The sequence below is a fragment of the Rhizobium sp. WSM409 genome (assembly GCF_057653825.1).
Genome location: NZ_JBYGKP010000004.1, coordinates 281497 through 390750 on the forward strand (window position 1 = coordinate 281497; position 109254 = coordinate 390750).

The window sequence follows — 109254 nt, forward strand, 5'->3', positions numbered from 1 at the left end:
GATACTGGATCTTTCGCTCCGGCGACGGCATGGATCCCGAAACAGGTTCCCACAAGTGGTTCATACACGGGATATTCGGATGAGATACGCCGAGCTCCAGGTCACGACGCATTTCAGCTTCCTTCGTGGCGCGTCCTCCGCCGACGAGCTCTTTTCTACCGCCAGGGAACTGGCCATCGAGGCTCTCGGCGTTGTCGATCGCAACAGCCTGGCAGGGGTCGTCCGGGCGCTCGAGGCGTCGCGCGCGACAGGCGTCCGTCTCGTTGTTGGGTGTCGGCTGGATCTGCAGGAGGGCATGTCGATTCTCGTTTATCCCACGGACCGCGGCGCCTATTCGCGGCTCACCCGGCTCCTCACGCTTGGCAAGGGCAGGGGCGGCAAGGCGAACTGCATCTTGAACCTCGACGATGTCGCTCTCTACTCCGAGGGGCTGCTTGCAATCCTTGTGCCCGACCTAGCTGACGAGACCTGCGCCGTCCAACTTCGCAAGATGGCCGAGATATTCGAGGACCGAGCATATGTCTCGCTTTGCCTCCGGCGGCGTCCGAACGACCAGTTGAGGCTGCACGAATTGTCGAACATGGCGATGAGGCACCGCGTGCGAACAGTCGTCACCAACGACGTCCTCTTCCACGATCCTTCCAGGCGGCAGCTTCAGGACGTCGTCACCTGCATTCGAAACAATACCACCATCGACGACGTCGGCTTCAAGCGCGAGCGCCACGCGGACAGATATCTAAAGCCGCCGGAGGAGATGGAGCGCCTGTTCCCGCGCTACCCCGAGGCGCTGGCCCGGACGATGGAGATCGTCGACCGCTGCAGGTTCTCGCTGGAGGAACTGACCTACCAGTATCCCGAGGAGGCGATCCTCCCGGACAAGACCCCGCAGGAATCCCTCGAGCACTATGTCTGGGAGTGCGTGCCCAACCGCTATCCGGAAGGGCTGCCGCCGGAGGTTCTCAAGATCGTCCGTCACGAACTCGATCTCATCCGGACGATGAAATACGCCCCATACTTCCTGACCGTCTTCTCGATCGTCCGCTTCGCCCGGTCGCAAGGCATCCTTTGCCAGGGGCGGGGCTCGGCGGCGAACTCGGCCGTCTGTTACATCCTTGGTATCACCAGCATCGACCCCTCGACCAACGATCTCCTGTTCGAGCGCTTCGTCTCCCAGGAGCGCGACGAGCCGCCGGACATCGACGTCGACTTCGAACACGAAAGAAGGGAGGAGGTCATCCAATGGATCTACAAGACCTACGGGAAGGATAAGGCCGCTCTCTGTTCGACGGTGACCCGTTACAGGGCGAAGGGTGCCATCCGCGACGTCGGCAAGGCGCTCGGCTTGCCTGAGGACCTCATCAAGGCCCTGTCAACGGGCATGTGGGCGTGGTCGGAAGAGCTGGTCAGTGATCGCAGTCTTCGTGATCAGGGCTTGAACCCGCAAGACCGCCGCCTCGCCCTGACGCTTAGGCTTGCGCAGCAGCTCATGGGCGCTCCTCGGCATCTGGGACAGCATCCAGGCGGCTTCGTCCTGACCCACGACCGCCTCGACGATCTCGTTCCGATCGAACCCGCGGCAATGGTTGACCGGCAAGTGATCGAGTGGGACAAGGACGACGTCGAGGCACTCAAATTCATGAAGGTCGACATCCTGGCGCTCGGTATGCTGACCTGCATGGCGAAGGCCTTCGCGCTCATCGAAGAACACAAGGACGAGCACCTTGATCTCGCCACCATCCCTCAGGAGGACCAGGCGACATACGCGATGATCAGGAAAGCCGACACCCTCGGCACGTTCCAGATCGAGTCGAGGGCGCAAATGGCGATGTTGCCGCGCCTGAAGCCGCGGACCTTCTATGACCTCGTGATCCAGGTCGCGATCGTCCGGCCTGGTCCGATTCAGGGCGATATGGTGCACCCCTATCTCCGCCGCCGGGAGGGCAAGGAGCGGGTCGTCTACCCGACGCCGGAACTCGAAGCCGTTCTCGGCAAGACACTCGGCGTCCCGCTCTTCCAGGAGTCGGCCATGAAGGTGGCGATGGTTTGCGCCGGATTTACCGGCGGCGAGGCAGACCAGCTTCGCAAGTCGATGGCCACCTTCAAGTTCACCGGCGGCGTCTCGCGCTTCAAGGACAAGCTCGTCTCCGGCATGATCAGGAACGGCTACACGGCCGAGTTTGCCGAGAAGACCTTCAGCCAGCTCGAGGGATTTGGCAGCTATGGCTTCCCGGAATCCCATGCGGCGTCATTCGCCTTGATCGCCTATGCCTCCAACTATGTGAAATGCCACTGTCCGGACGTCTTTTGCGCGGCGCTGCTGAACTCGCAGCCGATGGGATTTTACGCGGCGGCCCAGATCGTCGGTTGCGCTCGGAACCATGGCGTCGAGATTCGACCGATCTGCATCAACAATTCCCGGTGGGACTGTACGCTTGAGCGTATCGGAGATACCGACCATCACGCGGTCCGCTTGGGAATGCGCATGGTGCGCGGCCTTGCCGCCGCCGATGCCGCGCGTGTCGCGGCTGCTCGCATGGACCAACCGTTCGAAAGCGTTGACGATATGTGGCGACGGTCTGGGGTCCCGGCGGCTTCTCTGGTCGAACTCGCCGAGGCCGACGCCTTCCTGCCATCTCTGGGACTTCAGCGGCGCGACGCATTGTGGGCGATTAAGGCTCTGCGTGACGAACCTCTTCCGCTCTTTGCAGCCGCCTCGGAACGCGAGGCGAGGGCGATCGCCGAGCAGCAGGAACCCGAAGTCGCTCTGCGCCAGATGACGGATGGACACAACGTTGTCCAGGATTACAGTCACATCGGGTTGACACTCCGCCAACATCCCGTCGCATTCCTTCGAAAAGCTTTGGCAGAGCGCCAGATCGTCACCTGCGCGCAAGCCATGAACGCGCGGGATGGTCGCTGGTTGATGACAGCTGGCCTGGTCCTCGTCCGGCAGAGACCCGGCAGCGCCAAGGGCGTCATCTTCATGACGATCGAGGACGAGACCGGTCCGGCCAACGTCGTCGTCTGGCCCAAGCTCTTCGAGCAGCGCCGCCGTATCATCCTCGGGGCATCGATGATCGCGATCAATGGGAGAATTCAGCGTGAAGGCGACGTCGTTCATCTCGTGGCCCAGCAAGCCTTCGATCTGTCGGGCGATCTCTCCGGGCTGGCTGAGCGCGACGCAGGGTTCCGGCTCCCGACGGGCAGGGGAGACGAGTTCGCCCATGGATCGCCCGGAAGTCCGGATTCGCGCGACAGGGTGGCGGGCGCGAGGCCGAGGGACATTTTCATTCCGTTATGCCGAACTCGGCATAAGGAAACTTATCCCGAGCCGGAGACTATGCCGAGCCCGTTTCCCAAAGCCCGAGATTTCCGGTGAAGCCGCGTGGCAAGCTCGGCATATTTTCAAAGCACTGGAAGGCGGGTTTTCGCCCTTACGGACATCTACCTTGAACGATTATTGCCCACGAGCTAGGGATCAGCGGAAGCCAATCAAGAAAAGATTCCAATGTTTACCTTCTCCGAAGCCGATCCCGTTCAGCATTCCAGTCCGATCCCTAATGCTTCCGAGGTGGTGATCATCGGAGGCGGAATTGTCGGAGTGTGCACCGCCATCTTCCTTGCTAATCGAGATGTGCAAGTGACATTGCTTGAGAAAGGACGCATTGCCGCCGAACAGTCCTCGCGCAACTGGGGCTGGATACGAAAGCAAGGGCGAGACGCTGACGAGCTGCCAATAGTGATCGAAGCCTGCCGCCTCCCGGACGGCCAAGGACATGGCTGCGTTCGAAGACTTCATGAAGATCGCCGCTGCCCACGATCTCGACACGCGCCTTGTAGACGGCAACGATGTGTCGTCCGTGGCCTCAGGTATGAGTCGGAGGTTCAGCGGGTCAATGACTACCCCGTCCGACATGCGAGACGAGCCATGGCTGGCTGTTCCGGCTTTTGCACGGCTCGCCGCTCGCAACGGATCATCGAAAATTGTGCTGTTCGGGCACTCGATATAGCTGGGGGCAGGGTCGCAGGGGTCTGCACCGAGCACGGTAAGATCGCGACCTCCATCGCGCTAGTGGCGGGCGGTGCATGGTCATCCCTGTTACTCAGAAAGCATGGTGTGTCGATCCCGCAGCTTAGCGTTAGGGCAACCGTCGCGGCGACAGAGCCTCTGCCGGAATTCCACGCCGGTGCGGCCATAGACGACGATATCGCCTTTAGCCGCAGGCATGACGGTGGTACACCTTGGCCCCCGGTGGTAGTCACCTTCTGTACGTCGGCCCAGACTCGGTCCGTCATGCGACGAAATATCTTCCGGCGCTACTCGCCCACCCTTTGGGCACCCGTTATCTTCCCGCAGCACCCTCGGGCTTTCCAGATAGCTGGTCGACCCCACCGACTGGAATGCGGAAACCCCCAGTCCCTTCGAACAAATGCGGGTGCTCAACCCCGCTCCGGGCAAGAGTGACTTGACCTCGATACGGCGCGGCTTCGACAGCCTGTATCCGCGATTTGGCCCAGTTCGTCTCAAAACGACTTGGGCGGGGATGATCGACGCCATGCCGGACGTGGTCCCTGTCGTGGATCAGGTGGCCGCGATCAACGGGCTCTTCGTCGCAACGGGAATGAGCGGCCATGGTTTTGGTATTGGCCCTGGAATTGGCAGGGTCGCATCCGACCTGATCCAAGGAAACGGGATCGGCCATAATCTTCACCGGTTCCGCCTGTCGCGCTTCACCGACGGAAGCGCAATTCTCTTGGGACCAGCGATCGGAAGAGTTCGACTATGTCCGCTACTGGCGGCGCAGAGATGCCAACATCAAGCATCCGGAGAATGGGTGTAATAACGCCGTTGTGCTCTCAGACGTCCCAGAGAGCGCCGTTCTCCGTGTCGCAATGTACTCGCGGCGGCACGACATTCGATGAAGCGATCAATATCATCGTAGGCAAGATGTGTCGGGTCGCCGTTCCGGCAGCCCATCTTCCATTCGAGGAACGCCGTTATCGTTCGGATCGTCGATTGGATGCTTTTGGCACTGTAACCTCCATCCGTCGTCGAGTTGACGACGGAGCGTACGCAGACCTGATGTGGCCAGTCGTCGACAGTTTGCGAAAGAACTGCGTTCTTTGCTGGTAGGGGTCATGCTCGTCTCCGCTAAATTGTAACAGCGGAGCCTGAATATTATGCCGAGCTTGCCACGCGGCTTTACCGGAAATCTCGGGCTTTAGGAAACGGGCTCGGCATAGTCTCCGCCTCGGGATAAATTCCGGATCTGCACATCGACACCCTGAAGGTGAGAGCGCGGAATTTCCAGGCGGCTGCTTGTCCTCCCGCGGAATCCGCAAGCTGTGTAAAATCCTCGCTGCAAGACACGCTTCTGGGAGAGCGAGGGCCATTTGAATACATGTGCAGGTTTCGGTCAGCGTGCGGGCCTGAAGTGGGTCACCCTCTGACGCTTGCCTCCCATCGCCATTCCGACCAGCGTCCTTGTCTCATTCGAGCAAGACGACCGCGGATGACACAGGTCAACTCGGTCGTCCCGCTGTGGGTCGCGTATCTGTCTTGGTGCGTGCAATCGATACTTACGCTTCAGATAATTGGGAACAGAAGAGTGATCTTGATGTTCGAGGGCCGCAACGTAAACCACGAAGGAAACGAAAAAGATGAATATCAAGCTCATCTGCGCCTCAATGCTCGCGGCCGGTATGGCCACGAGCGCTTTTGCTCAGTCCAGCACCGGAGCTGGAACCACGACGGAACCCAATGCCATTGGTACCGATGGTCGTGCCAATGTTCAGACAATGCAGCCGATGACATCCGATCCAACCTCCACGGGCAGCACGACGAATGGATCAATGGGCGCGACCATGCCAGGCGGTTGCAGCGGCGGCAGTGATCCTGCGAGCGCCACCGCTTCGGGCTCCGTCCAGACCCAAGGTGGTCTAAGCGACGCGACCCCGCAGGGTCAGGCTTGCGCTCAGTAAGCAGCCAAACTTTTCGAACAGGAGAAGAGGTGGCGCTATGGTGATGCCTGTGGGTATCACCCGCCACTTCAGGAGATTGCTTGATCGCCTCCTGGCGGATGACGTGGCCTAGCGAATATGCGGCAATACTTCCTGCGCCATGAACCGCATGAAGCCATGTTGATCCAAGGAAACATTGTGCAAATAGACTTCCTCGAATCCGCATGATGCCAATTCACTGATGATTTCAAGCAGCTCGGATCCTTCTGTAATTAGTGGGACGAACTCTTCTATGTCCTCGGGCCTGAGGGTGTTGGTCACCTCGTCGAAGTCCTTGGGGCGCTTCAGGTCAGCTAAGACAGTCGGTGGCACGGCCGCATTGCGCCACCGCTCCCAGGCCGCCAGACGCGCTTCCTCCCTCGACATTGCCCACGAAACCTGAAGCTGCAAGACGAGCGGCTTGCCGTGGCCGCCATTATTTTCGAAGCGGCCGACAAGCTCTTGCATGCTCTCTTTGGATTTCCGCACCGTTATCAAGCCGTCGACCCAGTCGCCCATCCACCCTGCCGTCTTGGCGCTCAAGGCGGCGCCAAATATCGCTGGCGACCGCTCAGGCAGGGACCAGAGCTTGGCTTCTTCCACCGCGAACCAGGGATGACGAACGGTGACCGTTTCTCCGCGAAGGAGATCCCGGACAATCCCGGCACCGGCACGAAGCCGCGCGTCGCGTTCTGCTTTTTCGGGCCAGCCGCTGCCCACGACGCTTTCGTTCAGGGCTTCACCGCTACCGACTGCAATCCATCGAAAACGGTTCGGGTACATCTCGGCGAGGGTGCCGGCCAAATGCGCAAGTAGGGCTGGGTGGTAGCGCCAGCCACCGGGGATCGCGAGACTACCGAACGGCAGCGATGTCGTTGCAAGTGCTGCGCCGAGCCAGGCCCAGTTGTTACCCGAATTTCCCTGCTCCTCGCTCCATGGCGCGATATGGTCGGACGTCATGACGGCACCGAAACCAGCGCGCTCTGCAGCCTGAACAAAGCATAAGAGTTCGCTGGGCGAGAACTGCTCATGCGACGCATGATAACCTATCAGCATTTGGGCTCCCCGTGATCAAGGCAATGCTTTGGCAATCCAGAAATACCTTGCAGCCTATGACATGCAGTCATGAACCGCCGAAAAAACCCTTTGTTCCGCTGCCGTTAGCGGGGTCGAGTTATGCAGCTGTCCCTGAATAGTTCGTGACCGCCTGTTGCGGCGTATCGTTCCACAAACCTACGACAAGAGATTGCGATCATGGGTTTGAAGCTAATCATTGGTGGAGGCCGCGCCGAGGCAGATGCGGCTCATCTCCGCCAGGTGGAAACAAACTCTGCTATTCTTCCAACGGGATTGCGCTGGCCGGGACCGCTCATTGGATGTTGGCCCCGTTGACCTGTCGAATGATCTCGAAATCCTCATGGCGCGGCACGCAAAATGAAGAAGCTTTTCGAGCGTTGACAGCGGCGAGCACACCCCGATCGTCAAGGTCAGGTAGCTGAAGATTCTCGATCAACGCGTCCGCCTTCGGGAGCACGTCCCTCACACGGTCACGCGTGAACTCTAGGATTCCATGGACGGGCTCAGCGGTATCGGAGAATTCCGGATCATAGAAATGGATCCGAGCGGCGCGACCTGGCAATGCGCTTTTCGTGCCGCTGCCCGTTAATGCGATGAACGCCGGTCCGCTTTCGCCTTGCAAAAAGAAGCCCGCCGAAGCGGGGGAGGTTGGGAACGAACGGATCGCACAGGAAGGAAGGGGTGGCGTACGGCCCCGCTAAAAGAGGGGGACCTGTGCGATCCTTGTGGCCCAACGACAGATAGTCAGAAAAGTTCCTGTGCGTTTCTGCACCAGTCGGTAGATGGACCGCCAGTGACACCAGTCGTTTCGCCGCTTCGGTCCAAGGCCGCGAAAAGCTCTCGCGCCTGAAGAATCGCCGTGTCGGCACCTTGTTTCATTCGAAAAAAGAGCACATCTCGATGGGGTAAGCGCCGTCAGGAAAGCAAATGGCCTACGAGCGGGATATGGCTATCGTCTTCGATAGCGTGACAAAGGCGGTGATCGTCAGTTTCCGCGGAGTCACGGTCTATCTGCCAGGTCCCTATGCCGACCGAAAGGAGGCCGTCCTGATCGCCGAAGCGCATTGCCGCCGACTTGGCTGGCGAGATTGATTGCGACTTCTTTTCAACGATCGACGAGGGGCAGATATTTATATTGTGAATCGCTCGTCCTTTCGCAATGAGCGCGCATGCCGAGGCAAAATGTGCTAAGCTCTCTTGGTCGGCACCAAACATCGTTGCCGGCCTATCGCCACTGCACATCAAGGATTTCAGTGGCTTATGTGCGGTTTTGTCATAAACGCACACTTCCTCGGGACCTCTGGTCAAACCGACGGCCGTCCCGTAGTTTTTCACCACACCCACAGGCGTTTGGCTTGACATCCAAGCTCCCCACGCGGAGCTGCTATGCATCACTTCGACCAATCGACCGTCGAGAACACTCTACTGAAAATGTTGAGCGTAGACGGTTTCGCACGCCTCTCGGGAGCGATGGAGCGCATCGACCTTCCATTGCGGCACGTTCTTGTTGCCAGCGACGTCCCAACCACGCATGTCTGCTTCTTGGAAAGAGGCTTGGGATCCATGGTTGTCAGCAGCATCGACGAAGAAGTGGTGGAAATTGGCCACATCGGGCCCGAAGGCGCATCCGGCATGCACGTCGTCCTGGCGGTAGAGACCACCCCCACGCGCACGTTCATGCAGGTCGCAGGGTCGGGAATTATGGTGCCGATGGAGACGTTTCAGCGCGCGCTCGCCGATGATCCCGAGATGAAGGATTTCTTCCTTCGCTATGTTCACACAACCGTGCTGCAGCTCGCCCATTCGGCGCTCGCCAACGCCCGCTACAATATGCATGAGCGGCTGGCTCGGTGGATCCTGATGTGTCACGACCGCCTCGAAGGCAACAACCTGGCCATTACCCATGAATTTCTGGCATTGATGCTCGGTGTCCGGCGTTCGGGCGTCACCAATGAACTACACGTCCTTGAGGGCGTCCACGCCATCCGATCGACCCGCGGAAACGTTAGAATTCTGGACAGGGAGAAATTGATCGAAATTGCCGGTGGCTGTTATGGAGTGCCGGAGCGCGAATATGAGAGGTTGCTGGGTCTTCCGCTCGGCGCCAGGTAGATCAGCCCATTGGCTTCACCGCTTCCGAAAAGGGCAACACGAGCAGGATATCGCCTGTTTCGTTTCTGATCTCGACGCTTCTTGACGCGATGTCATATCCAAGCAGCACGGCACTGCTCATCAATGCGCGAGCATCATGCACCGCTTCAATGCGAGCGGCATCCAAATCAGCAAGCTCGGTTCCTTCCCAGTCGTCGAGCGATCCTGCTTCAGACAGAATGTTGAAGTAGAAGCGTGGCATTCGAAATCCTTCAAAGCCCGGCATGATAAGTCGCCTATCTTGCCGTTCCGCGGCGTTCAGATCAACAGCATTGGGCATGCCTTCGTCATCGCCGATCTGAACGCGGCAGCCTTGCGGAAACGCACCGGTGGTTGGCGTTGAGAACTTGGTGGGTTACGTGTTCATTTTTGCGGGGCAGTGGAAGTCGATCCCGGCACGCCCAGGGGGATATGTTCTTCAACGGCCCAGGCTTTCTGCTGGTTCTAGAGCGGAGCTGCTGACAGACTTTCCGTGCAGCTCGATCTGCTTACGACGGAAGAGTTCCTCAGTTCGCTCTGCACGCGGCTGCGGACCGGAAGCCTGCTGCCGCGAATTGCGACGGGCACGGCGGTACACCGAGACGACGTGATTCCGACAGATTGCAACCACCACCATCGCATCGCGGCGACTTTTCCAAGTGGTGATCATCGTTGGGCAACGCCCCTCGACCATTTATCCCAGGCGGACAGGACGCTTTTCCTAATTTGGCATTTACCAGCTTTCAAACGGGGGGCTGACCCATCTTGGAAATGGCGGCTGTTTTTCGTACGATCGAACAACCAACAAGGATTGCGCTGGGTGCTGTTCATTGCGATTGGCTTTGTCGTTGCTCACATTGCCCTGGCCACGGCGATCTTCGCGCTTCGTGGCGGCGACCAACTATGGGTCCTGGGGTTGGTTTTCGGCTGGTATTGTTTCGCCATGTTCGGTCTCATCGTCTATTTATGGGTTCGCCATAGAAAATCGACCGGGCGAGGATAGTTCACTCGAGGCGATTGCTGTCACGCTCGGCGACGGAACATCTGGGCAGATTCGCTGATCTTCGGCGCTGTCGCGTCTGATCTACGACGACGTCGGGACCCTAGTCCTAGCTAGGCCTAGGCAGCCTGGAAATATACGGCAGTCGATCAAAGGAGCGAGACGTTCTCACATGGACGAACCCCGGCGTGATTCCATTTGCTCGCCCTATCGAAGCCATGCCGAAGTAGGAATATGACAAATCTCTTACCGGTGGATTGGATGGAACGAGGCTTGCCAGGCATTTGGTCCGCTGGAAGGCGCCTTCGGGGCCTCGACAGGTACAGGGTGCCAATTGGGATGCGCGCACACTCGCACTCCCCTTCTCAATCTCCGATCGACGCGACAATGGAGGCTGCGATGTAGCGCTCCTCCCCCTCACCGTCGTTGAAGTAGTAGACGGCCAGTATGGACGCTTGATCGCGCTTGACGACGCGAGGATAACCGAGATCGGCCGTGCCGCCATCGCTTCGGATGATCTTCTCGGCGCCCCATGTCTGGCCGTCGTCGCAGCTCACGCGCATCCTGATGCCAAATGGCGGATCACGGTAACCGTAGACGAGCAGAAGCATGCCGTCGATCCGCCCGAGCGCGGGCGGATTGCCGTTGCTGCCTGTATTGTCGACGACGCGGCCTTTCCGCGTCCAAGTCTTCCCTTGGTCATCGGAAGTGAAAGCTTCTATCCAACCCTTGTCGCCGCCTGTCCCCATGCAGCGCGTCAGCGTCAGAATGGCGCCACCGGAAAGTGGCGTCGATGCCGGCATGATCGAATAGCCCTCGGGTTCTGGCCCCACAAAGCCTTGAAGGACGAAGCTGCGCCCGCCGTCCGCCGTGCGGGCGCAGAACACTCTGCCTTCCGCGCCATCCTCTTTGGAGGTGCTTAGCATGAAGAGCGCATCGTTCCTCCCAATAGGAACGATATCGGTTCGCGCGGAAATCGGAATGTCCAGACCGGTGAAAGGATATGGACCCCGCCATGTCCGTGCCCGATCCCGGCTGACATAGAACCAACTCACAGCATCGCCCTGCACATCGGTTCTGGCGCACATGACGATCGTCTCTGGATCGAGAAAGTCTATGGGTTGTTCCAGGCAGCGGAGTTCATCATCAGCCGACAGACGGAAACCAACCTTGAGATCGGCGTTCAAGTGCTCATCGGCCGAAAGTGACATCCCACCTGGCACGCGACCGGAGAACCGCTCGCTCATCCAGGTCAGACCGCCGTCCAGGCTCCGTGCCTGCCAAGGCACGAATGGGTAATCACGGTCCAGTTCGTGAAGCTCCCCCTTCGCTCCGAGTTTGCCGCGCGCGAAAACGACGACCACCTCGTCACCCCACGACCAAAGACCATAATTCGCCGGCCAGCCTGCGAACTCGTCGCCTTTGCGGTGGACCTCGAGCTTGCGGAATTGCGTCTCCATCGGGGCACCAAGTTGTCAGAGCGCCTCGACAGGAATCGCCCGCACCAGCAATTCATCCTGTCTGAGCAGTTGTTCGAGGTTGCGACGATATCGACGCCACCAGGCCCTATCGAGAGTGTCCACCATGACTTCAACTACGATGACGTCTTCTTCTTCCGCCCCCTCGCCGTTGGACCAAAGCCCCTTTGCTGGCGAGTTGAGGTATGCCGTCGCTCCGCCATGGCGCTCCGTCATCTCGCGTTGAACTTTCGCGATGACGTCTTCTATCTTGATCGTCGATTGCGGCGCTGCCGGTATAAATAGCTGTATCAAGTGCATGTCTAGTTCTCCTTGTCGCCAGACATCGACATAAGACGGCGTTGGATTGGGGTCGGCTTGCGGAGCCGCTGGTGCTCTTTACGACCGCAAGCAGGTCGACGTGAGTGCCAGCGCTGAAAGGGCCCCTCCACCGCGGATCCATGACGACCGCGCGAGCAAGTTTCGTCACTTAAAGATGACGAGGGAGCCACGCCTATAATTGGCCCCGGTCGCTCCTGCTTGCGCCTCTTTACGTCCCCCCAATCACGGTCGAAATTTGCACAACTTCCCAGGCACTTTCCACTTCCCGGCGTCTGGCCCAGTAGAAAAGCTCTGGTTCAAGGCTGGATGACTCAAGCATCGCGAACTCCCAAATCGCCTAACGCGCATGCGACGATGAACCGCTCCTCGGAGCGGAGTCCAAATCAGACAGCCAATCCGACCATCGCACATCGCGGGAATCCCCCAAGCGATCGCGGAGCCGTCCATGTCGGTATATCGCCACGAAAAGCGTTCGCAGGAACGCCTTTTTGTCTTAGGACATGGTGAACTGGCGCCAACCTTGAAAGCATCGGTCGCTAGGATGAGTCACACCTAGCTGTCCACCGTCGATCGATTGCGTTTCACTAGGCTAAGCGCCTATCGACGCATGCATCTGACCGCAGACCGCAAGGCTCTCACGCATTGCCTTCACCCGCATTTCGGCATCTTCGAATGAATACGCCCAGATCTTGGCGGACCAAGTCGATGGCCCCATCTCATATTCCAGTGCGAAGAGATACATTGTCTGCCCGTGTTCGTCTTTTCGGACGAATTGAGCGTCAGGCCGTTCGCGGGTATCGCGCAGTTTATCGAAACTAATTACGCTCATATCCAACTCATCTAGCATTGCGGCGCTTGCCCGATCGCCGAGGCGGGGCACAAGAGCCAAACGATGAACGGCCGCCATGCGGCGGCCGTGAAGGCGCGTCGCCGTATTAGGCCGCGCGCTTTCCCTTTACGTTTGCCGAGGTCTCGGCGATTTGCGTAAGTTTCTTGTCGGTCGCTTCTTCTTCCGCAAGCGTTGCCTGCAGTAGCGGGACGGCCTCCTTGAAGCCAAGCTGCTTGGCCCATGCGATCAACGTGCCATAACGGGCTATCTCGTAGTGCTCCACGGCCTGCGCCGAAGAGATCAGTCCGGCATCCAGGGCGACCGTGCCCTTGAACTCGTCCATGATCTCATCAGCTTCGGCGATGATGCCCTGAATGGCTTCGCAAGTCTTGCCACGTGCCGGCTTGCCTATCATTTCAAAAACCTGTTCCAGACGTTCGACGTGTGCCTGGGTCTCGTCCCGATGCTGCAGGAAACCGGCCTTGCCTTCCTCCGACTGGGCGGCACGGGCCATTTTCGGCAGCGCCTTCAGGATCTGTTTTTCGGCGTAGTAAATATCCTTGAGCGTGTCGAGGAACAGATCGTTCAGCGTCTTCTCAGTTGCCATTTGCGTCCTCCTATGGCGTGTTGATGGGCTCTCGCTCGGTCGAACATTAGCGCGGAGATGACGCCCCCGTAATGGCGGCGCCATCTCTGTCCGGCCAAGGACGAGACCGACTCGGGTTGCGGTCGGCGATTGATCAAACCATTGCCGACGTTTGTTGTTCCTGCGGCGCCTATCTTTTCACGGAATTTGGCAGTTATGCACGGAGCTCGCCGGATACGTGAATGTTATCAAAGCTGTGCGGCATCGCGTGGGAACGATTTTCGCCGGATCGTCGTTTCAAGTCCGGATCGTGGCGCCTTCCAGCGATGCCTTTGGGTGATCCGCAACAGCATTCCGGCGTCTTCATGCGTTCAGTTGACTTGGAGGCGGTCCGCCGATGAGCGAAAACGAGATTTTCGTCCGATATCGTACAGCAACGATTCAGATGCTTGGAACTTTCCTTTCATCCCAGGAGAGAAAAATGACGGCTCTATCTTCACAACGTCCCGCGTCGCAAGAAACATCCTCGGTCGAGCTGGAGATTGTCGAACTGACACCGGCGTTGCACGCATTTGCCCGAAGATTCCTGCGTAGTGAGGACGACATCGATGATCTCGTGCAAGAAACGCTGCTGAAGGCGTTGAATTCGATCCAGCTGTACCATCCAGGCACTTCTCTCAAGTCCTGGCTCTTCACCATCCTTCGAAATACGTTCTGCAGTAATTATCGTCGGCGGAAGCGCGAGCCGGTCGGAATGGATGTGACCATGGAACAGGTCTCTGTCGCCCCGAGCCAGGAGTGGGCGCTTCGCGAGCGTGAGCTGCGACAAGCAATGACGCGCCTCTCCGACGACCGACGCCGCGCGTTGACGCTGGTGGCCGCCGGAACAAGCTATGAAGATGCCGCCAGGATCTGCGGCTGCCGCATCGGCACCTTGAAAAGCCGCGTCAGCCGGGCCCGCGAAACCTTGCATTCGCTACTTGGGAACCAGCTGATCGACTGAGCGCTCCTGCTTCCGATACTCGTCACGTCGGGATGGGAAGAATGGCGACGGCGGGTTCGCATAGCCGTCTCTCTATCGCGGTTGAACATGGCGCGCGCCATGTACAGGATCTGTTGCGGCCTCTGCGTCTCGCACCCTCGCCGGAACATATCTTCGCTTTTCAGGTTCGGTGGCTTCACCTTTTTCCGAAGTCTAGGAGAAGAAACATGGATAAGCATGAACTTGGCAAGGGTCTCGCGGTGGTCACCGGCGCCTCGACCGGCATTGGCTATGAGCTGGCCAAATGCGCGGCGCGGGAAGGCTATGATCTGATCGTCGCCGCCGACGAGGCACGCATTCAGCAGGCAGCGTCGAGCCTGAAGGAGTTTGGCACGTCGGTCCAGGCAATCGAAACCGACCTTTCAACCGAGGATGGCGTCGACCGGCTGATGGAAGCCATCGAAGCTTCCGGACGTTCGGTCGATCTGCTAATGGCCAATGCCGGGCGCGGCCTCGGCAAGGGTTTCCTCGATCAGGATTTCGCGGAGGCCCGGAAAGTCGTCGATACGAATATCGTCGGCACCATCTATCTCGTCCAGCAGGTGGGCAACCTGATGCGCAGCCGCGGCGAGGGTCGCATTCTCCTCACCGGCTCCATCGCCGGCTTCATGCCCGGTTCCTATCAGGCCGTCTACAATGGCACGAAGGCTTTCATCAACAGCTTCTCCTTCGCGTTGCGAGAGGAATTGAAGGAAACGGGTGTGACCGTCAGCTGCCTGATGCCCGGCGCGACCGACACGGAATTTTTCAGACGCGCCGACCTCATGGATACCTCGGTCGGACAGGCAAAGAAAGACGATCCGGCCGAAGTCGCCAAGATCGGCTTCGATGCCATGATGGACGGCGAAGGAGATGTCGTCAGCGGCTGGAAGAACAAGCTCCAGGCGGCCGTCGCCAACGTGACACCCGCGAGCATCCTTGCGCATCAGCACGCCAAGATGGCTGAGCCAGGTTCGGGCAAGGAATAACCACGTTGCGGGCATGCCTGACCGGACCTCTCAATCGATCGACAGGAACGGCGCCGCGAGCGCACGGTTGCCGTTCTCATCGTCGATCTCGTTATCTTGCCCTGAATGGGCTGTCCCCGCATCCAATTCTGCGACCATTTCCCAGGCGGCCATCAACGTTTCCTGCTCGGCAGCCTCAACGTTGCAATTCGATTCCTTCGAGATCCCGTTCCACTTGGTCGCCGTCCCGAATATGAAAATAGAACCCTGTCATCGTCGTTTCGCCAATCCAGTCGCTCACTTCTCACGCGGTTGCTTCAACCGTCTTCCCGCCGCGACCATCTTGCCATTGCGTCGTGAGGTAATTCCCTCCAACAGGGTTCTGGCGGCATTGCGCACCTCTTGCTGAAAAGCGGTGTCCTTTTCGAAGGCGTCGTGGCTGGTGGCGTAGGGCTCCCAATAACCGATGTAACGGTCGACCTCGGCCAAGGCTCCGGCCGGGACGAGGTCCATCGACGTCAGCCAATCCGAGACGCTGCGGCGGACATTTTCGACGCCTTCGGTATCGCCATGGACGACGACAGAAAATAAGCGGCCGGAAAGATGGCGGGGATAGTCCCATCCTTGCATCTCAAGCTCCTTGGCCTCCTTGGCGTGTTTGCCATGCGTGCTCGTCGGATCTGGATTGCCGCCGTCGGCGCAGACAAGCCGGTCGATCATCAGTTTCAGCGGCGAGGGTGTCTGGTACCAGTTCACCGGACTGACGATCATGATGCCGTGCGCCTCGACCCACATTGGATAGATTTCGTTCATCCAATCGTGGATCTGTCCGAGGGAGTAGTTCGGGTAGCAGGAGCACGGCCAGTGACAGAGCACGGCCGATGTCGAGAAGCACGCCTTGCACGGATGGATCTGTCGGCCATATTCGGAAGCGATGCGGCTGAGGTCGAGGACGTTCACGGTTAGGCCGGCTTCGGCAAACACTTCCTTGGCGATCTCGACCATTCGGAAGCTTTTCGAAATCTCGCCCGGACAGGTATGTTCGCTTCGCGACGAGCCGTTGACGAGGAGGACGCGCGATGGCGCGTTTTCGTCCTCGAAGCGCGCTTGCGCAGCGCGGATTTGATCTCTCGCCTCGAGCCAATCGACGCCAAGATCATAGTCGGGATCGGCAAATCCTGGTCCAGCCTTTCTGGTTATCGGGCTCTTTCGCGAATGGGCGTATGCGTTCCATGCGGCCGCGGCCACCTTGCCGAGTTCGTTATCCAGTGTGTCGTAAACCCGATCCTTGAACTGGCTTAGGAAACGCCTCTTGAATTCTCGCTCGTCGAGGCGAGGGCTCGGGCTGCCTTTTCGCGGTTCGAGGTCAGATGCGTTCGCGGCTGGTTCGTCGGGCATGGGGCCTCCACGCATTCATGCGCTCGAAACAACGCGGTGAGCCGGCTTCTGTTCCGCTGCCTCCCAGTTGCATCGTCTATCGAGGATCGGTGATCAGCCCGGAACAATCGGCCGTTGTCCCGGTTCGGAAATAAGGCCGATCGGCTACTCCATGCAGCAAGGGCTTCGGGATCATGAATTCTCGCAATCGAGCCATCTTTTCCAGGGAAAGACCCGCCGGCTTCGTCCGGATAAATCGTGCCAGCCGGATCGACACTTTGCGTGTGGTTGCGGCTGTCATGGTTCCGACGGCTGCCAAAGGTGTCATCATTCGCCGCCCGATCATGGAACGCCTGGCACAGCGGCAGGATCTGGACACGGGTGCTGTCAGTCAGATGCAGCGGCTGGTGAAGAAATATGGCAGGGAGCCTCTGCTTTTGCCTGTCCCGTTCCGGCCGCAGCTGCTGGTGTTCGACCCCTCCGACGTCTCCACGGTGCTCGAGTGTTCAGTCCAGCCATTTGCCACGGCAACCCGGGTCAAGCGCTCCGCTCTTGCGCATTTCGAACCGAAAAACGTGCTGATCTCAGATGCCGCGCGGCGGGCCGAGCTTCGGCCGATCCATGAACATGCTTTGGCAAGCGCGGGGCGGCTGCATCCATCTTCGGCCGGCTTCAAGACAATCGTCGATTCCGAACTCCTGGAGATTTTGGACGGTATCGGTTCCGACCGGCCGAACGAACTCGATTGGTCTGCGTTCTCGCGAGCCTGGTTCCGGATTGTTCGCCGCACCGTACTCGGCGATCGCGCGCGCAACGACGTCACTTTGACGAAGACCTTGAACGACCTTCGAAGTCGGGCGAATTGGGCTTTTGCAGCTTCCATCGATCGGCGCAAGCGTCGGCAGTTTCAGCAGCAGCTCGGCCAATATCTGCGCGAACCGGAGGAGGGCAGCCTGATTGCTCGGCTGCCGAAAGGCAGCGATTTTGATTTAGAAAGTCAGGTGGCCCAATGGCTGTTTGCCTTCGACGCTGCTGGAGTGGCCGTTTTCCGGACGCTTGCGCTGCTTGCCTGCCATCCGAGCTACTGGGCCAACGCCGTTGACGAAGTTAAAGATCCCGACCTTGATCGTCCCTTCACGCGCAATTGCCTGCTCGAGGCTCTGCGTCTCTGGCCGACGACACCCGTCATTCTCAGAGAGCTGACCGAGGATGTCAAATCCGGCGACAGGACCGTGGTGCGCGGCACGGGCGTCATCATTTTCGCGCCCTTCTTTCACCGTGATCCCGAACTGGCTTATGCAAACCGGATGGAACCAAGTATCTGGGGGCGCAACGACACCTTGCCGACAGTCGGATTCGTACCTTTCAGCGCTGGTGCTGCCATTTGTCCAGCCCACAATCTCGTACCAGCGATTGCAAGCTTCGCCATCGGCGCGCTGTTGTCGGAGGCGGATATCACGCTGCTTCAGCCGTCTCTGACAGTCGACGACCTGCCCGGCACCCTCAACCATTTCGATATTCGGCTGCGGTTGAGCAAGCGGCCGGTGAAAGCCCGTGCACCGCATGCTGCGGCAGGCTTTCCGCCTCATTGAAATCCGTGCTTGGCGCAGCTGTGGTCCGACGAAACGAGTCTTTCAAGGTGCGGCCACCGGAGGCGGCTCAACCGCATAATGGCGTTGGCCTCGTCGACACAGATAGACCTCGCGTTCCGGATGGTCGTTGATTCGAAAGCCGGCGCTGCGCAGCATCGCCTCGACCGCCGCCTGGTTGGGGATGAACCAGTTTGTCGGATCCGACGCGTAGCGTTCCTCGACAAAGAAGAGCTTCGGATATTCAGGCTGGTCGAAGATGCTCCATTCGGAAAAGTCGTAATCTTCCCTAAGGTCGGGAACGCGCTCGTCGCCCCGCTGGAGGCATTGGAACAGCATCATGTCGCCGACGGCGTGTTCATAGAGAAGATCCAGCGCCAGCAGGGGGTGGCGCAGGTGGTAGAGCACGCCCATGAAGATCACCAGGTCGAATGTTTCACCCAGTCGGGCGACGTCGTAGACGGACATCTGCCGGAACTCGATCTCCGCTCCCGCTTGTTCCGCCGCGAAGCGGGCCTGCGCGAGGTAGCGTGGGTCGGAATCGATGCCGACGACACGGGCGGCGTTGCGCCGTTTCATCTCGAGGGCATAGAAACCCGCGTTGCAGCCGACGTCGAGCACGCTGAGGCCACTAAGATCGGCCGGCAGGACATGCTGGAACCCTTTCCATTTGAAGGTGGGATAATCTCCGAGGAAATGATCGGCCGCTGTCATGTGGCCGCCGATGTTCAAATTCTGAAACCACGGCCCGAGTTGCTGGATCCGCTTTTGCAGGTTCGGATCTCTCGTCGGCTGTGCTGCATCCATCTCGGCTCTCCTTTGTCTGTTATCGCTCTCGAGTCAGATGCCAATCGCGGCGCGTCCAGCTTTTGCGCGCCGTCGCCAAGTCGAGCGCCGCGTGACTTGCGCGTCATCGAAGTCGCCGTCTGGACGGGCCGCGGCGATGAACCAATCGGCCGTCAGGCGTAGACCTTCGGCAAGCGGAATCGTCGGCTGCCAGCCGAGAAGGTCTTTTGCGCGTGAGATATCGGGCCGTCTGCGCTGTGGGTCGTCTTGCGGCAGCGGCTTGTGGACGACGACGGATGTCGACGGCACCATGGCCAGCACCATGTCCACCAGCTGGTTGATCGTGAACTCGCCGGGATTGCCGAGATTAACCGGGACGCCCGGATTTGGATCGACATCCATCAGCGCCATCAGGCCCGCAACGAGGTCGCTGACGAAGCAGAAGGAACGCGTCTGGTCGCCGCTTCCATAAATCGTCAGCGGCGCGCCTGATATGGCTTGCACCAGCAGATTGGAGATGATCCGCCCGTCACTCGGCTGCATGCGAGGCCCATAGGTGTTGAAGATGCGGGCAACACGTGCGTCCACCTTGCCGGCCCGCAGCATATCGAAGCAAAGCGCTTCCGCCGCCCGCTTGCCTTCGTCGTAGCAGGCGCGCGGGCCTGTGCAGCTGACATTGCCGCGGTAATCCTCTGTCTGCGGATGCTCGACGGGGTCCCCGTAGACCTCGCTCGTCGACGCCTGCAGGAGCGAGGCATGATGCTGTTCGGCCAGCGAAAGCAAATTGCCGGTGCCGGCAACGCAGGTCATCATCGTATGCACCGGGTCCGCCTGATATTGTGGGGGCGATGCCGCGCACGCGAGGTTGTAGATCTGGTCCAAATGCTCGTCGACACCATAGAGATGGCAGATGTCCTTTTCGATCAGATGGAACTTCGGATGGTTGATCAACGGCCGGACATTGTCCTCCGATCCGGTGATATAGCTGTCGACACAGATCACCCGGTCGCCGCGGGCCAGCAGCGCATCGCATAAATGAGAACCGACAAAACCGGCTCCTCCGGCGACAAGCACGGTCTTTACTCTTCCGTTTCGCGTCCTTTGCAGCATCATGCGTCTCCTAAGCTGAAATGGATTGAGGCTGGGGACGATTGTCGTTCTCCCCCTTCTTCTGGCAGTTCTCGCAAGGCGGCGGCGAGTTCACGAGCGCGCACCTCGCCGGTATGGCGTTCAAGCACCGTCGCCCTGGCGGCCGATGCGAGCGCACGGCGCCCCGCGGCGGCGATGGTTGTCAGGGCGTCGACGACATCCCCCGATCCTTTGGCGATGATGATCGCCTGACCGTCGGCGAAGAACTCGTTCAAGCCGCGCCACTCGTCACTGATGATCGGCGTGCCGCACGCAGCGGCCTCGAATAGCCGCACGCTCGGCGACCAGCCCGCTGCGATCATGTCGGTTCGCGTGACGTTGAGCGTGAAACGCTGCCGGCTGTAGAAGCTCGGATGATCGGCAGGCGGCAGGTGTTCGATCCGCTCCACATTCGCCGGCCAGTCAATATTTTCAGGATATTGAGGACCGGCGACCACGAAGCTCAGATGCGGCAGTTGCCTGGCAGGCTCAATCAGCAGCCGCTCCAGCGTTGGCTGTCGGTCGGGGCTATAGGTGCCGAGATAGCCGAAATCCCAGCGGAAGGCTTCGTCCGTTGGCCGATATCGGCTCGCATCGACGGAGCAGTAGAGAGGGATCGCCTTGCGCGCGCCGTATCCGCGCTCGAGACCCGCCAACACGTCACCGCCCGAAAACGAGAAGTAGGCGTCGAAGGTCGCAAGCTGTCGGCGCGCCAGATATTCCTCGTCGCCGCGGTCGAGCTTCGCCAGCGTCACCGGCGTGTCGATGTCATAAAAGCACAGCCGTCGGGGCTTCAGGGCGGCGATCCTGTCGATAACCGCCACGCCGGATGGAACGTAGGACCCGATGATGACCGCGTCCGCCGCCTTGATCCGATCGGCATGGTTTTCGATCATCTCTTCGATGTCGCTGTAATGGACGAGCTGGCAAAAGTCGGGATCGGGAAGATCTCGGTGCGCCGCATACCAGGGCACGTCGCGCTCCAGGAACAACACTCGATGCCCCCCGGCGTGCAAGCCGCCGATGAGGGCGCGATAGGTCGTCGCGTGACCGTTGCCCCACGACGACGACAAGGAGAGGCCGAGGATGAGGATATCGAGCGGATTGGTCATTCGGCCGCCTCCGCTCGCGCGGCATGAGCGCGGAAGATGGCATCGGCGGTCTCGGCGCGATTGCTATAGGTATGTTCGGCAAGCACACGTCTTAGCGCCCGCTGTCCGATCGCCCTGGCCTGCTGCCATGTCAGGCCGGTCAAAAGATCGGCGACATCCTGGCCGTCGCGCGCCACCAGGATTTCTTCGCCTTGCTTCAGAAACAGGTCAATGCCTTGCCAGTAGTCGGTGATCAGGCAGGCGCCGGCGCCCGCGGCTTCGAAAACGCGGGTTGCCGGCGAAAAACCGTTTTCGGCCATGCTGGTACGGGAAATATTGAGCACCGCCTTCGGCGTCGCGTTGAACGCGTTGTGGTCGCGGGTCGGGACATGCCCGATGTGAACGATGTTCGACGACAAGGCTTTGTCGCTCCAGCCGGACCCGCCGAGCAGAAAGCTTTGCCGCGGCAGGCGGGCCGCGGGTTCGAGAAAAAACTGCTCGACCCGCGCTTCACGGTCGGGCAGACGGTTGCCGAGAAAGGCAAGATCCGCGGTGAACCGCGCCTCCTCCTGCACCGGATGATGGGTTTGAGGATCGAGCGCGTTGTAGATCGGCACGCAGTCGGCTGCCCCGAGGCCGCGATAGGCGTCGATCACGGGGTCGCCGCCGCCATAGGTGAGGATGAGGTCGATCCGGCTCAGCGATTTGCGAAGCGGGTGCTCGGAGTTCTGCCGCAGCTCGGAAAGCGTTGCCGGCGCATCCACGTCCCAGAAGATCTTCAAAGCCCCTTGCCTGGCATGGCGAAGGACTTCCTGCAGCAGGAGATCGTCCTCGAAGCCGACGCCGCTGGCTTTGACGACGATATCGGCCTCGGCCGCGGCCGCCGTCACCTGCTTCAGCGCCTCGATGGTGCCTTGATAGATGACGACCTTGCACCATTCCGGCGGATCGATGTCGCGGTTTTTCTGCCGGTCGTAAACGTCGGGCTCGTAGAAGGTGATGTCGTAGCCCTTCCGCGCCAAAGCGCGCAGCAGGCCGCGATAGTAGGTGGCGGCGCCGTTCCAGTAGGCGGAAACCAGGCTCGATCCGTAAAAGGCGATCTTCATTCGGCGGCCTCCTTGGCTTGCAACCGCCCGACGACGCCCGCCGTGCCGCATTGCTCCAGAATGGCGAAAAGTTCATCGACGCGATGCCGGCAGGTGTGCCGCGCCCGGATCGTCTCCAGACCGGATGCGATCAGCGAGGCCGCGAGAGCATCATCCGCCGTCACCTCGCGCAGCAGGCGGGTCATCTCGGTCCCATTCATGGCGGCAAGGTAATCTCTACCCGGCCTGAAAAGCGCCTCGGCATCGTGCCAGGGTGCGCAGATCAGCGGGATGCCGCAGGCGAGCGCTTCGAAGACACGGATCGTCGGAATGCCGGGGAGGTTTTCGACATAGGGGCGTCGCGGTACATGCACGGTCACCTTGTGGTCGGCGAAAGCGAGTGGCGCCTCCGCATTGGCGATCCAGCCGCCATAGGCGATGCCTGCATCCTCGAGAGCGTCGAGCGCCTGCCTGGGGTAGCGCACACCGCGAACGGTCGCCCTCAGCCCTAGCGCATGCGCGGGACGGACGAGGAATTCCATCAGCTCGGCGGAGCGCTCGTCATCGCCCCAATTGCCGATCCAAATGAGATCGCCTGTCTTTTCGATCTCCGGTCTCGGATAAAACAGCGCGTCGTCGGCCGCCTCATGCCAGGTAAAGACCGATCTGCCCCAACCGGCCCGCAGATAGCGCTGCCGCAGCGTCTCGCCGAAGGCGAGCACGGCGTCATAATCCTCAAGCGTCAGTCCGGCGATGTCGCCTTTCGCCGACACGGCCCGGTGATGCGTGTCGTGGAACAACAAGGTGAAATCAGCGCCTTTGCGCCGGGCTCGCCCGATCCGCTCCACCAGTGCCGGCTCCGTCCACTCGTGGACCACGACGACGTCGGCCTCGGCGATCGCCGCCTCGTGATCGAAATGCGCTCCGTAGATTTGCGAACGCAGCTGCGGAAACGTGTCGTGAAACTTCTCGACCGCCGTCGGCCCTTGATCGCTAAGCAGGTTGCCGCGGCTCCAGGATTGCTCGGGTTCGAGCGCCAGCGCCTCGTGATGGCGGCGGGTCAGCTCCCGCATGATGCCGCGCAGGAAGTGGGCGTTGCCATGGTTCCAGTCGGAAACCAGCGAATGGGTGTAAAACAGAAATTTCATGATTGCTCCGCCGCTACCAGGTTAAATTTGTCGTTCATCAGTCGTGCATAGGCTTCGAGCACCGCTGCCGCATGCCGTTCCAAACTGAAGACTCGCGAGCGCTGCAGCGATCGCACGACGAGTTCGGCGCGCAATTGCTCATCTTCGCTGAGGCGCATGCACGCGGCTGCCAAGGCCTTCGGATCATGCGGATCGAAGAACAGCGCGCATCCATCCCATAGCTCGCGATAGGTCGGGATATCGGACAGCGCCAGGGCCGCGCCGCATCGCGCCGCCTCCAGGACGGTCAGGCCGAAAGGCTCGTAGATGGATGGCGATACGACGATTTGCGCGCGCCGCATCAAGGCGATGGTCTTCGAATAAGGCAGCGGCCCGCGATCGTCGGCGTCGTCGAGCTGCAGTCGCTGTCCGTTAGGACCCGAGCAGGAACCTACCATGACGACGGGAAGGGGCATCACCGCTGCCGACCTGTCGAGCACCGCGCCATTCTTGCCCTCGTCCCACCAGCGCCCGGCCGCGAAGACGAAAATCTTCTTTGGACGCGGGTCGGACCCGACGCGACTGGCGTTGTGGACCACCTTCAGCCGGGAGAGAGGACCATAGGCGGCCTGCAGAGCGTCCGCATGGCTCCTGCTTGGCGCAAGCACGGCATCGGCGCGGTCGAAACCTTCACGGTTCGCGTCGCGCTGCCAGGCCCAGTCGGGGGGCACCGGCGTGCCGCGCACCGCGGCAAACCACGTGACGACGCAGGAATGGGAAACCACGACAACGGGCAGCGGCGTATCGATCCCGGCGGCCTGAGACGGCAGGTTGAGATGCAGCAGATCGGCGCCATAGGCTCTGGCGATCCGAGAGATTTCGGCGGGCGCGGCAGATATTTCGGCCCTGCTCGCCGCCATCCAGTCGAGAGGGGCATCGAGCCACACCAGTTGCCCAAGCGCTGTCGCTTCGCTGGTCTGTGTTGCCGACGGTGCGGGTCCGAGGCCCGCGAAAACGATTTCCATCCCCTCGCGCCGAAGCCCGGCACCGAGATCCATCGCATAGCGCCAGACGCCGCCAATCGCGTCGAGGGTCATCAATATTCGGTTTCGTCGACGGATCATGCCGAGACCTTTCGATCGCGGCGCAGGATCGGTCGGCCGCCGAAACGGTGTTCGATGAGCCACTCCGCCAGGTGCCGCAGTCCGCTTTCCCACCCCACACGCGCGCTCCAGCCAAGCGTGTGCTGGAGCTTACGTGTGTCCGCGACGAAGAAATACTGATCGCCGGCTCGCCAGTCGTCGAAGGAGGTTTCGACCGGGCGCCCAATCAGCTTGCCGATCTCGCGCAGGACCGCGAGCACGCTGACGGCGTTCGTCGGACCGCCCCCCAGGTTGAAGACGCGGCCCTTGACCCCGTCAATGCCATCGAGGACGCCGCGGTAGGCGGCAACCGCATCCGCGACGTGAAGAATATCGCGGACCTGCTTGCCATCGCCGTAGATCGAGACGGGCTCGCCGGCGAGCGCCCGGATCAGGAAATGCGCCACCCAGCCCTGGTCCTCGGTGCCGAACTGGCGTGGGCCGTAGATGCAGCTCATGCGCAGCACGGCCGTCGGTATGGAAAAGGATTTCGCATAGTCCAGCACATACTGGTCCGCCACGCCTTTCGAGCAGCCATAGGGGGTGCAGAAATCGAGCGGTCTGTCTTCGCCGATGCCATATGACCGGACGGTCGCGTCGACCGGCAGGTAGCGATCCTCGGCCTCGCGCATGGCGAGGTCGTCGAGCCCGCCATAGACTTTGTTGGTGCTGGCAAAGATCACCGGCGCACGTCGGCCCGCCTTGCGAACCGATTCGAGCACGTTGATCGTGCCGCGCGCATTGGCCTCGAAGTCGTCAATCGGATGGATGAGACTGGTGGTGACCGCGGTCTGGGCGGCGAAGTGAAAGACCGCCTTGGCATCGGCGAAGGCTGCCTCGATGCTTCTGGCGTCGCGCACGTCGGCAAGCACCGGATGTACGTTTGAGCCATGCCTCTCGGTCAGCCAGCCGAGGTTCTGATCGACGCCTGGCCTCCCGAGATTGTCCAGCACGACGACGTCTTCACCGTCCTGGAGGTAGCTGTCGGCGAGGTTGGAGCCAATGAAGCCGCAGCCTCCGGTGATGACGATCGGGGCGGCTCCCTTGGCGACGTTGGGGGTGGCGAGCCGGGCGACCTGCTCGAGCCGTTCGACGCCGCCTTCCATCAGCAGGCGCGCGAGCAGCTTCGGCTGGTTCTCGTGGGTGACGGCACCGAGATGGTAATGCCGCGGGTCGAACCACAGGCCCTCCTGCACCGGCACGTCCGGCGGCACATCCCGCCAGGAATACCAATACATCCGGTCGGCCGGCACGCTCAGAGCCTTCACGAAACGCCGCGCCTGCTCCATCTCGTCGTTGCGCCAGGTCGAATAACCGGTTTCGGTGATCCAGATCTCGGCCTTGTCGTTGAAGCGTCCGATAATGTTTCGCATCTCGCCGAGATGCATGTCCCAGCCGCTCCAGGTGCCTTCCTCGCTGTCCCATGTGCCGGGAAAACCGTGAAAGCCGACGGCATCGACGACGCCAAGCACGCCGCGTTCGCCCATCAGGTTGAGCCAATAGGGATCGAAAGGGCACGGGCCCCCGAGCACCGGCTTCCAGCCGCGATGCTTGGCCCAATAGGCCGCGGCGCCGACCATCTCGCAAAACAGCAGGAAGTCCTTGTCCTCGCGCCAGTCCCAGTCGAGCAAGTTGTTTGGCTCGTTCCACAATTCGACATGGCTGAAATACCGACCATATCTGGTGAGCACGTGATCGACGAAGTCGGCATAGGATTTTAGATCGGCCGGTGCGCCGGAAGACCGTCCTGTCCGGGACAAGGACGGCGGCGTGTAGTGAATGCAGGGGAGGAGATCGATCTCGCGCCCAAGCTTCGGGATCAGCCAATCAAACCATGCCTCGCCTCCCGGAGCCAGATATTCAGCCCATGACAGATGCGTGCGCAAGTAGCTGGCGCCGCTTGTTCCGACGTCTGTGATCGTCTGCGACGTCCGCTCGTATTCGCCAGGGCGAAACCACTCGACGAAGCCATAGGGTCTCGAGCACGTGCCGGTGCCGGCGGAGAACGCGGATATAGTCATGATACCAGCCCTCTTTCCTCCAACTGTCGTTTCATCTCCGCGCCGCGATCGATCGCTCCGGCATTTCTCACCCAATCGGCGAAAGGTCCGAGCGTGTTTTCCAGCTTGAAGCGCGGCTCGAAGCCGAGCAGTTCGCGCGCCTTCGCGATGTCGGCAAAGCAGTTGCGGATATCGCCGGAGCGCGCCTTGTTCATGATCTCGGGCCGTATCTCCGGCACGCCCATCGCGTCGGCGAGAAGCGTCGCGACTTCGGTGATCGTATAGGCCTGGCCGCTGCCGATATTGATCACATGTCCCGGCGCGTCGGGTTTTTCGAGCGCCAGGCGGAAGGCGCGCGCCACGTCGCGCACATGCACGAAATCCCGTCGCTGCTCGCCGTCCTCGAAGATCATAGGCGGCTGGCCATTGGCGAGCCTCGAGGCGAAGTTCGCCAACACGCCGGTATAGGGATTGGACAGGGCCTGGCCGGCGCCGAATACGTTGAAGAGACGGAGCGCCACTGCCTCCACGCCATAGGCTTCGCCAAAGATCAGGACCTGTTTTTCCTGCGCGTATTTCGTCAGCGCGTAGATCGAGGCGAGATCGACGGGCTTTTCCTCATCCGTCGCGACCGGCCTCAGGTCATTGCCGTCAGCGCCACGCGGATCCCATTGGGCGGCCCTGATCTGGTCGCTGCGTCGCCTGACCAGATCGAGTTGCGCGCCTTCGGCGGTCTCATATCGGCCCTCGCCATAGACGCTCATGGACGAGGCGACGACAACGCGTCTGGGCCGGCGACCGATCATCGCCTCCAGAAGGACCGCCGTGCCAAGATCATTGCCGCCGACATATCGGGCGATCTCGTACATCGACTGTCCGACGCCGACCTCAGCGGCGAGATGGATGACGCCATCGGCACCCAGCAAAGCCCGTTCGACCGCGGTTTTGTCCCTAACGTCGCCGCGCATGATTTCGGCGGCCTCGGGCGGCGCCGTTTCGGCATCGCCGTGAACCTGATCGATCAACGCATCGAGGACCCGCACCTCATAGCCGTTGTCGAGAAGTTCCTCGACAACATGTCTTCCAATAAAGCCGCAGCCGCCGGTTACAAGGATCATCGCCATCTGATTTCCGTTCGCTCAAGTTGAGATGACCCGCCGAACCAAGCGCGGCGAAGATTGTTCCGGCTTCAATGTCATCTTCTTTGACATGTTCTTTGACATCATCCGGAACATCCGGCGGCGTCGCTGGTTCGGCGGCCAATCCGTGAGCGAAATATTTTCTCGAGGATTGAGAAGCGGCCACCGGCGTCTGTCAGCTAGCAGGCCGGCCCGTGCCAAACGAAGGAGCAATTCATGAACATGTTGGCAAGAGCGGCCGAGGGTGCGACCCGGGCGGCGATCATCACCGGTCCCGGAGACGTGTCCGTCGAAGAGAGACCTCTTCCTCAGCCGAGGCCGGGGCAGGTCAGGATCAGGCTCGAAGGGTCGGGCGTGTGCGCTTCCAATCTTGGCCCTTGGGCCGGCCCGGAATGGATGAGTTTTCCGACGGAGCCGGGCGGTCTCGGGCACGAGGGCTGGGGCAGGATCGATGCGCTCGGGGACGGGGTTTCTGGCCTCAACCTGGGAGACCGCGTCGCCGCGCTCACCTATCACGCCTACGCCACCCACGACATCGCCGATGAAGACATGGTCGTGTCGCTGCCGCGGGCGTTCGATGGCCAACCCTTTCCGGGCGAGCCGCTCGGCTGCGCGATGAACATATTCCGGCGCAGCCGCGTCGAGGCGGGTCAGACCGTCGCCATCATCGGGATCGGATTTCTCGGCGCCTTGCTAACGCAGCTTGTCAGCGGCGCCGGCGCGCGCGTCATTGCCATCTCGCGCCGTCCGTTTTCACTTGAAATCGCCAAGCGCATGGGCGCCGCCGAGACCGTGTCGATGGACGACCACTGGCGGATCATCGAAGCTGTGAGAGAATTAACCAACGGTGCTTTCTGCCACCGCGTCATAGAGGCGGTCGGCAAGCAGTGGCCGCTCGATCTCGCCGGCGAACTGACCGCCGAGCGCGGCCGGCTGGTGGTTGCTGGATACCATCAAGACGGGCCGAGGCAAGTCAACATGCAGCTCTGGAACTGGCGTGGCATCGACGTCATCAATGCTCACGAACGCGATCCCAGGATTTATGTCAGTGGCATGCGCGAGGCGATCGAAGCAATGGTCTCCGGCAGGCTCGATCCGTCATCGCTCTATACGCACGTCTATCCGCTCGAAGGCCTTGGCGAGGCGCTCGACGCCACCCGCGATAGGCCCGATGGTTTCCTCAAGGCGATGGTGACATGCTGATGAATGGGATGATTGAGCGCTCCCCGCGGACGCGGGTCAAGTCCGTTAGGCTCGGTTTTCTCGGTGTCGGCTGGATCGGCAGAAGCCGAATGGAGGCGATCCTCCGCACGCAAATGGCCGAGGCCGCTGCCGTCGCCGATCCCTCGGAGGACATGCTGAATGAAGCCCTGCGTCTTGCGCCGGACGCGGAAATCGTCGGCGGTCTCGATGCGCTGCTGTCACGCGACCTCGACGGCGTCGTCATCGCCACGCCGAGCGCGCTGCACGCCGAGCAGTCGATCCGAGCGCTGCGGGCCGGGGTCGCAGTGTTTTGCCAGAAACCGCTCGGCCGATCCGGCGCGGAAGCGGCAGCCGTCGTGGCCGCCGCCAGATCAGCCGACAGGCTGTTGGGCGTCGATCTCTCCTATCGTCATACGCAAGGCATGCAGCGCATCCGCGATCTGATCAGAAATGGCGAACTCGGCACCGTCTTCGCCGCCGATCTGGTCTTCCACAATGCCTATGGCCCCGACAAGTCCTGGTTCTACGACAAGTCGCTATCGGGCGGAGGATGCGTCATCGACCTCGGCGTCCACCTCATCGACATGGCGCTCTGGTGCCTCGACTTTCCCCAGGTGGTTGACGTCACGAGTACGCTGATGAAAGGCGGCCAGCCAATCAGCGCAGCGGGGGATGTCGAGGATTTCGCCATCGCCACCCTGACGTTGGCAAGTGGGGCGGTCATCCGCCTTGCCTGCTCCTGGCGGCTGCAGGCAGGATGCGACGCGGTCATCGGCGCCGACTTCTTCGGAACATCCGGGGGTGCATCCTTCAGGAACGTCGGCGGGTCGTTCTATGACCTTGCGGCCTATCGCTTCCGCGGCACGTCCGCCGAAGATCTTGCCCTGCCTCCGGACGACTGGGGCGGCCGGGCGGCGGCCGACTGGGCGGTCCGGCTCGCCAGTGGTGAGGCTTATGATCCGTCCTGCGAACGACTTGTCGAAGTTGCCGACATCATCGATGACATCTATCGGCACGCATGAAGCAGCGGCCTCGGCCCGGCCGGATGAAATTGTTTGCAGTCAGCGGTGAATCGGCTGGAACCGCCGCGCCCTTTCTCGGTTTTGGCGGTCGCAAATCATCTGCGGGATAGACATGGCCTCTCGACCAGCACGGAAGACGTCGAAGCCGCGGACAGCCTCGAGCGATATGCTCGTCCGCAGCAAAATTCCTGTCTGGATCGTCAAGGCGCTTCTTTCCAGCGGCATCAAGCGCGTCAGTAAATTGTCTTCAATGACCGACGATGAACTGCTGGCGCTTCCCGGCATCGGCAAGCGCGCGATCGAACTGATCCGATCGTCTCGGAAGGCCCGCGAAAGCGGCGGGAGCCAGGCTCGGGGATCGCCTCTTCGTCGATGACGTGAGGGGCGCTGGTCACACGGAACTCTCCGCCTTCGCGGGGGTTTGGATTTGCTTAACATGGAAGCATGCTATGTCGATGCCGAAATCCGAGCAGCAGCAGACCACGATATCGAGACGTCTCGACCGCAACATCGAGGCTCTGTTGAAACGGCGGGAGCAGGAAGCGCGGCAATCGAGCCGGCAGGAGCGGGCAGCCGATGCTATTACCCGTTTCGCGGGATCCTTGATGTTCGTCTACCTGCACCTGCTGGTCGTCACGCTCTGGATCGTCGTCAATATCGGCCTTGTTCCTCTCGTGCCGGCCTTCGACCCCTCTTTGGTCATTTTGGCGATGGTCGCATCCGTCGAAGCCATTTTCATCTCGACATTCGTGCTGATCAGTCAAAACCGGATGGCGGAAGCCGACGACAAGCGCGCCGATCTCAATTTGCAGATTTGCCTTCTGGCGGAGCATGAGGCGACTGAGTTGCTGACCCTGGTCTCGGCCATCGCCGAGAAGCTCGGCGTCGAAATCGAGACGAGCGAGGAGCTTGAGGAACTGAAAGAGCACGTGAGGCCGGAAGAAGTGCTGGACGAAATCGAAGAGAAGATGCAGCGGCGGGGGACCAGAGAGCCGCCGGCGTAAACCGCCATCGCCGGCGTGTCGCCCGCTTCACGACGGTTTGGTCGGAAAGAATTTCGGCGGGCTTGGAACCGCGTCGATTCCGCGCGGAACATCCTTTCCGGAGTTTGGCAGCAGAACCGCGTGACGGTACCGGAGGGCGAAGCGTATCACGGCAGATACCAGCCGCTGATCCGACCACTCGGTGTCAGGGACGGATGCGCCGACGTCAGCCGACGCGACACGGCGTCGGTAAATGCAAGGTAAACTTCAAGACATTCCAGACCATGACGGCAAAACCCAGAAAAACACCGAGAATCGGTTTCCACAGCGCCGGCGGGTGGATGGGGCTCGGCGAGATCGGTGAGAGAAAGTCTTCTCCGAGAACATATCCCGGTCTCCAGCTCGGGGCTCTTGGCGCATCAAAACAAGCCGGCCGGATATATGTGCGTCAGTTGCGCCTGGGCCAAACCCGCCAAGACGCATCCACTGGAATTCCGTGAAAATGGCGCCAAGGCGACGGCCTGCGAGACGACGAACCAACGCGCCGACCGGTCTTTCTTTGAAGCACATACCCTGACCGAACTCGAAGACTGGCGCGACCACGACCTGGAGGAACAGGGACGCCTCACCCATCCGATGCGGCTCGAGCATGCTTGTTGCCGCCCTGCTGGCCTGAACCTGCCGAACGGCGAAGCGAGAGCGAGACCACCGCCCAATTTCAATCGGTCCGGCTGAGCCGGGCGGCGTGACAGGAGGCGCAGTCGGCGGCAAGAAAAACCAGTTTCCCCTTCGTCGCGTCGCCTGCCGTCAATGCAGCATTTTCCGCATCGAGGCGCGGATCAGCCTCGGTCACATGGCGGAACAGAAAAACCACGATCAGGATGCAGATGACAACACCGGCCATCGGGCCTACCGGCGCGCGGACGACAAGGTCTGGCGCAGGCGATGGGCTGCGGCGCGAAAGTCGCCACCGGCTGTAGACAAGCTGTTCATAATACTCTTTCCACTCAGTCAAGCGCGGGTCGGCGCCCCTCCTTCGACGGCTCAAGGTATGCCCGGCAAATCGGTCGTGTTTTCGGACAGTTCCTTTTCCTGCTCTCCGGCGTCCATCATCTCGCGAAGCGGCGAGCGCGACACATTCGCCTCGATCGCCCGATGACCCGGCGTCTCCGGAAGAGCCTGGCGAAAGCTCTTGGCATAGTCTTTGGGCATCTTCGGAGGCATCATCGGCTCGTATTGGTCAACCATCGCTTGAATGACCACCGGACCGGCGACGGAGAAAGCCTCCGTCAAAGTCGGCTCTATCTGATCGAAACGCCGAATTGTGAAGCCGCGGCCTCCCATTGCCTCCGCCGCCTTGGCGAAGTCGATGGGCGCCAGTTCGCAGGCAAATTGCGGGTTGCCAAGGAACATCATCTGCTCCCAGGCGATCTGGTTGAGCATGCCGTTGCAGATCACCAGCAATTTCAGCGGGAGAGCCATGCGAACGGCGGTCGAGAACTCGCCGAGCTGCATGCCGAATCCGCCATCGCCAATGACCGCGTAGATTGGCCGCTTCGGATCGGCGGCGCCCGCCGCTATCGCATAAGGCAGGCCGGAAGCCATCGAGGCGAGCGCGCCGGAGACTGCGAACTGGTTTGTCGTGCGGAGGTCGATGTGGCGCGCCGCCAGCTCGGTGTTCTGGCCGGAATCGGCCACCAGCACGCCATCGGCCGCGATGCGCCTGCCGAAAGCTCGAACCACCGCCTGTGGCTTTAACGGAGCGCTCCGCTCCGTCTCCATCGTCTCCATCTTTCTGCGCCATTCGGACATCGCCGTTTGCGCCTTTTCCAGGAACGACCGATCTGTTTTCCTGGTCAGCCTAGGCCTAAGGAGCCGTAGCGTTTCCCGCGCGTCCCCCACCAGACCGGCATCGACGGGAAATCGTAGGCCAATTCGCTGAGGATCGCTGTCGATCTGCACGCCGCGAGCGGCTTCGGGCCGCGGGTAATATTCGATGTAGGGAAAGGAGGAACCGACAATCAGCACCGCGTCGCACTGTTCCATGATCTCCTGCGAGGGAGCGGTGCCGAGAATTCCAATCCCGCCGGTCGTCAAGGGATCGTCGTCGGCGAGAGCCGTCTTGCCGAGCAGGGCTTTGGCCACCGGCGCGGCGAGCAGGTCGGCGATCTCGCGCAATTCCTCCGCCGCGCCGACAACACCCCGGCCGGCGAGGATGGCGACCTTGCGGGCATCGTTCAGTATCCGGGCCGCACGATCGAGCTCGATCTCCTCTGGCACTTGGCGGCCGTGGAAATAGCGGTTCGGTACGTGTTTCGGGCGGTTCCGTTTCGATCGCGATTTCCCGTCCATCTCCTGGACGTCGTTGGCGATGGAGAGATGTGCGACGCCCCGGCGCGAGAGCGCCGAGCGGCAGGCGAGGCTGGCGACGTTCTCCATGTGCGACGCGTCACTGACATGCGCATTGTAGAGCGCGACATTGTCGAACACGCGGGTCAAGTCGACGTCCTGCTGGGTAAAGGTTTCGATCAGGTCGTGATACTGCGTCCCGGTGATGGCAAGCACCGGCATCTGATCGAGCTTGGCATCATAAAGTCCCGTCAGCAGATTCGTGCCGCCTGGTCCGGACGTTGCAAGGCAAACGCCGAGATTTCCGGTGAATTTAGCGTAGGCACTCGCCATGAAAGCGGCCGATTCCTCATGCCGGACCTGGATGAAGCGGATCTGGTCCTGGCGCTTGCGCAACGCCTCCATGACCCCGTTAATACCGTCTCCAGGAAGGCCGAAGATGACCTTCACGTCCCATTCAATCAGTGTGTCTATCAATATGTCAGCGGCATTGGGCATCGAAATCGTCCTCTGCTTGTCAAAGACCGCAAACCTGCGTCATTGGGAAAGGTTCCAAAGCCACGCCCCGGAAGAGCTGCGCGGCAGCGAAGCGATGTGGCAGGCAAGTATGCCCGAGCGCGTTCACATCCTATGCGCCAAGCCATAGACGAGGATCGTGACGTAAAGCAGGAAGGCGACGACGGCCACGGTCGCGATCAAGGTGACGGCAATCCGCCCGCCTTTCAGGCTGTTTCGCTGCTGTTCAGTGCTGGGCCGGGTCACCTGGATAGGATCGTGCTCGGGCGCGTCCATCAGGGCTTCGCTTTCGTCGAGATTTTTGCAGGCTCGTCATTTCCGCCGCTTGCGTTAAATGAGACCATCGAGCCGAAAACGATCAAAAGCCCAACTAACGTGATGGCGCCGATGTAGATGAAGGAAGCCCGACCGTCCGATTGCTGGTTCATCTGCCTCTCCCTTGGTTTGCCAAACCAAAGAACAGCGGCAATGTTCCCGCCAGCTGGCCTTATCGCGTCTTTTTGCTTTCCCCGCGGCCATCGACCACGATCGACGTCGGCCCCTGACCTATGCAGCGCATCACTTCCGTCAGCAATATGGAGGGCTCGCATGGTTTTTCCAACCACACGCCCTCGGAAAATGACAAAGCATCCGGGTGCACCTTCCGCTGAGCACCGGTGTAAACAATGAATGGTATATGGCGGCCGCGCAAAGATCTCGCAATCGCTCCAGCGACGCCATCTGTCAATTCGATGTCCATCACCACGAGATCGGGATCGTTCGCTGTCAGCCATTCTTCGGCTGCTCGACAAGACGACACTGTCTCTATCCGATCGAAGCCGGCGCCATGAAGGATGTCTTCCACGTCCATCGCGATGATAATCTCATCCTCCATCAGAAGGATGGACGTCGTTCCTGCAACGCTCATGGCCAAACTCCTAAAATACTGGATTACACAATAGACCTTTCGAGTCAAAATACAGGTTTCGTGCGCTATCGCACAGTTATCCTACCTCGCATGTTTCTCGCGAGGAATACTGGCAAGAGAGACGGGACCACGCAAGTTTTCAAATGGAGCCAAGGCGCGCCGCTGACGCGCCAGATCGTGTCGCCGACGATCTACGGCCTCGTCTTGTGGACGGCAAGTCCGACCGGTCGGCCGTCTGTTTCGTCCTGCATAGTCCGGAACAATCGCTTTGACGAGGAGGTCGGCCGGTTGAGGATTGACCCGGGGATCGACATTCTGGGTCCGGTCGGTTCATGCGTCGCCTGACGAACGAGAATTGCCAGATTGTCGAGGGTGGTGCCATCTCGGCGCGCTCCACGCTGAGACTGTGACTGGCTGCTCAGGCTCGCGATCTCCGTCTGCAAATAGCGGCCCGCGTCGCCCAGCCACTTCCACGCGAAGGAACTGCCGGCCGAGGAAGAGCCGGCTGGCCGTCATTCGAGCGGTTTCGGCGATCGATACCATCGGGCCTCTTTGTTCATAGGGGACAGGGACGCGCGAACACCGGACCGTCTGTACGCTATGGCACAGTGCATTGCTCAACGATTCGAGATGGTTAGGTTCGCCGCAGCAACGGGCGAAGGACTGCCACATGTGGACGAAACCATGGATGACGAGCAATTGAATTTTAGAAATGAGCTGTTGCGGGCCATGGGCCCACAAGAGCGCGATCTGATCGTGCCTCATATGGAGCCAATAACTCTCGATGTCCCCTTAATCCTTGAGATGGAGGATACGCTGGTCGGCGACATCTATATCCTCGAATCTGGACTTGCTTCGATCGTGGCGAGATTTCCGGGTGGGCGCGATATCGAGGTTGGCATCGTCGGCCGGGAGGGAATGACAGGTGCCGCCGTGATGCTCGGCGGAGACCAGTCCGCCAATCGGACGTTCATGCAGGTCTCAGGCCACGGCTTCAAATTACCAGCCCCGATCCTTTCCGCGGCCATGGAAGAAAGCCGGACCTTGCGCGGCCTGCTTCTCGCGTATGTCCAGGCGCTGCTCGCGCAAACGACTTCGACGGTGCTAGCCAATGGTCACGCCAAGCTAGAGGAGCGGCTCGCACGTTGGTTGCTGATGGTCCATGACCGAACGGACGGCATGATGATATCCCTGACCCACGAATTTCTCGCCGTGATGCTGGGGGTCCGCCGCGCCGGAGTGACGGTCGCGTTGCATCTGCTGGAGGGCAAAGGTCTGATCCGGTCCACCCGAAGGCAAATCGTCATTCTCAACAGGCGCGGATTGATCGAAGAGGCGCATGGCTGCTACGGTGCGGCGGAGGAGGAATATCGGCGACTGATCGGCAGCCCTCTCGCGCGTTGAGCGAACTTTTGATCAAACCTGGTCGTGCCGCGGTCAGAGGCGGCGCTTGCGGGCCGATGCCAGGCGACCCACCGAAAGCAATTTGTCCTGGTCTGCCACTCCATGTCGGTAGAGGCTGATCAGCAATGCCGCGATCTCCTGCGTTTCAGGCGCTCGCAGAGGCTTGCCCGTCTCGCAACAGATGGTATTCAAAATGGCCCGCAGATGACTGAGGTCATCTGAATCGAGGGCCTTCAAATGAGCAGACTGAGAATCGAGCATAGCGCCGTTCCCGACATAAAGGCTTCGGATCATGCGGCCCCCATCATGAGGTCCGCAAACGCCTAGCGCAACGCTTGGTGCGTAAACGCACGGATCTAATGATAATAGCCGGCACCAAATCCGAACAATGCCTCTACGATGGCGTTGATGTCGGCGGCACGATCGCTGAGGACGAAGCCGGCTGAGAGCGCTTCGGCCGGATGCCCTTGAGCGAAGACGAAGGGTATGCGCCGGATCTCCAGCCATTCATTCATTGCGAGCATCGCCTCGTCCGGGATCGTGACGTCGATGATCGCCGCGTCACATGCAAAGGTTTCCTTTGGACCATGCATCGCGAACATATCGACGCTGCTGGTGACGACCACGGCTTGACGCGCGGCCCATGCCTTCTTGACGCTGTCTGAGAGAAAGCCGGGTTCACCAATGATGACGATCGTCTTGCCAGCGACCGGACTAAGCGATTTCATAGCGGACGCCTGCAAGAGTGGTTGGACCGTCATCATGCTGCCAACCGGCGATTTACCGGCGCTGACAGGCTATCCGTACCATATTCAAGTTTGCGATGCGACGTTCCTCTAATCCGTCCCGAACCCGACCGCGCTGTGTTGGTTCCCCAGCCGATGGCGAGGTGAGGGGGAGGATTTCGTACGATTCCGCACTAGCGGTTGAAATCGAAAATCCAGAATTTTAGGATCGCCTTAAATAACGAGGAGGAAGACGATGACCCAGCACTCGGGAATTACGAAGCCGGCTCTGCAGCCTGGTGACATCGCCATGTTGCAGGCTGTGTTGCAGGGTTGGTGCCAAGAAAAATCATGCGGGATGGCCAGCCCCGCGGCGCAGCATGTGGCGAGGGAACTTGTCTCCTGGTTCGAGTGCGGCATTCGAGACCAGGGTAAACTCAGCGGTCTGATGCGCTATATGCAAGTGGATTTCAACAGCTTATCGATCCCGACGAAGCCGCGGCGTCCTGAGCCCCTGCCGTTCGCTGTCAATATTGGCGAAACCAGGGTGCTGTAATGGACAGACTTGTCTATTTCAAAAGGATGGCCTCCGATCCGGCCGCGCTCGATACCGTCGTTCGGGGGATTATTGTGCGAAAGATCGTCGATGAACTTCAGGAAATCTGCGATAGCGAGGCGAGCTGCGGTGCTGACCGGTACCCGGCGGTCGATGGTCTGCTTCGGACGATCCGAGCTTCGATCATATCGATCAGCAAAGCCGACGACCGTTGTTGGCAGAAGATCGTTGACGAGCTCCTACAGCTTCGCGCGACGATGGTTGATCTGAAGGCCGGCCATGGTGGCAAGACCTCCCATTGATAGGGAACTACACACGTCCCGCCGATGCGCTCTCATGGCCTTTGGCCAGGACGCATACTGATCGGCGATTGTTTGGGCGTCACTTGCCCGGCAGGTCCTTCTCCGTCGTCGCGGCAGCCGGAAGCCTTTGCTGCGACTGCTCTCTGTCAGAGGCGCGCACCGGGGCCGTCGGCGCCTTGGCGACATACACGCCCAGTCCCAGCGCGCCGATGGCAACGATGAAAGCGCCGGCTATGGCGAAGACAGACCGTCGTCCGTCCTGCTTGATCATTCCAAAAGCGAGGGCGATCCCGAGAAGGGCTGCTCCTCCTGCCACGGCGAACAGCCAGAGATAATTCATCAGCGTAAGCTCCCAATGTCCGGCCGCCTAACCCCGAAGAACAAGGAAGGTTCCTGGAGCATCCGTTTTTTCCAAATCTCGGATGTTCCACCTCGTTCTCTTGAATTCGGCGCAACAGCGGCGAAGGCTATTTGTTCAGGTCCTCCGCCATCTGCAGATGATGTTCAAGCGCAGGCCTCGTGCTTGCCGCCCAAGCTTTCAGCTCAGCATTGTCGCCGCCTTCGCCGTAGCGCTTGAAGAGGTCGACCGCGTCCTCGTGCGCGGATTCCTGGTCGGAATGATATTGCTTGATGAAATCATCGCCTTGAAGGCCCTTCAGCTTGTCGAGCATGTCCTGCTGCGCGCTGGTCATGGCGCTCGGCAACTGCGCCTTGACCTTGCCGGCGGAAATCAGCGCCTTGAGCTCGCTGCTCGTCTTCTCGTGATCCGTCACCATCTGCTGGGCGAAGGTTTTGGTCGCGGCATCACCGCGATCGACTGCCAACTTGCTGGATTCGATCTCGAACATATCACTGGTGGCGGCCTCCTGTACGAAGTCCTCTGTCTTCGGCGCAACGCCAATCAGCGAGTTGACTCCGGACTTTTCCGCGGCGGATTGGGCCAGGACAGGTCCAGCAAGCGAAATGGCAAGAGAGGCGATAATGATCTTCTTCATGGTTGGTCTCCTGGTTGGTGGCTCGATTCGGCCGCTAAACAAGCCCAAGGCGGAATTGTTCCCTGCAAATGGATCCCTCCCGCTTTCCGATGGAACAACTCCTTCCGATCACGGTTTGGCTGTCTTGAGTTTGAAGACCAGAGACGGAAAAATCGTTTCCAAAAACCGAAAGGGTTGCAAGGCGGCGCGTCCGCTCTGCGCTCGGGATCGAAAGGCGGACGACGACATGAAAGCACTTACCTGGCATGGCAAACACGACATTCGATGCGAGAGCGTTCCAGATCCTCAAGTCGAGGAAGGGCGCGATGCCATCATCAAGGTGACGGCCTGCGCGATCTGCGGGTCTGATCTTCACCTCTTCAACGGTGTGATGCCGGACATGCATAACGGCGACATCATGGGCCACGAGACGATGGGCGAGGTCGTCGAAGTCGGCAAGGACAACAAAAAGCTCAAGGTCGGCGACCGTGTCGTGGTGCCGTTCACCATCTCCTGCGGCGAATGCTTCTTCTGCCAGCGCGGCTTTTATTCCGGATGCGAACGCAGCAACCCCGACCCGGCGAAGGTCAAGAAGATGTGGGGGAATTCACCCGCGGGCCTGTTCGGCTACACACATCTTCTTGGCGGCTACAGTGGAGGTCAGGCGGAGTACCTGCGCGTGCCTTACGCGGACGTCGGCCCGATCAAGGTGCCGGACGGACTGACGGATGAGCAGGTGCTCTTTCTCTCCGACATCTTTCCGACGGGGTACATGGCCGCGGACTTCTGCGATATCCAGCCCGGCGACACGATCGCGATCTGGGGCTGCGGCCCCGTCGGACAGATGGCGATCAAGTCGGCCTTCATCCTCGGCGCCGAGCGCGTCATCGCGATCGATACCGTGCCGGAGCGGCTTGCTCTTGCCGAAGCGTCGGGAGCCACCACCCTCGATTTCATGGACGAAGACATCTACGACAAGCTCATGGAGCTGACCAACGGGCGCGGCGCAGACGCGTGCATCGATGCGGTCGGCACCGAAGCCGATCCGTCGGCGAGCTGGGACTCGCGCCTTGACCGCATCAAGGTCGCCACGTTCATGGGAACCGATCGCCCCCACGTTCTTCGCCAGGCAATCCATTGCTGCCGCAACTTCGGTACGGTGTCGATCGTCGGCGTCTATGGTGGTTTCCTCGACAAGATCCCGATGGGTTCGGCGATCAATCGCGGCCTGACGTTCCGAATGGCGCAGACCCCGGTGCAGCACTACCTGCCGCTGCTCATGGAACGCATTCAAAACGGCGAAATCGATCCGTCGTTCATTATCACGCATCGTGCGACCCTCGACGAAGGTCCCGAGCTCTACAAGACTTTCCGCGACAAGAAGGATGGCTGCATAAAGGTTGTTCTTAAGCCGTAACGAACGTCGCGGACGCCCTGGATCCTAGCCGGCATCGAAGAAAGGTCCGATCATGCAGAAGAAATCAAACGACCCTATCGAAGACCGGAATAGGCTTCGCCCACCGGAGATGGAGCTCGAGCCGATCCGGTCCGAAGGTGAAGACCATGGCGCAGCTGTCGGCAAGCGCGATAAAGCTCGAACCGGCCGCCATGCGGAAGGATCGCCTGCGCCGCGCCGCGCCCAGGTGGACAATGAAAGGGTAGAAGGATTGCCCGAAACAGACGCGGCAGAAAGCTTGGCGACGGCGCCACCTGTGATGAAGCGTGACTGAGCGTGGTCCTCCCAGCCGGATGGAGACACAGGAGATCACGATCGCTCCAACTTGCGGGGGATTGGCCGATAACCATGGGGCTCGCCCGCATGACACGGAACCTATTCGTTTTTGGAACTTTGAAGAAAGGCTTTCCTCTCCATGAACAAGGACTTTCCCGCGCCAGCTTTCTTGGAATTTTCCAGATCCGACAATGTTATCCGATGCTGATTGCCGGCCCTTGGTTCGCGCCGATGATGTTCAATGAACCGGGCATTGGCCATCGGGTCATCGGTGAACTTTACGAGCCTGACGATGATACGATAGCAAGCTTGGATCGGCTGGAATCGATAGGCATGCCCGGCAACCTGCGAGTGGTGCTAGACGTGGAACCGGTCGCCGGCGGGCCAATATGTTCAGCACTGGCATACATGAAATCGCGTCGGCTCGCCCACCCTGTTCATTCGACTTATATGCGAGTCTACGAAGACAGGCGGTTTATTCCCTTCGATCGGCGAGGTTTAGACTTGTATCGCGATGGCTGCGATGTTGCCGACATGGAAACGCCCGCGTCACTTCGAGCGCCCTACAAATAGCCCGGCCGCCTGAAGATCCTGTTTGTGGAATTCATGATCCTTCCCGGCCCGGACGTTTCCTAGATCGCGCATGGGCCTCGGCTTCTTGCGCAACGCGCGCCGGGATAGCCGTTTACGATACCGGCAGGTAATGTTGGTCCATGCGCCTCTCGCGCTTCCAAGGCCAATCGAACCAGCCGCATGCGGGCGACGTCTCTGGGTTTCTCCAATGCGGGCTTAGCGTTTCAGCTACTCCTCGGCGTCGGAATAGTTCTTGTATTGCAGCTTCTGGAGCGATGAATCGAGTTTCAGGACCAACCCTGTCGGCGCATAGTCAAGTGCGACCTCTCCGAAGGCGGACAGGCTGGAGCTCACGAGGCGTGTGCCGAACCCCTTCTTGCTCGGAGCTTCCACCGTCGGGCCTCCAACCTCCTGCCAAGTGAAGTGCAGGCGTTGGTCGCCCGCCTCATCGCGTACGGACCATTCGATTTCGACCCTCCCTGTGTCCATCGACAGCGCACCATACTTGCTGGCGTTGGTGACGAGTTCGTGCAGCACCAGGGAGAAGCAAAGGGCCGCCTGTGGACCCAATTCAACCGCGGGACCGCTCGCTTTGAAACGCCCGGACGTCTCAAGTCCGAGATTAATCGCGGTCGCCTCGACGATTGTCGCCATGCTCGTGCCCAGCCAGTTCTGCTGAAGCAAAATGTCGTGCGCCTTTGAATAAGCATTGATGCGTGCCGTGATCGAATGCTCCGCATCCTCGAGAGAACTGGCGTTTCGGAAGGATTGGCTGGTGATGGCCTGAACGACGGCCAGCGTGTTTTTCATGCGGTGAGAGAGTTCGTGCATCAGGATGCGTTGTCGTTCCTCATTCTCTCTCTGCTCGGTGCGATCCCTCAGAATTTTTACGTATCCCTCGACTTTGCCATCGTCCGACGTCAACGCCATCATCTGACCGGACGCCCAGAACAACGAGCCGTCCTTGCGAACGTGCCAGCGCTCATCATTGCCATGACCTTCGGTCAAAGCGGCAGTCATTTCCAACTGGAGAATCCCGGCCTGCCTGTCTTCCTCGGTGAAGATGACCGCCGCAGGCTGGCCGACAATCTCATCCGCATCCCATCCGAGAATCCGGCGGGCGCCCTCATTCCACGTGGTCACCAGGCCATCGAGATCCGTGGAGATGATCGCATACTCGATGGCACTCTGCAGGATGGCTTCGAGAAAGCGCTCTCGAGAACGGCTGGAATTGGAAAAGAGTTTCATGATCATGTGGTGCGCGCGATCCTTTCGGGGCCTGCGGGCTGAAAGGCCTCATCCCGATTTTATACCGGATGCCGTCGCTTTGGCAAAGGCCGCAGCCATCCTGCAAGTCCCGGAGGAGCGATCGCTAAAGGCACGCAACCTTCCTGGAAACAAAGATACGCGAGCGACGTTATCAAGCGACGTCTTAGTGAGCGTGGAAGCATGACTGGCCATTCGAGAGAAAAACTGCATGGGGATTTGCCCTCCGCATCTTCAAAAGCAGCTTCCGCCGATCGGAAAGAGCTGGCAGCGATCGCATTTGAACGGACCAGGATGCCAATGGTCGTCACCGACGCGCGTAAGTCCGATCAGCCGATCGTGCTTGCAAACAAGGCATTCCTCGAGCTGACAGGTTACGAGGCCGAAGAAGTGTTAGGCCACAACTGTCGTTTCCTGCAGGGCCCCGCGACGTCTCCGATCGCCGCCGCTGAAATTCGTGCCGCTATCGCCGGGGAGCGTGAGATCAGCATCGAGATCCTCAATTATAAGAAGAGCGGAGAGCAGTTCTGGAACCGCTTGCATCTCAGTCCCGTCCATGGGGATGACGGAAGGATCCTGTATTTCTTTGGATCTCAAATCGACATGACGGAATACCGGCGGATCGAGGCACTGGAGGCCTCCGAACATCGCCTGCTGATGGAAGTCGACCACCGATCCAAGAATGTCCTGGCGATCGTCGACAGCATCGTTCGCCTGAGCAACGCCGATGACCCCGCCCTTTACGCCGCCGCCATTCAACACCGCGTGCAGGCGCTTGCCCGTGCCCATACCTTGCTTGCCGCACGAAGATGGACAAGCATTTCTCTTGAAGAACTCATTCGCCAACAGGTATCGCCGTTCGCGGCCACCCGCACCTTTTTTAGCGGACCGGATATCGACATGCCTGCGCCGGTCGTCCAGCCCCTTGCGCTCGTGCTCCACGAGCTCGCTGTCAACGCAGCCCATCACGGTGCGCTTGCCGCTGCGCAAGGTAGGCTTTCGATCAGTTGGAAGCCAGGACCGTCCGGAGCCGGCTTCAGGATCCGGTGGCAGGAGGTGGGCGTCGACACTCCGCCTAGATCAGCAAAGCGGGGTTTTGGCACGGTGATTGTCGGCGCAATGGTTGAAAAACAGCTTAACGGACGTCTTGAGAAAACCTGGTCGGACGAAGGGCTGCTTATCGACATTGAGGTCCCGTCCGCGGGCTCTTGATTTCAGGGACGGCCATTGAAATTAGGGAATGCCCCAGTGATTAGGAACTATTGATTGATCGCCCTTGAACAGCCGGGGTCCTGCCCCAATATCATTTTCATTAGGACCATTGGTGGCATGAAAGGAGGAAAAGATGCCGCTTAACGATGTTCCGTGGACCCTGCCGGTGAGAATCCGGTTGCAGTGCGGTTTGGAGCGCACCTTCACAGGCGCATACGACGCCTTGGATTTTCTCGAGAACGAATGGCCGCTGCGTCATGGAAAGCGCCATGAACGCGCAGTGAAGACGTGTCGTGGCGTCCTCAACGGGATCATTCCTAGCACCGTCGCGCGCGAAGCCTTCGTTGCGGCCTGCCTCGAAGCGGGCATGCCGTCCGTGCTGGCCCCGTGGAAGGGAAAGCCGACGACGCATCCGGCTCGGCCAGCACGCCTCGTCGCCCATTAATGCAGAATGCCAGACCTCGCCTCGGACGAGGAGAGGTCTGGCATCAGCGCACTTTTCCCCCGACAGAGTTCGTCTCCGAATTGGTTCCGCGCAGCGAACGAGGTCGACAAGCGGACGTCGATCTTCTAGCCGGCATCACCGCGAAACAGACCGGGAAAAGGCAGTGCAAAGGGCTTGCCGGATCAGTCATGGTGCGACGTTCGCACGCCACGCAGGCTCGGTCGCGGAAAAAGACGATCTGGACTGCAACAAACCTAATGCAGCACAGCAAGCTTCGCCTGCCTCTCCAGAAGACCTTCGACGGTACCAACAAGACTCGCGGCCCGCCGCAAGAGGTCCGCGCCGGTTTCGCTCATCGCGATGTCGTTGGACATCCTTTCCATACAGCCCGCCACCTCCATCATTGCGGTGCCGAGCTCGCTGCGGCCGAGACGGTCCGCCAGCCGTGCAAGGCGGCGGATGTTCTCCACGTAGCGGGAAATCACCAACAGCCGCTCTGGCATCGGATCATGGGTAGTGGTGACACTGCGAGGTTGGGTTTGCCGGACTTTCATGTCGGCCTCCGCTTACTAAAGCAAAACCGGACGGCGCGTGGGCTGCGTTTGCAAGTCCTCGCCTCGCCACTCCTCGAGCTTCTTCAGTGCGTCGAGTATGTCCCTGTATCGAACTGGATGGTGGACGCCCGGCGGATGGCGCAGTTCCGGCAAGGATTCGACCGCGTGAAGATCAGAAGCCCACGAAGCGAGAATTTCTCGTTTCTCGTCTGTCGAAAGCCGCGCTGACACGACCTCCTCCGGGTGGTCAAAGTGTCGGTGCGTGTGAAGAATGTGCGACGCGGATATCGCGTCGACGGCGTTGTGGGGATTAGTGTGGTCAGAGCCTTTCGTTTTCATCTTGCGTCTCCTAAAAACTTCCAGCTAACGGAGCGAAAATCTCCAGGTAAAAAAGAGATTGTTTCAACGAAAACAGCATTCAAGTGGTTTGAAGCGCGACGCTCGAATTTTTTTTGATGCGCCTCTTGAATCAAAAAACGCTCGAGACCAGATCATTTTTCGTCGGTCGCCGGATGGGGCCGATAGCAACCAGGAGACGCCAGGCCGCGTCTCCATTCCATCTCGCTTTACGGAGGATTTGGTATGAGAAACGACTTCGACTTCGCACCGCTTTATCGGTCCAGCATCGGCTTCGACCGTGTCTTCAATCTCTTGACCAACGCGCAGCAGCGCCTGCAGGCCATCGACACCTGGCCGCCCTATGACATCGTCAAGACGGGCGAGGACGGCTATCGAATTCAGATGGCGCTCGCCGGCTTCGCCGACGCCGATCTCGAGATCACGCAAGAGCGCAACGTGCTGGTGGTGAAGGGTCAGAAGGCCGACGAGAAGGATGGTGAATATTTACATCGCGGTATCGCCGGCCGCGCCTTCGAGCGCCGCTTCGAGCTCGCCGACCACGTCAAGGTGGAAACCGCCTCCTTGACGAACGGCCTTCTCAGCATCGAGCTCCAGCGGGAGATCCCGGAAGCGATGAAGCCCCGTAGGATTGCGATCGGCGGCAACGCCGAAACACAGGCCCCTCTGCAGATCGAGGGCGAAAAGCACGAAGCCGCCTAATTTGAAGGAGGAGCGGGGGCGCTGTCTTTGACGGCGCCCCCGTCCGTATTTGACCCCCACCCCGTCGATGTAAGGGAGCCGGCGGCCTTTTGACGGGCGTGGTTGCTGCGATTGGCGCGGATCGCTGCCACAACACAATGCATCACAAGCAGGCGCCGCCACGACGCCTGGTCGCCGATCCAAGCGTCCGTCCGCGCTGCCGCGAGCTCGTACTACAAACGACGTTGTGCCCTATCGGTCGTAAAACTATATTTTGTGTCCAGGTGCCTTAGGCGGCGGTCATGGTGGCAACCGTCATTGCCTTTCCGGCAGACCGATCCGGCCCCATGATTCAGAGGCGCCTGCGTGAAAACCCAGGCAGATGGGAGAGAGCGATGCGGAACTGTTTAGGCCTGTTAACGGCGGCAGTTTTTCTCCTCCAGCCATGCTCCTTCGCCAAAGCACAGGCGCCGAACGCGTTGGAGAGAGCCATTGGAGATGTGCAGCCATGCAGGTCGTTGAAGACCAAGGTATCGAGCTTCGGCATCAGTGTCGAGGTAGGCGTCGACAAGCTCGATTCCGTCAAGATCGAAAACCTGCAATTGTCGGTGAATGGCGACACGGCGGAGGCGAGCGCCCGCGGCACGCTTGCTTGCAAAACCTCGGACGAAGCGCTGGTCGAAGGAGGGTTTTCAGCTACCGCTGAAGTTCGGCTGAAGATCGACCTGTCGACCTGCAAGACGACCGATACCTCCATCGAGATCGTCAAGACTGGTGGCCGGTTCGGCGATGTCGTCAAGGGACTGGAGACCCAGATCTCCAGCGCCCTCCGGCAAAGCCTGGAGAAGAATTTAGCCAAGCTTTGCCAGAAGTGATCAGCGGATCGACGTCGCTGCCAAAAAGTCCCATGACCCGTGAGCGATCGCCGAACCTTGGAAATAGAAATGCCTCAGCTTATCCAGGTCGTCATCGGGTGGATAGTGATCACCCGTCGATCTACCCTGCTTCCCATTCGCGTTTTCGCCCGACGACGTTCCGGCGTGGAGACGTGGCACGGCTCCGAAGCCGCTGTTCGTCGTCGGGCAGAACCTTCATATGGGCGGTTGGCTCGGGCTGCGCACACGAAAGCTTGCCTCGCGCTAGTGGGCCGAGTTCGCCTTGAAGCGAACGTAGACACGAGGCAAGCGCGTGCTACCATCTCGGATCATGCAGCTGCCTTGGCCATCTCTCCGACATCAAGACGCCCATCAGGCCCTATATCGTGGATGCCGTTGCGAACTGCTCCCGATCCGGCAAAGACACGGCAATTTCAAGGATCGGTATCCTGCTCAGGTCGTGCATGGGGTCACCAGGCCTTGCTCGACTCAGCTCCCTTCGTCGACGCCGCCGGCCGGGATCAGGCAGCGTTTGATCTTGAACGTGTCCCAGGCATTTCGAGCTCGCCGTGGAACATATGCGCCGCCCGACCGTTGCTCCGCTCAGTTTGAAAGGTTGTCTGAAATGCCAAATCAGCGTGCCAACGATGATGAGCTTCGCGACATTATCGATCAGAAACTGACTGCACTCATCCAGGAAATGGAGGATGCGGATTGGAGCGCCAAGGACGTCGCTTTTGCGATTAACGATGTCCTCAAAAGCAAGTGGCTTGATCGGATGATGGCGCTACAAGACGCACGCGACGCGGTTCCAAAAGGATTCCTGTCAGACGGGAACGAAGGCTAGCGGTCGGTTATCCACGGCGTGAAAAAGGAAAAACTTTCATGACTGCGACATTCCTGGTCATCGCCATCAGTTCGCTCGATCCGGATGGTAGCGACACCCGTAACGAGCCGATGCTCGTTTACCCCGATGCGCTAAAGACTGCACGGCAACTAAAATCTGAAGGCAAAGCGTTCAGGGTGATCGCTGACGGAGACCAGACGGAGGAACAGCTGCAGTCGTTCCTGGCGCTCGGTGCGCTCGTATAGTCGGATGATGGCGGTCGAGTTGTGGCAGGCTGAGTTCGAAGCCGTCGAGGCAGGAAACGCCGATCAGGTATCGGCTGCCGAGAGGGATCGGGCTGAGGACTATCCACTGACGCTCTATCTCGACATTCAGGCGGATGGAGCGTGTCGTTCGAGACCTATGCCGGCTCGGTCAAAGATCTGTCTTTTGTTGGCTTGCGGGAAACGCTTCCGCGCATCGAGACTCATCTTGGCCATTTCAAGATGCTGACCGTCAGACGGTAAAACCGGGCAACGGGTGCTGACGTTGCAAATGAAGTCGAGGCCGGGACGAGGAGGATCGATTGGTGCAGCGCACTGCTGAAGATAACGCGGCCCGCCGCGCGCGCCGCGCTGAGCGCAGGCAGAAGCAGCGCGACGCCAATGTCGATCGGGCGGCCAAAATGCGTCAGGTACGCCTTGCCGATCCGCAGGCCAACAACCCGACCGAGGATCGACAGGCCGGTCGCACCCATATCGGATGTTCGGGGTGGTACTACTGGCATTGGAAGGGGGCGTTCTATCCTGCGGATGTTCCGTCGAGTCAATATTTCGCAATCTATCAGGGATCCTTCAAGACGGTCGAGCTCAACGCCCCGTTTTATTCGACCAGCTGCCGCCGAGCGTTCGCTACACTCCGGAAATGCTTCAATCCATTTTATCGCAGCTCGACTGCCGCCGCAGGAACGTCATCGAGTTTCGCCACAAGAGCTGGTGGAATGATGAGGTATTCGAAGCCTTCAACGCTGCCGGGGTGATTTTCTGCTCCTGCAGCGGCCCCCGGTTACCGGATGAACTGGTGCGGACCGCCGATGACATCTACGTTCGGTTTCACGGGATCAGGCAATGGTATCGCCACGATTACAGTGACGCGGAATTGCTCGTGTGGGTCGAGCGCATTAGGCAAAGCCGGGCGAAGACCGTATGGGCCTACTTCAACAACGATCGCGACGGACATTCGATCAAGAATGCCAATCGGCTGTCGGAGTTAATGAGTATTTCAGCCACGTAGGACAGCTGCGCGGGACGAGGCTGCGATGGGGCACAGAAATCGCTTCGCGGGATCTTCGCGGTCTCCCGATACTGAACGCGGGACGGTCGGGTCTGCGTCCTGAAGTGCGGCGCATTTGTATCTGTTGCAACAAAATAGCGGTGAACCCCACTGTTCAAGCGGGCGAATGAGGCACATCCCAGCTAGGTGATAGAAGGTCACAACTAGACTTGGTCGCGGTTGCGACCGAACAGCTCGCTCAAAAGCTCGTGTTCCAAGCGTTCTAGCCAATCTCGACGCGCCTCTACAGCCAAATCCCTTTGAAAAGCAACGCCGCTGGCTGACGTGATCGTTTTTGCTCATCATGGTTCGAATTACGCCTTGGGCTTATATCTCAACCGTTGAAAATCCCTGCAGCCCAGTGATTGTCAAATCGCTGTCACGGCGGTGAGTGGCCTGTCATCCTGATCGCGAAGGCTATGAGCAGTGCTGACTGCGGCGATAACCGGAAACTTCGCCTCAACCTTTTTCGGGCAGACGAGACCGAATTCGGACGTTCCTTGTTCGATACTCGGAATTAACGCAGGGCTGGAAAAGCAAGAGACGACAAGCTTGGCTCTTCGGTGGGCTACAAGCCTTTCGCACTGTCCTCCATTGAACCGGATGAGGCTGGACTTTGCCGCTTTAGGACGCGCCGATCCTAAGTTTTGTGCCGAAGCCTGGAGCCTTTCAAGCAATCATCGCGCGATTGTGGCCGCCATCCCACGCCCGCCATTCGCAATTCGACCTGCTGGCGGACCGCACGAGTGCCGCGTTCGCATCTCGCACAATGAAGCAGCGCGGCCGGCTCGGCAACAATTCGTAAAACACGGAAATGTTCAGAGCATGATCGTGCCACGAACCGGTGAGTTACTGGCGGGACGTCCTTCGAAGATTCACCGCCGATTGAAAAAGAGCAAAGGCACTAACTCGTGGCCAACATCAATATACCGTCTTCTCCGATCCGAAAAAGTGACAGTGCCTATCAAATCGAATGCAAATTCGCGCTGGAGCCCTCACTTACAAGGCTTTTCGAAAAGGCACGCTCCGCCGGCTGGGACCCACAGCACATAGCCCTCGCAGTCGCCGCGCTCAGTTGGGAGCTGCTGGTTGATCAGCGCGATAGTATGCAACGCGATGGATGCGGCATTGAACATTAGGGTTCATCCGCTCCGCAAGACGGATTTAGGGAAGTCCTCGGTCCATGCCGGCTGGATTGCGCATACAGTTCTCCTGCTCACGCTGCTGTCGTCGGCCACATATTGCCGTGCCGAGAATGTCATCAGCGTCACAGAGACCGGTGTGAATGTCACGCGGCATGTCCGCATCGGTCTAAATAAGACGCTCATCGTTGAGCTTCCTCAGGACGCTCATGACATTGTTGTTTCAGATCCAGGCGTGTCTGACGCGATAGTGCGAGCGACACGCACCATCTTTCTCTTTGGCAAAAAGGTCGGGCAAACGAATATCTTCATCCTCGATGCGAACAAGCGACCAATCGTCAATATCGATATCGCGGTTGAGAGAGACATTGCCGGGCTGGAGACGGATTTGCGTCGTTTGATACCAGATGCGGCCATCAAGGTTGAGATTATTTCCGATAATATTGTCCTCACCGGCACCGTAAGGTCGGCACAGGACTCGGCACAAGCCGCCGATCTTGCATCCGCTTTCGTCAAAGGCGGGGAGGCGACGACCCGCACCCAAAGTGCGTCGAGCGGGGGTAGTCAAGGATCCGTGGCCCTTGTTGCGGAAGATCGGCAGGAATCCAAAATCATCAACCTTCTTCGCATCGCAGCCGACGATCAGGTGATGCTCAAAATGACGATAGCGGAGGTAAAGCGAGAGATCCTGAAGCAACTGGGCTTTGACAATGAGCTAAAAAACGCTGGTGGCTCAACAATTGCCCAGCTGGGAACGGCATCGACGGATGCGACGACCGCGACCTCCGGCGGCGGCCTATCAGCCCTATTCAGCGGATCCTTCGGCAAGTATGGCCTCTCAACGACATTGAATGCGCTTGAACAAGCGAAAGTGGTTCGAACCTTGGCCGAGCCGACATTGACGGCCGTCTCGGGTCAATCGGCATCGTTTCAAGCAGGTGGCGAGGTCCTCTATTCAAACACCGACAGCGATGGCAATACGACCCAAACCCCGTACAGCTACGGCATCAGCCTCTCATTCAAGCCCATCGTCCTAACGTCCGGTCGGATCAGCCTGCAGATCTCAACCGAGGTGTCCGAACCGGTTACCTCTATATCCGGTTCATCCCCGACCTACGGCAAGCGTTCGACCAGCACCACCGTTGAACTGCCATCGGGTGGTTCGATCGCTCTGGCGGGGCTAATCCGAGATAACTTCAACAGGACCTCCAATGGGACGCCGGTCTTGAACAAGATTCCAGGGTTTGGCGCTTTGTTTCGCCAGACAAGCTTCGAGAGAAACGAGACTGAACTCGTAATTATCGCCACACCCTATTTGGTTCGCCCTGTCGCGGCAAAAGATCTGAATCGGCCTGATGACAATCTTAGCCCAGCTGATGATGCCTCTCAGGGGTTACTCGACCGGATCAACAAGCTCTACGGCAACGGCAAAACCTTGGAGCCGACAGCGCAATATCACGGCACCGTCGGCTTCATATACAAGTGATCGTTGCTGATAGTCTGACGTCCGGAGAGGCCCGGCCTGTCATTCAACCGACCTGCCTCTTCGGTCAGTGCCTTGGCGTGCCAGCAGGTGAGCCCGACAAGAACACGGCTAACAAATATCGCCATTGAAGGGGTTTCCCAACGTTAAAAGCTCAGCTCCGAGGTTGGCATGACTTGGACAAGCGGGACGCTCACCATCCTTTCCAAACCATCGATCTTGCTCGCGCGCCGGGCGTCCGGGGTCGCACCAGCGGGCACCATCCGTGGTCGGACGTGGCACCCCGGAGCGGTCGCACTCGTCTGCTTTTACTCAATTTTACGCAGCCTTTACGCTGCTTAACGTTGAACCCGCTACCAAGGATGGCGACGTAGTCAGGAACCCGTCCATGGACATCGAAATGAACGACGGTAAATCGCGACAGTCCCTCCTGCCGTGGCGCGGCGTAGACCATCCGCTCAGGACACGGTTGCTTTGCCTGATCGCGGGCCTGGTCGCCTCCGGCTTGTCGACGTCCACATTTGCCGAAGACAGCGCAACCGGCAGTACGTCGCTGTTTCAGGTCGGGTCCAGCATCGCCGACACAGGAACCGGATACTCGCTGTTTCGCGGACCGCAGCACGGCTCCAACGACTATTGGATTGAATGCTCTTGTTCGAACGGCGCATTGGCGGTCAGATCGTGTCCTTCCTTGAGATACAAATGCTATTGCGCAGATAAGCCCTCGATATCTTGCAGCCAATGATCTGTGCGCCCCGCAACCCAGCCGTGCTCGGTTCTGAGCGCTTCGGCTCAACGGTGTCCGCCAGGATGCCGGCGCCTTGCGACCTAAATCGCGTCGCTCCTTTCCCCGATGCCGGCAACGACTGCCTTCCCGCGACGTCTGTCCCCACCGGTTCCTTTCATTCGGCGTCTGGACGATTTTCGTTCGCGTATATCCACCATGCCGATCCTGTCGGCAGCCTGTTTGGCGGGCAGAGGTCTCGGGTCGTGGACGGCGACGCCCTTTGCTTCTCCCTCCGCCCCGCCCGAGATCAAGCCGGCCTTTGGCCGATCTATTCATGCGGTGTTTCCGGCCCTGCTGCACTGCGAGGACGGAGGCGAAATCACCCACGATGGGCTCTGCGTTTGGGGATGGGGTTGCTGCAGGTCGCGAGCGAGCGCCGTCGGGAGGTTTGGGTTTGGGGCTGAGACTGGCGAGCGTTTTGGCACTGCTCCTGTCGGGTTTGGTTGGGCCAGAAGCGGCCCAACGAAAAAATTCCGATGAGGCCTCATGGAGAATGGAAAGTGGATTCAACCGCGCCGGATCGTTGGCCCTGGGCGCCGCTGCGCCGAGCGAACAGCTCCTCGTCGCCGCCGACGGCATAAAGGAGAAATACGATGACTGGGGCGTTGAATGCGCGGTCGTCGACGTCGGAAAGCAATGTGCCGCGGGTCAGTTTCATGAAGATCCAAAGAGCGGTTTGGTTGCGTTCGCAATTCAGGTCTACCCTTCTGAAGAGCTGGGCACGAGGGTCCTGATCAGGATGCCGCTCGGCTTGAAGTTGTCGGACGGCGTGCGCCTCGAGCTTGATACGCAACCCTCAAAACAACATGCGGATGTTGCGACGTGCCTGCCCGATGGTTGCGTCGTTCTTCTCATCATGTCCGACGCCACCATAGACATTTTGAAGGCCGCGCAGGTGCTCACGGTGAGCGCCACTTCGTTTGCTTCAGGTGGTAAGTTGACCTTTCGCGTCTCTCTGAAGGGGTTTCCTCGTTCGCTCGAACGGCTGGATGAACTGCGATGATCGCGACGCTCCCATGGCGGATGCCGTTCCTTACTCCCAACGGCTGACGGACTTGGGCGCATCGAACCATGGCAAATGATAGCGCCGATCTCATGAGATATAGGGCCGCGGCGACAGCACACCATTATTCGGCAATCAAACGCTGCTTGTGACGTTTTCGAATGCAGCGGTTCCAGCAGCTTAACGTTTCTCGGCGATCTCGGGATGTTTCTGGAGGTTTCCCGCAGACGACAACGAGAATTGAAAGCCGGCAGTGGAAGAAGAAATCAATCATCGAGGTGGGCGATATGGACCATATATTAGTCGTTGATGGCGATCTGGAAATCCGCCGGCTACTGACACGTTATCTTGTCGATCAAGGTTTTCGTGTCACCGCTGTTGCATGTCGGCAGGACTGTGAGAGGTGGATCGATACCAGCACGCCTGACCTGATCGTGCTCGACGTCCTGCTTCCGGATGGTTCGGGCCTTGATATCTGCAGGAACCTGCGCGCTAGCCAGTCTCGAATCCCTGTTATTCTGCTGACCGCATTGAAGGAGGAGGTGGACCGTATCATTGGCCTGGAATTCGGAGCGGACGATTATCTTGGCAAGCCGTTCAATCCGCGAGAACTCGTGGCAAGGATCAGGGCAGTCTTGCGACGAGCCGGCGACGCTGAGGACAGTGACACCGACGTCAAGGTCTTCACTTTCGCAGAATTCATCGCTGACACAAGCACCCGGCGGGTATGCAAGTTGCGTGGCCCAGAAATTGAGTTGACCGGAGCGGAATTCGACCTGTTGGTGGTCTTTCTTGAACGACCGGGCCGACTCTTGTCACGAGACCGGCTGCTTGATCTGACACAAGGGCGCAAGAGCGAGCCTATGGACCGATCAATAGACGTCTTGATGAGCAGGCTGCGACGTAAGCTTGGTCAAACCCAAAGCGGCCCCCTTTTCCGGACGATCCGAAATGGCGGTTACCAGTTCACGCTTCCAGTCAAGGCAGGCGTGCCTGACGTGGCAGCTAGCATTGCGGTTCTCACCGGGAACGACAACGTTCGCTCCCTATGAGCGCGCTGGAGTCTTTTTTCGTCTCAGCTTGCCAACGAACTGGCCGGTGGCGACCGCATCTGTCAACGGTCGAGATCGCAGGCGCTAACCGCCGGGATGACCGATTTGATGAGCGGTCCAAAAGGAGAGAAGCGGCGAGCGTTAAACGCAGTTGAGGACATTCTCACTGTTATGATGTCACGTTTCGCTGCGCTGCATCGTCATCACTTACGAGAGCCTTGATTGTTGGAGAAGCGGCAATGGCTGACAGCGATGCCTCGAGCTAGCCGAGGCATTCTTGACCGCCTCGCGCGACGGCGACCTGGCGAAATTGCGGGCGATACTCGCGGCCGACGTGGCGGTGTACGCCGATGGCGGGGGCAAAGCCGCGACGGTCACGAACGAAGTTGTTGGAATAAGGCGGTTATGCGCCTGCATGCCGGGCTCGCGCGGCTGTTCGATCGCAGCCGTTCGCGCCTGCTGCCATGAGTTTTATGACGCCAGTCTGCGCTCCCGCGCCAATAGCCGCAAGTTCCAGTAGAAGGTCGCGCCATACACCGTGCCCCGGGGAGATCGACAAGGCTAAGGCAGCCGGGGAGGTTTTGCGCTCACGGACAATAGGCGGCGGAGCGCGGTTTGACCAGCGCTGAACGCGCGCGTGGCTCTGGTGTCGCCAGGGTATGGACCGCCGGCGCAATAGTCGCTATTTGCAGGACATGCTGCGATGTTGAAAACGTCGCTGAAACATCACCGCAGATACCCAAGGCTTTTTTAAATTGAAAAAAGTGCAGCGCAGCTTTGCCGTCGAGTACAAATCAGGTCGGCGAAAACTCAACTCCAAACCGAGTTCGATCTGGGCAGACACGGATCTCAAGTCCGTTGCGCAAGATATGCAGGACGAGGCAATGCCATTTATGTCATTGGCTCCTCAGGCAAGAAGCACCGGAATGCTTGTATCCGAAGAAGAACAGGCCGGGCCGTTATTGACACTGCCGATCGAGCAAGAGACAAATGCATCGGCTTTACAGGAGACCATAATGGCCGACGAAAAAGATACGACAACCAATGCTGACACGCCGGCCGCCGCGGCGCCCGATGGACTGAAGAAGGTGCGCAAACCTCGCGCCAAGAAGGTGGTGCCTGCAACCGCCTCAGCCGCCGTTTCTTCGCAACCGGCAGCGGCTTCGGATGCCAAAGCTGGAAAGCAGACGAGAGGACGCAAAGCAAAGCCTGACGAAGGGACGACGAGTGCCAAGCGTGTACCTGTCAAACGTGCTCCGAAGGCTGTGTCGATAGCGGCTGCACCGTCGGTGGCGGCAGTTGATGAGATTTCGGATCTTCTGCAGCTCGAAGAGGAAAACCAGAAACTGCGCAAGCTGCTGGCGGAGAAGCTCCGCGCTGAAAATGCCGATCTGCGAAAGCGCCTCAACCTCGGTTGATCGGCAGCAGACGGTCAAGCGCTGGCCGCATTCTCATGCTTATTGAAGTGAAGATTTTGGCGGCGGTTCGTTCTGCCGCCAACGTTTTTGCTCGCAGTTTGCATACGCAGTAGAATTCGAGGTCAAATAAAATGGCGTCTCCATGGAAACTTCTTGCTGGGCTGGTGTCACGGCAACGCCAGCAGAAGCAAGAACACGGCTCGACCGATGATGTGAAGCCGGACGTATCAGCCATCGCCGAGCCGACTGAAGCGGCGGCCAACAACCGGTCGAAGGCCGCAGACCGTGCGGCCAACGAAAAGCCGGTCACCCACGAACAACACGAGGCGGTGTCGGTAGACCCGCGTCGTCATGCCGAAGAGGCGGCAAGCAGTGCTGATCACACGACAGATGTCGAAAGCGCCACGCTCGAGATAGCGGCTGATCCGGCCTCATCCGATGTGGTGGACATAGCTGCACACGCCGCGCCCAAGCCCTCGCGGATTGACGATGGTGCAGCGCGAAAGCGCAGCAGACAGGCCAGGAAAGCGGACGTCGTCGATGTCGTTTCGCGACCATCTCCACGACTTGCCATCGTTTCCGACGATGCAATCGGCCTTGAGGGAGAAATCAGGATGCTCCGGGATCAGTTGGCGAGGAAGCTTCGGCTGCAAAACGCACAACTGAGGAGGATGCTGGATCGGTTCGAGCGCTGAATTGTCAATTCCCGTTGTACCCAATGGGTCCAATGCGCCTTGGCCCGGAACGGCTATGAGCTGCGTTGCTGGCGCATTGCATAAGGTCTATCGGCCCGGCCATCGAAGATCGAGCTAGCAACTGGCGTTTGATATGGCGCTCAATCCGGGTTCTGTCTGCCTTTGCCTAAAACGACTTGGTGGTCCCTCCCGTCTTTACCAGTAGCCCGCCGGACTGGGTTGGCATTGACATGCGTGAAGTCATGCTGGCCAGTCCGCCCGACCACCTTCCCACGAACATTGCCCGGCGTGGCAATAATTGCAAAAAGCCACCTCCCGGCGTCGACGACAAGTTGCCGGCCGGCAGTCGATCCCATTCTCGCGCCCATGCCCGGATGTTCGGGACGAGTATCTCGATTGGCGCGTGATGTCGTATCGCGCGCGCTTCATCCGCGAAGCTGGCGACGGGATCCGGATCGCGGATCAGCCATGTCCGCCTGCGTCTAAACCTCCCACTTGGATTGCGGCCATCGCGTCCTGTCCCGGCTTTGGTCCTGCCAGGCTCGCGCCGCCGGCAACGGCCTTGCCGTCCTCCACTGCGTTGCGGCCCTGCGGGTGCAGGCAGCGCTTGCAGCCCGGCTTTCGAACCGCCGTAGCAGGTCGCGATGGCCGCGACCTCGAAATGGAGGTTCCAACATGAGCAGGCAACAATCCAATCAACGAACCGATATCTACAGCCGCATCACCGCCACGATCATCGCCGATCTCAAACGGGGCGTGCGGCCATGGACCAAACCCTGGACGACAGGACATGCGACAGCCGAGGTCAGCCGGCCACTGCGCCACAATGGCCAACCCTATTCCGGGATCAACGTTCTGCTGCTGTGGTCGCAAGCCATCGCCCGCGGCTTTGCCTCATCGAGATGGATGACGTTCCGCCAGGCCATCGAACTCGGTGGCGCCGTTCGCAAGGGCGAAACCGGCACAACCGTCGTCTTTGCCAGTTCGTTCGTCCGCACCGAGACGACCGACACGGGCAGCGAGATCGAACAGGATGTTCCATTCCTCAAAGCCTACACGGTGTTCAACACCGATCAGATCGCCGGTCTTAACCGGCGCTTTGACGACGTCGCACCTCTCCAGGATCCGATGAGCCGCATCGGCAATGCCGGCCGCTCTTTGCCAATACCGGCGCGCTGATCCGCCACGGAGGATCGGCTGCCTATTATGCCGCTCAGCGTGATTACATCCAGATGCCATGCCTGGATGCCTTCCGGGACGATGCTTCCTATGTCGCCGTCCTCAGCCACGAGATGACGCACTGGACCGCCGCACCGCGACGGCTGGATCGCGATCTCAGCCGCTACGCGAAAGACCGGAGCGAACGCGCCCGCGAGGAGCTGATTGCCGAACTCGGCAGCGCGTTTCTCTGCGCCGATCTCGGCATCGTCCCCGAACTCGAACCACGCCCCGACCACGCCAGCTATCTCGATGGCTGGCTGAAGGTTCTCCACCACGACAAGCGCGCCATCTTCTCGGCGGCAGCACATGCGCAGCGCGCCGTCGACTACCTGCATTCCTTGCAGCCGGAGCGCAACGAGGAGGAGGCGGCGTAAGCCGTCTCTTCTTCAACTGATGAAATGCTCGGATGATCAGGCCGCCCCGCGGGCCTTCCAAGCCTGCATGGTGAAAACCGACGCGCCGCTCCGTAGCCTGATCGCGCCGCCGCCGAGGCCTTGCCCAGACCGAACGGTGAAGTGGCACCAATTGCCTGCTGCACGTTCTCGCATTTTGTTCATGAGCCCCAGACCACTGACTGCTCATGCCGCTTAATCAGGTGCTTGAGGTTATCGAAGCTGGTGCGGATGTGGCGGGCGAAGTTGTCGGCGGCGGGTGTGCGGGGTGCGTCCGAACGCTTCAGCAAGCCGAGCGCGCGTTCCGAATGGGGGATGGGAACGGGCAGGGCGGTGATGGACTTTTCGTTGCGCAATGCGAAGACGACGCTGTGCGGCATGATGGTCAGCGCATCCGCCGCCTTCATGTACTGGACGACGCTCATGAGGGAGCCGCCCGAATAGCGGATCTTGACTTCGGTTGCGCCGAAGGACAGCAGCATGCTGCGCAGATCGGTGAGTAGCGGGCTGCCTGGCGGAGGCGCCACCCAAGGGAAATCGAGCAGGTGCGCCGGCTGAGGGCGCCGCTTCAACAGCAAAGGATGGGTGACCCGGCAGGCGACGACGTTGCGGCCGGGCAGGATTTGCTGAAATTCGAGGCCGGAGCCCTCGTCGAGAATATCGATCGGGCAGATGGCAAGGTCGATCTGGTCGGCATTGAGCGCGGCACGGAGGTCTGGGAAGTAACCATAGCTCTGGTCGATGCGCACGTCTGGATGCAGGTTCTGGAACTCGGCGATCATGCCGGCGATCAACGCATCCATGAAAAAAGGCGTGCCACCGACACGCACTACGCCGCTTCTGCCGGCCCGAAAGCTTTCGACGACATCGGAGGCCTTGCGCGATGCCGACAGCATCGTCTGGCCGTGATCGGCCAGCGCCCGACCCAATGACGTTGGCTGCAACGGCCGCCGCCCCTTGACGAACAGTGGCTCGCCGATGCGAGCCTCGAGCATTGCGAGCGTACGCGAAACAGCCGGCTGCGATAGGCCGAGCAGGGCAGCTCCCTCGGTGACCCCGCCGGTCTTAACGACTGCCGCAAGCTGGACAAGGTGACGTTCGTCTATCTTCATAACGATATGATATATTAATCGCGAATAAAATCATTACCGGCACATAGCGTTTGGACTAAATTTGTCTCCACCAGCCATTGCCTTGGAGGAGACGCATGACGCCGGGTCCGATGGCGCTGAATTTCAGCGAGGCCACCTCGCATGACATCTTTGCGCAACGACTTCAGCCATCAAAGGACAACATCCTGCCGCAGGTTCTCGCGGCGGCGGTGACGCATCTTCATACCCTGATCCGCGAAGTGCGGCCCACCCAGGCGGAATGGCGCCAAGTCATCGAATTCTTGACCGACGTTGGCCATGCAAGCGACGAGCGGCGCCAGGAGTGGGTGCTCCTGTCGGATCTGCTCGGCGCTTCGACACTGGTCGAGGAGATCAATTCGCGCCGTCCGAAGACGGCCACCCCCAACACCGTGCGCGGACCGTTCTTCCGCGCCGACGTTCCGCAATTGCCGCTCGGCGGCAATATTTCGCTTGATGGTATCGGCGAGCCGCTGGAAGTTTCCGGCCGCGTGCAGGATCTCGATGGCGATCCCATCGCAAATGCCGAGATCATCACCTGGCAGGCCAATGCTCAAGGCCTCTACGAAAACCAGCAGCCGGACCTGCAGCCGGAATTCAACCTGCGCGGCGGCTTCCGCACGGATCCCGACGGACGTTTCCACTATCGGACCATCAAGCCATGCGGCTATGGCGTGCCTGACGATGGTCCCGTCGGAAAGCTTTTGCGGCGGGCGGGCTATCCGCTGCGCCGCCCCGCGCATCTTCATTTCATCATCAAGGCGCCGGACTTCGAGACGATCACCACGCATATCTATGACGGCAGCGATCCGCATCTGGCCGAAGACGCGATCTTCGCCGTCAAGCCCGAGTTGGTGCGAACCTTCGAGCAGCAGGGTAAGCGGTGGTTGTTGAAACTGACGTTCGTCATGGTCCGCGCCAGGCAGGGAGCCGATACATGAGCCGGATTTTCACCTATAGCGGCAGCCCCGCCCATATCGTCTTCGGCGAAGGCAAGAGCGCCGCCGCCGGCGAGTGGGTGGAAAAGCTCGGATGCACCAAGGCCCTCGTTCTCTCGACGCCGCAACAGAAGGCCGACGCCGAAGCGCATGCCACGCGGCTGGGCTCTCTCGCTGTCGGCGTCTTTGCCGGCGCCACTATGCACACGCCAGTCGATGTCACCGAAGAGGCGATGGAGGTGGTTTTCCAAACGCAGGCCGATTGCGTCGTTTCGCTCGGCGGCGGCTCGACCACCGGGCTTGGCAAGGCGATCGCCTATCGCACGGATCTGCATCAGATCGTCATTCCGACGACCTATGCCGGATCGGAAGTGACGCCGATCCTCGGCCAGACCGAGGCCGGGCGCAAGACGACCGTGCGCCATGCGAGCATCCTGCCAGAGGTGGTGATCTACGACCCGGCGCTGACGCTTGGCCTGCCGGTCGGCATGAGCGTCACCTCGGGCCTGAATGCCATGGCCCATGCGGTCGAGGCGCTCTACGCGCAAGACCGCAACCCGATTTCGACGCTGATGGCGGTCGAGGGGCTGCGGGCCTTCAAGACCAGCCTGCCTGATATCATCGCTAATCCCCACGAGCCCGATGCCCGTGCCGATGCACTCTACGGCGCCTGGCTTTGCGGCACCGTGCTCGGCACGGTCGGTATGGCGCTGCACCACAAGATCTGCCACACGCTGGGCGGCACTTTCGATACGCCGCACGCCGACACGCATGCGATCATGCTGCCGCACACCGCCGCCTACAATGCCGCGGCGGTGCCGGAACTTCTGGCGCCGGTCGCCGATATTTTCGGCGCCTCGGTCGGCGGCGGGCTTTGGGATTTCGCGAGACAAATCGGTTCACCGCTGGCGCTGAAGGGTCTGGGCCTGAGCGTTGCCGATCTCGATCGCGCAGCCGAGATCGCCACCGAAAATCCCTACTGGAATCCAAGGCCGATCGACCGGAAGTCCATTCGTGCCCTGCTGCAGGATGCCTGGGAGGGCAAGCGGCCGGCATAAGCTGACGACAGACATCACGCTCTCTGGGAGGAGAGGAAAATGGGAGGAGGAAACATGTTTACCCGACGCGATTTTCTGAAGACGACGGCCGCCACCGGTGCATTGGCGGCGACATCCGGGCTCGCCGCCCCCGCGATCGCGCAGGACGCCGCGATCAAGCTCGGCTATGTCAGCCCGCAGACGGGACCGCTTGCCGCCTTCGGTGAGGCCGACAAGTTCGTCATCGACAGTTTTCTGGCAGTCACCAAGTCGAAGGGTCTCAACTACGAGGTTGTCGTCAAGGACAGCCAATCCAATCCGAACCGGGCGGCGGAGGTCGCCAAGGAACTGATCGTCACCGACGAGGTGAACCTGATCCTCGTCGCCTCGACGCCGGAGACCACCAATCCGGTGGCGACCACCTGCGAGGCTGAGGAAATGCCCTGTATTTCGACGGTGGCTCCCTGGCAGCCGTGGTTCATCGGCCAGCAGGGCAATCCCGGCGACCCGACCTCCTGGAAACCATTCAACTACGCCTATCACTTCTTCTGGGGTCTCGAGGACGTCATCTCGGTCTTCACCAACATGTGGGCGCAGATCGAGACCAACAAGAAGGTTGGCGGCCTCTTCCCAAATGACGGCGACGGCAATGCCTGGGGCGACAAGGTCGTCGGCTTCCCGCCGGTGCTGGAAAAGATGGGCTACGGGCTGATCGACCCCGGCCGCTATCAGAACATGACGGATGATTTCTCGGCGCAGATCAACGCCTTCAAATCGGGCCAGTGCGAAATCATCACCGGCGTGGTGATCCCGCCTGACTTCACCACCTTCTGGAACCAGGCCAAGCAGCAGGGTTTCGCCCCGAAGATCGCCTCGATCGGCAAGGCACTGCTGTTCCCGCAGACGGTGGAGGCGCTCGGCAATGCCGGGCATAATCTGTCGTCGGAAGTCTGGTGGACGCCGAGCCATCCGTTCAAATCGTCCTTGACGGGCGAAAGTACAGCAGAGGTGGCGGCCGCCTTTACCAAGGCGACTAGCAGGCCGTGGACGCAGCCGATCGGTTTTGCCCATGCGCTGTTCGAGCTGGCGGTGGATGCGATGAAGCGGGCCGGAGATCCGACAGACGGGGATGCCGTCGCGCAGGCGATTGCCGCCACCAAGCTCGATACGCTGGTCGGGCCGATTGCTTGGGACGGCAAGGGCCTGCCGCCTTTCGCGGCCAAGAACATTGCCAAAACGCCGCTCGTCGGCGGCCAGTGGCGGTTGAAGGACGGCGGCGGCTACGATCTCGTCATCACCGACAACAAGACGGCGCCGAACATTCCGATCGGCGGCAAGATGGAAGCAATCGCCTGATTTTTTTGCGCGGGGCCCGTTCGGCCCCGCCTGTTCTCGGAGGAATGGGTTTGGCAATTCTCGAACTCGATGGGGTCTCGAAGAAATTCGGCGCATTGACGGTCGCCGAGCAGATTTCCTTTGCCGTCGGCGAAGGCGAGGCGCTTGGCATTATCGGGCCGAACGGCGCCGGCAAGTCGACGCTGTTCAATTTGATAACCGGCAATATCCCCGCCGACAGCGGAAGCATCCGCTTTCTCGGCGGCGACGTGACGCGCACGCCGCCGATGGCGCGCTGCCTGGCGGGCATGGGCCGCACCTTCCAGATCCCGCAGCCGTTCGAGAAGCTGACGGTCTTTGAAAACCTCCTGGTCGCAGGCGCTTTCGGCTCGCGGCGGCGCGAGGTCGAGGTGTCGGACCGCTGCGCCGAAATCCTGGTGGACACCGGCCTGATCGACAAGGCGAATGTTTTGGCCGGAAGCCTGTCGTTGCTGCTGCGCAAACGGCTGGAGCTCGCCCGAGCGCTGGCGACGGAACCGAAGCTGCTGCTGCTCGATGAAATCGCCGGCGGGCTGACCGAGGGCGAGTGCCGGTCGCTGGTGGCCACCATCCGCGCCATTCATGCGCGCGGCGTTGCCGTCATCTGGATCGAGCACGTGCTGCATGCGCTGAATTCCGTCGTCGAGCGGCTGCTGGTGCTGCATTTCGGCAAGGTCATCGGCATCGGCAAGCCCGACGACATCATGGCATCGCGCGACGTGCGTGAAATCTATCTGGGGATCGAGATCTGATGGCGCTGCTCGAAACCAGAGGCCTGACCGCCTCCTACGGCGATTTCCAGGCGCTGTTCGGCGTCGATATTGTGGTCGGCGCCGGCGAGACCGTCGCCATCATTGGCGCCAACGGCGCCGGCAAGACGACGCTGATGCGCTCGATCTCAGGCGTGCTCACCAATGCGGCGTCATCGATCCTTTATCGCGACGAGCCGATCGGCGCGCTGTCGGCGCCTGACATTCTGGCGCGCGGCATCGCCATGGTGCCGGAAGGGCGAAAACTCTTTCCGTCGCTGAGCGTCGAGGAAAACCTGCTGGTCGGCAATTATGGCCGCAAGGTCGATGGCCCGTGGACGCTCGAAAGCATCTTCGCGCTATTCCCGATCCTGAAGGAGCGGCGCGACAATCCGGCCACGGCGCTTTCCGGCGGGCAGCAGCAGATGGTGGCGATCGGCCGCGGGCTGATGTCCAATCCGGCGATGCTGCTCTGTGACGAGATCAGCCTTGGCCTTGCGCCCGTCGTGGTCCGCGATATCTACGCCGCCTTCCCGCGCATCCGCGAGACCGGCGCTTCGATCGTCATCGTCGAGCAGGATATCGCCCAGGCGCTGAAGGTGGCCGACCGCGTCTACTGCATGATGGAAGGGCGGGTAACGCTTTCCGGCCGCGCCGCCGACCTCAGCCGCGACGACATCCACAAGGCTTATTTCGGGACGGATCACCATGAACTGGCTTGATACCATTCTCCAGGGCGTGCTGCTCGGCGGGCTCTACGCGCTGTTTGCGGCGGGGCTCAGTCTCGTCTTCGGCATCATGCGGCTGGTCAACCTCGCCCATGGCGATCTGATCGTGCTTGCCGCCTTCCTGATCCTGGTCCTGGTGACGACGCTCGGGCTCAATCCGTTCGTTGCCGCCGCGATCGCGATGCCGTTGATGTTCGCGATCGGCTGGGGACTGCAATATTTCCTGCTCAACCGCACGCTCGGCAAGGATATCCTGCCGCCGCTGCTTGTCACTTTCGGCCTGTCGATCGTCATCCAGAACGGCCTGCTCGAAGGATTTTCGGCCGATAGCCGCCGTGTCTTTGCCGGGAGCCTAGAAAGCGCCTCCGTCAATCTCGGCCCGGTCACCGCCGGCATCATGCCGCTGATGACCTTCTTTTCCGCCGTCGCCGTCATCGTCTGTCTCAACCAGCTCATCTACCGCACCTCCGTCGGCCGCGCCTTCCGGGCGACCTCGGACGATCCGGTGACGGCAGGGCTGATGGGCATCCGGCCGCAACGTATCTTCGCCATGGCGACAGGGCTTGCCATGGTCGTGGTGACGATCGCTGCCCTCTATCTCGGGACCCGCGCCAATTTCGATCCGACGTCGGGACCGGCGCGGCTGATCTATGCCTTCGAAGCGGTGATCATCGGCGGGCTCGGCTCGCTCTGGGGCACGCTCGCCGGCGGCATCATCCTTGGCGTTGCCCAGACGGTGGGTGCCTCGATCAATCCGGAGTGGCAGATCCTTGCCGGCCACCTGGCATTCCTCGCCGTTCTCCTGTTCAAGCCGCGCGGCCTTTTCCCGCGCGCGGTGGATTGAGGTGCATCGATGACCATGGCCATTCCCTCCTTCACCGTCGAGACGCGTACCAGGGCATCGACATTGTCGGCTGTCGCGGTCGTTGCCCTTCTGCTGCTTGCCTTCGCCGCACCCTTCATCGTCTCGCGCGGCGTCATCCAGGACCTTTTCTTCATCCTCACCATGCTGGTGCTGGCGCAGAACTGGAACCTGCTTGCCGGTTATGCCGGGCTGATCTCGGTCGGCCAGCAGGTCTTCGTCGGCTTTGGCGCCTATACGATGTTCGGCTGCGTCATCCTGTTCGGCGTCGACCCGGTCGTGGCCATACTGATTGCCGGCGTATTATCCGCCGCCCTCGCCATTCCCACGGCCTTCTTCACCTTCCGCCTCTACGGTCCTTATTTCGCCATCGGCACCTGGGTGGTGGCCGAGGTCGTGCGGTTGCTGCTGGCCCAGTGGAAGGCGCTCGGCGGCGGCACCGGCACCTCGTTGCCGCGGGAGGCGACCCGCGACATGATGGGCGTCGGCGCGATGCGCGACCTCTTCGGCATGAAGGCTTCCGAGGCGGGCGACACGCTGACTTATTGGCTGGCGCTGATCCTCGCCGTCGCCACAATCGGCTTCATCTATGGTCTTCTGCGCAGCAAGCAGGGTCTCGGCCTAGCCGCCGTCCGCGACAACGAGCAGGCCGCCCGCGCCGTCGGCGTCGATGCGCGGCGGATGAAGACGCTGGTCTATCTGGCGACCGCCTTCATGACAGGCATCGCCGGGGCGCTGATCTACGTGCAGAAGGCGCGCATCTCGCCGGACGCCGCCTTCTCGGTCACCGACTGGACGGCCTATGTCATCTTTATCGTCGTGATCGGCGGCATCGGCACGATCGAGGGACCGATCCTCGGCGTCATCATCTTCTTTCTCTTACAGAACCTCTTGGCCGACTACGGCTCCTGGTACCTGCTGATGCTCGGTCTTCTCGGCATCGCCATCATGCTTCTTGCGCCGCGCGGCCTCTGGGGATTGTTCTCCGAGCGCACCGGCATCCAGCTTTTCCCGGTTCGCCGCGTCCTGAAGGGCGGGCCGCTCAATCTCACGCATAGGGGAGGGCCTCATGGCTGACATTACCACCGACGTACTCATCATCGGCACCGGCCCGGCCGGCTCCGCCACCGCCGCACTGCTCTCCTCCCACGGGGTCGAGAACCTAGTGATCAACCGCTACCGCTGGCTCGCCAGCACACCGCGCGCCCACATCACCAACCAGCGCACCATGGAAGTGCTGCGCGATCTCGGTCGAGACGTGGAGGACGAGGCCTACATGTTCGCGGCCGAGCAAGACCTGATGGGCGAGAACGTGTTCTGTACCTCGCTCACCGGCGAGGAGATTGGCCGGATGAAGAGCTGGGGTAAACATCCGCTATCGCGCGCCGAGCACCAGCTGTCGTCGCCGGCTCATATGAACGATCTGCCGCAGACCTTCATGGAGCCGCTGCTGTTCAAGACGGCCTGTTCGCGCGGTAGCCAATCGCGCATGTCGACGGAATATCTGGGCCATGCGAAGGACGAGGACGGCGTCACGACAACCTGTCTCGACCGGCTGACCGGCAAGGAATTCACCGTCCGCTCGAAATATCTGGTCGGCGCCGATGGCGGCAATTCCAAGGTCGCGGAACACGCGGGCCTCACCTTCGAAGGCAAGATGGGCGTCGCCGGTTCGATGAACATCCTGTTCGAGGCCGATCTGTCGCGACTGGTCGCCCATCGTCCCTCGGTGCTCTATTGGGTGCTGCAGCCGGGTGCTGACGTTGGCGGCATCGGCATGGGGCTGGTGCGTATGGTAAGGCCCTGGAACGAATGGCTGATCGTCTGGGGTTACGATATCAACCAGCCGCCTCCTTCGGTGGATGAAGCGCATGCGAAGAAGGTCGTGCGCGACCTGGTCGGCGATCCGGATCTCGAGATGACCATCAAGTCGGTCTCGACCTGGACCGTCAACAACATGTACGCCACGTCAATGTCCAATGGCCGCGTCTTTTGCATGGGCGACGCCACCCACCGCCATCCGCCGTCAAACGGGCTCGGCTCGAACACCTCGATCCAGGATGCATTCAACCTCGCCTGGAAGCTCGCCTTCGTCCTGAAGGGGGCCGCAGGCCCGAAACTTCTCGATAGTTATCAGGCCGAGCGGGCGCCCGTCGCCAAGCAGATCGTCACCCGGGCCAACAAGTCGATCGAGGAGTTCGGGCCGATCTTCAAGGCGCTGGGGCTGCTCGATTCCATCGACCCGGTGAAGATGCAGGAGAACATGGACGCCCGCTGCAACAACACTGTCGCGGCCGAGGAGCAACGGGCCGCGATCCGCAAGGCGATCGCCGACAAGGTCTACGAGTTCGATTGCCATGGCGTCGAGATGAACCAGCGCTACCGATCGGGCGCGATCGTAACGGATGAGCAGGCGGAACCGGCCTTCGCCCGGGATCCGGAACTGCACTGCCAGCAGACGAGCTGGCCCGGCGCAAGGCTGCCGCATGCCTGGGTGTATTCTGCGACAGGCGAAAAGCTGTCGACGCTCGACCTTGCCGGACATGGGAAGTTTACCGTGCTGACCGGCATTGGCGGACAGGGTTGGATCGAGGCCGCCCGAACCCTTGGAAAGGAATTGGGCATCGATATCGCCGCACATCTGATCGGTCCACGTCAGCCCTGGCAGGACTTTGCCGGCGACTGGGCGAACATGCGCGAAATCCGAGACAGCGGCGTCCTCCTCGTGCGTCCCGACCATCATGTCGCCTGGCGAAGTGAAGCGATCGTCGACGATCCGTCAGCCGAACTGCGGCGCGTGCTGACCAGCGTTTTGGGGAGATAGGGCGATGATTGATGCACATGAAAAGGGTTTCTTCACGGAAGAGAACTCCGTTGAGGTGGTCACGAGCCGCAACGCCATCACCAAGGACCAGCGCCTGAAGCGCGTGATGGAGGTCGTGACACGCAAGCTGCATGAGGCGGTGAAGGAGCTTGAGCCGACGCAGGACGAATGGATGGAGGCAATTCTCTTTCTGACCCGCACAGGACATACATGCAACGAATGGCGACAGGAATTTATCCTGCTGTCGGACGTGCTCGGCGTGTCGATGCTGGTCGACGCCATTAATAACCGCAAGCCCTCAGGCGCCTCCGAAAGCACTGTTCTTGGCCCGTTTCACGTTGCCGACGCGCCGGAACTGCCGATGGGCACCAATATCTGCCTCGATCAGAAGGGCGAGGACATGGTGATCGGCGGCAGCATCCGTAGCACGGATGGCAGACCGATTGCCGGCGCTGTCATCGACGTCTGGCAGGCCAACGACGAAGGCTTCTACGACGTGCAGCAGAAGGGGATCCAACCAGACTTCAACCTTCGCGGCATCTTTCGCACCGGCGCGGATGGCCGCTATTGGTTTCGCGCAGTCAAGCCCAAGTATTACCCGATCCCGGACGATGGACCGGTCGGCAAGCTGCTCGGCGCGCTCGGTCGTCACCCCTACAGGCCCGCTCACCTGCACTACATCATCAAGGCCGACGGCTTCGAGACGCTCACGACGCACATCTTTGATCCGGACGATCCGTACATCCACTCCGACGCCGTCTTTGGCGTGAAGGAGAGCTTGCTTGCCAAGTTCCAGCACGTCGAGGATTCGGTACGCGCTGACGAGCTTGGTTTCTCTCGCAAGTTCTGGCAGATAGAGCACGATTTCGTGCTGGCTCGGCCCGAGGAGTAGCATGCTCGCCAGCCGGCGTTCTGACGAAGAAGGCCGTGATAGCCGATGCAATGGAGATGATCTCCCCGGATGGGAAGGCGGCTCGAATTCCGCCGGTCATAGCCGCAGGGGACGCCAGCCAACGCGGCATTTGAGCCGGTCTTTTCGGTGGCATGCGCCCAAACAAAATGCAAGCCGATATGACGCATATAGTTCCATAACGTTGATTACGCCACAAACTATTTAGCCGGCTACTTAAATTGAGATGCGCCTTGTCGGTTTACGTCGATGACGCCATGCATTCGGGGTTCGCTGGGTCCAAGAGCAACCTTTGACTAGCTGACCGCGACGAAGGCGTTCAGCGATGGGCAGCCTCCTGGCATCGACGGCCGTCATCCGTGCCTCGGCCGTTTTGCGTGCGAGCAAGTGGACTGGGTAAGCGGCCCGGCGGTCGCCCGCTTCCGGTTGGGCCGATCGGTGGCCACTGCTTTGGGGCTGCCTGACTTCGACGATAGACGGCTTGGCGTGACGCATGGATTCTCCGGGCGGCGAACCAGGCTCGGCAAGTCACGTCGATAACAAGGGCAACTGCCCGGTCGGCCGAACTCGTCGCAACCGAATTCGACGCCTTGACTTGAGGACAGAGCGCAGGCTTGCCACTGCAGTGTTTCGGTACGGAATGCCCTGACGCGGGCCCCCATGCTCAAGTACCTCCCATTGCTGTCGTAGGCCGCTCCTCCGCGGGCTCGATGAGGCATGTCTGACCGGAGACCGGCTGCGCCTCGATCGTCTTCCCGCAACGGCAATTTGCAGATTTCTTACCCCGGACGTCACGTCCTCCTCTCCCGCTAACAAATCTGCGTCTTGCCGCCCTCCATTTCATTTTGGCCTTATCAGGTGCGGTCCGATCGTCACCGGTCTTTGCGACAGCCATCGAGGCCGCGATGGGCGCGGCCCGATACACACGAAAGGAACATGAACATGGCTACCATCGGCATCTTCACCGCAAACGAAAACGGCTTCACCGGCTCGATCCGCACTCTCGCTCTCAACGTCAAGGCCCGCATCGCCCGCGTCGAAAATCCGTCCGACAAGGGTCCGCACTTCCGTATCTACGCTGGCAACGTCGAGCTTGGTGCGGCCTGGCAGAAGCGTTCCAGCGAGAGCGACCGCGACTACCTCTCGGTCAAGCTGGACGACCCGAGCTTCCCGGCCCCGATCTACGCGACGCTTTCGGAGGTCGAAGGCGAGGACGGCTACCAGTTGATCTGGTCCCGCCAAAACCGAGACTGAGATCCCGCTGGCCCCGCCGCTTGAGGCGGGGCCAGCGGCCCGCTTTGAGAAAGCCGACAATAGGCCTCGATGCCGCCCACGACCTATAGGTCGGATATCAGTGATGCGCGCGTTTGAAAGGAAAACATCATGCAGCAACTGGCCGATATCGTTCCTCATCTAGATCGGCGCGGCATTCTCGAGACCAACGCGCCATCAGGGGCCCGTTTCGGCGGTCGTCGTGACGCTGAAGGACCGAGGCGATCGGATCATCGCTGCAAATACCGGAGAGTTGATCTTGGCCGATAGCCCCGGGCACGTTTTTGTTTCACCAGGGCGAGGAACAGGCGAACCGCTTCCTCCTCCCGCTCGAAGAAGTGCTGTTTTTCCTGCCCATGCTGGCCGATGCGTCCCCATCGCCGGATCAGGCAGACCTCTCCAAACATTGTCTGCCCGACTTCCATGGCGTAGTAGCGCGCCATGTTCTTTGCCGCATCCGCGCGTTCGATATAGAGATGGTAGGGCTGTGCAATCATGCTGCCATGATCGCCAAACAGTATCGCGACGTCCAACGACACATTTGAATCAGTCACATGCGACCGATTCAATTTCGTGATGGATGGCAACCGGGCCAGGCGCCAATGGCGCACGGCGCCAATCGTACCGCGACCGAAGCCCGCAGGCGGTCTTCGCCGATTCCGGTCGCGATCCTCTCGCAACGTAATACAGACGGCGCACGAAGAGGTCGCGTCGAGCTTACCGAACCGTCTTGTGGCCAGCAAAGCTGGCAGGCGGTCGCGTCCTTTCAGGACGCGGTTCTATCTCTCTGACCGCCCATTGTGCACCCGCCGCTCCGGCGTCAAGGACATCACGGCCCCGCCAATTTTCCGCACCGCAGGCGGCACAGAAAATCGGTTCCTCCGCTCGCCGCCTGGCGGCCGCGTACGCGGTCCCTGACCCCTCGCGAGCTACGGTGCAGGCCCCTTTCGTCAGAAAACGAAAAGGAGACTTTGATGACAAGGCGTGAAATCAATCCCATGGATGGAGGAGCCCCCAAGCTGCGGCCTCAACAGTCGGACTTGCTTGAAAATTTGCGTCATAATTTCGATGCGGAAGTCCATCTTCCCTTCGATATCCCACGCGAGTTTCTGTCGGCGGCGCTACTCTTTGCGATCGACAACAAGGTGGATTTCGGCTTGTTCCATGAGGGCCGCCGGATCATCATCGCATATTTCGGCGGCGACGAAATTTATCTTCCGTCCCGGTGGTCCGATAAGCGCTGGCATATCGGTGTCGAGGACAGAGAGACGTTCTTCGATCCCGCGGATTGAGACCCAGACCAGAGGCGGCAGCCGCCTCTGGTCTTTAGCTTGCCTTATGACCCGGTCCGGCCGGATCGACCGACCGGCCCGGCTGTGAAAGGGGGGCTGCGCCGCCCCTCTCAATCTCACCCCATGAAGGAAGTGCAAGCCTCTCCTTCAAACTTCCTCCCATGAGGAAAGAGGACGGTTCCCTCCTCCCTTTCCCCAAACCCCTATTCCTCTCCCGTCGGGTGGAGGTACTGCCAACTGGCGACGCCGATCACCGCCGCCCAGACGACGAGTGTCGGAATGCCCCGCTGCAAGCGGCCCGACGACCACGGTCTCACCGTTTTCCTGAACGGCGTTACGGTGTTCGTCGCCAGTCGATTTCCCCTAGATCCCGGTAGACGCTACACCCGACGTAGCTTCATCGGTGTTTGCGAGACTTATCGCATTCGAACGCTCCTTCCTGCCGCTGTCCGGTGAATGAAACCGGTTCTCGCCGACGCAAGCCTTCATATCGTCACGACGGAACCAGATCGCACGACCGCATCGAAGCGGCGCATTGCCTGCCGTGAAGACGATCTGCTCGTCGGCCCGCATGCGCAGAACTTCGTGCGGCTGGATGAGCGGTCTGGCGGCAAGCTGTTTCGAGCGCGTGCGCGATGAACCCTTCGACTGGACACTGCGGCTGACCTGATCGATCTCGACCGTCGTCATGCCGCAGCGCCGCGAGATGTAGTCGGCCGTTTCCGGATCGTTGATGGCAGCAAACGAGATCCAGCTCGCACTCTCAAACCATTTGCTCGCCGCGTCGCGGCCGCCATAGGTTTCTCGCATCTGGCCGATCGACTGGTAAATCATTGTCAGCGTGATGCCGTATTTTCGGCCGGCGTCACGAGCCGTCTCCAGAATCCGCATGTAGCCCAGGCGTGCCACCTCGTCCAAAAGGAACAGCGCCCTGCCCTTCAATGCTCCATCACGATTGTAGATCGCGTTCAGGAAGGACCCGATGATGACGCGAGCAAGACCCGAATGCGTCTCCAGCGTCTTCAGGTCGATGTTGATGAAGACATCCGTGTTTCCCGCGGAAATGTCGTTGGTCGAAAAATTCGACTCCGAGACAAGCGCCGCATAATTCGGATAGGACAGCCAGTGCGTCTCCTTCACCGCATTCGCGTAAACCCCGCTAAACGTTTCTGGCGTCATGTTGACGAAGGCGGCGACGTTCTCCTTCACGAAGTCGGATCTCGAATTGTCGTAGATCGACTGAAGTCGCGCGCGCAGCTTGGGTTCGGGCTCGGACAGATTCTTGCGGACCCGGCGAAGTGTCTGGTCGTTCTCTTCGGTGCGGCCGGATAGACAGACGTCGGCGATCAATGCGGTCAACAGCTGCAGCGCCGATGCGCGAAAGAAATCGTCGCGCACGCCGCGAGCACCGCCGCTGTCGCTCATGATCCATGAGGCAACGGCCGCAATATCCTCTTCCTTCGTGCGGCCATGAAGCCCGATCCAGTCCAGCGCATTGAAGCCCGTGTCGGCGGTTCTTGGATCGAGGATGCGGACGTCGCGTCCGGCGTTTGTCCGATGCCCGATCACCATGGGCGCGACTTCGTTTGACGGATCCAACAGGACCAATGTACCGCCCCATTTAAGCGCGGTCGGGATCGTCACCGACGTCGTCTTGAAACCGCCTGAGCCGGCAAAGACGATGCCGTGCGAGGATCCGAACGAGCCGTCGAAGCAGAGAAGCGGCGACTTGCCGCCGGCGCCCCACGTCTCTACGCAATCCGCCCTGAACGACTGCATCGCCGTTATGTCCTGGTCGACGCGGTAGCGCTCGCCGACGACGATGCCGCCGGTATCCGGAAAGAGCTTTCCGGCCTCCGTCGATTTCATCCACTCGGCTTCGCCATGCAGTGCGCGCCTTCCTCGAATACGGCGCGGCTCGGAGCGCGCGAACGCCGCGTTGCCGACAAGTGCTACGCGAAGTGCAAAGCCGGCCGACGTCAGCGCCGCCCCTGCCCCGATCATCGTTGCCGGGTCTGCATAGGAGAGCGCCGATCGAACTGCCGGAAAATGGTCGAAAATTGCGGCAAGTCGCACGGTCTCACGCAGCGCGGCGATCACGATCGTCGCACTGCTACCGCCGACAACACCCCATCCGGCGAGCTTGATGTTCGTTGAGCCGGCGCTCGCAAACAGAAAGATGATGCCGGCGGCGGCTGACGCGATATAGGGCAAGGCGATTCCCATCCGACCGAGGGTCAGCCGAGCTGTCTCGGTTTTCCCGAATTCGGAAAACCATTGTTCGATACCCGTCATGCCGATGGTGACGAGCATCATCAGTGCTATGGGCACGCTGACCAGCGCGATCTTATTCGCCGTCATTGCCAAAGGCCTCCGATCCGATCGCCGTGAGCCGAGATCGCTCATCCTCATCGCTCCTGATGCGTCGTGCTGTTTCGATCAGCGCCCCGAGCAGCAGCGCGCGCTTTTCGTATCGTAGGCCCGCCTTGACGATCAGCCCGCCAAGTTCGATCTTCTCGCGTGTGTCCTTCCTGCGGGCGTCGAATGTCTTCGTCCTCGCCATCCGTTCAAGCCTCGCTATCGCCGCCCGCAGCCGTGCCAGACGCGACCGGTGTGGCTTGTGCACCTTTGCGACCATGCTCGTTTGCCCCTTTTCCTTCGGCGGGAACGACTTCGCCCCTGCGAAACCGTTCGGCCAGGTGCTCAAACGCCGCCTGCAGCTCGTTTTCGTCAGTCTCGATCTCGCCAAGGCCAGCCTTGAGCGCGATCCGCCCGATCCGCTCCGCTTCGCGAGTCTCGGCGGTTTTAAGTTGCTCTTGCAGTTTGGCAATTTCGTCGCGGATTTTCGAGGAGTGTTTCTTCATTCCAGATGGTCCCGTGTCTGCCGTTTCGTCTTCGAACGTTTGTGAGGTTCCTCCAGACCGACCTGCCAATCTACCGACACTAATGCGGGTAGGCGCAACCTGCACTTCCGGTCATGATCCCGGCCGTTCCGGAGGAGCGGCTTCCAAGGGCGCAATTATACGTCGCTGACGCGACGCCCTTGCTGGAGGCCGATTTGGCCCGCTGCTCTCGACGAACTTCGATGAACTCGTTCGCAACCGGAAAAGAACCGCGCCGTGGCCGTCCCTCATTTCTCCGTGAGCATCGTCGCCCGTGGCTCCGGCCGCAGCGCCGTGCTGTCGTCGGCCTACCGGCACTGCGCGAAGATGGACTATGAGCGGGAAGCACGGACGATCGACTACGCCCGCAAGCGTGGTCTCCTACATGAGGAGTTCGTCATCCCGGCAGGGGCTCCCACATGGCTGCGTGCCATGATCGCCGACAGGTCGGTGTCCGGAGCGTCCGAAGCCTTCTGGAACAAGGTCGAGGCGTTCGAAAAGCGATCGGACGCGCAGCTCGCCAAGGACGTCACCATTGCTCTTCCGATCGAGCTCTCTGCCGAGCAGAGCATTGCTCTCGTCCGGGATTTCGTGGAGCGGCACATCACGTCGAAGGGCATGGTCGCCGACTGGGTCTATCACGACGCACCGGGCAATCCGCATGTCCATCTGATGACGACGCTCAGGCCACTGACAGAGCGCGGGTTCGGCGCAAAGAAGATCGCGGTGACCAGTCCGGACGGTAAGCCGATGCGCAACGATGCCGGCAAGATCGTCTATGAACTCTGGGCGGGAAGCGCAGACGATTTTAATACGATTCGCGATGGTTGGTTCGCCTGTCAGAATAGGCATCTTGCGCTTGCCGGTCTCGACATCCGCGTCGACGGGCGGTCCTTCGAAAAGCAGGGCATCGAACTGACCCCGACCATCCATCTCGGTGTCGGCACCAAAGCGATCGACCGCAAGGCGGAACAAGCCAACGCGAGGTCGTCGGCAAGGTCGTCGGCATGGTCGCCAAAGCTCGAACGCATTGAACTGCAGGAAGACCGCCGCACGGAAAATGCCCGACGCATACAGCGCCGTCCGGAAATCGTTCTCGACCTCATCACGCGGGAGAAGAGCGTCTTCGATGAACGCGACGTGGCGAAGATCCTGCACCGCTATATCGACGATGCCGCTCTGTTCCAGAACCTGATGGTTAGGATCCTGCAGAGCCCGGAGGCGCTGCGGCTCGAACGTGACCGGATCGACTTTGCGACGGGTATCCGGACACCTGCCAAGTACACGACGCGGGAGATGATCCGGCTTGAAGCCGAGATGGTCAGCCGGGCTATCTGGCTGTCCGGGCGCGCCTCTCATGGCGTACGCGAGGCGGTGCTGGAGGCGACGTTTGCGCGCCATGCCCGTCTGTCGGATGAACAGCGGACGGCGATCGAACGTGTGGCTGGCGGCGAACGGATCGCCGCCGTCATCGGCCGCGCCGGCGCCGGTAAGACGACGATGATGAAGGCGGCGCGCGAAGCCTGGGAAGCGTCCGGCTATCGTGTCGTCGGTGGTGCGCTTGCCGGCAAAGCAGCCGAGGGCCTGGAGAAGGAAGCCGGTATTCAGTCCCGCACGCTGTCGTCGTGGGAGCTGCGCTGGAACCAGAGCCGCGACCAGATCGACACGAGAACCGTTTTCGTGCTGGATGAGGCCGGCATGGTGTCGTCGCGGCAGATGGCGCTCTTCGTCGAGGCCGTCAGCAAGGCCGGCGCAAAGCTCGTGCTCGTCGGTGACCCCGAACAGTTGCAGCCTATCGAGGCGGGAGCTGCCTTCCGGGCGATCGCCGACCGGATCGGCTATGCCGAGCTCGAAACGATCTATCGTCAGCGCCAGCAATGGATGCGCGACGCCTCGCTCGATCTGGGGCGCGGCAATGTCGGCCAAGCGGTTGATGCCTATCGTGCCCATGGGCATGTCAGGGGGTTGGACCTCAAGGCGCAGGCCGTCGAAAGCCTGATCGCTGATTGGGATCGCGACTACGATCCTTCGAAGAGCAACCTGATCCTCGCACACCTTCGGCGCGACGTTCGGATGTTGAACGATATGGCTCGAGCCAAGCTGGTCGAGCGCGGCATCCTCGCGGACGGCTTTGCCTTCAAGACCGAGGACGGAACCCGCATGTTCGCGGCCGGCGACCAGATCGTGTTCCTAAAGAACGAGGGTAGCCTTGGCGTCAAGAACGGTATGTTGGCCAAGGTGATCGACGCTGCAGCTGGGCGGCTCGTGGTGGCACTTGGCGAAGGGGAACATCGCCGTATGGTCACGATCGAGCAGCGCTTCTACAACAAGCTCGACCACGGCTATGCGACGACGATCCACAAGAGCCAAGGCGCGACCGTCGATCGCGTCAAGGTGCTTGCTTCCCTTTCGCTGGACCGTCATCTCACCTATGTGGCGATGACGCGCCATCGCGAGGATCTCGCCATCTATTACGGCCGACGTTCTTTCGCGAAGTCCGGTGGCCTTATCCCGATCCTGTCGCGCCGGAACGCCAAGGAGACGACGCTCGACTACGAAAAGAGCTCTTTGTACGGCCAAGCCTTGCGCTTTGCCGAGGCGCGAGGCCTGCATCTCATGAACGTCGCCCGCACGATCGCCCACGATCGCCTCCAATGGGTCGTACGGCAGAAACAAAAGCTCGCCGATCTCGGCGCCCGCCTGGCGGCAATTGGCGTGATACTCGGGCGCGCCGCCAGCGCCAAAACATCACCCAAATCGAACGCCAAGGAGTCGAAGCCCATGGTATCTGGCATTTCCACTTTCCCGAAATCCATCGACCAGTCCGTGGAGGACAAGCTCGCAGCAGATCCCGGTCTCAACAAACAATGGGAGGATGTCTCCACTCGCTTCCATCTCGTCTACGCCCAGCCGGAAAGCGCCTTCAAGGCGGTGAATGTCGACGCGATGCTCAAGGATCAGGCGATCGCCAAAACCACGCTGGCAAAGATCGCCGGCGAACCGGAGCGCTTCGGTGCATTGAGGGGTAAGACGGGCGTGTTCGCCAACCGGGGCGACAAGCAGGACCGCGAACGGGCGATCGCCAACGTGCCGGCTCTGGCCCGTAATCTCGAACGCTATCTTCGCCAACGGGCCGAGATCGAACGCAAGCATGAAACGGAGGAACGCGCGGTTCGCCGGCAAGTCTCGGTCGACATCCCCGCGCTCTCTGCTCCCGCAAAGCAAACGCTCGAGCGCGTGCGTGATGCGATCGACCGCGATGATCTTCCCGCCGGTCTCGAATATGCGCTTGCCGTCAAAATGGTGAAGGCCGAACTCGATCGGTTCGCCAAAGCCGTCTCGCAACGGTTCGGCGAACGCACCTTTCTCGGCATCGCGTCGAAGGATCCGGGCGGAGAGACCTTCAAGTCCGTCACGGCAGGGATGAACCCCGCGCAAAAGGCGGAGGTACAAGCCGCCTGGAATTCGATGCGGACCATCCAGCAGCTCTCCGCTCATGAGAGAACGACCGAGGCGCTGAAGCAGGCCGAGACCTTGCGGCAGACCAGGAGCCAGGGACTTTCGCTGAAATGATCCTGACAATCAGGCGCCAGTGCCCGACACACGAAAAAATTCACCCCGCCGCGACGCTATTATTGGCCGCGGCCTTGCTGGCGTTTGTCTTGTCCGTCGCCGCCGCCGCCGGCGGGTTCCGCATCAATATGACACCAAGCGAACCGCTCGGCCTCTGGCGGGTCGCAGCACTCGATCGGTACCCCGCGGTCGGCGATGTCGTCTTCATCTGTCCGCCGGAAAACGACAGGATGCGCGAGGCCCGACAGCGCGGCTATCTGCGCTCCGGTTCGTGCCCGGGCGGTTTTGCCCCGCTGATCAAAACGGTGATCGCCACCGAGGGTCAAAGGGTGGAGATCAGGTCAGCCATGTTCGTCGATGGCATCACCGTGGCAAATTCGGCAGTCGCCAGAGCAGATGGAAAAGGTCGAGCTCTTTCGGCTTTTGCAAGTGGCACCGTGCCAGCTGGACACGTCGTTCTGCATTCCGGTTTCGCGGGCTCCTACAATTCCCGCTATTTCGGTCCTTTACCCGTGTCCGGCATCCTCGGTCTGGCGCAAAAGGTGCTCACCTATGCGCCGTGACCACGTGGGTACCGCAGCGCTGATCGGCCTTGCCCTTGCCGTCGCCTCGATCGGATGGAGCGGCCAGGTGCTTCTCCTACCAGTCGCCCTCGCCTTTCCTGTATTATGGGCTCATGCACCCAATCGGATGGCGGCGGGGCTGGTCTCTGCGGCATATTTCCTCGCAGCCTCACGAGGGTTGCCGCAAGGCGTCGCCACCTTCTATTCGTCCGACCTTTGGCCAGGACTGCTGCTCTGGCTCGCGGCATCGGTCAGCTTTTTCGGGGTCTACACGGTGCTTTGGACATCGGTTCGCACCAAGAGACCCCATCGGTACGTGGCCGCTGGCATCCTGATGGCCCTACCCCCTTTCGGAATTACCGGTTGGGCGCATCCGATCACTGCGGCGGGCGTTCTGTTTCCGGGATGGGGGTGGTGGGGACTGGCTGCCACGACAGCCGGTCTGATCGGCCTCGTAACCCGGCTTTGGCCGGCTGTCGCGATCGCTTTGGCAGGCGCGTGGGTTTGGTCCGGGCTAACCTGGACCGATCCAGAAGTACCTCAGTCATGGCGCGGCGTCGATTGGCAAATGGGTTCTTCGCTCGGACGCGAGGCCGGTCTTCAGCGACAGCGTGACCTGATCGCAACGGTGCAAAAGGTGGCTAGCGATGGTGTCGTCTACATCGTCCTGCCGGAAAGTGCGCTGGGCTTCTGGACGCCCACCATCGAGCGGCTATGGACCAGGGCTCTGGCCGGCAGTCCCGTGACGGTGGTCGCCGGCGCATCCGTTGTCGGCGCAGATGGCTATGACAATGTTTTGGTGGCGGTGTCGGCCGGAGGCGGCCGCGTCCTGTATCGTCAGCGCATGCCTGTTCCCGGCTCGATGTGGCAGCCCTGGTGGGGCGATAGCAAAGGCGCGCGCGCGGACTTTTTTGCAAACCCGGTTGTCGTCCTTAACGGCTACAAGGTCGCGCCGCTGATCTGCTACGAACAGCTCGTTGCCTGGCCCGCCCTGCAATCCATGTTGCACGATCCCGATGTCATCGTCGCCGTCGGCAATGGCTGGTGGACCGCGAATACCTCGGTCGTCGCCATCCAGCGGGCCAGTGCCAGGGCCTTTGCGCGTCTCTTCGCCAAACCGCTCGTCCTTTCATTCAACACCTGAGCTGAGGAGGTAGTCATGCTCGATGCCGCGATGATAGAAAAATGCGCCGATCCCTCACTGACGCCTGCCATTGTCGAGCAATTCGTCCAGGCGGCCGGCTCCTCGGACCCGTTAGCGGTTGCCGTCAAAGCCGGTGGCCGGCTGATCCTCGTCCCGAAGCCGAGAACACCGGACGAGGCGATGGACCTCATCCGTAAATATGTTGGCCAGGCGGTGGTTCGCGTCGGGATCACGCAGGTCCCCGCCGGCATCGGCGTCAAGGATGTCTCTGAGCTCAAGCCTGATCTTGTAGAGGCTTGTGAAAATCTGCGCCTCGGCACGGGGTTGTTCGCCAAGGTGGTGAGGATTGTCGCCAAGTGGTACGGCAATCCCACCGACAGGCAAGTCTTTCCGCAGATATTCGAAGATGCCGTCTATGCCTGGAAGACCGGCGAGTTCGAGGGCGTGAGCGTGTTTCGAGCCAAGGACCCTGACGTATCTGTGAAACTGACCGTCCCGCCCGTTGCCGAACAAGACGCCGACACCGACAGCGCGCCGGCCTCTTCGAAGCTCAAGGGCAGCGAGAATGGCGGTCCTGTCGGAACAGCGGAAATGCGGATCGATCTGTCCCGGATCGGCGCTAAATGAGCTTTTGGAAAACGCCTAGGTTTCCGGCAGCAGATAGCGCGTCAGAACGGCGGTATCGTCGTCGATGGTCACTTCCAGCACCTCGTTGACGAGATATTGCACCCCTACCAGTTCCCGCAGAATAAGAACAAATAGTTCCCGTTGAAGCGCAGGTAGCACTTGCGGCACGATAATCACGAGACCCGCGTGGAGCCGTTCCTTGGCGTAGAGCTTGCGAACGTCGCGAGCGTTGTTCGTCACGAAGGTGAAATCTTCCGCGACGATCCGAGGCAGCATCAGGTCCCAGTCCGTCTCGCCGCTTAACCCCAACCAGTTGACGTGAAAACAATCGTGGCCGTGATCTTGAGCCACGGCCACGAGTGATGTGTGGAGGCATTCGTCGATCAGAAATTTTAAGAGGGCTTATCCGACGACTGTGGAACGCGCTCATTTGCTAGCCGAAGACGCTTTTCCGACTTCACCGTCAAGCCCAGCTCCGAAAGTTTGCGTGGCCGTCCTCGAACGGGATGGGCTGCAGTCCAGATGTCAGCAAGCTCCACCATTCGCCCCGTCAGCGAAGGATAGCCTTCGACGATTTCCTCGGTGCTCGCGCCTTGGGCTTTCATCGCGGCAATTGTTCGCACCGGAACGCGAGTTCCCTTAAAAACCGGTTCGCCGCCGACAACTCCTTTGACGCTCTGGATCAATTTTTCAGCCTCTCGAAGCGCCTCTGCGCGCGCGGCCAATTGCTCCCTTGCCCGCGCGACGTCGATGATAAGGTAATCGTCGGCCCTTACGGTATGGGCGCCCGGGTTCTCATCGATTGTGTCGAACATTCGTTTACGGCGCTCGGCAGATAGGATCGATCCAACGCCGTACCAGAGCTTCAAGCGAAGCAGATCCTCTTCAGTAAGAGCTCGGCCCTCGGTGCTGGACGGACGATTGGCGACGATCCGCTTGTCGATCGCGTTGTGCACCGACTTTATCGCAATCTCGCTCACAGCGGCGGCCTCGGCAGGCGTGTAGATGTGTGAGACAGGGACCATAATCATTCTCCTTGAGAAGAATATATAAGGCGGCTGATGCGCGCCGTGAAGCGATGATGTTGCGAGGCAACGATCGAAGCTTCGCGATTGTTGGTGCTGGCCAAGAATTGCGGCATCGACATCGCGCCGGAGCGTTTTGCGAGCTTCATCGAGATGGTGGCGCTCGGTTCCGCCTCAGGGTACCGGCGACCATCGCCGTTCCGAAGCCCGTCCTTCCTCGTCTCGCTCACACCAGGCAAAGCAACTCGCGCGGCGAAAGCTGGGCTTTGGGCGGGCAGCGATCATTTCCATTGCACGGATATTCGACGGATAGCGATCCGCGGGAAGACAACGCTGAACGGGATGCGCCGCCAAGCTTCGAGAAAACCACCCTGTGAATGCGAAATCGTCATCGCTGCCATTGTCGGGAGAAAATCGCGATGGCCCCGATTGATAGCTGCGGGGCAACAATCTTCGACGATCGTTATTGGACCCTCGGCCGCCGGCTGTCCACCATCCCCACGGCAACAACACAAAAAAAGCGAGACGAGCCATGGGAACAAAGCAAAGCCGGATTCTGCTCTCGGCGATCATGACAGCAATCCTGTCCACCCCCCTGCGAGCAGAAACGCTTGTGGTCAACAGCTACGGCGGCCCCTATGAGGAGATCATAGAAAAAGCGATCATCCAACCGTTCGAGGCCAAGTTCGGTATCGATGTCATTTATGATCCGGTCGGCTCGGCGTCGCAGGACTATGCGAAAATCAAGGCGACCGGGGGCCGACCGGGGTTCGATGTCGTCGTCATGACCGCTTCGCAGTCGGTGCAGGGCTGCCGTGACGGCGTGCTGGAGAAACTTGACGCGGCCACGATCCCGAACCTTGCCAAGCTCATGCCGAGATTGTCGGCCGCGGCCGGTCCCTGCGGTGCCGTGCACGAAGTCCAGTACCTGTCGCTCCTCTACCGGAAGGACAAGCTTGCCACGCCGTCCTCCTGGACGGCGCTCCTCGCCCCAGAGCTGAAGGGCAGGATCGTGCTGCCGACGTTTCAAAACATCATGGCCATCTACCTCGTCGAGATGATGTCCGTGATCAATGGTGGCGACCTTGTCGACAATCTCGATCCGGGTTTCAAGGCCATGGAAGCTGTCGCCAGGCAGTCCATTGGATTCGAACAATCGTCTGCCATTCTTGAAAGCTACATCAAGGACGGCACGGTCTGGGCCATGCCTTTCTGGAACGGTCGCGCTCAACTCCTCGTCGATGCCGGCTTGCCCGTTGACTACATCCGTCCCAAGGAAGGCACCATTCCTCTCATCGCCACGCTAAACGTGCCCGCGGGTGCACAAAACAAGCAATCGGCCATGAAGTTCATCGATTTCTTCCTGGAAAAGACAAGTCAGGAAGCGTGGATCGGTGGCTACAAGGTCGGAAGCGCGCGAACCGACGTAGAGGTCCCCGAGGCGATTCGCACGCGGCAGATCACCTCGGAAGCTGACCTCAAGACCCTGCTTCTTCCGGACCTGTCGCTCGTCGCCGAGCGCCTGCCGCGCTGGGCCGAGCAGTGGGACCGCGATGTCGTTCCCCAGGCAGACTGAGAGGTCGCGATGAACACCATCACACTTGCGGTTCCGGCGGCGTCTCTATCTCCAATCAGGAGATCCTACAGTTACATGGCTTTGTCGCCAGCTGCCGTATTCCTGAGCGTCTTTTTCGCGCTTCCGATGGGACTGATGATCGGCATCAGCTTTTCACAAGAGGAAGTCGGTGGATTTTCCGTCGAGAGCTACCGACGGTTTTTCACCGACGGACTTTCGGTTGCTGGATTCTGTCGCACGGCCATCATGTCCGGACTCGTTGCGATCGCGGTTACTGTGCTGGGGTATCCGGTCGCCTATTTTCTGGCTCGTTCCAGGAGCCGGTGGCGCGCGGTCGTCTTTGCCCTTGCGCTGGCACCGGAACTTGCGGGCGTGGTGCTGCGGACCTACGGCTGGCTCATCATTCTGGAAGATCGCGGCTTCATCAACGATGTTCTCCTTGACCTCGGTCTTATTTCGTCGCCGCTCCCGCTTTCGAAGAATCTCTTTGCCGTCGTCGTCGGCCTGACCCACGTCGTGTTGCCGTTCGGCATTCTCTCGCTGATGACCAGCATTCAGGGCATCGACGAAAGTCTCGAGCGCGCGGCGCAGATGCTCGGTGCCTCGCGCGTCTCCGTCGTCCGCCACGTCATCGTTCCGCTTTCCGTTCCGGGAATTGTCAGCTCGCTGCTGCTTTCGTTCACCATGGCCGCGAGCGCCTACGCGACACCAGCACTTCTCGGCGGCGCCGGTTTCAAAGTCCTGGCGACGATGATCTCCGAGCAGGTCCTCTTCTACGTCGACTGGCCCTTTGCCGCCGTCATGGCCAATGCGCTTCTCCTTCTGATGCTGGTGATCTCGTTCGTTGGCGTGCGGTTTGAAACGCGGCACCGTACCAAGCGAAGCGGCGCCGGGAGGGCCACGGCATGAACTGGTTCCTCTCGGTCCTCTTCCGGCTCATGCTGGCCGGTGTGCTCACCTTCATCACGCTGCCACTTGCCGTCGTCATAGCGGCCTCGTTCAGCCCGACCTCCGCGGTGACGTTCCGGCCGTGGGAGTGGACGGCGCGGTGGTACGGCGACCTCGTCTCGCAGCGCTGGCTCCTGCCCTTTCTGCTCAGCGTCAAGGTCGCGGTGATCGTCTCTATCGTCAGCGGCATCATCGGCGTCATGGCAGCCTATGCCATCGTCTATGAAAAGATTCGCGGCAGTGAAGCGGTGATGTCGGTGCTTCTCTCGCCGCTGTCGGTGCCGCAGATCGTCAAGGGCGTAGCGATCGTCCTGTTCCTGTCGCTGGTCGGGCTGCAGTCCTTCCTTGGCACGCCTGCGCTGATCGCCGCCCACATCGTCCTCGCCCTGCCATTCGTCGTGAGAATGGTGGCGACGTCTATTGCGAACTTCGACCGCAATCTGGATCGGGCGGGTCAAATCCTGGGGGCGAGCAAGCGGCAGCGGGTGCAGCACATTCTTTTGCCAGCGATCAGGCCTGGTGTGCTGTCAGGCATGACCTTCGCCTTCATCATCTCCTTCAACAACATTCCGCTGTCGGTGTTCCTGGTTCGACCAGGCGATACGACGCTGCCGATCACCGTCATCAATTACCTCGAATACAGCCTCGATCCGGTGATGGCGGCGGTCAATGTCGCGTCGATGATTTTCATCCTCGCGGTGATCTTCCTTTTTGAAAAGATCGGCGGCTTTTCCGTCAAACTCCATGGTGGCAGCAAATGAGCAGCATCGATATTGAACTCGTCTCCGTCAGCAAGTCCTTCGGGGCGATCTCCGTCGTGAAGGACATCAGCTTGCAGATCCCGCAGGGTGAGTTCGTCAGTATTCTCGGACCCTCCGGCTGCGGGAAGACGACAACGCTCAACATGATCGCCGGCTTCAACCAGCCGTCGTTCGGCGATATCAGGATCCGCGGGAGGAGCCAGGGCCGCGTTCCACCAGAACGGCGAAATATCGGACTGGTGTTCCAGAACTACGCGCTTTTTCCGCACATGACGGTCGCCGACAACGTCGGTTTTGGCCTCAAGATGAAGAGCGTGGCGCGATCGGAGATCGAAAGCGGCGTGGCGTCGGCGCTGCGAAGTGTTCATCTTGAAGACTACGGCGCGCGCTATCCGAGGGAATTGTCGGGTGGACAGCAGCAACGCGTGGCTCTGGCGCGTGCCATTGCGCCACGCCCATCCGTCCTGCTCCTCGACGAGCCGCTCTCGAATCTCGATCTGAAGCTTCGAGAGGCCATGCGGCTCGAACTGAAGGAACTCCAGCAGCAGCTGGGCATGACGTTCGTCTACGTGACGCACGACCAGGAAGAAGCGATGGCAATGTCCGACCGGATCGTGGTGATGTGGCAGGGGGTCATTGCCCAAACGGGCGGGCCTGCTTCGATCTACCGTCATCCGGCGAGCTCATTCGTGGCGGATTTCATCGGGAAATCGAACATCCTCACCATCGAAGGGACGAGTGAGCAGGAAGCCACCCTCGACCTTCACCTGTCCGGGAGCGCGATCAGCTTGCGGGCGAAGCGCCCGCCGAACCGTCAGCAAGCCCGCTTCTGCTGCATCCGGCCCGAAGACATCGCGGTGCTGAACAACACCGGCGACGCCGGCGGGTGCGGCGTCAATCGTCTGTCCGGAACCGTCCGCCGGGTCATCAACCTCGGTCCGTCGCTGGAGCTCGCGGTCGAGATCGATCCGCAGGTCGTCTTGACGGTGCTCACACGCTCATCGCTGTCGGCCTCACTTCCAGTTATCGGCGACGTCGTTGCGCTTTCCATCGATCCAGACGACATCCAGGTCCTGCCGGAATAGCCGATGGCGATCGATACGCTACGCCTATCAATCCGATCCAATCGATATTGGCGATGCGTCGCTCGCCTGCCCTACGATCATCGCGACCTTAGAGGAAGGTCAGCAACAGGAGTTTTAGGAATGCTCACCAAAATAAGGCTTCGCGCCGTTCAGCATGCCAGCAATGTCTGCGGCGATATCGAGGGTTTCGACTTCAATGACTATGACGCCGACGACGTCGCGGCGGTGCGAAAGTTCTGGCTGCAATACGGCGTCGTCCGTTTCAAGAAGGCCGGCATCACCGACGCCCAGCAGGTGCAGTTCTCGCGTCACTTCGGCGAGTTCGTCATCCATCCCAAGCAATTGCAGGAAGGCGGTCATCCGACCCACCCGGAAATCCTCGTCATCAGCAATGCGATGAAGGATGGCAAGCCAAGCGGTGCGATGGGCAATAGCGAGGCGACGTGGCACACCGATACGTGGTTCTACGAACGCCCGCCGGCGGGCGCGATCCTGCGTGCCGTCGCTGTTCCGCCTTCAGGCGGCGACACTTATTTCCTCTCGACCTATATCGCTTATGACACGCTGCCGGCTCCTCTAAAGAACGCCGTCGATGGGCGCCAGATCTTCTTCCAGAACGTCTACGACAAGACGGGCAAGCTCAGGCTTGGCAAGTCCACGCCGAAAAGCCAGGACTTCCGCGAATGGAGCGGCATCGTGCATCCGTTGGTGCGCACACATGGTGAGACAGGCCGCAAGGCGCTTTACCTCGGCGGAACGACTGAAGGCGCGTGGATCGTGGGCATGAGCCGCGATGAGAGCGACGCGCTGCTCGCCGAACTGTGGGATCACACGACGAACACGAAGCACATCTTCGTGCAGCAATGGGATGAGGGCGACATCATGATGTGGGACAATCGTTGCACCATGCACCGCCGCGACTCCTTCGATCCCGCGTCCATCCGGATCATGCATCGCACCACCACTTCCGGCGAACGGCCGGTCTGAGCCGATCCAGGCCTACCGACCGAACAGCGAGAAAGCCCAATCGATGACAGCGTTCTATCAGATGATCGACAGAAGCCCTCCCCTGCCCGCTGACCTGATCGAGCGACTGTCATCGGTTGACACGGCGACCATCGGCCATGTCGAGCACCTGGGATTTGTCGGCGGTGATATCCGACCCGTATTTCCTGCCCGCGTGGCCGGTGCCGCCTTCACCGTCGCGGCTCCAGGCCGTGACGGCGTCATCATCTACAAGGCGATCGATCTACTGTTGCCCGGCGACATCCTGGTGATCTCGCGCGTCGATCGCGACGACATCGCCTGTGTCGGTGGTGGTGTCGCCGCCGCCGCAAAGGCCAAGGGGGCTGCGGGCATCGTTATCGACGGTCCGTGCACGGATGTCGATGAAATCATCGCCACCGGCGTTCCCGTCTGGTGTCGCGGCGTCTCCGCCAAAACCACGAACCGCCAGTTTCAGATTGGTGGCTCGCTCAACGTGCCAATCGCCTGCGGCGCGGTCGCGGTTCTGCCTGGCTATGGGGTGCTTGCGGACAATGAAGGTGTGTTCGTGGCCGATCGCAACCGCTTGAGGATCCTTGCTGACGCGGCATTGGAGCGCCAGAAGCGCTCGGTGGCTGTCCGGTCTCATTTGGCCTCCGGCCGGTCGATCTTCGACTTTGACGAGGAGCCGAGGTCTTGAAAATCGCCCTCGTTCAAATGAGTTCGCAGCCCGATCGGGCCTATAATCTTGCCGAAGCCGCGCGGCTGATGCGCGAGGCTATGATCGGCAGACCCGACCTGATCGTGCTGCCGGAACATTTCGACTGGCTTGGCGGGACGGTCGCCGACAAGAGGCGCGCGGCGGACCGCATACCAGGTGGCGAAGCATATGTCCTCGTTCAGCGGTTCGCAAAGGACAACGCGGTCTGGGTCCATGCCGGTAGCCTGATGGAGCGCCGCGGCCAGGATCACCGTGTCTACAACACCACCGTCGTGTTCAACGCCAAGGGCGAGGAGGTCGGCCTCTACCGAAAAATTCACCTCTTCGACATCACCGCGCCCGATGGAAAGACCTATTCCGAGTCTGCTGCCGTGGCGCCGGGGCGCGATCTGTTCATCTATGAACTCGACGGCCATCGGATCGGCTGTGCAATCTGCTACGACCTGCGTTTTTCGCGCCTGTTCGATCGCCTCGCCGAGGAAAAGGTCGATATCTTCGTCCTGCCCGCTGCTTTCACTTACCAGACCGGGCAGGCTCATTGGGAGGTGCTGTGTCGGGCACGCGCGATCGAATTCCAAGCTTATTTCGCGGCCTGCGGACAGTGCGGAAGCTATGCGATGCCGGACGGGGAACTCCGCCGGACCTTCGGTCATTCCATGGTGTGCGATCCGTGGGGGCAGATTGTGGCGCGGGCCGAAAACGACGTCTGCGTCCTTGTGGTCGAAATCGACCCCGCTCGACTGCCTGAGGTTCGGCGCCTGATCCCGATGGCCGAGCACCGCGTTTTGCTCGCGGATAGGCAGGTTCGCCTGTCCCCCGGCACCAAGTCAAGACGTTGAGATATCAACGCCGCGGCTCGTCGATGCGGCCAAGTTCGACGTGACCGACCTCGAGCGCCCGGTCGAGTTCGTGGAGCGTCACGATCATTGGATTGGGGCTTTCCTCTCTCCAGATCGCTCAAAGACCGCTAGCTGAAGCCACGCCGCGATTCGACCTCCTCCGCGTCAGTCCCTTTTTGCGGCGCTGGCGCGCAAAATTCCGGCCGACCGGTTCCGGCGGACGTGCCTCCAACGTCGCCGAAACTTTGCCTTCTCTTTATCGACGATGCTGAAGCTTCATCAAAGCTTGATCTAGCGGTTCGCAGGCAGGTGCTAGGTTCCGCCTCGAGGAACGACGTCTTGTCGTTGGAGGAGACCATGTTCGACAATGCCACGGACTGCAATGTCCGCTTTCTGACCCGCCAGGACCTGCAGTCGGCCGGCGCGGAACTCACGATCGCGGAAATCCATGCAGCCACGGATGCCGCCTGGGCGGATATCAAAAGCGGGAGGACTGTCGGAGGAAAGGCCGTCCTCTCGCTTCCAGAGGAGGAGTTCTGGCAGCGGCAGAGCGTCGCCCCGTTCAGGCGTGACTTCGTCGACGAGCGCCTCGGCTGGAAATTGTCGGCTCTCTATTGCGTCAATCCGACCCATGGCGGCGTCAAGATCATCGGCGCAAACGCCTTCAATCGGCATCTTGGCCTGCCTCGCTCGACGTCGACCTTCGTCCTTTTGGAAAAACGGACGCTTCGGCCCTTGGCGATACTCGACGGGACGGGGATTTCCGCTCTGAGAACCGGCACCTATGCGTCGAAAGTGGCTGAGCTGTTTGTTCGCTGCCGGGTACCTGTGTCGGGCTTCATTTTCGGATCGGGACCCGTCGCCCGAAGTGTGGTCGAGTGCCTTGATTTCGCCTGTTCCGACCTGATCGGAGACATCTTCATCCGCAGCCGATCGATTGAAGGCGTGGAAAGACTGCTGTCGGACTTCGCTGACCGGACGTCGTTTCGGCTTCATGCCGTAACCGACAACCAAAGACTGAAGGAATGCGCCCTGCTGATCACCGCCACGAATGCCCGCCAGCCGCTGTTTGAGGACGAGGAGTTAAACAGGGGGGCTGTGACGCTTCATCTTGGCGGAGACGAAGTGCCCGAAGCCTATCTGCAGCGAGCCTTGAAAAGCGGGACCGTCGTCTGTGACGACATCAAGACGGTCTCGCGCAGGAACTCGCAAAGCATTGCCCTCCACTTCTCCCGAAAAGGGCTTTCTCTGGAGGAGATCGGTCCGTTGCTTGGCGTGAGGGAGCTCTCCGCGCCGAACGACTGGGTCCGGGAGGCGGACACGCCGGTTTGCGTAACCTGCGTCGGCCTGCCGATGCTCGACCTTTATGCCGTGCAAGCGACCTATGAAAAATATCTCGCTGGCACGCAGGAAAACACCTGAAGGGCTGTCTGAGCTTATGAAGACGCCGACAGATCCCATATACACCACGCACCTCCTCGCCGAGCACGTCCATTCGCTCTCCTCAGCTCCGCCCCCGGTCAGCACCCGTGATACCGCCTTGCGTTGCATTCTCGATCTTATCGGGGCGGCGGTTGCTGGTGCTGCGCTTCAGTGCAGTCGTGCGGCCCGTAATAGCGCTACCGCCCTCTTCGGCAAAGGCGAGGCGGCCATTTGGATGACGGATCGGACCGTGATGCCCATCGCAGCCGTGATCGCCAACGCGACCGCGGCCTCTGCGCTCGACCTGGACGACGGACATCGCGCAGCGCGCGGACATCCGGGCGCCTGTGTCGTTCCCACCGTCTTGACCTTGGCGCCGTTTGCCGGCGTCTCAGCCGATGATGTCCTGTCGGCAATCGTTTCGGGTTATGATGTCGGCGTCAGAGTGGCCGCGGCCCAAAATGCCGAAGGGATTCAGACCCGGCAGTCGGGACGGTGGGCCGCATTGGCCGCGGTTGCGGCAGCGGCGTCACTCTTCAAGGTCGAGCCGGCCTTGATCGCGCAGGCGCTTTCGATCGCCGGCGTGCTTGCCCCCAATCAACAGGCCAATGGAAGTTCAGGCTACTCCCGGCTCACGGGCAATGACGTCAAGGAAGGGATTCCCTGGAGTGCCGCCACCGGTCTTATGGCGCTCGACCTCGCCCGCAACGGCTATACCGGGCCGGAAGATCTCCTCGATCATCCCGGCTATTACGACCGGCAGAGGATACTGGAAGGACTGGGGCAGCGTTTTGAAATTTGCGGCACTTATTTCAAGCCCTATGCCTGTTGCCGCTATATACACCCGGCGCTCGATCGCCTCTTCGATCTTGTGAAGGCTCACGAACTGAGGGCCGCGGACATTGTCTCGGTGGAGGTAGAGACTTTCGGCTGGGCGCTCAAGCTCGGCAACCTGCTTTCGCCCGCGAACCTTGTCGACATTCAATATAGTCTTCCCTATTGCGTCGCCATTGCCGCGATCGAGGGCCGCGGCGCCCTTGCTCCCGTCAGCGAGAGCCTTCTCAATCGGCCGGACCTCACTCACCTCGCGCGTCAGGTGAGGATCACCGTCAATCTTGAGATCGACGCGCTCTTTCCCGCCGAGACTCTGGCGAAGGTGACTGTCGAGACACGGCGGCACAAATACGTCTCGGCACTGGATGGCCCGTCCGGCGATCCCCAGCGCCCGATGGACTGGCGGGCGATCGAAGAAAAGTTTTTGCGCGTCACGCGGCATGTCCTGTCGCCTTCCAAGCAGGGGGCGATCATCGATGGCGTCCTCGGCCTCGCGGCTGGAGAGCTGGACCCACTTCTGCGGCATCTGCGTTCGCCAGGCTAGGACACGGCATCGAGCCGATGCCGACCACTATCCTTGTCGTCAGATGAAACTGACGCAATGACGGGCATTGCCCTCGGCGGTTGACACCCAATTGCGCAAGCGGTCAAAGGCGCCGAGGTCGGCGTCCAACGCCCCGTTAACGGCCCGCTGCCATGGCGTAAGCGTGCAAATCCTCAACCCCCATCGCCGCGTTGAACACCACCAGCTCTCCGTTTGCCACGACATGGCGGACTCGACCGAGATTGTGGTTCTCAACGATGACCACGTCGGCGCGTTTACCCGTTTCCAGCAAGCCACGATCGGCTGCAAGCTCCGGGAGTGTTTTCGAGACGTTGCCGGTCGCAAGCGCGATTGCGGCCGGCAGCAAAAGCTGGCTCTTGCGCACCATTCGCTGGATGGCCGACAGAATACTATCCCAGTCTCCGCCGGCAAAGTCTGTCGATAGGGTATCGACGAGCCCCGCTTCGACCAGAGCATCGATATTTGCGGTGTCATTGCGCCAGCGGGTTTCGATGCAATCGAGCGTCGAGACGTCGATGGCGACGCCGCGCTCCCTCAGTTGCAGCCCGAAACGCACTGCCTCTTCGGGAAGGAACATCGGGTGGTTCGAATGCCCAGCGATGATGCGGGCCTTCGGATATGTCTCCGCAAGCTTCAGCAGCGTCGCCGCGGTGGGTGCCGCATTGTGAAAGATCGCCGGAAAATTGAGTCGTTCAGACGCTGCCGCGATCTCGTCAAAACCCTTCAGTGACAGCGCCACGGGCGGCATCACCGTGTCGCGGATCAGCTTTGTGAGGTCGGACGTACAAATTTTAGCGGCGAGACCGCACTCGATCAGAAGAGCATTGAGTCGCGGAAGATCGGGCAAGCCACGATCGAGATAGCGGCCGAGCACGGCTTCCTTGAGTGCGCGCGCCTCCTTCGGATGGATTGATGTTCCCGTAGCGGCCTCTATAGCCGCAGGTATAAAGCGATAGTCCTGCGCCCCGCCACCAAGCGTCTGCCCGCCGCCTGCTTCTCCGAGTGCCTTTGCGCCTTTGGCGACCATGTCATCGATGCGGGCGATCTTGTGCCGCTCCGATAATCCGCCACCATCAATCGCGATCGCCGCGGCCAGATTGCTCGTGGTATGCGCCGTCGTCAGATGGATATCCATCGCATGGCGCTGGTTCGAGGGGCCATCGATCTCATCCGGCAGCGCTAAGCCGCAGACGTTGAGCAGGGTGGTTGTTCCGGACAGGAGATGTCTGTTTCTGAAGTAGTCGACATCCGTGGGCCGGACGGGCACCGACCCGCTCGGCATGGACGGGCCGTGGATGCACCCATGAGCATGCGCATTGACGATACCGGGAATGACCGTGCATCCGGCGGCGTTGAGGACGACAGCCTCGCTTCGGGCATCGGCCTCACCTGGCGCGACGTCGATGATCCTTGTCCCACGGATGCGCACGACCCCCCGCTCGTGGAGCGTGGTTCCATCGCCGGTGACGATTCGTCCGCCGACGATGACGATTTGAGTCTCAGGGGGCATTTGACGGGGCCTCCGTTTCCGACCAGCCGGTTGCCACGAGCCCATAGCCGACACCGCGAACCGTCCTGATCGGGTCGGTGGGCGCGACCGCCGTCAGTGTCTCACGCAGCCGACCAATGTGAACGTTGATGGTTTTTGGATCGACGAAGACACCTGCCGGCCAGGCTGCCGACGCGAGCTCATGCCTCAGATAGATGCGCCCGGGGTCCTTGAGCAGATGCAGCAGAATGGCGAACTCGAGACGCGGGAGGTGCAACTCGACGCCCCGCCTCCAGACCCGCCGCGCCAGCACATGCATTTCGATGTCGCCGCATGACAATAGCTCCTGCGAAGCGCCTAACTGTGACGAAAGCGGGTGCAATGCGCGCAGGAGGTGGTCCGGTGAAACAGGCCGCACGAAGCTTTCGTCGGCGCCGGCATTGATGAAATCGGCATATTGCCTGGCGGAGTTGGCGCCGACCAGCGCGATGACCTTCAGTCCAGCCGTCGTCGCATCGCCTTTCAAGCTTCCGCAGGCGGAAACCGAATTCGCCACCCTGCCATCGATCACGACGCCCCGCACTCCAGCGGTCCTTGCCGCTGCGATCGCCTCATTCGCGCTGGTCGTCAGGAGCGTCTCAAAGCCGGTCTGCCGAAGTATATGGCGGGCAAACAGGCTGAAATCTGCGTCCGTTGAACCGATGACAATAATCGGCTTCACAGGGCATTCACCGGGGGCTGAGCGGAGTGTGAGGCCGTACGATCCCACGGTGTCTGAGGAAATTCAAATGCTGTGTGCGCCTTGCGTATTAAGAATTATGTCCCGCCTTCCGCGCTGCTTCGCCGATTGATCGTGATTTAGCATGGATGCCCTTCGAGCAGAATTGGAAAGCCCAGGCGAACCCGCGCATCTTCGTTCCATCAGCGACAATCGGAGACGAAAATGAGTGTGGCACGATCGCTCAGCATGAAGAGCTTGGATGATGCTTCGCCTTCACCGTCGAATGGCCCGTCCTCCCCGCAGGCAGGCGTCAGCGGATCTGCCTGTCTCGACTGCGTTGCCTGCCGGCGGCGTCTGTCGGGAAATTGTCCACTGCTTGAACTTCCTGAGCGGCGGCAACAGTCCCGGGCGGGCTCCGGCTGCCGATTGACGAGGTCAGATCGCGTCATTGACGTCTGAAGCACGCCTGTTGCCATCCCCGGTCTATGAGGCGAGGCTGTCAATGCCCGCAAAATTGCAGGTTGGCATCGCCAACCCAACCTGCGATTTCTTCAGCATCGGCGACGTCAATGCACATGCCGATAGCGCGCCAGGAAACTGTGGACGGCGGGAGTGGGATCGGGCACCGGAAAACCGCATCGAGAGAAGAAAACGGAGATCGTGATCGCGGCTGGAGGCGGGGACGTCGGGCAGATGCTATCGGAAGCGATTATCCACAAGGGCATGGTGGCTACGACTGTCACCTTTGCGCGGGCGCGTGCCCTCATCAGCCGGCACCTCTTTGATTTGATGATCCTCGACGCCGTCGTCCGGGCCGAAGATGCGCTTCGTCTGTGCCGGCAAATCCGCGCCGTCAGCACGATCCCGATCATCGCAGTCGTTGCGCAAGGGCGTGAGGACATCATCCTTGCCGCTTTCGAAAGCGGAGCCGATGATTGCATTTCCAGTCCCTTCGGGACCAGGGAAATGATTGCCCGGATCCGCAGCGTGTTGCGACGGGCATCACGTGATCGCGTGATACATAGCCTGTCAAAGCCCTTCCGATTCAATGGGTGGCGCCTCGACTCATGGCAACGCGCATTGCGACGACCGGATGGGACAGTGGTTGAGGTGACGGCGGCCGAGTTCGACCTGCTCGTCGTCTTTTGTCAAAACCCCGGCAGGATACTCAGCCGGGAAGAATTGCTTGCCTCCACTCACGCAGGCCTGGCCGGCCCGATTGAACGGAGCATCGACGTCCACATCAGTCGCTTGCGCCACAAGATCGAGGACAATCCCCACAACCCCATCCTCATCAAGACCGTGCGGATGGGTGGCTATTTCTTTGCCGCGGTTGTTGAAGCCGATGGATAGCGAATTTGCCGGGGTAAGTGCTCTTCGGTTAGGGGGCGATGTCACGTTGTTTCATCAACGCCCGGACAAGGCTTTTATCTGGCCTCAGACTGTTGCACCGGCGGCCGATTTTACGCCTCGGTTAGAGAGGGCGACGGCAAGGATGCGTCCACACACGGCAGTGCTTAAGCGCCGCGGCGTTACGTCGAGACGTACTGGCGCGAGCCGGCCCTGCGGTCTGCACTCACGGGCGCCAGCTGAGCGAGGTACGTCGGTCCGTCGGAAAGCCCCGTAATCGGTGGCTGAGCGTTCCGGCGAGTAGGGCGTGACTCACACAGATCTTGCGGGAATGGCTGCTTGTGGCGCGACTATGAACTTTAGGTCATCGCCAATGTCGGCTCCCGGGGGCCAACACGAGGGCGCAAAGCGGTCGTTGAGCGTGAACCGCAGTTGGCATCGAGCGGATGCCGGACCAGCTTCTTCGCCTTGAAGAGATCAGAACCTACGGCCTGTCACTGAAATCGGCTAAATGCTTACACTGTCGCCCGCAATCGCCTAGAAGATCGCTCTGAGCGCTTCGGCGAGCCGGCCGAATTCGCAAAGACTGTGCTGTTTCTAGCAAGCGAAGACTCGTCTTACACAACGGGCAGGGAACTGAGCGGGCGGCCGCTATTCTATCTGAGGAACGCGCCCAAATTCACCAAGCGCTTCTCGCAGCTTAGGCCGAAGTCAATGAACCGACGTCGCTTTAAAGGCATGTTGTTTCGGGTAAGATGGACGATGTGAACCGGGATCGCTTCAACTTCATACTCTTGCAAGATATAGGTCAGCTTTCCCGCGTTGATAGCAGCATCGGCGTCGTGCTCCAGCACGACGGTTGCGCCGATACTGTCAATGCTGCGTCGACGGCAGCGTCCGGCGACGATACCAGCAGCCTGGGCAGCCAGGGCGAGAGGTTGGGGCTATCGAAGACAACGATCATCGAGCCGTGCAAAATGCCCTCCTTGAACGATGTGAGAGGCCTACACCTGATAACTTCATCCAAGTAACGAGATCCCGCGCTCCGAGCATCACTTGAACGCCATATCAAGCGCGCTTAAAAACTCGAGCATGAGGTCATTGACGGCACGCTGGCGCAAAATCCGGGCTTCTCTGATTTCCGTGTCGTCTGCAGCACCTTCAATTTCGAACTGCGCCACGGCAACGTTGCCTTCGCGCAGGTAGCCTTCGTCTGGCTCCGGATCACAAAAACGGGTGAGCAAATCGTCAGTGCACGTTCGATGACCTCCCGATCGCTTCCCTTCAGAGCCTCTTGGAATTTGGCGATTGCACCGGCGAGCCCGCCTTCTCCGTGTTCGAGGCAGTAGACGAGATCGTGCGCATCTTTGCGCTCACGCCGGTGATCAAAGGCAAACACCTTGAGGCATGTGAATGCCACGATATCGGCGTAGGGGATGGATTCTGTCGAGCGGCCTTTTTCACCCAACAGATCAGCGGTGACTTCCATCCGATCGTGGTGCCCGAACACGAGCGACGCGTGAGGGATATTCACCGCAGAAACATTTCCTTCCGTCGGCAGTTCCTGCAATGCGCCACCCCGGAGCTTCGGATCGTCTGCCAAGAACTCCAGAATGACGAGAATGCCGTGCTCGGTCATGGTCTGCCAACGCCAGTTGACCTTATTGCCCTTGTCATTTCGCGCACGCTCGAAACCCATTTTTTTGAGGTTCTGCTCGAGCGTCCGGTATGCCTCTGTGTCGGCGAGGATCGACAGATCGACGACGACATCGATATCGCCGGTTCCTGCATGAGGCGGGACGTCAGGCGGCCTCTTGGTGACGATGTAGCGCGGTGCAAGCCCACCGACCAGAAAGACGGAATCACGCCAGGGGCCGAGGCCGCTGAAGAGCGTAACCAGGACGCGCTCGCAGTCGCGGGTAACATCGGCACTGTATTCAGTCAGTATCTGGGGCTTTGTCATTCGGGTACCGCGAGTTTTGTCAGCCGAAGATGGTCGGCCAGTTCCTTCGAGCGACCGCTGTCAAGCTGCAGGAGGTCGAGGTAAGTTTGAAGTGGATCTGTGACCCAGACATGACCGACCCGTTGGCGAAACAGAAAGTCATGCCGTGGATTAGAGTCTATAACTCCCAGATTCCAACCCTCTTTGACGGCCTTTGCTCCCAGTTTTCGAAGAAGGCTTTCGCCGCCATGATCGATGCGACAATGGATTTGGGATATTTTCGAGAGGTGCGGTGCATGGATCTGCCCGGCCATGAGCCCGGAAATTTCGTAGCGAACTCCCGTCTCATCGCAGATGCGGTCAATCTCATGGATCGCCTCATCGATATTGGTCATCCGCATATAGTACGAGCGGAGCGGCTTCGGCTTGATCGAAGCGACATAGGAAGACCACTCGTCAAGTAGCGCGCGCGGATTGGAGAGTATCCTTTCCTTCGATGGACCGGCACCCTTGGAGCTCACCCATTCGCGGCGCTCTAGATCGATAAGAACCTGGGATGCCGTTGTCGGAGATACGGATGCCCGCTCGGCCAGTTCATGCACACCGAACCATTGGTCCTTAAATGTCCAGACGGCATGGAGGGCCTGTGCGCGACTTCCAACGAACAGATTGTTGAGCGATCGAGCCTGCTGCTTCGAGGCTGGCTTTTCGACGAGAACAAAGAGATTGTCGGCCGAAAGATAGAGACTGCCGCTACGATCGAAATAACCGACCTTCTCCTCGCGCAGGAGTGCACGTGCACCTGGGGAAATGGTATTGGCCATCAATAAGGGGAGAACTCTGGAATTGCCTGGCGGCATGGCGGCAATGTATTTCTTCAGCTGCCAGATTGCTTCCCTGACGTCTCTTGGAAAAGCTGATCTTTTGACCTCGACAACAAGTTTGAGAGGCGCATCAAAAAATCGCGCATCTATAAGGAAATCTGCGTGAGAGTTTCCCATCTGCGGCTCAAACATGGGCTGGGACGTGATTTCCCCGCCTGCCTCCGTGAGGCTAGCCGTCAACTCACTCAACATATCGAAAGCTATGGACTGTTCCAAAGATATTCCCTGCGCAGCAAATATTACCCTTATGCCGCATATCCGCGAAAATGTCTATATGTACTGCGCAGCAAACAAATAAAAACCCCTGTGCAAGGTCCGGCCTGCGCGGCAAGTACGCATTACCAGGTAAGCAACTACCTGATTTGAAATCGAATTCACGTAGCAACGGGATCAAGCGAAACTCATAGGGGGACCAGCCGACGGCGGATTTCAGCTGCTGGCAATCGGCAACACGGTTGATTTGCCAAACGACCTGAGCCCGCATACTAGTGGTCGAATTCCACATGATCGCCATCGGCGAACTGATCAAGTACCCAGCACACCATCCCCGAAGCAAGCCCCAACCGCGGGCCTGTGCTACTACAACTGCAAACGTTCCAGGCACGTAAGGGCGGGCGTGAGCCCGGCTCTGTGAACGAGCATGAAGTGGCGCGAACGTTTCAGTGTGCGGTGCCTGGTTTTTCGTTTGCCCTCACAATGGCGTCCGCTTCCGATGAAGGTGGATGGCGAGGGCTGAGCGTTTCTGGTGCGGCGGGACGAAGAGATTTCGGACTGCTGAAAAGACTGAGATGAAACGTTGCAAGCCGCCGGTATATCGAAATCCCTGTATCATTCGTTCTCGTTTTCGAAGTGGCACGTGAGAATTTTCAGAGGACGGTGCTGTCCGCGGGCGCCGCAAGCTCGTCGCGGCCTGCTTGGGGCGAGACAGCGACATTATTAAGTTTTGTTGCTCGGGGCGCCAACAGGTTGCAGGACATTTGTGACACATCTAAACCGATCAGCGCAGACGTCACGCAAATACGTCCAGTTTGAGTTTGAAAATCACCAAGGAACATACTCATTGCTGAACGCCATCGCCGATGCCTTGCCCGGGCCGCCAGTCAGATTTCCAGGGAGCACGTGATCCCATGCATGGAAGTTCGCTTTTCGACAGATTGATCGACGCGACGGTCGCCGCCGCCAACGAACATTCCCTCAAGACGGCATTGAGCGACGTTGCTCGAGCGCATGGATTTGAGCGGTTTGCCTACCTTAATCTCCATACCGCAAAGAGCTTTGCCGTTTCAACCTACCAAAAGGAATGGCAATCGCTCTATTTCTCCCGTTCTTATATGGCCATCGATCCTGTGGTGACCGCAGCCAAGCGACTGAGGCGGGCTTTCAGGTGGTCAGCCGATTTCGAACGCCGGCGCGCGGACGATGGCATCAAGGAATTCTACGATACCGCGGCTGAATTCGGGATTCGGTCAGGTCTGTCGATCCCCATCTGGACGGGGTTTGGCCAGTTTGCCATCTTGACGCTGGCCTCAGCCAGGCACCTGGAGACCTCGGGACCGGACGATCTCGACACGGTCGGCGCAGCTGGCGCGGCGGCACTGATCCATGCCCGGCTCCAGGGTACGACCACGCCGACCCAAAGACCGGACTTCATCTTTTCCGATCGCGAGGCGCTTTGCCTGCGATGGGCGGCCGAAGGCCTTCCGATGCACTCCATCGCCGATGTGACGGGCCTGACCTATCACACCGTGCGCTGGGACCTCGATCGGGTAAAGGCCAAGCTTGGCGTCTACACCCAGAAACAGGCCGTGGCGGTCGCAAGCCGGTTCGGGCTGATCTGACGGGCCTAGCTGGCGCGCGTATAGATCAGTTGCGATAAGGGCCTGGGAAAACGACGTCCTGGTCGACCAGCACGTTGAACTTGTAGCCGGGTCTGATTTGAAGTGTCGGCTGGACGTCGAGGTTTTTGCCCACGCTCCGTTCGGATAACCGTCCGAAAACATCCGCGAAATTCCGCCGGGCAGCGTCCGAGGCGGTATCCTCCGTCGAACTCTCCGGCATGGCCATATCGACCCCTGTGCCGATAAGAGCGATGAGAACCGCCGAACCGAACGTTTGAAGGTAATGTCGGTCGACTTGGTCTCGAAAGCCGCCGTAGCCTTCAGCGTCGGTCCCCGCCATGCCGCCGAGCTGAAGGGTCGAGCCGTTGGGAAAGATGATATCGGTCCACACGACCAGCACGCGCGACTGACCGAAAGAGATCTTGTGATCGTAGCGGCCAAAGAGCTTGGCACCTTGCGGGACGAGCAACTGGTGGCCGGTGGCGCTGTCGTAGACATTCTGGCTTGTCTGGGCGGTAATCCGCCCCGGAAGATCGGAGCTTATGCCGGTAATCAGCGTGGCGGGGATGACCGAACCGCGTTTCAGCTCGTAGCGTGAAATCTGAGGCACCACCTTGTTCGGCAGATAGCCGAGATCCTTGATGTCTTGGTTGAAGAATGATTCTTTCGCTGACTGCATGTTGGGATCGCCGTTTTGCCCTGAAAGTCCTGCCTGCATCGCCGCGGCGTACAGGTCTGAGGCCCCGCCAGGTGTTTTTGCGCTTTGGGTATTCGCCTGCGTCGTATCGGCGGCGGAAAGATCCTTTAGACTGACATCGACGGCAAGTGGTGAATCAAGTGCTGCGGCTTTGGCTTGAAGACTTGCCATTTGCTGGCGATGGCGCTCCCGCAGGAATTGCTCTTTCTGCTCACGCCCGAGGCGGGCAAGCCATTCTTCCTCCGGCTCGAGACCGGGCTTATTGCGCGCCCTTTCGGTCTTTTCGGTTTCGACCGTGTGTTGCGACTTCTCCTCTTGCCTGTTGCTGACCGGTGCCGGCTGATAGATCTGTGTCTGCTCGGGATCGCCGATGATGGCATCCTTGACGCCTCGCTTCAGCTGATCGGCATAAGTGGAGGCCGACGCATTCGAGGTCTGACCAATGCCATCCGCCCCTTGAAAATAAAACCCGCGGGACGAAAGACCGTAGCTGATCACGCCGAGAAAGAGCACGATCAGGGCGATGGCGATGATGATCGGGATGCGGTTCAGCCGCTTGTTGCTGCTGTCCTTGTTTGAAGCGCCGCCAAGCTGAAGCGATTGGACCACCCCCCTCTCCTCCCCTAATTGCGCCTGACAGAGACGGGGCTGGCCGGCGATGCGCCGGTCGCGCTAGTGGCGTAAGCCCGCGCGAGTTCAATCGAACCTGCCGATATCGAAACAAGCGCCTGCCCCTCAAGGTCGTCGACGCCATAGGTTAGCGCGACCATGCGTTTCGTCTCGTCGAGCTTCTGCTCCGTCACGACCTCGTAGCCCCATGCCTTCAGGGCGGCTTCCATGGCCTGCCCGAAGGGCGTGGCGTCCTCGTTCCATTTGACCTTGTTGATCCCCGGGCCCACCTGTTCCGCAAGCCGACCGACCATGTCGCCTGCGATCGCACTGGCGGCAGGGTCGGAGAGGTCGCGCGAGACTGAGCTAGCGGTAGGGCCGTCGGTGGCGGTCGTGCAGCCTGCAAGCAGGCACCCGATGACGGATAGTAGGAGGCTTCGCATGGTCACCCTCCCCTGCGAATGGTGATCTTCTGTTTGTGCTTTCCAACACCGGAGATGAGAACCGCGCGGTCGATATTATAGTCCACTACCATCATGTCGTTCTTCATACGGTAGTTGACGACCCGATTTTGGCCGCCTGAGACGACAAAAAGCACCGGCGCGTCCTGACCGGCGATCGAGCGGGGAAACTGGATGTAGGTCTTCAGGCCGTCCGAATAGACGCGCATGGGCTTCCACGAGGCTTTGCCGCTAACCGAATAGGCGAAGGTCAATTGCTCCGACGGGACGCCTGCTCCCGGCGTCCTTCCAGCTTCGAGACGGGCGTTGACATCGGCAAGCTTGCTCGACACATCCTCCGGATAGTCGAAGCCGACGCGCGCCATGTACTGGCTCGTGTGTGATTTGAGCTGGATATGATAGGTCCGGCGCGAGGTCGTCACCACCATGGAGGTGACGAGGCCTGGTTCCGACGGTTTGACGATGAGGTGGATCGCCTGGCCGCCCGCGGCGCCGGACGTTGCCGGTTCGACCTTCCATCGAACGGTGTCGCCGACAAGCACATCGCGAACGACCTCGCCGCCCTGAAGCTCGATGTCGCAGACCTGCAGCGGCGAACACACCACCGACGGCTGAGTTTCTCCAAACAGGAAGATGACCTTTCCATCCGCCCCCTTGGTGACGAGCCCCGTGCCCCCGCGCCACTTTCCTGAGAGGTTCGCGCCCTTTGCTTCGTTTGCGGTCATGCTCTGCGCCTTGGCTTCGTCTGTCGCAAAGACGACGACCCAGGCGCAGCCAAGGGCCGCGAGATATGTTGCTCTTCTCATCGACGTATCCCTGTCCTCAAAGCTGCGCGGTCCACTCGAAGTCTTTCAGATAAAGACCGATCGGATTAAGCCTGATCACGCCCTCGTCCTGTGGTGCCGTCAGCGTAACGGTCGCAATCCCGCGGTATCGGCGTGTTCCGGTTTCCTTTCCCTTCCGATCGCGCTCGAACTCCGTCCAGTCGATCTGGTAGGACTGGTTGGAGAGGGCGACGATGTTGCTGACTTCGATCGCAACTGTCGCGTTCTTGGCTTTCTCGAACGGCGAATTGCCGCGGAACCAGGCGTTGATTTTCTCGGTCGACGGATCGGATGTCCGAAGCAGCGCATACGTCCGATCGATGTATTGCTTTTGAACGACGGCGTCTGGCGTCACCGACCGGAAGCTCGTGACGAAGCCACCGAGCGTGGCGCGAACCACCCGCGGGTCGGCATATTCGATCTGCTGAGGAAAACCCGCGCTGACCGAGGTCCCAAGCTTGTCGACCTCGACGATATAGGGGACGAGTTTGACCTGCGTGCTCAAATAGAGCGCATAGACGAAGCCGATCACGGCCATTGCCAGTGCGATCATGCCGACAACGCGCCAGGCCGCCGCCGCCCTGACATAGGAACCATATCGTTCGTTCCATTCCTGCCCGGCGGCGAGATATGGGTTCTCAGGGGCGCGTTGCATTGCCATCGACCGATCCTTGCGGTGATTATTTTTTGTCGTCGCGGAGCGGCGACGGGCGTAAACCGCCGCGTGCCTGCGCCTGATCGAGTTTCGCATTGGCGAGGCCAAGAAGAGAGCTGGCATGGGCGCCGGGTGAGCCGATCGCCTTTTCCTTGGCCGCGGATCCGACCGCTTCGCCCGTCGCGCTCAATCCCGCACCAACACCGCGCAAGGCAGCGCCCGCTATGGACGCACCCTCGGCACGCGCAGCACGCGCGGCGGCAAAGCCCGCGCTGGCGCCACCGCCAGCTAGAATCCCTGCGCCCAGTGCGAATGATCCCGCCTGCCCGCCATGGCGGATCACCTCCATGCCGCCGCTGACGGAGACGCCTTGGACGACACCCTGCAGAATGTTTGGGACGTAGATTGATATCATGAAGACGACAACTGATAGGCCAGCGATCGCCAAGCTGGTGATGAGTTGCTGTTCAGCCGCGACCGACACCTCGGCCAAGCCGATGAGAACCTCCGAGCCGATGCGCGCAATCATTACCAGTGCCATCAGCTTCATACCGACTGAAAACGCATAGACGAGATATTTGACCGCGAAGTCCTTGGTGAAGGATGAACCACCTAATCCAAGCATGATCATGCCGGCCAACAAGCCTACATACATTTCGACGATGACAGCGACGAACACCGCGGCGACGAGCGAGAACGCGATGACGACAACAACCATGGCGAAGACGGCGGCAATAGCCAGAGAGTTGTCCTCAAAGAGGCCGAACTGAACCTGTTCGGACATTTTGTCCGCGACCTCTATGCCAGCGTCGAAGATCGCGGCCGGAGAAGCGGAGCCACCTTCCGCGCCCAACTGGTATAGGCTGTCCACCACCGCTTTGGCGAGGGCTGGTCCCCGATCCAGGATAAAGGCGAAGAGACCGACGAACATGATCCGGCGAACGAGTTCCGCGAACCAACTATCCAGTGACGCAGCTTGCAGCGCCAGCCATACGGCTGCTATTCCAATTTCTATCCCAGCCAGTATCCAAAAGAGCGACCGAGCTGCCCGTGACACCGTCGACTCCCAATCCTTCGCGGCACTAACCACCTGGTTTTCCAACGTCGAGAGCACCGATCCTTGCTGGGCGAAGGCTGGCCCTACCGCCACGATCGCAAGGCCGATCGCAAGCATGATCAATCCGAGTGTTCGTCCTGAGTTTACCACCTTGTCCGCATCTCCTGTCCTTGCCTCAGATTCCGTTTCGTCAACGGCTTAAAGAAATCCTCAGGCGTTGTTCGGCGGCTGTCGCGGTCGTCGAGGCAGGATGGGAATGTGTATCCACCATGATGAGGACCGCTGCGGTGGCCACTCCAACCGTACCCACACGGAAGGCAATGATCGCGACAGGGCTCACCAGCGCGGCTCCATCATTTGTCCATCTGGGATTCCTCTTCCCGCGGGTTCGAAAAACTTCTCTCTTCTCTTCTGCGCCAGGTCCTTGTCGGTCTGGTTTGCCTGCAGCCAGGTGCCCATCATCGTCATTTGCTGGGAAAGTAGACCGCGCAGCTTCTGCATCTGGGCGACCTGCTGCGCCGCGATCTGGTGGCCGACCTGCAGGGCCCTCATCTGCCCATCCGCGCTTTGGGACATCGAGCGGAGTGAGGCCATGGTGGATTCTTCGGTCTCGAACTGGTCCGCCGTCAGGCTTGCGGCGTTCAAACTGCCCGCGATCGTGTCACGGTTGGTGTCGGACCAAGACTGATAGGTCGAGGAGAAGCTCGTCCCGTCCGACAGACTGGTCTTGAGATCCGCATAGCTCGGGAAGCGCTGTTTGAGGATATCGTCGGCGTTGCCCATGGAAAACGCGATCCCCTGCCCTTGCGAGACGACACTCTGCAGGCGCTTGAGGTCGCTCTCGACTTCGCCCCAGATGTGGTTGGGCAGCTGCGCTGTATTCTGCAGCATGTTTTGGTAGATTTTCAGCTGGTTCTGGATCTGCTCGGCGAGCTGGCTGATCTGGGTAAGCTGGTTTTCGACCTGGACGCCGGAGCTTTCGAGCAACTTGATCAGCTCGGCATTGTTGGCAAGTTGTGTCCATTCCGTTGCAGCGCCCGTCGCGCTGCCGGCGTTTGCAGGATCAGGCAGAACGAGCGCGCTTGACAGGGCTGCGACCATCAGAAGCCTATGCGTCTTTGAGAAGCGATGCAGCATCCTTGATCCCTCTTTTGTGGAGCCAGTGCAGCGGCCATTCAGGGCCATGTTCTTCATGAAGCGCACGGATGTGCTTCAAGTCGTCCTTACTCGAGGCGCCCACGAACGACAGCGTCAGCGGGCCAAGAGCCATGTCGAACAGGCGGCGCCCTTCGGGTGACGCGACGTAATATTCCCGTTTCGGTATGGCGGTCGCGACGATCTCGATCTGCCGTCGGTTAAAGCCGATCCGCTCATAGAAATCGCGGGTCCCGGTCTCGCGGGCTGCCCCATTCGGCAGGCAGATTTTCGTTGGGCAGCTCTCTTTCAGGACGTCGATGATGCCAGAGCGTTCGGCATCCGAGATCGACTGGGTGGCAAGCAACACCGCGCAATTGGCTTTGCGCAGCACCTTGAGCCATTCCCGGATTTTGTCGCGGAACACGGGATGACCGAGCATCAGCCAGGCCTCGTCGAGGACGATGAGGCTTGGCGCGCCGGTGAGGCGTTTTTCGATGCGGCGGAAGAGATAGGTGAGCACCGGCACGAGATTGCGCTCGCCCATGTTCATGACCTGCTCGATTTCAAACGTCTGAAATAGCCCCAGTGCGAGGCCGTCGGTCTCGGCATCGAGCAACTGGCCCATCGGGCCGTCGACGGTGTAGTGATGGAGAGCATCCTTGATCTCGCGCATCTGAACGCCACTGACGAAATCCGAGATCGACCGACCCGGAGCCCCGTCCATCAGGCCGATCTGGCGGGAGATGGCGTTGCGGTGATCGGGCGTGATCGAAATGCCCTGCATCGCCACCAAGCTTTCGATCCACTCGGACGCCCAGGCACGATCGCCGTCCGACGACAGTTCGGACAGCGGGCAAAAGGAGAGCCCGGTGTCTTCGTCGCCGCCGATCTCGTAGTGATCGCCGCCGCAAGCAAGTGTCAGCGGCAGCATCGAACGGCCTTTGTCGAAGGCGAAGATCTGGGCGTTCTCGTAGCGGCGGAACTGTGCAGCGATCAGCGCAAGGAGCGTCGACTTTCCTGAGCCGGTCGGACCGAACACCAGGGTATGGCCGACGTCATCGACATGAAGGTTGAGCCGAAAGGGCGTCGAGCCGGTCGCGACCTGCATCAGCGGTGGTGAATCGGGTGGGTAAAACGGGCAAGGTGCCTGCGGATTTCCGGACCAGACGGAGTTGAGCGGGATGAGATCGGAGAGATTGCGCGTGTTGATCAGCGGCTCGCGAATGTTGCAATACCAGTTTCCAGGCAGGCTCCCCAAATAGGCGTCGGTCGCATTCAGCGTCTCGATTCGTGCGCCAAAGCCCTCGGCCTGGATGAGACGCCGGATCGCTTCCGTCTTTTCGTTAAGTCGTTCCGCATCGTTGTCGAACAGCACGACGACCGGCGTGTAATATCCATAAGCGACGAGCTGTGACGATGCTTGTGCGATTGCATCCTCGGTCTCGGCGACCATCGATATTGCGTCCTGGTCGACCGAACGGCTTTGCGTCTGGAAAAGTTGGTCGAAGAAAGGTCGAACCTTCTGCAGCCACTTCTTGCGGGTCCGCTCAAGGCGTACCCTCGCCTCCTCGGCGTCGAGGAAAATGAAGCGCGACGACCATCGATAGCCAAGCGGCATCGCATCCAGGCTGTTCAGGATGCCCGGCCAGCTTTCGGATGGAAGGCCGTCGATTGCCACCACGCCGAGAAAACGGTCCTCCACCTTGGGAGCAAGACCGTGCTGAAGCTCGGCGGTCACGATCCAGTCGATATACATTGGGATATCGGGAAGTCGGACAGGGTGGTTCTCGCCCGTCACGCAAAAGCGGACGAATTGTAGCAGTTCGTCATAGCGAGCAACGCACGCGCCGCCGCGCTCGGCGGTCTCCCGGGTCAGCATTCGCCTGATGGAAATGATATTGGCGAGATACTGTTCGACTTCCCGGATCGCATTGCGGAAGATGAAGAGCACGGTGTCGGCATAGGATTGCTTTCGACTGTCTTCGTCGGAATAGATGTACTTGCTGAGCCTCGATCGACGCTGCTCGGTCGGCCGATAGGTGGCGATGATGGCATGACGGCTTTCGAAATGCCCCTGCTCGCGCTCGAAGTGGGCTCGTCGTTCCTCGTCGATCGCCTGCGTCACCCGATCGGGGAAATGCGATTTCCCAGCCGAGGCGTAGTCGACCGTTGCGAGTCGCACCGCCTCCACCTGGATCATCCAACCGGACCCGAGACGTGACAATATGGCGTTGATCTGGCGCGACACCTCGTTCCGTTCGAAATCGGTGGAGCTTTCGGAATCAGGCCCGGCAAAATACCAGCCGGCCATCAGTGAGCCATCCTTGAGCAGGATGATCCCGTTATCGACAAGCCCTGCGTAGGGGACGAGATCGGCGAAGGACGGCGCCGTGTGCCGGAAAGCGCGAAGGGATACCATCTTTGCCCCTCAGTAACGTCGCCAGGGGGAGGACGTGGCCCTGTAGGAGGGTCTGTAGGCCATGTGGCGGATATACACGCGTCGCATCAGCGGATCGGCCTTTGCCATCATTCTCAACGCTGCGACGATGACGGTCCACAGCGCCGCACCGAACAGCGCGGAATAGATCGTCAGGACGACAAAGATCAGGATGATCGCCGCAAGTCCCGTGATCAGAACCAGTTCCCGGTCCGCACCCATCAGGAGGTTGGGGCGCGAAAGCGCGCGATGTATGGGATTGCGCTGCAAGGTGGTCGCCTCAACCGCCATTACCTGCCCTCCCCTCTTCGCCATCGCGGGCCTTCAGCTTGTGATCGGCAATGCCGATAGAGGCGCCGGTCGCGCCAAAAAGGGCGACGATCTGGGTCGCGCCAAGCAGAATGCCGGCAACGAGCACCACGTACATGAGCCGGCGTGCGAAGTCGTTGAGTTCTCCGCCGAAGATCAACATGCCGCCTGCGATTGCGACAGCAGCAAGCGCGATAAACCCGGCAACCGGACCGGTGATCGATTCTTGGATTTGTTGAAGAGGATCTTCCCAGGGCAGGCCGCCGCCCGAACTTGCCCAAGCCGGGTCGGCAAGGATGAAGGCCAATACAAGCGCGATGGCGGCGAGGTCTATCGAGCGTTCAAGCCGCATGCTGCAGGTCTCCACGAGTCTCGAGCTGATATTCGCCGCCTATAAATCCATGAACGCGCAGGATGTCGCTGACGCGGCGGCCTTTTGGGGTTCGATCGATCGAGATGATCAGGTCGACTGCCTCGCCTATGACTGCTTGTACCGGTTGCCTGCTCACCTCGGCGGTCAGTTGCTCCAGCCGTCGAAGCGCCGATTGCGCGGTATTTGAATGGATGGTCGCCACGCCCCCGGGATGGCCCGTGTTCCAGGCCTTGAGCAGAGTGAGCGCTGCGCCGTCGCGAACCTCGCCGACGATGATCCTGTCCGGCCGCAATCTCATCGTGCTCTTCAGGAGTTGCGCCATGTCGACACGATCGCTTGTGCGCAATGCGACCGCGTTGCTGGCGGCGCATTGGATCTCGACCGTGTCCTCCAGAATGACCAATCGGTCGTTCGGAGCCTGCTCGGCGATCGCTGCGACGACAGCATTGGTCAGGGTCGTCTTGCCGGACCCTGTCCCCCCGCAGATGACCATGTTCCACCGCTTATCTATCGCCTGGCGGATCATGAGGGCCTGACCGGCCGTCATGGCGCTGCTTGTCAGATAGTCTTCGAGCCGGATGCGCTGCGACGCCCGCCGCCCGCCGGCGGATCGAAAAACACGGCGCGGGGACGATCGGGGGCAGCAGGCCCTCGAAACGATGGCCGCCAAGGGGCAGTTCACCGGAGACGATCGGCTTTCGGTCGCCCACCTCGGTATTCAACACGTGTGCAACGCAGCCGATGGCGACCTCGGCGGCGCGCTTGTCCATTTGGCCGGTATGGACGATCCCGCGTCCCAGACGCTCCACGAACAGATTTCCGTCGGGGTTCAGCATGATTTCGACGACGCTCGGGTCGTTGAGGGCAAGGCAAAGTTCCTCGCCAAGGGCGTCTTCGAGTTTGCGGATAAGGCGCGGCAGCGCCAGGTTGGGTATCGACATCGCGGCTGCCTGCTTATGCCGCATGCTGGCGCCGCGCACCGAATGCGGAGCGGTAGGCGTGCGGTCGGACCCGTTCGAAGTTCTCCCACTTGACCGGCAGGATGCCGGCCACGCTCAGCGTCTCGTTGATCATGATCGGCTGACCAAGGCGCTGCATCGGCCAGCCGGCGCGCCGCAAGATTCGCTCGAAGCGAACATCGGTGGCTGTTGCGATTTCGCGGTAACCGTGATGGAGGCACCATTCGAGGATGCCTGCGAACATGCCGAACGTGACGTCGCTCAGGCCCCCTTCCCTGGCCCCACGGGAACCCGCGGTATCGACGCAAAAACGAGAGCTTTCGATCATGGCCGGATCGGCGTCGAGCCGTCCTGCCGAAAGAAGCTGCGGGAAGACCTGCTGCAGCATGGTAGGACCGATGGCCGGCAGCAGCCGTGCGCAGCCGATCACCACATCGCCATCCGATAGGGCAAGAATATAGGTCGGCCCGAATTCGTCGAATTGATCGCGCTCCCGCCCGTTGGACCTGGACACGTTCCAGGCGAGACGGTCGGCGAAAACACGCGACCGCAGCCGGTACATTTGATCGAGAAGTGCTGCGTCCTTGCGCGATTTTGTCGTCTTGAGTGCTATCAGCTTCATCATCCCACTCCGCAATTAGGCTGGTCTGCGGATGCTGTTTTGCGGAAAGCGGCGGTTTGGTTCCAGTCGCAAATCTGCGAGTCGCGCATCGGTCAGGGCCGATGGTGACGCCGGGTTGGGCGCCGGGACGGTCGGCCCATATTGGGCCGCACCCGCAAAACTGCGGGTACAGAGACGGGCGCTGGAGGCCGCGGGATCGTCTTAAGCATATGAAAAATATGGTGAAGGCCAGCAACAGGTTGCCGGCAGCGGGTCATTCGTTAAGTTTTCGTTAACCAAAGAACATTTGACGACTCAGGCGAGAACTGCAACCCTTGCGACGGAAAATGCGCGATGATCGGTGAAAAACCGTCGCGAGGTGAAA

Annotated in this window: 107 protein-coding genes and 8 pseudogenes (1 of these 115 only partly in view); 62 read left to right on the forward strand and 53 right to left on the reverse strand. The window is 60.3% G+C overall.

Annotation, left to right across the window (positions count from 1 at the left end; translation table 11 throughout):
- The 4 genes and pseudogenes from AC25BC_RS32250 to AC25BC_RS32265 form a co-directional block, all read left to right on the forward strand.
- On the forward strand, window positions 1-83 hold the 3' portion of the coding sequence (locus AC25BC_RS32250; protein WP_164903014.1) for a Y-family DNA polymerase. It extends 1429 nt beyond the left edge of the window; 83 of the gene's 1512 nt are visible here — the last part of the coding sequence; its start codon lies off the left edge, out of view; the stop codon is at window positions 81-83.
- On the forward strand, window positions 80-3379 hold the full coding sequence (locus tag AC25BC_RS32255; RefSeq protein WP_128439404.1) for an error-prone DNA polymerase: 3300 nt from the start codon (window positions 80-82) through the stop codon (window positions 3377-3379). Before AC25BC_RS32250 ends, AC25BC_RS32255 begins: the two co-directional genes overlap by 4 nt.
- 123 nt (window positions 3380-3502) lie before the next feature.
- Window positions 3503-4841: pseudogene (locus AC25BC_RS32260) on the forward strand (NAD(P)/FAD-dependent oxidoreductase).
- A gap of 820 nt (window positions 4842-5661) precedes the next feature.
- Entirely contained in the window at window positions 5662-5982 is a 321-nt protein-coding gene (locus AC25BC_RS32265; RefSeq protein WP_128439407.1) for a hypothetical protein, read from the forward strand.
- Window positions 5983-6090: 108 nt separating this feature from the next.
- Here the strand turns inward: AC25BC_RS32265 and AC25BC_RS32270 are convergent, their stop codons facing one another.
- A complete protein-coding gene (locus AC25BC_RS32270; protein WP_128439408.1) occupies window positions 6091-7056 on the reverse strand; it encodes a TIGR03885 family FMN-dependent LLM class oxidoreductase in 966 nt (321 codons plus the stop codon).
- Window positions 7057-7192: 136 nt separating this feature from the next.
- On the opposite strand from AC25BC_RS32270, the pseudogene AC25BC_RS32275 reads away from it, so the two are divergent.
- Window positions 7193-7432, forward strand: a pseudogene (locus AC25BC_RS32275) (HNH endonuclease); the annotation flags it as partial.
- Between the two features lie 560 nt (window positions 7433-7992).
- Here AC25BC_RS32275 and AC25BC_RS32280 read toward each other — a convergent pair.
- Window positions 7993-8439 carry a hypothetical protein gene (locus AC25BC_RS32280; protein ID WP_206642393.1) on the reverse strand — a complete coding sequence of 149 codons (447 nt, stop codon included), beginning with the start codon at window positions 8437-8439 and terminating at the stop codon, window positions 7993-7995.
- A gap of 24 nt (window positions 8440-8463) precedes the next feature.
- Between AC25BC_RS32280 and AC25BC_RS32285 the strand changes: the two genes are divergently transcribed.
- The gene (locus tag AC25BC_RS32285; RefSeq protein WP_128439410.1) at window positions 8464-9189 is read left to right on the forward strand and encodes a Crp/Fnr family transcriptional regulator; all 726 of its coding nucleotides are present in this window, start codon (window positions 8464-8466) and stop codon (window positions 9187-9189) included.
- Window position 9190: 1 nt separating this feature from the next.
- Here AC25BC_RS32285 and AC25BC_RS32290 read toward each other — a convergent pair whose 3' ends face one another.
- Window positions 9191-9508 carry a DUF6894 family protein gene (locus tag AC25BC_RS32290; protein ID WP_245459834.1) on the reverse strand — a complete coding sequence of 106 codons (318 nt, stop codon included), beginning with the start codon at window positions 9506-9508 and terminating at the stop codon, window positions 9191-9193.
- A gap of 192 nt (window positions 9509-9700) precedes the next feature.
- On the opposite strand from AC25BC_RS32290, the gene AC25BC_RS32295 reads away from it, so the two are divergent.
- Window positions 9701-10210, forward strand: a complete 510-nt coding sequence (locus AC25BC_RS32295; RefSeq protein ID WP_245459835.1) for a hypothetical protein — start codon at window positions 9701-9703, stop codon at window positions 10208-10210.
- A 362-nt stretch (window positions 10211-10572) separates the two neighbouring features.
- Here the strand turns inward: AC25BC_RS32295 and AC25BC_RS32300 are convergent, their stop codons facing one another.
- From AC25BC_RS32300 to AC25BC_RS32315, 4 genes are all read right to left on the reverse strand, one after another.
- A complete protein-coding gene (locus tag AC25BC_RS32300) occupies window positions 10573-11667 on the reverse strand; it encodes a sialidase family protein (RefSeq protein WP_017997523.1) in 1095 nt (364 codons plus the stop codon).
- Between the two features lie 15 nt (window positions 11668-11682).
- The gene (locus AC25BC_RS32305; protein ID WP_003554697.1) at window positions 11683-11985 is read right to left on the reverse strand and encodes a hypothetical protein; all 303 of its coding nucleotides are present in this window, start codon (window positions 11983-11985) and stop codon (window positions 11683-11685) included.
- A 610-nt stretch (window positions 11986-12595) separates the two neighbouring features.
- Window positions 12596-12913, reverse strand: coding sequence for a hypothetical protein (locus AC25BC_RS32310; protein ID WP_244432310.1), 318 nt, complete (start codon window positions 12911-12913; stop codon window positions 12596-12598).
- Window positions 12914-12941: 28 nt separating this feature from the next.
- A complete protein-coding gene (locus AC25BC_RS32315) occupies window positions 12942-13442 on the reverse strand; it encodes a YciE/YciF ferroxidase family protein (RefSeq protein WP_003554693.1) in 501 nt (166 codons plus the stop codon).
- A gap of 460 nt (window positions 13443-13902) precedes the next feature.
- Here AC25BC_RS32315 and AC25BC_RS32320 point away from each other — a divergent pair, with 460 nt between their 5' ends.
- Both AC25BC_RS32320 and AC25BC_RS32325 read left to right on the forward strand, forming a co-directional pair.
- Window positions 13903-14424: a sigma-70 family RNA polymerase sigma factor gene (locus tag AC25BC_RS32320; protein WP_003554691.1), complete on the forward strand. Its 522-nt coding sequence runs from the start codon at window positions 13903-13905 to the stop codon at window positions 14422-14424.
- 206 nt (window positions 14425-14630) lie between these two features.
- Window positions 14631-15431, forward strand: coding sequence for an SDR family NAD(P)-dependent oxidoreductase (locus AC25BC_RS32325; RefSeq protein ID WP_128439412.1), 801 nt, complete (start codon window positions 14631-14633; stop codon window positions 15429-15431).
- Between the two features lie 30 nt (window positions 15432-15461).
- On the opposite strand, the gene AC25BC_RS32330 is transcribed toward AC25BC_RS32325, so the two are convergent.
- Together AC25BC_RS32330 and AC25BC_RS32335 are read right to left on the reverse strand one after the other, a co-directional pair.
- Window positions 15462-15584 carry a hypothetical protein gene (locus AC25BC_RS32330; protein WP_003554688.1) on the reverse strand — a complete coding sequence of 41 codons (123 nt, stop codon included), beginning with the start codon at window positions 15582-15584 and terminating at the stop codon, window positions 15462-15464.
- Window positions 15585-15707: 123 nt separating this feature from the next.
- Window positions 15708-16808, reverse strand: a complete 1101-nt coding sequence (locus AC25BC_RS32335) for a flavodoxin family protein (protein WP_128439413.1) — start codon at window positions 16806-16808, stop codon at window positions 15708-15710.
- Window positions 16809-16981: 173 nt separating this feature from the next.
- Here AC25BC_RS32335 and AC25BC_RS32340 point away from each other — a divergent pair, with 173 nt between their 5' ends.
- The gene (locus AC25BC_RS32340; RefSeq protein ID WP_128439414.1) at window positions 16982-18379 is read left to right on the forward strand and encodes a cytochrome P450; all 1398 of its coding nucleotides are present in this window, start codon (window positions 16982-16984) and stop codon (window positions 18377-18379) included.
- A gap of 42 nt (window positions 18380-18421) precedes the next feature.
- On the opposite strand, the gene AC25BC_RS32345 is transcribed toward AC25BC_RS32340, so the two are convergent.
- The 8 genes from AC25BC_RS32345 to AC25BC_RS32380 are packed head-to-tail and all read right to left on the reverse strand — an operon-like array spanning window position 18422 to window position 27859.
- Window positions 18422-19183, reverse strand: a complete 762-nt coding sequence (locus AC25BC_RS32345; protein ID WP_003554680.1) for a TIGR04290 family methyltransferase — start codon at window positions 19181-19183, stop codon at window positions 18422-18424.
- 33 nt (window positions 19184-19216) lie between these two features.
- Window positions 19217-20272, reverse strand: coding sequence for a UDP-glucuronic acid decarboxylase family protein (locus AC25BC_RS32350; protein WP_128406509.1), 1056 nt, complete (start codon window positions 20270-20272; stop codon window positions 19217-19219).
- On the reverse strand, window positions 20272-21402 hold the full coding sequence (locus AC25BC_RS32355) for a CgeB family protein (protein WP_003554676.1): 1131 nt from the start codon (window positions 21400-21402) through the stop codon (window positions 20272-20274). Before AC25BC_RS32355 ends, AC25BC_RS32350 begins: the two co-directional genes overlap by 1 nt.
- Complete coding sequence (locus AC25BC_RS32360) at window positions 21399-22487, reverse strand: CgeB family protein (protein WP_128439415.1); 1089 nt, start codon at window positions 22485-22487, stop codon at window positions 21399-21401. The genes AC25BC_RS32355 and AC25BC_RS32360 overlap by 4 nt, the downstream gene beginning before the upstream one ends.
- Window positions 22484-23614 (reverse strand): CgeB family protein, encoded by a 1131-nt coding sequence (locus AC25BC_RS32365; protein ID WP_128439416.1) that lies wholly within the window; start codon window positions 23612-23614, stop codon window positions 22484-22486. Before AC25BC_RS32365 ends, AC25BC_RS32360 begins: the two co-directional genes overlap by 4 nt.
- Window positions 23611-24690 carry a glycosyltransferase family 4 protein gene (locus AC25BC_RS32370; protein ID WP_128439417.1) on the reverse strand — a complete coding sequence of 360 codons (1080 nt, stop codon included), beginning with the start codon at window positions 24688-24690 and terminating at the stop codon, window positions 23611-23613. The genes AC25BC_RS32365 and AC25BC_RS32370 overlap by 4 nt, the downstream gene beginning before the upstream one ends.
- A gap of 23 nt (window positions 24691-24713) precedes the next feature.
- Window positions 24714-26756: an NAD-dependent epimerase/dehydratase family protein gene (locus tag AC25BC_RS32375; protein ID WP_128439418.1), complete on the reverse strand. Its 2043-nt coding sequence runs from the start codon at window positions 26754-26756 to the stop codon at window positions 24714-24716.
- Window positions 26753-27859 (reverse strand): NAD-dependent epimerase/dehydratase family protein, encoded by a 1107-nt coding sequence (locus AC25BC_RS32380; protein WP_128439419.1) that lies wholly within the window; start codon window positions 27857-27859, stop codon window positions 26753-26755. Before AC25BC_RS32380 ends, AC25BC_RS32375 begins: the two co-directional genes overlap by 4 nt.
- Before the next feature lie 231 nt (window positions 27860-28090).
- On the opposite strand from AC25BC_RS32380, the gene AC25BC_RS32385 reads away from it, so the two are divergent.
- The 5 genes and pseudogenes from AC25BC_RS32385 to AC25BC_RS32405 all read left to right on the forward strand — a co-directional run.
- A complete protein-coding gene (locus AC25BC_RS32385; protein WP_128406517.1) occupies window positions 28091-29077 on the forward strand; it encodes an MDR/zinc-dependent alcohol dehydrogenase-like family protein in 987 nt (328 codons plus the stop codon).
- Window positions 29071-30099: a Gfo/Idh/MocA family protein gene (locus AC25BC_RS32390; protein WP_003554661.1), complete on the forward strand. Its 1029-nt coding sequence runs from the start codon at window positions 29071-29073 to the stop codon at window positions 30097-30099. Before AC25BC_RS32385 ends, AC25BC_RS32390 begins: the two co-directional genes overlap by 7 nt.
- A 166-nt stretch (window positions 30100-30265) precedes the next feature.
- The gene (locus AC25BC_RS32395) at window positions 30266-30475 is read left to right on the forward strand and encodes a helix-hairpin-helix domain-containing protein (RefSeq protein WP_128406518.1); all 210 of its coding nucleotides are present in this window, start codon (window positions 30266-30268) and stop codon (window positions 30473-30475) included.
- 73 nt (window positions 30476-30548) lie between these two features.
- Window positions 30549-31103 carry a DUF1003 domain-containing protein gene (locus AC25BC_RS32400; RefSeq protein WP_003554657.1) on the forward strand — a complete coding sequence of 185 codons (555 nt, stop codon included), beginning with the start codon at window positions 30549-30551 and terminating at the stop codon, window positions 31101-31103.
- Between the two features lie 263 nt (window positions 31104-31366).
- A pseudogene (locus tag AC25BC_RS32405) lies at window positions 31367-31736 on the forward strand (FdhF/YdeP family oxidoreductase); the annotation flags it as partial.
- A gap of 17 nt (window positions 31737-31753) precedes the next feature.
- Here AC25BC_RS32405 and AC25BC_RS32410 read toward each other — a convergent pair.
- The 5 genes and pseudogenes from AC25BC_RS32410 to AC25BC_RS32430 form a co-directional block, all read right to left on the reverse strand.
- A pseudogene (locus AC25BC_RS32410) lies at window positions 31754-31986 on the reverse strand (alkylated DNA repair protein); the annotation flags it as partial.
- A gap of 140 nt (window positions 31987-32126) precedes the next feature.
- Window positions 32127-33929, reverse strand: coding sequence for a thiamine pyrophosphate-binding protein (locus tag AC25BC_RS32415; protein ID WP_003554655.1), 1803 nt, complete (start codon window positions 33927-33929; stop codon window positions 32127-32129).
- Window positions 33930-34052: 123 nt separating this feature from the next.
- The gene (locus AC25BC_RS32420) at window positions 34053-34223 is read right to left on the reverse strand and encodes a hypothetical protein (RefSeq protein WP_003554653.1); all 171 of its coding nucleotides are present in this window, start codon (window positions 34221-34223) and stop codon (window positions 34053-34055) included.
- On the reverse strand, window positions 34223-34375 hold the full coding sequence (locus AC25BC_RS32425) for a hypothetical protein (RefSeq protein ID WP_003554651.1): 153 nt from the start codon (window positions 34373-34375) through the stop codon (window positions 34223-34225). The genes AC25BC_RS32420 and AC25BC_RS32425 overlap by 1 nt, the downstream gene beginning before the upstream one ends.
- Before the next feature lie 59 nt (window positions 34376-34434).
- Window positions 34435-34854, reverse strand: a complete 420-nt coding sequence (locus AC25BC_RS32430) for a response regulator (protein WP_003554649.1) — start codon at window positions 34852-34854, stop codon at window positions 34435-34437.
- 684 nt (window positions 34855-35538) lie between these two features.
- Between AC25BC_RS32430 and AC25BC_RS32435 the strand changes: the two genes are divergently transcribed.
- The gene (locus tag AC25BC_RS32435) at window positions 35539-36258 is read left to right on the forward strand and encodes a Crp/Fnr family transcriptional regulator (protein ID WP_003554647.1); all 720 of its coding nucleotides are present in this window, start codon (window positions 35539-35541) and stop codon (window positions 36256-36258) included.
- 33 nt (window positions 36259-36291) lie between these two features.
- Here AC25BC_RS32435 and AC25BC_RS32440 read toward each other — a convergent pair whose 3' ends face one another.
- The gene (locus AC25BC_RS32440) at window positions 36292-36519 is read right to left on the reverse strand and encodes a hypothetical protein (RefSeq protein ID WP_003554645.1); all 228 of its coding nucleotides are present in this window, start codon (window positions 36517-36519) and stop codon (window positions 36292-36294) included.
- A 95-nt stretch (window positions 36520-36614) separates the two neighbouring features.
- Window positions 36615-36986: a hypothetical protein gene (locus AC25BC_RS32445; protein WP_012760319.1), complete on the reverse strand. Its 372-nt coding sequence runs from the start codon at window positions 36984-36986 to the stop codon at window positions 36615-36617.
- 253 nt (window positions 36987-37239) lie between these two features.
- On the opposite strand from AC25BC_RS32445, the gene AC25BC_RS32450 reads away from it, so the two are divergent.
- Together AC25BC_RS32450 and AC25BC_RS32455 are read left to right on the forward strand one after the other, a co-directional pair.
- Window positions 37240-37539, forward strand: coding sequence for a hypothetical protein (locus AC25BC_RS32450; protein WP_017997498.1), 300 nt, complete (start codon window positions 37240-37242; stop codon window positions 37537-37539).
- Window positions 37539-37841 carry a hypothetical protein gene (locus AC25BC_RS32455; protein WP_017997497.1) on the forward strand — a complete coding sequence of 101 codons (303 nt, stop codon included), beginning with the start codon at window positions 37539-37541 and terminating at the stop codon, window positions 37839-37841. Before AC25BC_RS32450 ends, AC25BC_RS32455 begins: the two co-directional genes overlap by 1 nt.
- A gap of 79 nt (window positions 37842-37920) precedes the next feature.
- On the opposite strand, the gene AC25BC_RS32460 is transcribed toward AC25BC_RS32455, so the two are convergent.
- Together AC25BC_RS32460 and AC25BC_RS32465 are read right to left on the reverse strand one after the other, a co-directional pair.
- On the reverse strand, window positions 37921-38181 hold the full coding sequence (locus AC25BC_RS32460; RefSeq protein ID WP_003554637.1) for a hypothetical protein: 261 nt from the start codon (window positions 38179-38181) through the stop codon (window positions 37921-37923).
- Window positions 38182-38308: 127 nt separating this feature from the next.
- Window positions 38309-38836, reverse strand: coding sequence for a DUF4142 domain-containing protein (locus AC25BC_RS32465; RefSeq protein WP_003554634.1), 528 nt, complete (start codon window positions 38834-38836; stop codon window positions 38309-38311).
- A 226-nt stretch (window positions 38837-39062) separates the two neighbouring features.
- On the opposite strand from AC25BC_RS32465, the gene AC25BC_RS32470 reads away from it, so the two are divergent.
- A complete protein-coding gene (locus tag AC25BC_RS32470) occupies window positions 39063-40232 on the forward strand; it encodes a zinc-dependent alcohol dehydrogenase (protein ID WP_012760315.1) in 1170 nt (389 codons plus the stop codon).
- A 402-nt stretch (window positions 40233-40634) separates the two neighbouring features.
- Window positions 40635-41120, forward strand: coding sequence for a gamma-glutamylcyclotransferase family protein (locus AC25BC_RS32475; protein ID WP_245459836.1), 486 nt, complete (start codon window positions 40635-40637; stop codon window positions 41118-41120).
- Between the two features lie 228 nt (window positions 41121-41348).
- On the opposite strand, the gene AC25BC_RS32480 is transcribed toward AC25BC_RS32475, so the two are convergent.
- Complete coding sequence (locus AC25BC_RS32480) at window positions 41349-42374, reverse strand: sensor histidine kinase (protein WP_128439421.1); 1026 nt, start codon at window positions 42372-42374, stop codon at window positions 41349-41351.
- A 195-nt stretch (window positions 42375-42569) separates the two neighbouring features.
- On the opposite strand from AC25BC_RS32480, the gene lov reads away from it, so the two are divergent.
- Together lov and AC25BC_RS32490 are read left to right on the forward strand one after the other, a co-directional pair.
- Window positions 42570-43598: a blue-light-activated histidine kinase gene (lov, locus tag AC25BC_RS32485; RefSeq protein ID WP_017997493.1), complete on the forward strand. Its 1029-nt coding sequence runs from the start codon at window positions 42570-42572 to the stop codon at window positions 43596-43598.
- Between the two features lie 133 nt (window positions 43599-43731).
- Window positions 43732-44043, forward strand: coding sequence for a DUF982 domain-containing protein (locus AC25BC_RS32490; RefSeq protein WP_003554625.1), 312 nt, complete (start codon window positions 43732-43734; stop codon window positions 44041-44043).
- Window positions 44044-44297: 254 nt separating this feature from the next.
- On the opposite strand, the gene AC25BC_RS32495 is transcribed toward AC25BC_RS32490, so the two are convergent.
- Both AC25BC_RS32495 and AC25BC_RS32500 read right to left on the reverse strand, forming a co-directional pair.
- Entirely contained in the window at window positions 44298-44597 is a 300-nt protein-coding gene (locus AC25BC_RS32495) for a hypothetical protein (protein WP_128439422.1), read from the reverse strand.
- Window positions 44598-44612: 15 nt separating this feature from the next.
- The gene (locus AC25BC_RS32500; RefSeq protein WP_128439423.1) at window positions 44613-44936 is read right to left on the reverse strand and encodes a hypothetical protein; all 324 of its coding nucleotides are present in this window, start codon (window positions 44934-44936) and stop codon (window positions 44613-44615) included.
- A gap of 243 nt (window positions 44937-45179) precedes the next feature.
- On the opposite strand from AC25BC_RS32500, the gene AC25BC_RS32505 reads away from it, so the two are divergent.
- The 4 genes from AC25BC_RS32505 (at window position 45180) to AC25BC_RS32520 (ending at window position 47602) form a co-directional block, all read left to right on the forward strand.
- The gene (locus tag AC25BC_RS32505) at window positions 45180-45656 is read left to right on the forward strand and encodes an Hsp20 family protein (RefSeq protein ID WP_128439424.1); all 477 of its coding nucleotides are present in this window, start codon (window positions 45180-45182) and stop codon (window positions 45654-45656) included.
- Between the two features lie 374 nt (window positions 45657-46030).
- Window positions 46031-46510: an LBP/BPI/CETP family protein gene (locus AC25BC_RS32510; protein ID WP_128439549.1), complete on the forward strand. Its 480-nt coding sequence runs from the start codon at window positions 46031-46033 to the stop codon at window positions 46508-46510.
- Window positions 46511-47135: 625 nt separating this feature from the next.
- Window positions 47136-47357, forward strand: a complete 222-nt coding sequence (locus AC25BC_RS32515; protein ID WP_128439425.1) for a hypothetical protein — start codon at window positions 47136-47138, stop codon at window positions 47355-47357.
- A gap of 38 nt (window positions 47358-47395) precedes the next feature.
- Window positions 47396-47602 (forward strand): hypothetical protein, encoded by a 207-nt coding sequence (locus AC25BC_RS32520; RefSeq protein WP_003554614.1) that lies wholly within the window; start codon window positions 47396-47398, stop codon window positions 47600-47602.
- 221 nt (window positions 47603-47823) lie between these two features.
- On the opposite strand, the gene AC25BC_RS32525 is transcribed toward AC25BC_RS32520, so the two are convergent.
- Window positions 47824-48093: a hypothetical protein gene (locus AC25BC_RS32525; protein WP_245459837.1), complete on the reverse strand. Its 270-nt coding sequence runs from the start codon at window positions 48091-48093 to the stop codon at window positions 47824-47826.
- Between AC25BC_RS32525 and AC25BC_RS32530 the strand changes: the two genes are divergently transcribed.
- The 10 genes and pseudogenes from AC25BC_RS32530 to AC25BC_RS32575 all read left to right on the forward strand — a co-directional run bounded on the left by AC25BC_RS32530 (window position 48022) and on the right by AC25BC_RS32575 (window position 57843).
- The gene (locus AC25BC_RS32530) at window positions 48022-48375 is read left to right on the forward strand and encodes a DUF72 domain-containing protein (protein WP_487778591.1); all 354 of its coding nucleotides are present in this window, start codon (window positions 48022-48024) and stop codon (window positions 48373-48375) included. The genes AC25BC_RS32525 and AC25BC_RS32530 overlap by 72 nt on opposite strands.
- Window positions 48261-48629: a DUF72 domain-containing protein gene (locus AC25BC_RS32535; protein WP_487778584.1), complete on the forward strand. Its 369-nt coding sequence runs from the start codon at window positions 48261-48263 to the stop codon at window positions 48627-48629. The genes AC25BC_RS32530 and AC25BC_RS32535 overlap by 115 nt, the downstream gene beginning before the upstream one ends.
- Window positions 48630-49784: 1155 nt before the next feature.
- The gene (locus tag AC25BC_RS32540) at window positions 49785-51296 is read left to right on the forward strand and encodes a type II and III secretion system protein family protein (RefSeq protein ID WP_128439550.1); all 1512 of its coding nucleotides are present in this window, start codon (window positions 49785-49787) and stop codon (window positions 51294-51296) included.
- A 385-nt stretch (window positions 51297-51681) separates the two neighbouring features.
- On the forward strand, window positions 51682-52038 hold the full coding sequence (locus tag AC25BC_RS32545) for a hypothetical protein (RefSeq protein ID WP_080635507.1): 357 nt from the start codon (window positions 51682-51684) through the stop codon (window positions 52036-52038).
- A gap of 460 nt (window positions 52039-52498) precedes the next feature.
- Window positions 52499-53083, forward strand: a complete 585-nt coding sequence (locus tag AC25BC_RS32550) for an invasion associated locus B family protein (protein ID WP_244432307.1) — start codon at window positions 52499-52501, stop codon at window positions 53081-53083.
- Between the two features lie 287 nt (window positions 53084-53370).
- Window positions 53371-54135, forward strand: a complete 765-nt coding sequence (locus tag AC25BC_RS32555; protein WP_003554601.1) for a response regulator — start codon at window positions 53371-53373, stop codon at window positions 54133-54135.
- Between the two features lie 277 nt (window positions 54136-54412).
- Entirely contained in the window at window positions 54413-54655 is a 243-nt protein-coding gene (locus AC25BC_RS32560) for a hypothetical protein (RefSeq protein ID WP_128439427.1), read from the forward strand.
- Window positions 54656-54890: 235 nt separating this feature from the next.
- Window positions 54891-55553 carry a transcriptional regulator gene (locus AC25BC_RS32565; RefSeq protein ID WP_128439428.1) on the forward strand — a complete coding sequence of 221 codons (663 nt, stop codon included), beginning with the start codon at window positions 54891-54893 and terminating at the stop codon, window positions 55551-55553.
- Between the two features lie 131 nt (window positions 55554-55684).
- Window positions 55685-56248, forward strand: a complete 564-nt coding sequence (locus tag AC25BC_RS32570) for a hypothetical protein (RefSeq protein WP_003554597.1) — start codon at window positions 55685-55687, stop codon at window positions 56246-56248.
- A 675-nt stretch (window positions 56249-56923) separates the two neighbouring features.
- A pseudogene (locus AC25BC_RS32575) lies at window positions 56924-57843 on the forward strand (ArdC family protein).
- A gap of 179 nt (window positions 57844-58022) precedes the next feature.
- Here the strand turns inward: AC25BC_RS32575 and AC25BC_RS32580 are convergent.
- Window positions 58023-58973: a LysR family transcriptional regulator gene (locus AC25BC_RS32580; RefSeq protein ID WP_128407137.1), complete on the reverse strand. Its 951-nt coding sequence runs from the start codon at window positions 58971-58973 to the stop codon at window positions 58023-58025.
- A gap of 95 nt (window positions 58974-59068) precedes the next feature.
- Between AC25BC_RS32580 and AC25BC_RS32585 the strand changes: the two genes are divergently transcribed.
- From AC25BC_RS32585 to AC25BC_RS32630, 10 genes are all read left to right on the forward strand, one after another.
- Window positions 59069-59932 (forward strand): dioxygenase family protein, encoded by an 864-nt coding sequence (locus AC25BC_RS32585; RefSeq protein ID WP_017997480.1) that lies wholly within the window; start codon window positions 59069-59071, stop codon window positions 59930-59932.
- A complete protein-coding gene (locus tag AC25BC_RS32590; protein ID WP_128439429.1) occupies window positions 59929-60987 on the forward strand; it encodes a maleylacetate reductase in 1059 nt (352 codons plus the stop codon). The genes AC25BC_RS32585 and AC25BC_RS32590 overlap by 4 nt, the downstream gene beginning before the upstream one ends.
- A 54-nt stretch (window positions 60988-61041) precedes the next feature.
- Complete coding sequence (locus tag AC25BC_RS32595; RefSeq protein WP_128439430.1) at window positions 61042-62322, forward strand: ABC transporter substrate-binding protein; 1281 nt, start codon at window positions 61042-61044, stop codon at window positions 62320-62322.
- A gap of 50 nt (window positions 62323-62372) precedes the next feature.
- Window positions 62373-63092, forward strand: coding sequence for an ABC transporter ATP-binding protein (locus AC25BC_RS32600; RefSeq protein ID WP_128439431.1), 720 nt, complete (start codon window positions 62373-62375; stop codon window positions 63090-63092).
- Window positions 63092-63811, forward strand: coding sequence for an ABC transporter ATP-binding protein (locus tag AC25BC_RS32605; protein WP_128439432.1), 720 nt, complete (start codon window positions 63092-63094; stop codon window positions 63809-63811). Before AC25BC_RS32600 ends, AC25BC_RS32605 begins: the two co-directional genes overlap by 1 nt.
- A complete protein-coding gene (locus tag AC25BC_RS32610) occupies window positions 63798-64661 on the forward strand; it encodes a branched-chain amino acid ABC transporter permease (protein WP_128439433.1) in 864 nt (287 codons plus the stop codon). Before AC25BC_RS32605 ends, AC25BC_RS32610 begins: the two co-directional genes overlap by 14 nt.
- A 9-nt stretch (window positions 64662-64670) precedes the next feature.
- A complete protein-coding gene (locus AC25BC_RS32615; protein WP_128439434.1) occupies window positions 64671-65756 on the forward strand; it encodes a branched-chain amino acid ABC transporter permease in 1086 nt (361 codons plus the stop codon).
- On the forward strand, window positions 65749-67503 hold the full coding sequence (locus tag AC25BC_RS32620; protein ID WP_128439435.1) for an FAD-dependent oxidoreductase: 1755 nt from the start codon (window positions 65749-65751) through the stop codon (window positions 67501-67503). The genes AC25BC_RS32615 and AC25BC_RS32620 overlap by 8 nt, the downstream gene beginning before the upstream one ends.
- A gap of 7 nt (window positions 67504-67510) precedes the next feature.
- Window positions 67511-68395, forward strand: coding sequence for an intradiol ring-cleavage dioxygenase (locus AC25BC_RS32625; RefSeq protein WP_164903020.1), 885 nt, complete (start codon window positions 67511-67513; stop codon window positions 68393-68395).
- Window positions 68396-69355: 960 nt separating this feature from the next.
- Entirely contained in the window at window positions 69356-69667 is a 312-nt protein-coding gene (locus AC25BC_RS32630; RefSeq protein ID WP_012760275.1) for a DUF736 domain-containing protein, read from the forward strand.
- Between the two features lie 248 nt (window positions 69668-69915).
- Here AC25BC_RS32630 and AC25BC_RS32635 read toward each other — a convergent pair whose 3' ends face one another.
- Window positions 69916-70182, reverse strand: coding sequence for a WGR domain-containing protein (locus tag AC25BC_RS32635; RefSeq protein WP_172643749.1), 267 nt, complete (start codon window positions 70180-70182; stop codon window positions 69916-69918).
- A 477-nt stretch (window positions 70183-70659) separates the two neighbouring features.
- Between AC25BC_RS32635 and AC25BC_RS32640 the strand changes: the two genes are divergently transcribed.
- Window positions 70660-70977, forward strand: a complete 318-nt coding sequence (locus tag AC25BC_RS32640; RefSeq protein ID WP_128439437.1) for a hypothetical protein — start codon at window positions 70660-70662, stop codon at window positions 70975-70977.
- Window positions 70978-71340: 363 nt separating this feature from the next.
- On the opposite strand, the gene traG is transcribed toward AC25BC_RS32640, so the two are convergent.
- Genes traG through traC form a run of 3 tightly spaced genes read right to left on the reverse strand, consistent with a single transcriptional unit; the run spans window position 71341 to window position 73841 of the window.
- On the reverse strand, window positions 71341-73338 hold the full coding sequence (traG, locus tag AC25BC_RS32645; protein WP_128439438.1) for a Ti-type conjugative transfer system protein TraG: 1998 nt from the start codon (window positions 73336-73338) through the stop codon (window positions 71341-71343).
- Window positions 73325-73540 carry a type IV conjugative transfer system coupling protein TraD gene (gene traD / locus AC25BC_RS32650; RefSeq protein ID WP_012760271.1) on the reverse strand — a complete coding sequence of 72 codons (216 nt, stop codon included), beginning with the start codon at window positions 73538-73540 and terminating at the stop codon, window positions 73325-73327. The genes traG and traD overlap by 14 nt, the downstream gene beginning before the upstream one ends.
- Before the next feature lie 4 nt (window positions 73541-73544).
- Entirely contained in the window at window positions 73545-73841 is a 297-nt protein-coding gene (traC, locus tag AC25BC_RS32655; protein WP_012760270.1) for a conjugal transfer protein TraC, read from the reverse strand.
- 255 nt (window positions 73842-74096) lie between these two features.
- Here traC and traA point away from each other — a divergent pair, with 255 nt between their 5' ends.
- From traA to AC25BC_RS32675, 4 genes are read left to right on the forward strand one after another with little or no spacing between them, the layout of a single operon-like run.
- Window positions 74097-77432, forward strand: a complete 3336-nt coding sequence (gene traA, locus AC25BC_RS32660; protein WP_128439439.1) for a Ti-type conjugative transfer relaxase TraA — start codon at window positions 74097-74099, stop codon at window positions 77430-77432.
- A complete protein-coding gene (traF, locus tag AC25BC_RS32665; protein WP_487778585.1) occupies window positions 77429-77995 on the forward strand; it encodes a conjugative transfer signal peptidase TraF in 567 nt (188 codons plus the stop codon). Before traA ends, traF begins: the two co-directional genes overlap by 4 nt.
- Window positions 77985-79139 (forward strand): conjugal transfer protein TraB, encoded by a 1155-nt coding sequence (locus AC25BC_RS32670; protein WP_128407128.1) that lies wholly within the window; start codon window positions 77985-77987, stop codon window positions 79137-79139. Before traF ends, AC25BC_RS32670 begins: the two co-directional genes overlap by 11 nt.
- Window positions 79140-79154: 15 nt before the next feature.
- Window positions 79155-79766, forward strand: coding sequence for a TraH family protein (locus tag AC25BC_RS32675; RefSeq protein ID WP_128407127.1), 612 nt, complete (start codon window positions 79155-79157; stop codon window positions 79764-79766).
- A gap of 15 nt (window positions 79767-79781) precedes the next feature.
- Here the strand turns inward: AC25BC_RS32675 and AC25BC_RS32680 are convergent, their stop codons facing one another.
- Window positions 79782-80153, reverse strand: coding sequence for a DUF5615 family PIN-like protein (locus AC25BC_RS32680; protein WP_164903021.1), 372 nt, complete (start codon window positions 80151-80153; stop codon window positions 79782-79784).
- A gap of 5 nt (window positions 80154-80158) precedes the next feature.
- Window positions 80159-80791 (reverse strand): DUF433 domain-containing protein, encoded by a 633-nt coding sequence (locus AC25BC_RS32685; RefSeq protein ID WP_128439441.1) that lies wholly within the window; start codon window positions 80789-80791, stop codon window positions 80159-80161.
- 532 nt (window positions 80792-81323) lie between these two features.
- Here AC25BC_RS32685 and AC25BC_RS32690 point away from each other — a divergent pair.
- The 9 genes from AC25BC_RS32690 (at window position 81324) to AC25BC_RS32730 (ending at window position 90505) form a co-directional block, all read left to right on the forward strand.
- Window positions 81324-82367, forward strand: a complete 1044-nt coding sequence (locus tag AC25BC_RS32690) for an ABC transporter substrate-binding protein (protein ID WP_128439553.1) — start codon at window positions 81324-81326, stop codon at window positions 82365-82367.
- Window positions 82368-82376: 9 nt separating this feature from the next.
- Complete coding sequence (locus tag AC25BC_RS32695; RefSeq protein ID WP_012760262.1) at window positions 82377-83276, forward strand: ABC transporter permease; 900 nt, start codon at window positions 82377-82379, stop codon at window positions 83274-83276.
- A complete protein-coding gene (locus AC25BC_RS32700; RefSeq protein WP_012760261.1) occupies window positions 83273-84076 on the forward strand; it encodes an ABC transporter permease in 804 nt (267 codons plus the stop codon). The genes AC25BC_RS32695 and AC25BC_RS32700 overlap by 4 nt, the downstream gene beginning before the upstream one ends.
- Window positions 84073-85161: an ABC transporter ATP-binding protein gene (locus AC25BC_RS32705; protein WP_012760260.1), complete on the forward strand. Its 1089-nt coding sequence runs from the start codon at window positions 84073-84075 to the stop codon at window positions 85159-85161. The genes AC25BC_RS32700 and AC25BC_RS32705 overlap by 4 nt, the downstream gene beginning before the upstream one ends.
- 120 nt (window positions 85162-85281) lie before the next feature.
- The gene (locus tag AC25BC_RS32710) at window positions 85282-86148 is read left to right on the forward strand and encodes a TauD/TfdA dioxygenase family protein (RefSeq protein WP_012760259.1); all 867 of its coding nucleotides are present in this window, start codon (window positions 85282-85284) and stop codon (window positions 86146-86148) included.
- A 43-nt stretch (window positions 86149-86191) separates the two neighbouring features.
- On the forward strand, window positions 86192-86845 hold the full coding sequence (locus AC25BC_RS32715) for an RraA family protein (protein WP_012760258.1): 654 nt from the start codon (window positions 86192-86194) through the stop codon (window positions 86843-86845).
- Entirely contained in the window at window positions 86842-87705 is an 864-nt protein-coding gene (locus tag AC25BC_RS32720) for a carbon-nitrogen hydrolase family protein (RefSeq protein WP_026157740.1), read from the forward strand. The genes AC25BC_RS32715 and AC25BC_RS32720 overlap by 4 nt, the downstream gene beginning before the upstream one ends.
- Before the next feature lie 357 nt (window positions 87706-88062).
- Window positions 88063-89127 (forward strand): ornithine cyclodeaminase, encoded by a 1065-nt coding sequence (locus AC25BC_RS32725; RefSeq protein WP_128439442.1) that lies wholly within the window; start codon window positions 88063-88065, stop codon window positions 89125-89127.
- A gap of 16 nt (window positions 89128-89143) precedes the next feature.
- Window positions 89144-90505 (forward strand): MmgE/PrpD family protein, encoded by a 1362-nt coding sequence (locus AC25BC_RS32730; protein WP_128439443.1) that lies wholly within the window; start codon window positions 89144-89146, stop codon window positions 90503-90505.
- Between the two features lie 136 nt (window positions 90506-90641).
- Here the strand turns inward: AC25BC_RS32730 and AC25BC_RS32735 are convergent, their stop codons facing one another.
- Together AC25BC_RS32735 and AC25BC_RS32740 are read right to left on the reverse strand one after the other, a co-directional pair.
- Window positions 90642-92036, reverse strand: coding sequence for an amidohydrolase family protein (locus AC25BC_RS32735; RefSeq protein WP_128439444.1), 1395 nt, complete (start codon window positions 92034-92036; stop codon window positions 90642-90644).
- Window positions 92026-92736: a winged helix-turn-helix transcriptional regulator gene (locus tag AC25BC_RS32740; RefSeq protein ID WP_041935850.1), complete on the reverse strand. Its 711-nt coding sequence runs from the start codon at window positions 92734-92736 to the stop codon at window positions 92026-92028. Before AC25BC_RS32740 ends, AC25BC_RS32735 begins: the two co-directional genes overlap by 11 nt.
- A gap of 612 nt (window positions 92737-93348) precedes the next feature.
- Here AC25BC_RS32740 and AC25BC_RS32745 point away from each other — a divergent pair.
- Window positions 93349-94089, forward strand: coding sequence for a response regulator transcription factor (locus AC25BC_RS32745; protein WP_020487174.1), 741 nt, complete (start codon window positions 93349-93351; stop codon window positions 94087-94089).
- A 1049-nt stretch (window positions 94090-95138) separates the two neighbouring features.
- Here AC25BC_RS32745 and AC25BC_RS32750 read toward each other — a convergent pair.
- The 3 genes and pseudogenes from AC25BC_RS32750 to AC25BC_RS32760 all read right to left on the reverse strand — a co-directional run.
- A pseudogene (locus AC25BC_RS32750) lies at window positions 95139-96049 on the reverse strand (antitoxin).
- The gene (locus tag AC25BC_RS32755) at window positions 96046-97044 is read right to left on the reverse strand and encodes a hypothetical protein (protein WP_017997455.1); all 999 of its coding nucleotides are present in this window, start codon (window positions 97042-97044) and stop codon (window positions 96046-96048) included. Before AC25BC_RS32755 ends, AC25BC_RS32750 begins: the two are co-directional and overlap by 4 nt.
- A gap of 559 nt (window positions 97045-97603) precedes the next feature.
- A pseudogene (locus tag AC25BC_RS32760) lies at window positions 97604-97783 on the reverse strand (IS6 family transposase); the annotation flags it as partial.
- Window positions 97784-98039: 256 nt separating this feature from the next.
- Here AC25BC_RS32760 and AC25BC_RS32765 point away from each other — a divergent pair.
- The gene (locus AC25BC_RS32765; RefSeq protein ID WP_012760249.1) at window positions 98040-98750 is read left to right on the forward strand and encodes an autoinducer binding domain-containing protein; all 711 of its coding nucleotides are present in this window, start codon (window positions 98040-98042) and stop codon (window positions 98748-98750) included.
- Window positions 98751-98775: 25 nt separating this feature from the next.
- On the opposite strand, the gene trbI is transcribed toward AC25BC_RS32765, so the two are convergent.
- The 11 genes and pseudogenes from trbI to traI form a co-directional block, all read right to left on the reverse strand.
- A complete protein-coding gene (trbI, locus tag AC25BC_RS32770; protein WP_128439445.1) occupies window positions 98776-100056 on the reverse strand; it encodes an IncP-type conjugal transfer protein TrbI in 1281 nt (426 codons plus the stop codon).
- A 14-nt stretch (window positions 100057-100070) separates the two neighbouring features.
- A complete protein-coding gene (gene trbH / locus AC25BC_RS32775) occupies window positions 100071-100499 on the reverse strand; it encodes a conjugal transfer protein TrbH (RefSeq protein WP_017997453.1) in 429 nt (142 codons plus the stop codon).
- Between the two features lie 2 nt (window positions 100500-100501).
- Window positions 100502-101323, reverse strand: a complete 822-nt coding sequence (gene trbG / locus AC25BC_RS32780) for a P-type conjugative transfer protein TrbG (RefSeq protein ID WP_128439446.1) — start codon at window positions 101321-101323, stop codon at window positions 100502-100504.
- A 16-nt stretch (window positions 101324-101339) separates the two neighbouring features.
- Window positions 101340-102002 carry a conjugal transfer protein TrbF gene (locus tag AC25BC_RS32785; protein WP_128439447.1) on the reverse strand — a complete coding sequence of 221 codons (663 nt, stop codon included), beginning with the start codon at window positions 102000-102002 and terminating at the stop codon, window positions 101340-101342.
- 19 nt (window positions 102003-102021) lie between these two features.
- On the reverse strand, window positions 102022-103170 hold the full coding sequence (trbL, locus tag AC25BC_RS32790; RefSeq protein ID WP_050563565.1) for a P-type conjugative transfer protein TrbL: 1149 nt from the start codon (window positions 103168-103170) through the stop codon (window positions 102022-102024).
- Window positions 103171-103389: 219 nt separating this feature from the next.
- The gene (trbJ, locus tag AC25BC_RS32795) at window positions 103390-104190 is read right to left on the reverse strand and encodes a P-type conjugative transfer protein TrbJ (protein WP_128439448.1); all 801 of its coding nucleotides are present in this window, start codon (window positions 104188-104190) and stop codon (window positions 103390-103392) included.
- Window positions 104162-106609, reverse strand: coding sequence for a conjugal transfer protein TrbE (locus tag AC25BC_RS32800; RefSeq protein ID WP_017997450.1), 2448 nt, complete (start codon window positions 106607-106609; stop codon window positions 104162-104164). The genes trbJ and AC25BC_RS32800 overlap by 29 nt, the downstream gene beginning before the upstream one ends.
- A 9-nt stretch (window positions 106610-106618) precedes the next feature.
- A complete protein-coding gene (locus tag AC25BC_RS32805) occupies window positions 106619-106918 on the reverse strand; it encodes a conjugal transfer protein TrbD (RefSeq protein WP_012760240.1) in 300 nt (99 codons plus the stop codon).
- Complete coding sequence (locus tag AC25BC_RS32810) at window positions 106908-107288, reverse strand: TrbC/VirB2 family protein (RefSeq protein WP_012760239.1); 381 nt, start codon at window positions 107286-107288, stop codon at window positions 106908-106910. Before AC25BC_RS32810 ends, AC25BC_RS32805 begins: the two co-directional genes overlap by 11 nt.
- Window positions 107278-108250: pseudogene (gene trbB, locus AC25BC_RS32815) on the reverse strand (P-type conjugative transfer ATPase TrbB). The gene AC25BC_RS32810 and the pseudogene trbB overlap by 11 nt, the downstream one beginning before the upstream one ends.
- A gap of 13 nt (window positions 108251-108263) precedes the next feature.
- Complete coding sequence (gene traI, locus AC25BC_RS32820; RefSeq protein ID WP_020487172.1) at window positions 108264-108890, reverse strand: acyl-homoserine-lactone synthase; 627 nt, start codon at window positions 108888-108890, stop codon at window positions 108264-108266.
- Between the last annotated feature and the right edge of the window lie 364 nt (window positions 108891-109254).

Coding starts and splice junctions, on each gene's coding strand:
- AC25BC_RS32525 (WP_245459837.1), bottom strand. CDS start 48,093: ATGGGTGCGACCGGCCTGTCGATCCTCGGTCGGGTTGTTGGCCTGCGG.
- AC25BC_RS32490 (WP_003554625.1), top strand. CDS start 43,732: ATGCCGCTTAACGATGTTCCGTGGACCCTGCCGGTGAGAATCCGGTTG.
- AC25BC_RS32810 (WP_012760239.1), bottom strand. CDS start 107,288: ATGCGGCTTGAACGCTCGATAGACCTCGCCGCCATCGCGCTTGTATTG.
- AC25BC_RS32270 (WP_128439408.1), bottom strand. CDS start 7,056: ATGCTGATAGGTTATCATGCGTCGCATGAGCAGTTCTCGCCCAGCGAA.
- AC25BC_RS32640 (WP_128439437.1), top strand. CDS start 70,660: ATGACAAGGCGTGAAATCAATCCCATGGATGGAGGAGCCCCCAAGCTG.
- AC25BC_RS32535 (WP_487778584.1), top strand. CDS start 48,261: ATGCTTCAATCCATTTTATCGCAGCTCGACTGCCGCCGCAGGAACGTC.
- AC25BC_RS32570 (WP_003554597.1), top strand. CDS start 55,685: ATGGCGTCTCCATGGAAACTTCTTGCTGGGCTGGTGTCACGGCAACGC.
- AC25BC_RS32285 (WP_128439410.1), top strand. CDS start 8,464: ATGCATCACTTCGACCAATCGACCGTCGAGAACACTCTACTGAAAATG.
- AC25BC_RS32545 (WP_080635507.1), top strand. CDS start 51,682: ATGGACATCGAAATGAACGACGGTAAATCGCGACAGTCCCTCCTGCCG.
- AC25BC_RS32540 (WP_128439550.1), top strand. CDS start 49,785: ATGGATGCGGCATTGAACATTAGGGTTCATCCGCTCCGCAAGACGGAT.
- AC25BC_RS32755 (WP_017997455.1), bottom strand. CDS start 97,044: ATGTTTGAGCCGCAGATGGGAAACTCTCACGCAGATTTCCTTATAGAT.
- AC25BC_RS32435 (WP_003554647.1), top strand. CDS start 35,539: ATGGATGACGAGCAATTGAATTTTAGAAATGAGCTGTTGCGGGCCATG.
- AC25BC_RS32805 (WP_012760240.1), bottom strand. CDS start 106,918: ATGGCGGTTGAGGCGACCACCTTGCAGCGCAATCCCATACATCGCGCG.
- AC25BC_RS32635 (WP_172643749.1), bottom strand. CDS start 70,182: ATGATTGCACAGCCCTACCATCTCTATATCGAACGCGCGGATGCGGCA.
- AC25BC_RS32580 (WP_128407137.1), bottom strand. CDS start 58,973: ATGAAGATAGACGAACGTCACCTTGTCCAGCTTGCGGCAGTCGTTAAG.
- AC25BC_RS32330 (WP_003554688.1), bottom strand. CDS start 15,584: ATGGCCGCCTGGGAAATGGTCGCAGAATTGGATGCGGGGACAGCCCAT.
- AC25BC_RS32690 (WP_128439553.1), top strand. CDS start 81,324: ATGGGAACAAAGCAAAGCCGGATTCTGCTCTCGGCGATCATGACAGCA.
- AC25BC_RS32450 (WP_017997498.1), top strand. CDS start 37,240: ATGACCCAGCACTCGGGAATTACGAAGCCGGCTCTGCAGCCTGGTGAC.
- AC25BC_RS32710 (WP_012760259.1), top strand. CDS start 85,282: ATGCTCACCAAAATAAGGCTTCGCGCCGTTCAGCATGCCAGCAATGTC.
- AC25BC_RS32495 (WP_128439422.1), bottom strand. CDS start 44,597: ATGAAAGTCCGGCAAACCCAACCTCGCAGTGTCACCACTACCCATGAT.
- AC25BC_RS32365 (WP_128439416.1), bottom strand. CDS start 23,614: ATGAAATTTCTGTTTTACACCCATTCGCTGGTTTCCGACTGGAACCAT.
- trbH (WP_017997453.1), bottom strand. CDS start 100,499: ATGCGAAGCCTCCTACTATCCGTCATCGGGTGCCTGCTTGCAGGCTGC.
- AC25BC_RS32595 (WP_128439430.1), top strand. CDS start 61,042: ATGTTTACCCGACGCGATTTTCTGAAGACGACGGCCGCCACCGGTGCA.
- AC25BC_RS32455 (WP_017997497.1), top strand. CDS start 37,539: ATGGACAGACTTGTCTATTTCAAAAGGATGGCCTCCGATCCGGCCGCG.
- AC25BC_RS32305 (WP_003554697.1), bottom strand. CDS start 11,985: ATGCACTTGATACAGCTATTTATACCGGCAGCGCCGCAATCGACGATC.
- AC25BC_RS32395 (WP_128406518.1), top strand. CDS start 30,266: ATGCTCGTCCGCAGCAAAATTCCTGTCTGGATCGTCAAGGCGCTTCTT.
- AC25BC_RS32465 (WP_003554634.1), bottom strand. CDS start 38,836: ATGAAGAAGATCATTATCGCCTCTCTTGCCATTTCGCTTGCTGGACCT.
- AC25BC_RS32360 (WP_128439415.1), bottom strand. CDS start 22,487: ATGAAGATCGCCTTTTACGGATCGAGCCTGGTTTCCGCCTACTGGAAC.
- AC25BC_RS32685 (WP_128439441.1), bottom strand. CDS start 80,791: ATGGTCCCTGTCTCACACATCTACACGCCTGCCGAGGCCGCCGCTGTG.
- AC25BC_RS32475 (WP_245459836.1), top strand. CDS start 40,635: ATGACACGGAACCTATTCGTTTTTGGAACTTTGAAGAAAGGCTTTCCT.
- AC25BC_RS32440 (WP_003554645.1), bottom strand. CDS start 36,519: ATGCTCGATTCTCAGTCTGCTCATTTGAAGGCCCTCGATTCAGATGAC.
- AC25BC_RS32480 (WP_128439421.1), bottom strand. CDS start 42,374: ATGATCATGAAACTCTTTTCCAATTCCAGCCGTTCTCGAGAGCGCTTT.
- AC25BC_RS32315 (WP_003554693.1), bottom strand. CDS start 13,442: ATGGCAACTGAGAAGACGCTGAACGATCTGTTCCTCGACACGCTCAAG.
- AC25BC_RS32320 (WP_003554691.1), top strand. CDS start 13,903: ATGACGGCTCTATCTTCACAACGTCCCGCGTCGCAAGAAACATCCTCG.
- AC25BC_RS32430 (WP_003554649.1), bottom strand. CDS start 34,854: ATGAGCGTTGCAGGAACGACGTCCATCCTTCTGATGGAGGATGAGATT.
- AC25BC_RS32670 (WP_128407128.1), top strand. CDS start 77,985: ATGCGCCGTGACCACGTGGGTACCGCAGCGCTGATCGGCCTTGCCCTT.
- AC25BC_RS32730 (WP_128439443.1), top strand. CDS start 89,144: ATGAAGACGCCGACAGATCCCATATACACCACGCACCTCCTCGCCGAG.
- AC25BC_RS32510 (WP_128439549.1), top strand. CDS start 46,031: ATGCGGAACTGTTTAGGCCTGTTAACGGCGGCAGTTTTTCTCCTCCAG.
- AC25BC_RS32460 (WP_003554637.1), bottom strand. CDS start 38,181: ATGAATTATCTCTGGCTGTTCGCCGTGGCAGGAGGAGCAGCCCTTCTC.
- AC25BC_RS32590 (WP_128439429.1), top strand. CDS start 59,929: ATGAGCCGGATTTTCACCTATAGCGGCAGCCCCGCCCATATCGTCTTC.
- trbL (WP_050563565.1), bottom strand. CDS start 103,170: ATGCTTGCGATCGGCCTTGCGATCGTGGCGGTAGGGCCAGCCTTCGCC.
- AC25BC_RS32765 (WP_012760249.1), top strand. CDS start 98,040: ATGCATGGAAGTTCGCTTTTCGACAGATTGATCGACGCGACGGTCGCC.
- AC25BC_RS32615 (WP_128439434.1), top strand. CDS start 64,671: ATGACCATGGCCATTCCCTCCTTCACCGTCGAGACGCGTACCAGGGCA.
- AC25BC_RS32290 (WP_245459834.1), bottom strand. CDS start 9,508: ATGCCCAATGCTGTTGATCTGAACGCCGCGGAACGGCAAGATAGGCGA.
- AC25BC_RS32355 (WP_003554676.1), bottom strand. CDS start 21,402: ATGACCAATCCGCTCGATATCCTCATCCTCGGCCTCTCCTTGTCGTCG.
- traF (WP_487778585.1), top strand. CDS start 77,429: ATGATCCTGACAATCAGGCGCCAGTGCCCGACACACGAAAAAATTCAC.
- AC25BC_RS32500 (WP_128439423.1), bottom strand. CDS start 44,936: ATGAAAACGAAAGGCTCTGACCACACTAATCCCCACAACGCCGTCGAC.
- traI (WP_020487172.1), bottom strand. CDS start 108,890: ATGAAGCTGATAGCACTCAAGACGACAAAATCGCGCAAGGACGCAGCA.
- lov (WP_017997493.1), top strand. CDS start 42,570: ATGACTGGCCATTCGAGAGAAAAACTGCATGGGGATTTGCCCTCCGCA.
- AC25BC_RS32310 (WP_244432310.1), bottom strand. CDS start 12,913: ATGGCGGCCGTTCATCGTTTGGCTCTTGTGCCCCGCCTCGGCGATCGG.
- AC25BC_RS32705 (WP_012760260.1), top strand. CDS start 84,073: ATGAGCAGCATCGATATTGAACTCGTCTCCGTCAGCAAGTCCTTCGGG.
- AC25BC_RS32325 (WP_128439412.1), top strand. CDS start 14,631: ATGGATAAGCATGAACTTGGCAAGGGTCTCGCGGTGGTCACCGGCGCC.
- AC25BC_RS32380 (WP_128439419.1), bottom strand. CDS start 27,859: ATGGCGATGATCCTTGTAACCGGCGGCTGCGGCTTTATTGGAAGACAT.
- AC25BC_RS32620 (WP_128439435.1), top strand. CDS start 65,749: ATGGCTGACATTACCACCGACGTACTCATCATCGGCACCGGCCCGGCC.
- AC25BC_RS32420 (WP_003554653.1), bottom strand. CDS start 34,223: ATGGACGCGCCCGAGCACGATCCTATCCAGGTGACCCGGCCCAGCACT.
- AC25BC_RS32280 (WP_206642393.1), bottom strand. CDS start 8,439: ATGTCAAGCCAAACGCCTGTGGGTGTGGTGAAAAACTACGGGACGGCC.
- AC25BC_RS32735 (WP_128439444.1), bottom strand. CDS start 92,036: ATGCCCCCTGAGACTCAAATCGTCATCGTCGGCGGACGAATCGTCACC.
- AC25BC_RS32335 (WP_128439413.1), bottom strand. CDS start 16,808: ATGCCCGACGAACCAGCCGCGAACGCATCTGACCTCGAACCGCGAAAA.
- AC25BC_RS32300 (WP_017997523.1), bottom strand. CDS start 11,667: ATGGAGACGCAATTCCGCAAGCTCGAGGTCCACCGCAAAGGCGACGAG.
- AC25BC_RS32425 (WP_003554651.1), bottom strand. CDS start 34,375: ATGAACCAGCAATCGGACGGTCGGGCTTCCTTCATCTACATCGGCGCC.
- AC25BC_RS32505 (WP_128439424.1), top strand. CDS start 45,180: ATGAGAAACGACTTCGACTTCGCACCGCTTTATCGGTCCAGCATCGGC.
- AC25BC_RS32610 (WP_128439433.1), top strand. CDS start 63,798: ATGAACTGGCTTGATACCATTCTCCAGGGCGTGCTGCTCGGCGGGCTC.
- AC25BC_RS32695 (WP_012760262.1), top strand. CDS start 82,377: ATGAACACCATCACACTTGCGGTTCCGGCGGCGTCTCTATCTCCAATC.
- AC25BC_RS32385 (WP_128406517.1), top strand. CDS start 28,091: ATGAACATGTTGGCAAGAGCGGCCGAGGGTGCGACCCGGGCGGCGATC.
- AC25BC_RS32715 (WP_012760258.1), top strand. CDS start 86,192: ATGACAGCGTTCTATCAGATGATCGACAGAAGCCCTCCCCTGCCCGCT.
- AC25BC_RS32375 (WP_128439418.1), bottom strand. CDS start 26,756: ATGACTATATCCGCGTTCTCCGCCGGCACCGGCACGTGCTCGAGACCC.
- AC25BC_RS32370 (WP_128439417.1), bottom strand. CDS start 24,690: ATGACCCTCGACGCGATTGGCGGCGTCTGGCGCTATGCGATGGATCTC.
- AC25BC_RS32700 (WP_012760261.1), top strand. CDS start 83,273: ATGAACTGGTTCCTCTCGGTCCTCTTCCGGCTCATGCTGGCCGGTGTG.
- AC25BC_RS32255 (WP_128439404.1), top strand. CDS start 80: ATGAGATACGCCGAGCTCCAGGTCACGACGCATTTCAGCTTCCTTCGT.
- traG (WP_128439438.1), bottom strand. CDS start 73,338: ATGACGGCGAATAAGATCGCGCTGGTCAGCGTGCCCATAGCACTGATG.
- AC25BC_RS32675 (WP_128407127.1), top strand. CDS start 79,155: ATGCTCGATGCCGCGATGATAGAAAAATGCGCCGATCCCTCACTGACG.
- AC25BC_RS32785 (WP_128439447.1), bottom strand. CDS start 102,002: ATGGCAATGCAACGCGCCCCTGAGAACCCATATCTCGCCGCCGGGCAG.
- AC25BC_RS32515 (WP_128439425.1), top strand. CDS start 47,136: ATGCCAAATCAGCGTGCCAACGATGATGAGCTTCGCGACATTATCGAT.
- AC25BC_RS32630 (WP_012760275.1), top strand. CDS start 69,356: ATGGCTACCATCGGCATCTTCACCGCAAACGAAAACGGCTTCACCGGC.
- AC25BC_RS32585 (WP_017997480.1), top strand. CDS start 59,069: ATGACGCCGGGTCCGATGGCGCTGAATTTCAGCGAGGCCACCTCGCAT.
- AC25BC_RS32555 (WP_003554601.1), top strand. CDS start 53,371: ATGGACCATATATTAGTCGTTGATGGCGATCTGGAAATCCGCCGGCTA.
- AC25BC_RS32415 (WP_003554655.1), bottom strand. CDS start 33,929: ATGCCCAATGCCGCTGACATATTGATAGACACACTGATTGAATGGGAC.
- AC25BC_RS32340 (WP_128439414.1), top strand. CDS start 16,982: ATGAATTCTCGCAATCGAGCCATCTTTTCCAGGGAAAGACCCGCCGGC.
- AC25BC_RS32470 (WP_012760315.1), top strand. CDS start 39,063: ATGAAAGCACTTACCTGGCATGGCAAACACGACATTCGATGCGAGAGC.
- AC25BC_RS32520 (WP_003554614.1), top strand. CDS start 47,396: ATGACTGCGACATTCCTGGTCATCGCCATCAGTTCGCTCGATCCGGAT.
- trbJ (WP_128439448.1), bottom strand. CDS start 104,190: ATGCTGCATCGCTTCTCAAAGACGCATAGGCTTCTGATGGTCGCAGCC.
- AC25BC_RS32605 (WP_128439432.1), top strand. CDS start 63,092: ATGGCGCTGCTCGAAACCAGAGGCCTGACCGCCTCCTACGGCGATTTC.
- AC25BC_RS32400 (WP_003554657.1), top strand. CDS start 30,549: ATGTCGATGCCGAAATCCGAGCAGCAGCAGACCACGATATCGAGACGT.
- AC25BC_RS32725 (WP_128439442.1), top strand. CDS start 88,063: ATGTTCGACAATGCCACGGACTGCAATGTCCGCTTTCTGACCCGCCAG.
- AC25BC_RS32530 (WP_487778591.1), top strand. CDS start 48,022: ATGCGTCAGGTACGCCTTGCCGATCCGCAGGCCAACAACCCGACCGAG.
- AC25BC_RS32265 (WP_128439407.1), top strand. CDS start 5,662: ATGAATATCAAGCTCATCTGCGCCTCAATGCTCGCGGCCGGTATGGCC.
- trbG (WP_128439446.1), bottom strand. CDS start 101,323: ATGAGAAGAGCAACATATCTCGCGGCCCTTGGCTGCGCCTGGGTCGTC.
- AC25BC_RS32350 (WP_128406509.1), bottom strand. CDS start 20,272: ATGCTGCAAAGGACGCGAAACGGAAGAGTAAAGACCGTGCTTGTCGCC.
- AC25BC_RS32800 (WP_017997450.1), bottom strand. CDS start 106,609: ATGGTATCCCTTCGCGCTTTCCGGCACACGGCGCCGTCCTTCGCCGAT.
- traD (WP_012760271.1), bottom strand. CDS start 73,540: ATGGCGAGGACGAAGACATTCGACGCCCGCAGGAAGGACACACGCGAG.
- AC25BC_RS32390 (WP_003554661.1), top strand. CDS start 29,071: ATGCTGATGAATGGGATGATTGAGCGCTCCCCGCGGACGCGGGTCAAG.
- AC25BC_RS32445 (WP_012760319.1), bottom strand. CDS start 36,986: ATGAAATCGCTTAGTCCGGTCGCTGGCAAGACGATCGTCATCATTGGT.
- AC25BC_RS32345 (WP_003554680.1), bottom strand. CDS start 19,183: ATGGATGCAGCACAGCCGACGAGAGATCCGAACCTGCAAAAGCGGATC.
- traC (WP_012760270.1), bottom strand. CDS start 73,841: ATGAAGAAACACTCCTCGAAAATCCGCGACGAAATTGCCAAACTGCAA.